General features: G+C 64.8%; 99 protein-coding genes and 2 pseudogenes (1 of these 101 running past the window's edge). 54 read left to right on the top strand and 47 right to left on the bottom strand.

Annotated elements, in window-relative coordinates; all coding sequences use genetic code 11:
* On the top strand, window positions 1-334 hold the 3' portion of the coding sequence (locus QJT78_RS04540) for a hypothetical protein (protein WP_028151647.1). Its footprint begins 119 nt before the window's first position; only the last 334 of its 453 coding nucleotides appear in the window; its start codon lies beyond the left edge, outside the window; it ends in the stop codon at window positions 332-334.
* Between the two features lie 199 nt (window positions 335-533).
* The gene (locus QJT78_RS04535; RefSeq protein WP_028151646.1) at window positions 534-842 is read left to right on the top strand and encodes a hypothetical protein; all 309 of its coding nucleotides are present in this window, start codon (window positions 534-536) and stop codon (window positions 840-842) included.
* A 531-nt stretch (window positions 843-1,373) separates the two neighbouring features.
* On the opposite strand, the gene QJT78_RS04530 is transcribed toward QJT78_RS04535, so the two are convergent.
* The 4 genes from QJT78_RS04530 to QJT78_RS04515 form a co-directional block, all read right to left on the bottom strand.
* Entirely contained in the window at window positions 1,374-3,587 is a 2,214-nt protein-coding gene (locus tag QJT78_RS04530) for an FAD-dependent oxidoreductase (protein ID WP_281460182.1), read from the bottom strand.
* 203 nt (window positions 3,588-3,790) lie between these two features.
* Window positions 3,791-4,999, bottom strand: a complete 1,209-nt coding sequence (locus tag QJT78_RS04525) for an acetyl-CoA C-acetyltransferase (RefSeq protein ID WP_028151644.1) — start codon at window positions 4,997-4,999, stop codon at window positions 3,791-3,793.
* Window positions 5,000-5,068: 69 nt separating this feature from the next.
* Complete coding sequence (locus tag QJT78_RS04520; protein WP_028151643.1) at window positions 5,069-6,859, bottom strand: acyl-CoA dehydrogenase C-terminal domain-containing protein; 1,791 nt, start codon at window positions 6,857-6,859, stop codon at window positions 5,069-5,071.
* Between the two features lie 40 nt (window positions 6,860-6,899).
* Window positions 6,900-7,286, bottom strand: a complete 387-nt coding sequence (locus QJT78_RS04515) for a nuclear transport factor 2 family protein (protein ID WP_028151642.1) — start codon at window positions 7,284-7,286, stop codon at window positions 6,900-6,902.
* Window positions 7,287-7,481: 195 nt separating this feature from the next.
* Between QJT78_RS04515 and QJT78_RS04510 the strand changes: the two genes are divergently transcribed.
* Complete coding sequence (locus tag QJT78_RS04510; protein ID WP_028151641.1) at window positions 7,482-8,072, top strand: PadR family transcriptional regulator; 591 nt, start codon at window positions 7,482-7,484, stop codon at window positions 8,070-8,072.
* 12 nt (window positions 8,073-8,084) lie between these two features.
* On the opposite strand, the gene QJT78_RS04505 is transcribed toward QJT78_RS04510, so the two are convergent.
* Entirely contained in the window at window positions 8,085-8,834 is a 750-nt protein-coding gene (locus QJT78_RS04505) for an outer membrane beta-barrel protein (RefSeq protein WP_038942225.1), read from the bottom strand.
* Window positions 8,835-9,251: 417 nt separating this feature from the next.
* On the opposite strand from QJT78_RS04505, the gene QJT78_RS04500 reads away from it, so the two are divergent.
* The 3 genes from QJT78_RS04500 to QJT78_RS04490 all read left to right on the top strand — a co-directional run bounded on the left by QJT78_RS04500 (window position 9,252) and on the right by QJT78_RS04490 (window position 14,718).
* Complete coding sequence (locus QJT78_RS04500) at window positions 9,252-12,734, top strand: tetratricopeptide repeat protein (protein ID WP_028151639.1); 3,483 nt, start codon at window positions 9,252-9,254, stop codon at window positions 12,732-12,734.
* Window positions 12,735-13,033: 299 nt separating this feature from the next.
* On the top strand, window positions 13,034-13,951 hold the full coding sequence (locus tag QJT78_RS04495; protein ID WP_028151638.1) for a sulfite exporter TauE/SafE family protein: 918 nt from the start codon (window positions 13,034-13,036) through the stop codon (window positions 13,949-13,951).
* Window positions 13,948-14,718, top strand: coding sequence for a TIGR02186 family protein (locus tag QJT78_RS04490; protein ID WP_028151637.1), 771 nt, complete (start codon window positions 13,948-13,950; stop codon window positions 14,716-14,718). Before QJT78_RS04495 ends, QJT78_RS04490 begins: the two co-directional genes overlap by 4 nt.
* Before the next feature lie 138 nt (window positions 14,719-14,856).
* On the opposite strand, the gene QJT78_RS04485 is transcribed toward QJT78_RS04490, so the two are convergent.
* Window positions 14,857-15,630: an MBL fold metallo-hydrolase gene (locus tag QJT78_RS04485; protein ID WP_028151636.1), complete on the bottom strand. Its 774-nt coding sequence runs from the start codon at window positions 15,628-15,630 to the stop codon at window positions 14,857-14,859.
* Window positions 15,631-15,643: 13 nt separating this feature from the next.
* A complete protein-coding gene (locus tag QJT78_RS04480) occupies window positions 15,644-16,555 on the bottom strand; it encodes a DMT family transporter (RefSeq protein ID WP_028151635.1) in 912 nt (303 codons plus the stop codon).
* Window positions 16,556-16,653: 98 nt separating this feature from the next.
* Between QJT78_RS04480 and QJT78_RS04475 the strand changes: the two genes are divergently transcribed.
* The gene (locus tag QJT78_RS04475) at window positions 16,654-17,517 is read left to right on the top strand and encodes a LysR family transcriptional regulator (protein ID WP_028151634.1); all 864 of its coding nucleotides are present in this window, start codon (window positions 16,654-16,656) and stop codon (window positions 17,515-17,517) included.
* A gap of 129 nt (window positions 17,518-17,646) precedes the next feature.
* Here QJT78_RS04475 and QJT78_RS04470 read toward each other — a convergent pair whose 3' ends face one another.
* The 4 genes from QJT78_RS04470 to QJT78_RS04455 all read right to left on the bottom strand — a co-directional run bounded on the left by QJT78_RS04470 (window position 17,647) and on the right by QJT78_RS04455 (window position 20,866).
* A complete protein-coding gene (locus QJT78_RS04470; RefSeq protein WP_028151633.1) occupies window positions 17,647-17,988 on the bottom strand; it encodes a hypothetical protein in 342 nt (113 codons plus the stop codon).
* 23 nt (window positions 17,989-18,011) lie between these two features.
* Window positions 18,012-18,788, bottom strand: coding sequence for a signal peptidase I (gene lepB / locus QJT78_RS04465; protein ID WP_028151632.1), 777 nt, complete (start codon window positions 18,786-18,788; stop codon window positions 18,012-18,014).
* Window positions 18,785-20,212, bottom strand: coding sequence for a metalloprotease TldD (gene tldD, locus QJT78_RS04460; protein WP_028151631.1), 1,428 nt, complete (start codon window positions 20,210-20,212; stop codon window positions 18,785-18,787). Before tldD ends, lepB begins: the two co-directional genes overlap by 4 nt.
* Window positions 20,213-20,332: 120 nt before the next feature.
* Window positions 20,333-20,866 (bottom strand): invasion associated locus B family protein, encoded by a 534-nt coding sequence (locus QJT78_RS04455; protein WP_028151630.1) that lies wholly within the window; start codon window positions 20,864-20,866, stop codon window positions 20,333-20,335.
* 447 nt (window positions 20,867-21,313) lie between these two features.
* Here QJT78_RS04455 and coxB point away from each other — a divergent pair, with 447 nt between their 5' ends.
* From coxB to QJT78_RS04410, 9 genes are all read left to right on the top strand, one after another.
* Complete coding sequence (coxB, locus tag QJT78_RS04450) at window positions 21,314-22,156, top strand: cytochrome c oxidase subunit II (RefSeq protein WP_028151629.1); 843 nt, start codon at window positions 21,314-21,316, stop codon at window positions 22,154-22,156.
* Window positions 22,157-22,244: 88 nt separating this feature from the next.
* Complete coding sequence (gene ctaD, locus QJT78_RS04445) at window positions 22,245-23,870, top strand: cytochrome c oxidase subunit I (protein ID WP_028151628.1); 1,626 nt, start codon at window positions 22,245-22,247, stop codon at window positions 23,868-23,870.
* Window positions 23,871-23,931: 61 nt separating this feature from the next.
* Window positions 23,932-24,876 carry a heme o synthase gene (locus QJT78_RS04440; RefSeq protein WP_028151627.1) on the top strand — a complete coding sequence of 315 codons (945 nt, stop codon included), beginning with the start codon at window positions 23,932-23,934 and terminating at the stop codon, window positions 24,874-24,876.
* On the top strand, window positions 24,873-25,049 hold the full coding sequence (locus QJT78_RS04435; protein ID WP_014498510.1) for a hypothetical protein: 177 nt from the start codon (window positions 24,873-24,875) through the stop codon (window positions 25,047-25,049). Before QJT78_RS04440 ends, QJT78_RS04435 begins: the two co-directional genes overlap by 4 nt.
* 5 nt (window positions 25,050-25,054) lie before the next feature.
* Entirely contained in the window at window positions 25,055-25,705 is a 651-nt protein-coding gene (locus QJT78_RS04430; protein ID WP_028151626.1) for a cytochrome c oxidase assembly protein, read from the top strand.
* 79 nt (window positions 25,706-25,784) lie between these two features.
* Entirely contained in the window at window positions 25,785-26,681 is an 897-nt protein-coding gene (locus tag QJT78_RS04425; protein ID WP_028151625.1) for a cytochrome c oxidase subunit 3, read from the top strand.
* A 200-nt stretch (window positions 26,682-26,881) separates the two neighbouring features.
* Complete coding sequence (locus QJT78_RS04420; protein WP_028151624.1) at window positions 26,882-27,283, top strand: DUF983 domain-containing protein; 402 nt, start codon at window positions 26,882-26,884, stop codon at window positions 27,281-27,283.
* Window positions 27,280-28,032, top strand: coding sequence for an SURF1 family cytochrome oxidase biogenesis protein (locus QJT78_RS04415; RefSeq protein ID WP_028151623.1), 753 nt, complete (start codon window positions 27,280-27,282; stop codon window positions 28,030-28,032). Before QJT78_RS04420 ends, QJT78_RS04415 begins: the two co-directional genes overlap by 4 nt.
* Window positions 28,033-28,148: 116 nt before the next feature.
* Window positions 28,149-28,514 carry a nuclear transport factor 2 family protein gene (locus QJT78_RS04410; protein ID WP_028151622.1) on the top strand — a complete coding sequence of 122 codons (366 nt, stop codon included), beginning with the start codon at window positions 28,149-28,151 and terminating at the stop codon, window positions 28,512-28,514.
* Here QJT78_RS04410 and QJT78_RS04405 read toward each other — a convergent pair.
* On the bottom strand, window positions 28,511-29,848 hold the full coding sequence (locus QJT78_RS04405; protein ID WP_038942218.1) for a histidine kinase: 1,338 nt from the start codon (window positions 29,846-29,848) through the stop codon (window positions 28,511-28,513). The two genes, QJT78_RS04410 and QJT78_RS04405, sit on opposite strands and share 4 nt — an antisense overlap.
* An 86-nt stretch (window positions 29,849-29,934) precedes the next feature.
* Between QJT78_RS04405 and QJT78_RS04400 the strand changes: the two genes are divergently transcribed.
* The 5 genes from QJT78_RS04400 to QJT78_RS04380 all read left to right on the top strand — a co-directional run bounded on the left by QJT78_RS04400 (window position 29,935) and on the right by QJT78_RS04380 (window position 35,276).
* Window positions 29,935-30,579: a response regulator transcription factor gene (locus QJT78_RS04400; RefSeq protein ID WP_014498503.1), complete on the top strand. Its 645-nt coding sequence runs from the start codon at window positions 29,935-29,937 to the stop codon at window positions 30,577-30,579.
* A gap of 579 nt (window positions 30,580-31,158) precedes the next feature.
* Window positions 31,159-32,577 (top strand): threonine synthase, encoded by a 1,419-nt coding sequence (gene thrC / locus QJT78_RS04395; protein ID WP_014498502.1) that lies wholly within the window; start codon window positions 31,159-31,161, stop codon window positions 32,575-32,577.
* Complete coding sequence (locus QJT78_RS04390) at window positions 32,574-33,863, top strand: pitrilysin family protein (protein ID WP_028148714.1); 1,290 nt, start codon at window positions 32,574-32,576, stop codon at window positions 33,861-33,863. Before thrC ends, QJT78_RS04390 begins: the two co-directional genes overlap by 4 nt.
* A 39-nt stretch (window positions 33,864-33,902) precedes the next feature.
* A complete protein-coding gene (locus QJT78_RS04385) occupies window positions 33,903-34,490 on the top strand; it encodes a GNAT family protein (RefSeq protein ID WP_014498500.1) in 588 nt (195 codons plus the stop codon).
* Window positions 34,491-34,622: 132 nt separating this feature from the next.
* Window positions 34,623-35,276, top strand: a complete 654-nt coding sequence (locus QJT78_RS04380; protein ID WP_028148713.1) for a hypothetical protein — start codon at window positions 34,623-34,625, stop codon at window positions 35,274-35,276.
* A 275-nt stretch (window positions 35,277-35,551) separates the two neighbouring features.
* On the opposite strand, the gene QJT78_RS04375 is transcribed toward QJT78_RS04380, so the two are convergent.
* From QJT78_RS04375 to QJT78_RS04355, 5 genes are all read right to left on the bottom strand, one after another.
* Entirely contained in the window at window positions 35,552-36,037 is a 486-nt protein-coding gene (locus QJT78_RS04375) for an ATP F0F1 synthase subunit B (protein ID WP_028148712.1), read from the bottom strand.
* 5 nt (window positions 36,038-36,042) lie between these two features.
* The gene (locus tag QJT78_RS04370; protein WP_028148711.1) at window positions 36,043-36,606 is read right to left on the bottom strand and encodes a F0F1 ATP synthase subunit B; all 564 of its coding nucleotides are present in this window, start codon (window positions 36,604-36,606) and stop codon (window positions 36,043-36,045) included.
* 62 nt (window positions 36,607-36,668) lie between these two features.
* Window positions 36,669-36,899, bottom strand: coding sequence for a F0F1 ATP synthase subunit C (locus QJT78_RS04365; protein WP_007599451.1), 231 nt, complete (start codon window positions 36,897-36,899; stop codon window positions 36,669-36,671).
* Window positions 36,900-36,952: 53 nt separating this feature from the next.
* Window positions 36,953-37,702, bottom strand: a complete 750-nt coding sequence (locus QJT78_RS04360) for a F0F1 ATP synthase subunit A (protein ID WP_028148710.1) — start codon at window positions 37,700-37,702, stop codon at window positions 36,953-36,955.
* Window positions 37,703-37,814: 112 nt separating this feature from the next.
* Window positions 37,815-38,189 (bottom strand): AtpZ/AtpI family protein, encoded by a 375-nt coding sequence (locus QJT78_RS04355; protein WP_028148709.1) that lies wholly within the window; start codon window positions 38,187-38,189, stop codon window positions 37,815-37,817.
* A 75-nt stretch (window positions 38,190-38,264) separates the two neighbouring features.
* Between QJT78_RS04355 and QJT78_RS04350 the strand changes: the two genes are divergently transcribed.
* The 3 genes from QJT78_RS04350 to QJT78_RS04340 all read left to right on the top strand — a co-directional run bounded on the left by QJT78_RS04350 (window position 38,265) and on the right by QJT78_RS04340 (window position 39,700).
* On the top strand, window positions 38,265-38,507 hold the full coding sequence (locus QJT78_RS04350; protein ID WP_162136478.1) for a hypothetical protein: 243 nt from the start codon (window positions 38,265-38,267) through the stop codon (window positions 38,505-38,507).
* A 41-nt stretch (window positions 38,508-38,548) separates the two neighbouring features.
* On the top strand, window positions 38,549-39,067 hold the full coding sequence (locus tag QJT78_RS04345; protein WP_028148708.1) for a hypothetical protein: 519 nt from the start codon (window positions 38,549-38,551) through the stop codon (window positions 39,065-39,067).
* Between the two features lie 159 nt (window positions 39,068-39,226).
* A complete protein-coding gene (locus QJT78_RS04340; protein WP_028148707.1) occupies window positions 39,227-39,700 on the top strand; it encodes a secondary thiamine-phosphate synthase enzyme YjbQ in 474 nt (157 codons plus the stop codon).
* Between the two features lie 81 nt (window positions 39,701-39,781).
* On the opposite strand, the gene QJT78_RS04335 is transcribed toward QJT78_RS04340, so the two are convergent.
* Window positions 39,782-41,407: an MFS transporter gene (locus QJT78_RS04335; RefSeq protein ID WP_193375908.1), complete on the bottom strand. Its 1,626-nt coding sequence runs from the start codon at window positions 41,405-41,407 to the stop codon at window positions 39,782-39,784.
* A 343-nt stretch (window positions 41,408-41,750) separates the two neighbouring features.
* On the opposite strand from QJT78_RS04335, the gene QJT78_RS04330 reads away from it, so the two are divergent.
* Window positions 41,751-42,425, top strand: a complete 675-nt coding sequence (locus tag QJT78_RS04330; RefSeq protein ID WP_014498490.1) for a response regulator transcription factor — start codon at window positions 41,751-41,753, stop codon at window positions 42,423-42,425.
* 12 nt (window positions 42,426-42,437) lie between these two features.
* On the opposite strand, the gene QJT78_RS04325 is transcribed toward QJT78_RS04330, so the two are convergent.
* From QJT78_RS04325 to QJT78_RS04315, 3 genes are all read right to left on the bottom strand, one after another.
* A complete protein-coding gene (locus tag QJT78_RS04325; RefSeq protein ID WP_028148705.1) occupies window positions 42,438-42,797 on the bottom strand; it encodes a hypothetical protein in 360 nt (119 codons plus the stop codon).
* 94 nt (window positions 42,798-42,891) lie between these two features.
* A complete protein-coding gene (locus QJT78_RS04320) occupies window positions 42,892-44,319 on the bottom strand; it encodes a S8 family serine peptidase (protein ID WP_028148704.1) in 1,428 nt (475 codons plus the stop codon).
* Between the two features lie 201 nt (window positions 44,320-44,520).
* Window positions 44,521-47,361: a winged helix-turn-helix domain-containing protein gene (locus QJT78_RS04315; RefSeq protein WP_028148703.1), complete on the bottom strand. Its 2,841-nt coding sequence runs from the start codon at window positions 47,359-47,361 to the stop codon at window positions 44,521-44,523.
* A gap of 200 nt (window positions 47,362-47,561) precedes the next feature.
* Here QJT78_RS04315 and QJT78_RS04310 point away from each other — a divergent pair, with 200 nt between their 5' ends.
* The 4 genes from QJT78_RS04310 to QJT78_RS04295 all read left to right on the top strand — a co-directional run bounded on the left by QJT78_RS04310 (window position 47,562) and on the right by QJT78_RS04295 (window position 50,522).
* Entirely contained in the window at window positions 47,562-47,981 is a 420-nt protein-coding gene (locus tag QJT78_RS04310; protein WP_028148702.1) for an organic hydroperoxide resistance protein, read from the top strand.
* Between the two features lie 35 nt (window positions 47,982-48,016).
* Window positions 48,017-49,045 (top strand): alpha/beta hydrolase, encoded by a 1,029-nt coding sequence (locus QJT78_RS04305; RefSeq protein WP_028148701.1) that lies wholly within the window; start codon window positions 48,017-48,019, stop codon window positions 49,043-49,045.
* 71 nt (window positions 49,046-49,116) lie between these two features.
* Window positions 49,117-49,680 carry a cytochrome P460 family protein gene (locus QJT78_RS04300; RefSeq protein ID WP_028148700.1) on the top strand — a complete coding sequence of 188 codons (564 nt, stop codon included), beginning with the start codon at window positions 49,117-49,119 and terminating at the stop codon, window positions 49,678-49,680.
* 17 nt (window positions 49,681-49,697) lie between these two features.
* Window positions 49,698-50,522, top strand: coding sequence for an SDR family NAD(P)-dependent oxidoreductase (locus QJT78_RS04295; protein ID WP_038975464.1), 825 nt, complete (start codon window positions 49,698-49,700; stop codon window positions 50,520-50,522).
* Between the two features lie 7 nt (window positions 50,523-50,529).
* On the opposite strand, the gene QJT78_RS04290 is transcribed toward QJT78_RS04295, so the two are convergent.
* The 3 genes from QJT78_RS04290 to QJT78_RS04280 all read right to left on the bottom strand — a co-directional run bounded on the left by QJT78_RS04290 (window position 50,530) and on the right by QJT78_RS04280 (window position 56,485).
* Window positions 50,530-54,039, bottom strand: a complete 3,510-nt coding sequence (locus QJT78_RS04290) for a PAS domain-containing hybrid sensor histidine kinase/response regulator (RefSeq protein ID WP_212490646.1) — start codon at window positions 54,037-54,039, stop codon at window positions 50,530-50,532.
* A gap of 283 nt (window positions 54,040-54,322) precedes the next feature.
* Window positions 54,323-55,552 carry a 5-aminolevulinate synthase gene (hemA, locus tag QJT78_RS04285; protein WP_028148697.1) on the bottom strand — a complete coding sequence of 410 codons (1,230 nt, stop codon included), beginning with the start codon at window positions 55,550-55,552 and terminating at the stop codon, window positions 54,323-54,325.
* 198 nt (window positions 55,553-55,750) lie between these two features.
* Window positions 55,751-56,485, bottom strand: coding sequence for a GntR family transcriptional regulator (locus tag QJT78_RS04280; RefSeq protein ID WP_028148696.1), 735 nt, complete (start codon window positions 56,483-56,485; stop codon window positions 55,751-55,753).
* A gap of 158 nt (window positions 56,486-56,643) precedes the next feature.
* On the opposite strand from QJT78_RS04280, the gene QJT78_RS04275 reads away from it, so the two are divergent.
* Genes QJT78_RS04275 through aroQ form a run of 4 tightly spaced genes read left to right on the top strand, consistent with a single transcriptional unit; the run spans window position 56,644 to window position 59,974 of the window.
* Complete coding sequence (locus tag QJT78_RS04275) at window positions 56,644-57,672, top strand: TRAP transporter substrate-binding protein (RefSeq protein WP_038942211.1); 1,029 nt, start codon at window positions 56,644-56,646, stop codon at window positions 57,670-57,672.
* A 22-nt stretch (window positions 57,673-57,694) separates the two neighbouring features.
* Complete coding sequence (locus QJT78_RS04270) at window positions 57,695-58,246, top strand: TRAP transporter small permease (RefSeq protein ID WP_240537489.1); 552 nt, start codon at window positions 57,695-57,697, stop codon at window positions 58,244-58,246.
* Window positions 58,243-59,523: a TRAP transporter large permease subunit gene (locus QJT78_RS04265; RefSeq protein WP_038952068.1), complete on the top strand. Its 1,281-nt coding sequence runs from the start codon at window positions 58,243-58,245 to the stop codon at window positions 59,521-59,523. Before QJT78_RS04270 ends, QJT78_RS04265 begins: the two co-directional genes overlap by 4 nt.
* A 19-nt stretch (window positions 59,524-59,542) precedes the next feature.
* Complete coding sequence (gene aroQ / locus QJT78_RS04260; protein ID WP_038942208.1) at window positions 59,543-59,974, top strand: type II 3-dehydroquinate dehydratase; 432 nt, start codon at window positions 59,543-59,545, stop codon at window positions 59,972-59,974.
* A 107-nt stretch (window positions 59,975-60,081) separates the two neighbouring features.
* Here aroQ and QJT78_RS04255 read toward each other — a convergent pair whose 3' ends face one another.
* From QJT78_RS04255 to QJT78_RS04240, 4 genes are all read right to left on the bottom strand, one after another.
* Window positions 60,082-61,143, bottom strand: coding sequence for an MBL fold metallo-hydrolase (locus tag QJT78_RS04255; protein WP_028148693.1), 1,062 nt, complete (start codon window positions 61,141-61,143; stop codon window positions 60,082-60,084).
* Between the two features lie 198 nt (window positions 61,144-61,341).
* Entirely contained in the window at window positions 61,342-63,498 is a 2,157-nt protein-coding gene (locus tag QJT78_RS04250; RefSeq protein WP_281460181.1) for a methyl-accepting chemotaxis protein, read from the bottom strand.
* A 166-nt stretch (window positions 63,499-63,664) separates the two neighbouring features.
* The gene (locus QJT78_RS04245; RefSeq protein ID WP_028148691.1) at window positions 63,665-64,390 is read right to left on the bottom strand and encodes an outer membrane protein; all 726 of its coding nucleotides are present in this window, start codon (window positions 64,388-64,390) and stop codon (window positions 63,665-63,667) included.
* 224 nt (window positions 64,391-64,614) lie between these two features.
* Window positions 64,615-64,935, bottom strand: coding sequence for a hypothetical protein (locus QJT78_RS04240; protein ID WP_028148690.1), 321 nt, complete (start codon window positions 64,933-64,935; stop codon window positions 64,615-64,617).
* A gap of 120 nt (window positions 64,936-65,055) precedes the next feature.
* On the opposite strand from QJT78_RS04240, the gene QJT78_RS04235 reads away from it, so the two are divergent.
* A complete protein-coding gene (locus tag QJT78_RS04235; protein WP_028148689.1) occupies window positions 65,056-65,397 on the top strand; it encodes a hypothetical protein in 342 nt (113 codons plus the stop codon).
* 124 nt (window positions 65,398-65,521) lie between these two features.
* A complete protein-coding gene (locus QJT78_RS04230) occupies window positions 65,522-65,809 on the top strand; it encodes a hypothetical protein (protein WP_038942207.1) in 288 nt (95 codons plus the stop codon).
* A gap of 30 nt (window positions 65,810-65,839) precedes the next feature.
* Here QJT78_RS04230 and QJT78_RS04225 read toward each other — a convergent pair whose 3' ends face one another.
* The 8 genes and pseudogenes from QJT78_RS04225 to QJT78_RS04190 all read right to left on the bottom strand — a co-directional run bounded on the left by QJT78_RS04225 (window position 65,840) and on the right by QJT78_RS04190 (window position 73,138).
* Window positions 65,840-66,331, bottom strand: coding sequence for an AEC family transporter (locus tag QJT78_RS04225; RefSeq protein ID WP_240537488.1), 492 nt, complete (start codon window positions 66,329-66,331; stop codon window positions 65,840-65,842).
* Between the two features lie 130 nt (window positions 66,332-66,461).
* A pseudogene (locus tag QJT78_RS04220) lies at window positions 66,462-66,773 on the bottom strand (AEC family transporter); the annotation flags it as partial.
* 104 nt (window positions 66,774-66,877) lie between these two features.
* Window positions 66,878-67,087 (bottom strand): hypothetical protein, encoded by a 210-nt coding sequence (locus QJT78_RS04215; protein ID WP_028148688.1) that lies wholly within the window; start codon window positions 67,085-67,087, stop codon window positions 66,878-66,880.
* Complete coding sequence (locus QJT78_RS04210) at window positions 67,084-67,257, bottom strand: hypothetical protein (protein WP_193375907.1); 174 nt, start codon at window positions 67,255-67,257, stop codon at window positions 67,084-67,086. Before QJT78_RS04210 ends, QJT78_RS04215 begins: the two co-directional genes overlap by 4 nt.
* 696 nt (window positions 67,258-67,953) lie before the next feature.
* Window positions 67,954-69,573, bottom strand: coding sequence for an ABC transporter ATP-binding protein (locus tag QJT78_RS04205; protein WP_028148687.1), 1,620 nt, complete (start codon window positions 69,571-69,573; stop codon window positions 67,954-67,956).
* A 2-nt stretch (window positions 69,574-69,575) separates the two neighbouring features.
* Window positions 69,576-70,415, bottom strand: a complete 840-nt coding sequence (locus tag QJT78_RS04200) for an ABC transporter permease (protein WP_028148686.1) — start codon at window positions 70,413-70,415, stop codon at window positions 69,576-69,578.
* Window positions 70,412-71,383 carry an ABC transporter permease gene (locus tag QJT78_RS04195; RefSeq protein WP_038942206.1) on the bottom strand — a complete coding sequence of 324 codons (972 nt, stop codon included), beginning with the start codon at window positions 71,381-71,383 and terminating at the stop codon, window positions 70,412-70,414. Before QJT78_RS04195 ends, QJT78_RS04200 begins: the two co-directional genes overlap by 4 nt.
* A gap of 204 nt (window positions 71,384-71,587) precedes the next feature.
* Complete coding sequence (locus QJT78_RS04190) at window positions 71,588-73,138, bottom strand: ABC transporter substrate-binding protein (RefSeq protein WP_038942205.1); 1,551 nt, start codon at window positions 73,136-73,138, stop codon at window positions 71,588-71,590.
* A 215-nt stretch (window positions 73,139-73,353) separates the two neighbouring features.
* Here QJT78_RS04190 and QJT78_RS04185 point away from each other — a divergent pair, with 215 nt between their 5' ends.
* The 5 genes from QJT78_RS04185 to QJT78_RS04165 all read left to right on the top strand — a co-directional run bounded on the left by QJT78_RS04185 (window position 73,354) and on the right by QJT78_RS04165 (window position 77,976).
* A complete protein-coding gene (locus QJT78_RS04185; protein WP_028148683.1) occupies window positions 73,354-73,992 on the top strand; it encodes a TetR/AcrR family transcriptional regulator in 639 nt (212 codons plus the stop codon).
* 253 nt (window positions 73,993-74,245) lie between these two features.
* Window positions 74,246-74,908, top strand: coding sequence for a DUF3313 domain-containing protein (locus tag QJT78_RS04180; protein ID WP_028148682.1), 663 nt, complete (start codon window positions 74,246-74,248; stop codon window positions 74,906-74,908).
* Between the two features lie 32 nt (window positions 74,909-74,940).
* On the top strand, window positions 74,941-75,510 hold the full coding sequence (locus tag QJT78_RS04175) for a DUF2147 domain-containing protein (RefSeq protein ID WP_028148681.1): 570 nt from the start codon (window positions 74,941-74,943) through the stop codon (window positions 75,508-75,510).
* Window positions 75,511-75,703: 193 nt separating this feature from the next.
* Complete coding sequence (locus QJT78_RS04170) at window positions 75,704-76,636, top strand: helix-turn-helix domain-containing protein (protein ID WP_028148680.1); 933 nt, start codon at window positions 75,704-75,706, stop codon at window positions 76,634-76,636.
* Window positions 76,637-76,731: 95 nt separating this feature from the next.
* Window positions 76,732-77,976: an acyl-CoA dehydrogenase family protein gene (locus tag QJT78_RS04165; protein WP_028148679.1), complete on the top strand. Its 1,245-nt coding sequence runs from the start codon at window positions 76,732-76,734 to the stop codon at window positions 77,974-77,976.
* Window positions 77,977-78,032: 56 nt separating this feature from the next.
* On the opposite strand, the gene QJT78_RS04160 is transcribed toward QJT78_RS04165, so the two are convergent.
* The gene (locus QJT78_RS04160; protein WP_028148678.1) at window positions 78,033-79,583 is read right to left on the bottom strand and encodes a winged helix-turn-helix domain-containing tetratricopeptide repeat protein; all 1,551 of its coding nucleotides are present in this window, start codon (window positions 79,581-79,583) and stop codon (window positions 78,033-78,035) included.
* A 133-nt stretch (window positions 79,584-79,716) separates the two neighbouring features.
* Between QJT78_RS04160 and mddA the strand changes: the two genes are divergently transcribed.
* Together mddA and QJT78_RS04150 are read left to right on the top strand one after the other, a co-directional pair.
* Complete coding sequence (gene mddA / locus QJT78_RS04155) at window positions 79,717-80,505, top strand: methanethiol S-methyltransferase (protein WP_028148677.1); 789 nt, start codon at window positions 79,717-79,719, stop codon at window positions 80,503-80,505.
* A 233-nt stretch (window positions 80,506-80,738) separates the two neighbouring features.
* Window positions 80,739-81,161, top strand: a complete 423-nt coding sequence (locus QJT78_RS04150) for a GFA family protein (protein WP_028148676.1) — start codon at window positions 80,739-80,741, stop codon at window positions 81,159-81,161.
* Window positions 81,162-81,399: 238 nt separating this feature from the next.
* Here QJT78_RS04150 and QJT78_RS04145 read toward each other — a convergent pair whose 3' ends face one another.
* Window positions 81,400-82,956 carry a winged helix-turn-helix domain-containing protein gene (locus QJT78_RS04145; protein ID WP_028148675.1) on the bottom strand — a complete coding sequence of 519 codons (1,557 nt, stop codon included), beginning with the start codon at window positions 82,954-82,956 and terminating at the stop codon, window positions 81,400-81,402.
* Between the two features lie 487 nt (window positions 82,957-83,443).
* On the opposite strand from QJT78_RS04145, the gene pcaB reads away from it, so the two are divergent.
* Both pcaB and QJT78_RS04135 read left to right on the top strand, forming a co-directional pair.
* Window positions 83,444-84,805, top strand: a complete 1,362-nt coding sequence (pcaB, locus tag QJT78_RS04140) for a 3-carboxy-cis,cis-muconate cycloisomerase (protein WP_028148674.1) — start codon at window positions 83,444-83,446, stop codon at window positions 84,803-84,805.
* Between the two features lie 113 nt (window positions 84,806-84,918).
* Window positions 84,919-86,175 (top strand): aminopeptidase, encoded by a 1,257-nt coding sequence (locus QJT78_RS04135; protein ID WP_028148673.1) that lies wholly within the window; start codon window positions 84,919-84,921, stop codon window positions 86,173-86,175.
* Window positions 86,176-86,312: 137 nt separating this feature from the next.
* Here QJT78_RS04135 and QJT78_RS04130 read toward each other — a convergent pair whose 3' ends face one another.
* Entirely contained in the window at window positions 86,313-86,867 is a 555-nt protein-coding gene (locus tag QJT78_RS04130; protein ID WP_028148672.1) for a hypothetical protein, read from the bottom strand.
* Between the two features lie 240 nt (window positions 86,868-87,107).
* On the opposite strand from QJT78_RS04130, the gene QJT78_RS04125 reads away from it, so the two are divergent.
* Entirely contained in the window at window positions 87,108-87,563 is a 456-nt protein-coding gene (locus tag QJT78_RS04125) for a cupin domain-containing protein (RefSeq protein WP_028148671.1), read from the top strand.
* Window positions 87,564-87,643: 80 nt separating this feature from the next.
* Here the strand turns inward: QJT78_RS04125 and QJT78_RS04120 are convergent, their stop codons facing one another.
* From QJT78_RS04120 to QJT78_RS04100, 5 genes are all read right to left on the bottom strand, one after another.
* Window positions 87,644-88,696 carry an amidohydrolase family protein gene (locus QJT78_RS04120; protein WP_028148670.1) on the bottom strand — a complete coding sequence of 351 codons (1,053 nt, stop codon included), beginning with the start codon at window positions 88,694-88,696 and terminating at the stop codon, window positions 87,644-87,646.
* A gap of 112 nt (window positions 88,697-88,808) precedes the next feature.
* On the bottom strand, window positions 88,809-89,330 hold the full coding sequence (locus QJT78_RS04115; RefSeq protein ID WP_028148669.1) for a hypothetical protein: 522 nt from the start codon (window positions 89,328-89,330) through the stop codon (window positions 88,809-88,811).
* A gap of 65 nt (window positions 89,331-89,395) precedes the next feature.
* Window positions 89,396-90,211 (bottom strand): MBL fold metallo-hydrolase, encoded by an 816-nt coding sequence (locus tag QJT78_RS04110; protein WP_028148668.1) that lies wholly within the window; start codon window positions 90,209-90,211, stop codon window positions 89,396-89,398.
* A gap of 105 nt (window positions 90,212-90,316) precedes the next feature.
* Entirely contained in the window at window positions 90,317-91,843 is a 1,527-nt protein-coding gene (locus QJT78_RS04105; protein WP_028148667.1) for a hypothetical protein, read from the bottom strand.
* Window positions 91,840-92,589, bottom strand: coding sequence for an ABC transporter ATP-binding protein (locus tag QJT78_RS04100; protein WP_038942203.1), 750 nt, complete (start codon window positions 92,587-92,589; stop codon window positions 91,840-91,842). Before QJT78_RS04100 ends, QJT78_RS04105 begins: the two co-directional genes overlap by 4 nt.
* A gap of 263 nt (window positions 92,590-92,852) precedes the next feature.
* Here QJT78_RS04100 and QJT78_RS04095 point away from each other — a divergent pair, with 263 nt between their 5' ends.
* From QJT78_RS04095 to QJT78_RS04070, 6 genes are all read left to right on the top strand, one after another.
* Window positions 92,853-93,728, top strand: a complete 876-nt coding sequence (locus tag QJT78_RS04095) for a branched-chain amino acid ABC transporter permease (protein ID WP_014498442.1) — start codon at window positions 92,853-92,855, stop codon at window positions 93,726-93,728.
* 5 nt (window positions 93,729-93,733) lie between these two features.
* Complete coding sequence (locus QJT78_RS04090; protein ID WP_028148665.1) at window positions 93,734-94,885, top strand: branched-chain amino acid ABC transporter permease; 1,152 nt, start codon at window positions 93,734-93,736, stop codon at window positions 94,883-94,885.
* A complete protein-coding gene (locus tag QJT78_RS04085) occupies window positions 94,882-95,640 on the top strand; it encodes an ABC transporter ATP-binding protein (protein WP_028148664.1) in 759 nt (252 codons plus the stop codon). The genes QJT78_RS04090 and QJT78_RS04085 overlap by 4 nt, the downstream gene beginning before the upstream one ends.
* Window positions 95,641-95,644: 4 nt before the next feature.
* A complete protein-coding gene (locus QJT78_RS04080; RefSeq protein ID WP_028148663.1) occupies window positions 95,645-96,433 on the top strand; it encodes an ABC transporter ATP-binding protein in 789 nt (262 codons plus the stop codon).
* Between the two features lie 94 nt (window positions 96,434-96,527).
* Window positions 96,528-98,366 (top strand): AMP-dependent synthetase/ligase, encoded by a 1,839-nt coding sequence (locus tag QJT78_RS04075; RefSeq protein ID WP_028148662.1) that lies wholly within the window; start codon window positions 96,528-96,530, stop codon window positions 98,364-98,366.
* 81 nt (window positions 98,367-98,447) lie between these two features.
* Window positions 98,448-99,647: an ABC transporter substrate-binding protein gene (locus tag QJT78_RS04070; protein ID WP_028148661.1), complete on the top strand. Its 1,200-nt coding sequence runs from the start codon at window positions 98,448-98,450 to the stop codon at window positions 99,645-99,647.
* 200 nt (window positions 99,648-99,847) lie between these two features.
* Here QJT78_RS04070 and QJT78_RS04065 read toward each other — a convergent pair whose 3' ends face one another.
* A complete protein-coding gene (locus QJT78_RS04065; protein ID WP_028148660.1) occupies window positions 99,848-100,972 on the bottom strand; it encodes a lysozyme inhibitor LprI family protein in 1,125 nt (374 codons plus the stop codon).
* 215 nt (window positions 100,973-101,187) lie between these two features.
* A complete protein-coding gene (locus QJT78_RS04060) occupies window positions 101,188-101,919 on the bottom strand; it encodes a transglutaminase-like cysteine peptidase (RefSeq protein WP_028148659.1) in 732 nt (243 codons plus the stop codon).
* Window positions 101,920-102,538: 619 nt separating this feature from the next.
* Here QJT78_RS04060 and QJT78_RS04055 point away from each other — a divergent pair.
* Window positions 102,539-109,339: a FecR domain-containing protein gene (locus tag QJT78_RS04055; protein ID WP_049807437.1), complete on the top strand. Its 6,801-nt coding sequence runs from the start codon at window positions 102,539-102,541 to the stop codon at window positions 109,337-109,339.
* A 147-nt stretch (window positions 109,340-109,486) separates the two neighbouring features.
* Window positions 109,487-111,718, top strand: coding sequence for an adenylate/guanylate cyclase domain-containing protein (locus QJT78_RS04050; protein ID WP_038952063.1), 2,232 nt, complete (start codon window positions 109,487-109,489; stop codon window positions 111,716-111,718).
* A 340-nt stretch (window positions 111,719-112,058) separates the two neighbouring features.
* On the opposite strand, the gene QJT78_RS04045 is transcribed toward QJT78_RS04050, so the two are convergent.
* Entirely contained in the window at window positions 112,059-113,654 is a 1,596-nt protein-coding gene (locus QJT78_RS04045) for an ABC transporter substrate-binding protein (protein WP_028148656.1), read from the bottom strand.
* Between the two features lie 199 nt (window positions 113,655-113,853).
* Here QJT78_RS04045 and QJT78_RS04040 point away from each other — a divergent pair.
* Window positions 113,854-115,241 (top strand): annotated as a pseudogene (locus tag QJT78_RS04040) (ABC transporter substrate-binding protein); the annotation flags it as partial.
* Window positions 115,242-115,343: the final 102 nt, after the last annotated feature.

The following is a 115,343-nucleotide window of genomic DNA, read 5'->3' as shown; positions in this document are numbered from 1 at the left end:
CGTCCTTATGACCGCCGCGGGCGCGCCGCTCGCGATGCTTGGCTTGTCGACACCGGACCTGCCGCAGCGCAATTGCATCTTCATGATCCATCCGCAGGTCACCTCGGCCGTGTTCGAGAGCAGGGAAGGAAAAATCGTCTTTCCCGATCGGCCGACCGAATATCCGTGCAGCTATGCCAGGAAGAAGGGCGGAGCGGATATCGCCTTCACCAACCAGAATGGCTGGCGCTTCGAGGTCCGCATTGGCCGCGGCGATGAAGGTAGCTGGAGAGCGAGTCTTGCCGACGATGCGGTCTCGGGCCGGGCGTTCTCGCCGCTCGGAGACCGCAAATAAAACGGGCCGGATCGTCGATCCGGCCCGTTTTATTTGCCCTGGGGCGGGCTGGGCGCGAACCCATCTCGCCGGATCATCGTACCTATCATTAGACTTATGAACTACTGTTCGCCGAATGTAAGTAGTGCTGTCTTGTCAGTACCCGTAAAGCGCGCGAGCTTGGCGGAATTGTTAGAGGATTATTTCATCGGAGTTGAACTTGACGATTGCCTTGGCCCTGATCGTCGCAAGTGCATTGGTGGGAATAGCGACAGGTTATGTTTTCAGGATCTGGGCGCTGATATTGATTGCGCCGGCGATCGCAGTTTTCTCGGCAATCATTCTTCGCGCTTACGAATTCGGCATGATGGCGGGTGTGGCTGTCATCGCTATCTGTCTTGCCGCCTGCCAGCTCGCCTACTTCGCGGCGGCTTACTTGCTGCACGCGCGGGCGGTCTCAGCCCATGACGAAGTCGACGGCGAGCCAGGCGACAGAAGCCAGCATAAAATTCGCCGCCAGCACAAGTAACGCCAAAGCGGCCCAAAGCATCGGCCCCTTGCGGCGCAGGCGCGCCGGCTTCCGTTGCGGCGAGAGGCGGCGAGAGGCGGGTCCAACAGCATATTTCGCGGTGAGATCGCGACCAAGCGCGCTCTTCCGCAGCACCAAAGAGTTCATCAAGGATACTTTCTTATTTTGTCTTCAACCTGCCGATGGCTCGGCAAGCGTCCCGACCGGGGCCCTGACCCTGAGCAAGACTAGTGCCAGGGCCGAGCAAAAGAACGGCGCCGCTTTGACATGCCTATGACAATTGCGCGACACCGCGGCAGCAGGGACTCTGACACGGTTCCTACGCGAATTCTGTGACTGGTTCCACAAGCCGGGAACAAATCTGACGCAACCGTGATGACGTCTCCCCGAACAAAAAGGCCGGATCGACGATCCGGCCTTTCGGTTCCTGGATGCGTAGCCCGGATGGAGCGAAGCGCAATCCGGGGTCTTTGCATCTGGTGAGGTCGTCCCGGATTTCGCTGCGCTCCATCCGGGCTACGAAGAAAGCGGTCAGGCTGCCGCCTTCTTCGGCGCGAAGCGGCCGTAGAAAGTTTCGCCCTTCGCGGCCATCTCCTCGAGAAGCTTCGGCGGGGTAAAGCGCGAGCCGTACTTCGCCTCCAGCTTGTGGCAGAGCTCGACGAATTTCTTCGTGCCCATGAAGTCGATGTAGGACAGCGTGCCGCCGGTGAACGGCGCGAAGCCGAAGCCGAGGATCGAGCCGACATCCGCCTCGCGCGGGTCGGTGATGACGTGGTCTTCGACCGTGCGCGCGGCTTCCACCGCCTGCACCACCAGGAAGCGCTGCTTCAGCTCCTCGATGTCGAGCGTGTCAGGGTCGAGCTGCTTCGGCTGCAGCGCCGAGAGGCCCGGCCACAGGCTCTTCTGACCCTTGCCCTTCTCGGGGTAGTCGTAGAAGCCCTTGCTGTTCTTGCGGCCGAGCCGGCCCTGGTTCTCGACCATCTCCACCATCAGCTTCTTCTGATCGGGGTTGATGGCGTTCGGGCCGAGATCGGCTTCGGTCGCCTTCATGATCTTGAGGCCGAGGTCGAGCGCGACTTCGTCGGACAACGAGAGCGGACCGACCGGCATGCCGGCCATCTTGGCGCAGTTCTCGATCATCGCCGGCGGCACGCCTTCCAGGAACATCTCGTTGCCTTCGGCGACGTAGCGGCCGACGCAGCGATTGGCGAAGAAGCCGCGGCTGTCGTTGACGACGATCGGCGTCTTGCCGATCTGCCGGACGTAGTCGAGCGCGGTCGCGAGCGCGAGGTCGCCGGTGTTTTTGCCTTTGATGATCTCGACCAGCATCATCTTCTCGACCGGCGAGAAGAAGTGGATGCCGACGAACTTGCCCTGGTCCTTGAAGCCCTCGGCCAGCGAGGTGATCGGCAGCGTCGAGGTGTTCGACGCGAAGATCACGTCCGGCTTCAGATATTCCTGCGCCTTGGCAAACGTCTCAGCCTTGACCTTGCGATCCTCGAACACGGCCTCGATGACGAGGTCGACGTCCTTGAGTGCGGCATAATCGGCAGTCGGCGTAATGCGCGCGAGCAGCGCATCGGCGTCACCGGGCTTGGCGCGGCCCTTCTTGATCTGCTCCTCGATCACCTTCTGCGCATGCGCCTTGCCCTTGTCGGCACTCTCCTGGTCGCGGTCGATCAGGACGACGTCGAGGCCGGCACGGGCCGAGACGTAGCCGACGCTCGCGCCCATGAAGCCGGCGCCGATCACGGCGATCTTCTTCACCTTGGTCGAGGCTACGTCCTTCGGACGGCGCGCGCCCTTGTTGAGCTCCTGCATCGACAGGAACAGGCTGCGGATCATCGCAGCCGCCTCCTTCGAACGCAGCACCGAGGTGAAGTAGCGCGACTCGACGCGCAGCGCGGCGTCGATCGGCAGCTGCAGGCCTTCATAGACGCAGCTCATGATCGCGCGCGCGGCCGGATAATTGTCGTAGGTCTCGCGACGATAGATCGCGTTGCCGGCCGGGAACATCATCATGCCGGCCTTGGAGAACACCGGACCGCCGGGCAGCTTGAAGCCCTTCTCGTCCCAGGGCGCGACGGCCTTGCCGCCACCCTTGATCCAGTCCTTCGCCGCCTTGATGAGGTCGGCGGCCGGAACGATGGCGTGAATCAGATTGAGCTGCTCCGCCTTCTCGACCGTGACCGGATCGCCCTTGAGCAAAATGGTCATCGCATCCTGCGGCGGCACCAGGCGCGGCACGCGCTGCGTGCCGCCGGCGCCGGGGAACAGGCCGACCTTGACCTCGGGCAGGCCGAGGCGCGTCTTGGGATTTTCCGCCGCCACGCGATAGTGGCAGCACAGCGTGATCTCGAAACCGCCGCCGAGCGCGAGGCCGTTGATCGCGGCCGCCCACGGCTTGCCTGAGGTCTCGATCGAGCGCAGCACCTGCGAGAAGCGCCGGCTCTGGTCGAACAGCATCTGGTTCGCGGCGGTCTCGTCCTGCTCCTTCAAGACCTTGGCGTAGGCCTGGTTCATGCCTTCGAGCATGGACAGGTCGGCGCCGGCGCAGAACGCTTCCTTGGCGGAGGTGATGACAACGCCCTTCACGGCGGCGTCGGCCGTGGTTTCCTTGACGATCGCATCGAGCTCGCTGGTCGAGGTCTCGTCGAGCACGTTCATCGAACGGCCGGGGATGTCCCAGGTGACGAGCGCGATGCCGTCGGAATCGGTTTCAACCTTGAAGTTCTTGTAAGCCATGTTGGTTGCTCCTCGGTGCCGCAGCCGATCTCAGGCGCAGCGGTTGACTTAAGATCTCGTCTTACCCTCTCCCCTTGTGGGAGAGGGTCCGAGCGAAGCGAGGGGGTGAGGGGTCTGCGTCCGCGGAGACAGACCCCTCACCCGGCTCGAACCCGCTCCGCGTGTTCGCGCCACCCTCTCCCACAAGGGGAGAGGGTAAGAAATCAGACCCGCTCGATGATGGTCGCGGTGCCCATGCCGCCGCCGATGCACAGCGTCACCAGCGCGGTCGCCTTGTTGGTGCGCTCGAGTTCGTCGAGCACGGTGCCGAGGATCATCGCGCCGGTGGCGCCAAGCGGATGGCCGAGCGCGATCGCGCCGCCATTGACGTTGATCTTGGCGTTGTCGATGTCGAAGGCCTGGATGTAGCGCAGCACGACCGAGGCAAACGCTTCGTTGAGCTCGAACAGGTCGATGTCCGACTTCTTCATGCCCGAGCGCGCGAACAGCTTTTCGGTGACGTCGACCGGACCGGTCAGCATCATGGCCGGCTCGGAGCCGACATTCGCAAACGCGCGGATCTTGGCGCGCGGCTTCAGGCCGTATTTCGCACCCGCTTCCTTGCTGCCGAGCAGCACGGCGCCGGCGCCGTCGACGATGCCCGACGAGTTGCCGGCGTGGTGCACGTAGTTGACGCGCTCGATTTCCGGGTGCGACTGCACCGCGACACCGTCAAAGCCGCCCATCTGCGCCATCATCGTGAACGACGGCTGCAGCTGTGCCAGCGACTGCATCGTCGTCGAGGGACGCATGTGCTCGTCCTTGGCGAGGATGGTGAGGCCGTTGATGTCCTTCACGGGCACGATGGACTTGTTGAAGCGGCCCTCGTCCCAGGCCTTGCCGGCGCGCTGCTGGCTCTGCACGGCATAGGCGTCGACGTCGTCGCGCGAGAAGCCGTACTTCGTGGCGATCAGATCGGCCGAGACGCCCTGCGGCATGAAGTAGGCCGGCACCGCCATCGACGGGTCCATCGGCCAGGCGCCACCGGAGGCGCCGATGCCGACGCGGCTCATGGATTCGGCGCCGCCGCCGATGACCAGCTCATGCTGGCCGCTCATCACCTGGGCTGCGGCAAAATTCACGGCGTCGAGGCCGGAAGCACAGAAGCGGCTGATCTGCACGCCGGGCACGGCCTCGCCGAGGCCGGCCTTGAGCGCCGCGAAGCGCGCGATGTCGCTGCCGGCTTCGCCGACGGGGTCGACCACGCCGAGCACGACGTCGTCGACGGAATCTTCCGGCAGATTGTTGCGGTCCTTCAGCGCCTTCAGCGGCACGGTGGCGAGCGCGAGCGCGGTCACCTCGTGCAGCGCGCCGTCCGCCTTGCCGCGGCCGCGCGGGGTTCGGACGTGGTCGTAGATATAGGCATCTGCCATGGGAGCCTCCTGATTGCAGTTATTGGTTACGACCGCGGCGCGGTCGGATCATTGGCGAAGCGGGAAGCCTCAGAAAGCTTCCGCCGGGAGTTCCATGATGGTGGCGCAGCCGGCCTGGATGCGGGCGAGATTGGCGGCGGTCTCCGGCAGCATGCGCTCCATGAAGAAGCGGCCGGTGACGAGCTTGGTCGAGAGATAGGGCGTCGCTCCGCTCGCGGCAATCTTGGCCTGCGTCACCTTGGCCATCTTCGCCCACATGTAGCCGAGCGCGACGAAGCCGAAGAGATGCAGGTAATCCGTTGCGGCAGCGCCCGCATTGTCGGGCTTCGCCATCGCATTCTGCATCAGCCAGGTCGTGGCCTGCTGGAGATGGCCGAGCGAAGCCGAGAGCGGGGTGATGAAAGGCTTGAGCGCCTCGTCGCCGCCGTTCTCCTTGGCGAAGGCCATGACCTCGCCGAAGAAGGCCATGATGGCGCGGCCGCCGTCGCGCGGCAGCTTGCGGCCGACGAGGTCGAGCGCCTGGATGCCGTTGGCGCCTTCGTAGATCATGGCGATGCGGGCATCGCGCACGAACTGCTCCATGCCCTGCTCGGCGATGTAGCCGTGGCCGCCATACATCTGCTGCGCCTGCACCGCGTTGGCAAAGCCGTAATCGGTGAGGAAGCCCTTCAGCACGGGCGTCATCAGGCCCATGTGGTCGTCGGCGGCCTGGCGGTCCTTCGGGTCCTCGGAGCGATGGGCGACGTCGCTCTTCAGCGCGGTCCACATCACGAAGGCACGCGCGGCCTCGTTGAAGGCACGGATCGAGAGCAGCGTGCGGCGCACGTCGGGATGCACGATGATCGGGTCGGCCTGCTTGTCCGGCGCCTTGGCGCCGGTCAGCGAGCGGCCCTGGATGCGCTCGCGGGCATAGGCGACCGCGTTCTGATAGGCGACCTCGGACTGCGCGAGACCCTGAACGGCGACGCCGAGGCGGGCCTCGTTCATCATCACGAACATGCCCTGCATGCCCTTGTTCTCTTCGCCGATCAGCCAGCCGGTGGCGCTGTCGTAATTCATCACGCAGGTGGAATTGCCGTGAATGCCCATCTTGTGCTCGATCGAGCCGCACACCACGCCGTTGCGTGCGCCGACCGAACCGTCGGCATTGACCAGGAATTTCGGCACCACGAACAGCGACACGCCCTTGATGCCGGCCGGTGCGCCCTCGATGCGGGCGAGCACGAGGTGGATGATGTTGGGGGCGAGGTCATGCTCACCGGCCGAGATGAAGATCTTCGTGCCCGTGATCTTGAAGCTGCCGTCGGGCTGGCGGACCGCCTTGGTGCGGAGCATGCCGAGATCGGTGCCGCAATGCGGCTCGGTCAGGTTCATGGTGCCGGTCCATTCACCCGCCACCATCTTCGGCACGTAGGTCTGCTTCTGCTCAGGCGAGCCGTGCACGATCAGCGCCGCGGTCGCGCCCATGGTGAGGCCGCCATACATCGAGAACGCCATGTTGGCGGAGATCTGGAATTCGTTGACCGCCTGGCTCAGCGTCACCGGCAGGCCCTGGCCGCCGAACTCGGTCGGTGCCGACAGGCCAAGCCAGCCGCCCTCTGCCACCTGCTTGAAAGCGTCCTTGAAGCCCTTCGGCGTGGTGACGCTGCCGTCATCGGCGCGCTTGCAGCCTTCGAGATCGCCGACGCGGTTGAGCGGCTGCAGCACTTCTTCCGCAAGCTTCGCGGCTTCGCCGAGAATGGCTTCGCGCACGTCGCTCGACGCATCGGAGAAGCCGGCCAGATTGTCGTAGCGATCGATCTGGAAGACGTCGTTGAGCAGGAAGTTCACGTCTTCGACGGGGGCTTTATAGATCGGCATGATGGTCTCCCGGCAGGCGGTCTGAAGTGATGATGTTGGCTTATGACTGGGCGGCGGCCAACTGCTCCGCCATCAGGCGGTGCAGCATGTTGATCGCCTTGAGCGGACGCACCATCACCTTGAAATGGGTGATGCGTCCCTCGGCATCGAAGGTGATGATGTCGACACCGTTGATCTCGATGCCGTCGATGACATTCTTGAATTCGAGCACGGCGCCGTTGGCGCTTTTCCACTCGCCGACATAGGTGAAGCCGGGACCGCCGAGCACCTTCTCGGCACTGGCGAGATATTTGAAGGTGATGTCGCGTCCGCGCTGGGGCGAGTGCACCACGGGGCTTTCGAACACGGCGTCAGGATGGAGCAGGTCCCAGAGCGCGGCGCGGTCGTGGGACTTCATAAAGGCGTACCAGGAATCGAGGCCGGTCATTCTCAGGTGCCTCCCTTGATCAAAGGCCTTCTTGATCGAAGGCCTTGGCAAAAACGCGAAAACAACCCCATGCACAGTAGCGCGATGGCCGATAAGGGTGGGTCTGAAGCCCGCCTCATATGCACATTGACGCATATGCACCGATGCGCATAAAGTCAAGTCAATTGGTCGGGACCTCGAAAGGGAGCTGGTGCCATGGCGCTCGGCGACGCAATCCTCGCATGCCTGACGGAACGTCCGATGACGGGCTACGAGCTCGCCAAGACATTCGATTCCTCGATCGGCTTCTTCTGGAAAGCCGACCACCAGCAAATCTACCGCGAGCTCTCGAAGCTGCGCGACCGCGGCTTCATCCAGGGCCGCGAGGTCGTGCAATCGGGCAAGCCCAATAAGCTGATTTATACGCTGACTCCCGAGGGCCGAACAGCGCTGCGGCACTGGGCCGCGCGGCCGAGCACACCGCCCTCGATCAAGGACGACCTGCTGGTGCGGCTGCACGCGCTCGACAGCATCGACATCGAGCCGATGCGCACCGATCTGATGGCCCGGCTGGAGCACCACCGCGACCGGCACGAGAATTACGAGCGGATCCTCAAGAAGCGATTTCCGGAGGGCTCGGCGTCGGGCGTGCTCGACCTCGGCAATCTGCTGCTGCTTCAGCTCGGTGCCCGCCACGAGCAAATGGTGGCCGATTTCTGCGAAGAGGCGCTCCAGGCGCTATCGGCGATGAGCGGCAAGGGCACGGTCGTGCCGCTGGAGGACGGCAAGCGCGAGGGGAAGGGCTGAGCCTACGCAGCCCTAGTACTTCGTGACGACCGGCCTATCCCAGTTGAACCGGACATTGACGCCGGCGCGGACGATGTCGTCCGTCAGCCTGACGTCGCGGGTGACGGCGCCGCTGACCGGCGGATCGACATATCGCTTGCTGCCAAAATCGACGTGCACGTATTCGAGCTTGAGGGTGACGGCGCCCCAGGTATCGACATAGGCGGCCCATTCACCACCGAGCCCGGCCGCCAGGCCGGTGCGGGTCTGGGAGCTGGTGACCTGCACCACCTGGTTGGACACGGTGACCTCGGTGCCCGCGAAGGCGATACCGGCCGTGCCATAGATCAGGAACTGATCGAGCGCGTAACCGACACGGCCGCGGAACATATCGATCCATTTTTCCCGCGTGCCGCTCGTCACCCCGACGTTGAAGGGCGGCAGATCCTGCACCTTGCCTTGCTGGTTGGTCCATGACGCGTCGTTCTCGAAGCCGAGCACGGTTTTTTCGATCTGGAAATCGCAGCCGACGACTCCGCCCGCGACGGCAGCGCCGCTGAGATTGAAAGTCCCTGTGATCGTCGGCCCGGAGTCGTCGCCGGCGCGCCGGACATGCTCGCTCTTGCCCCAGTTGCCGCCGCCCTGGATGCCGACATAGCAGCTGGTCCAATTGTATCCCGCGGGCACCGGCGCCTTCACCGCAGGCGCTGCCGCCGGGGCATCGGCGGCAACAGCATGCGATGCCAGTCCGGCCGCCATCGCGGCCACGAGCAACCTTTTCATGTCAGCCAACAATCCAGTCAGGCAGAGCGCCGTTGGGGCGCCCTCTATCCGTGAGACGGGCCGATCATGTCCGCTGCGAAATCTTTGTCGGGTCTCTGCCAGTCATCCGGCTGTCATGCCCCGCGAAGGCGGGGCATCCAGTACTCCGAGACAGTGCGGCTTGATTCGAGCTGCCGCGGCGTACTGGATCGCCCGCCTTCGCGGGCGATGACAGCTAGCGGGTGTCGTGCCTCGGGTTCCCGACGCCCAACTTTAAGACACCGGCAACGCGTTCCTTAACCCGTTATTTACCGTAACAGGAAAAAGTCGGTTTTCGAGGCAGACGACCCGCGCCAAATCCGATTGTCTTTACAACTGGCACGCGTGGGGAGGCTGGAGGCGCCGGGTGGGGCGCCGGAGTCGGGACCGGACAGAGTCATGAATTCGCGCGTATCGTGGAGCGTTGACGGCATCGATCCATCCGTCAGGGAGCGGGCCGAAGCTGCTGCGCGTCGCGCCGGCATGTCACTCAACGATTGGCTGAACTCCACGCTCGGCGAGACGGCCCCGCCGAATTTTCGCGGACCTTACGATCAACGCCAAGAGCAGCGTCAGGATCAGCGCCCGCAACAGATGCCGAGCCAGGAGAGCCGCGACGTCGCCGACATCCACCAGCGGCTCGATGCGATCACCCAGCAGATCGAACGGATTTCAAAGCCCGCATCGCGCCAGGACGCTTCACGACAGGACGCGTCGCGGCCAGACGTCTCGCGCGAGCAGGGCGTCGCGCGCCAGCTCAACGACGCGATCTCGCGGCTCGATGCGCGGCTGTCGCAAATCTCAAAGCCGCAGCAGCCTCAGCCGCCGCGGCCGGCACCCGTCGAAACACGCCAGCGCCAGGCCGATGCGGTCGAGCGCGCGGCAGCCCAGGTCTATCGCAACTCTCCGCCCTTGAGCCCCGCGTCGTTCGACGTTGCCGTCGCCGAGATCACGGCTCGGCAGAGCGAGCTCGACGGCTTTACCCCGCGGCAGATGCCGCCGCGCGCCGCACCGTCGATTGCACCGACGGCAGCTCCTTTCGCGCCCCCGATGGCGCCGCCCGCGCCTGCCTATGCCCCGCCGCCACCGCAGCCGGGGCCGGATTTCTCGTCGCTCGAGCGCCATTTGCTCAAGATCACGAGCCAGATCGAGTCGCTGCAGCGCCCTGACAACACCGAGCAGGCAATCAACGCTTTCCGCAGCGAGCTTGCCGAGATCCGCCACGCCATCACCGAGGCGATGCCGCGCCGCGCGATCGAATCGATCGAGAACGAGATCCGCTCGCTGCACCGTCGCATCGACGAGACCCGCTCGTCCGGGACGGACGGCCAGGTCCTGTCCGGCATCGAGCACGCGCTGTCCGAGATCAAGCAGGTGCTGCGCACGCTGACGCCGGCCGAGCAGCTCACCGGCTATGACGAGGCGATCCGCAATCTCGGCGCCAAGCTCGATCTGATCCTGCGCGCCAATGACGACCCGTCGACGGTGCGCCAGCTCGAAGGCGCGATCTCGGCGCTGCGCGGCATCGTCTCCAACGTCGCCTCCAACGAAGCCCTGGCGCGTCTTTCCGAAGACGTGCAGCTGCTGTCGTCCAAGGTCGACCAGGTCACCCGCTCGTCCGGCCCCAGCGACAGCTTTGCCGTGCTGGAGCAGCGCATCGCGGCGCTCACCGCCGCGCTGGAAACGCGCGAGCGGCCGCAGCCCACCGAGAGCAGCGAGCATCTCGAAGCCGCGATCCGCGCGCTGTCGGACCGTTTCGACCGCATGCAGGTCGGCAACGATTCCGCGTCGACCTTTGCGCATCTCGAACAGCGGGTCTCGTATCTGCTGGAGCGGATCGAAGCCGCCTCCGATCCGCGCAACGGCAATCTAAGCCGCGTCGAGGACGGGCTGCACGACATCCTGCGGCATCTGGAGCGGCAGCAGGCGACCTATTCCGCCCTCGCCGAGAGCCGCAATTCGGCACCGTCTGCCGATTCCGGCATGGTCGATCTGGTCAAGCGCGAGCTCTCCGACATCCGCTTCAGCCAGGCCGAGACCAACCGCAGCACCCAGGATTCGCTCGAGGCCGTGCACAGCGCGCTCGGCCATGTCGTCGATCGCCTCTCGATGATCGAGGGTGATCTGCGCGCGGTGCGCACGGCGCCGCCGGCACCCGCACCGCAGCCGATGCCCAGTTCGACGTCCATGTCGATGCCGATGGCCGCGCCCATCGAGCCCGCGCCTGTGGCGCGCGAGCCGTGGCAGCAGCCGCAGCAGCAGCCGAAATACGATCCGAAGCCGGAGCTGGCGAACCCGGCCGCCGCGCAACAGCCGCCACAGGGCGCCTTCGTCGCCGCGCCGCGCGAATTCCATGCCGCCGCGCCGGCCGCGCCGCCGCCGGTGCCAACGACGGCACCGCCCGTTCCGCCGCGTGCGATCAGCGAGATCCTCGAGCCGCACACGGCGCCCGCGCGCGCCGCGCTCGCACCGGAATTGCCCCCGGACCATCCGCTCGAGCCGGGCACACGGCCGGGCGGCCGCGTCGCCACGCCGTCGGAGCGCATTGCCGCGTCCGAAAGCGCGATCAGCGAAATCCCCGCCGCGCCGAAAGAGCCGGTGTCGTCGTCGAGCTTCATTGCGGCCGCGCGCCGTGCCGCGCAGGCCGCCGCCGCGCAGCCGGAGAAGCCGGCTCGCGGTGCCAAGGCAAGTGCAAAGGCAGCTGCCAAGGCGGCCATCGCAGGCCGCACCAAGGACAAGGGCCAGGAAGGCGGCTCGACCATCACCTCGAAGATCCGCTCGCTGCTGGTCGGCGCCAGCGTGGTCGTGATCGTGCTCGGCACCTTCAAGATGGCGATGAACCTGCTCGATGGCGGCAGCCCGCCGCCGTCACCGCAGGCGATGGAGAATTCGTCGCCCGCGCCCGCGCCGCAGGCTCCGCCGCCGGTCGAGACCAAGCCCGCCACGCCTGAGCAGGTCACACCGTCGATGACCTCGCCGACGCCGATCGGGAAGCAGTCGCTGAATAATCCCGCACCGGCTCCCGTGGCAGGGGCGGGCAGCTCGGCTTCGGTCGAAATCCCGCCGGTCCCCGCGACGCCACCACCGCCTGCGGCTAGCAACGACGTCACCGGCGCGCTGTCGGGCGCGAGCCGCGCGAAGCTCGGCATGATCCAGGTGCCGCCGAGCGAGAAGCTCCCTGACGGCATCGGCGGTCCGGTGCTGCGCACCGCCGCGATGAAGGGCGATGCGACCGCAGCCTACGAGATCGGCGTGCGCTTTGCCGAGGGCAAGGGCGTTGCTGCGAATTACGATGAAGCCGCCAAATGGTACGACCGCGCGGCGCAGGCCGGCGTGGTGCCCGCGACCTTCCGTCTCGGCACGCTCTACGAGAAGGGCCTCGGGGTGAAGAAGGACGCCGACATCGCCCGCCGCTACTACACGCAGGCCGCCGAGCGCGGCAACGCCAAGGCGATGCACAATCTCGCCGTGCTCGACGCCGACGGCGGCGGACGCGGCGCCAATTACAAGAGCGCGGCGCAGTGGTTCCGCAAGGCCGCCGATCGCGGCGTCGCCGACAGTCAGTTCAACCTCGGCATCCTCTATGCCCGCGGCATCGGTGTGGAGCAGAACCTCGCCGAATCCTACAAATGGTTCACTCTTGCGGCCGGGCAGGGCGATGCGGACGCAGCCGGCAAGCGCGACGACGTCGCCAAGCGGCTCGATCCGCAGTCGCTCGCCGCCGCCAAGCTCGCGATCCAGACGTTCAGCGCCGAGCCGCAGCCCGACGACGCCGTCAACGTTCCCGCCCCGAACGGCGGCTGGGACAGCGCGCCGCAGGCGAACGCGAAGCCCGCGCCGAAGCAGGTCGCGACCAAGCGCGCGGCCTCGGCGGCGCACTAGAGCGCACGCTCACTCCTCATGGTGAGGAGCGCGCCTTGGCGCGCGTAGCGGACGATGCTTCGCATCGCCGCGAGAACCATGCAGGCCCCCACCACCGATCCGGGCCTCGCCCTTCGAGACGCCTGCTGCGCAGGCTCCTCAGGGTGAGGGGAGACAGCTCGCGTGCCGCGTTCACCACGCCCTAAATTCATGGTCCCGCCCGACAACGAATTCCGCTATTGAGGGGCGCGGCAATCGTTCCGACCGTCCGGCGAGCATTCCCGCGCAATCGATCCATTTCGCCGGAGTGTGGTCCTTCGATGCAGCTCTATCTCCCGATCGCCGATCTGCCGGTCAACATCTTCCTGGTGCTGGCGATGGGCGCGGCGGTCGGCTTCGTCTCCGGCATGTTCGGGATCGGCGGCGGCTTCCTGATGACGCCGCTCCTGATCTTCATCGGGATCACGCCGGCAGTCGCGGTCGCCTCCGTTGCGAGCCACATCGCGGCCTCCTCCTTTTCCGGCGCGCTGTCCTACTGGCGGCGGCGTGCGATCGACCCGGCACTGGCGAGTGTGTTGTTATGCGGCGGCGTCACCGGCACGGCGCTCGGGGTCTGGACCTTCACGCAGCTTCGCGCGCTCGGCCAGCTCGATCTGATGATCGCGTTGTCCTATGTGGTGCTGCTCACCACCGTCGGCAGCCTGATGTTCTCCGAGGGCCTGCGCGCCCTGATGCGGACCCGTCGCGGCGCGGTGCCGCCACGGCGCACGCACAACTGGATCCACGGCCTGCCGCTGAAAATGCGGTTCAAGCGCTCGAAGATCTATCTCTCGGTCATCCCCGTCGTGATCGTCGGCATCGTGATCGGCTTCATCGGCGCCATCATGGGCATCGGTGGCGGCTTCATCCTGGTGCCGATCATGATCTATCTGCTGCGGGTGCCGACCTCGACCGTGATCGGGACCTCGATGGTCCTGACGCTGGTCACGATGCTGTTCGCGACCTTGCTGCATGCGGTGACCAATCACCTCGTCGACGCGGTGCTGGCGCTGATCTTGATGGTCGGCGGCGTCACCGGCGCGCAGTTCGGCGCCCGCGCCGGTCAGAAGATCCGCGGTGAGCAGCTGCGGCTGTTGCTGGGCCTGCTGATCCTGTCGGTCGGCGTCCGCTTCGCCATCGAGCTGGTGATCCGGCCCGAGGATCTCTTCACCATCCGTGAATTGGGAGTGAGCGGATGATGCGCGCAGCTCTCGCGGTCCTTCTCGTCCTGCTGCTCGGCTCGGTCGCGCGTGCCGAGCGACTGATCGTGTCGGTCTCCAACCATCGTGTCACGGTGACGCCGAACTATTCCGGCGAGGAACTGGTGCTGTTCGGCTCGGTCGAGAAGGACGCCACCACGCCTGCGGACCGCAAGAGCTACGATCTCGTCGTCACCGTGATGGGCCCGCGCGCCGACATGGTGACGCGGCGCAAGGAGCGCACCTTCGGGATCTGGATCAACACCGATTACCGGCAGTTCCTGGCGGTGCCGAGCTATCTCGCACTGTTCGCCAACCGCCCCTTCGATATCATCACCTCGCCCGAGATCGCGCGGCGGCAGCAGATCGGGCTCAACAACGTGCTGCTGACCCAACGGGTCAGCGGCGACTATGCCGACGTGGTGCCGAACGATGCGTTCCGCTCGGCCTTCATCCGCCTGCGAACCCAGAAAGGTCTCTATCGCGAGGACCCGAGCGCGGTGACGTTCCTGACACCGACGCTGTTCCGTACCGGCATTCCCCTGCCGGAGGAGGTGCCGATCGGCACCTATGAGGTGGAAATCAAATTGTTCGCCAATGGCGCGTTGGTCACCAAGACCGAGACCGCGTTCGAGATCGTCAAAGTCGGTTTCGAGCAGTTCGTCGCCACCAGTGCGCGGCAGCACGGGCTGATCTACGGTCTCGCGACGGCCGCGATGGCGCTGATGACGGGCTGGATGGCGTCGATCGTGTTTCGGAAGGATTGAAGCTCGTCACACAAGCCACTCACTCGCCGTCATGCCCGGGCTTGTCCCGGGCATCCACGTTCTCAAGTGCGGCGACAAAGACGTGGATGGCCGGGTCAAGCCCGGCCATGACGAAGAGAAGCGCGCGACAGCTGAGGCTCACGGCGCCTCAACCACCGTCGGCACGCCCGGCACCAGCAATCGCAACCGGGTGCCGAAGCCGAGCACATCAAAGGTCTTGCGCAGATCCTCGCTGTTCTGGCGGAAATGCGCCCAGCCCTCGGTATGCAGCGGGACGATCATCGCATCCGGAAATGCGCGCGCCGTCTCGATGGTGTCGTTGGTGTCCATGGTGAGGTGGAACGGCCCGCGGGTTTGCGCCGCGCCCGCGAATGGCAGCACCACGCCGCATTTGAAGCGGCGCGCGACCTCGGCGACGCCGTCGAACCAGGTGGTGTCGCCGCTGATGTAGACGTCGCTCGTGTCCGTCCGGCTCGAGGACACCACGAAGCCGATGACGTCGCCCGACAGCGGCTCGATGCCGGCGGGGCCGTGGCGCGCCGGCGTCGCGGTGATCGTCAGCGTGTTGCCGTCACGGTCCTTCAGATGCGAGGTCGCCCAGGGCGCGAGGCCCTCGACATGGCCGCCCAGGCGTTTGGCGCCGGCCTCGGTCGTCAGCACGCGCTTTGCGTGTTTGAGAAACGCGCGGCCGGAATTGTCGAGATTGTCCGAGTGCTGGTCGTGGCTGAGCAGGACGGCATCGACCGGGCCGATCGCGTCGGGCCTCACGGCGGGACCGATCGTCTTCTCCAGCGTCACATGCGGCAGCTGGTAGGCGCCGGGCGCATCGAAGGTCGGATCGGTGAGCAGGCGGAAGCCGTCGATCTCGATCAGCGCGGTAGGGCCGCCGATCAGGGTGATGGAAATGGGCATCAGAAAACTCCTCTTACGCGACGGGCTTTGCGGGGCGCGTCACCAGGTAAATTCCGAGCGCGACCGGGATGATGCCGAGCAGGTCGCGGGCCTCGACATGCTCACCGAGCGCGATGTAGGCGAACAGCATGCCGAGCGGCGGCATCAGGAAATGATAGGCGCTCGCAGCCGTTGCGCCACACACTTTCAGGAGATGAAACCAGAGCCAGTAGGCGAGGATCGAGCCGCCGAGCACGAGGAACGCGAAGGCGCCGACCAGGCCCGGGGTGAAATCGATTGCGTGGACGTCGGCGAAGGTGAACGCGACCGGCGTCAGCACGATGCCGGCGGCGAGGTTCTGCACGCCGTTGCCGATCCACAGGCTTCCCTTCGGCGCGAGCAGCTTGAACAGGATCGTGCCGGCGACGATGGAGGCGAGCGAGGCCAGGGTGAAGACGATGCCGTGCAGGGAGTCGGTGCCGACCGACAGGCGATGCCAGACGATCAGGGTCACGCCGACGATGCCGAGCAGGAGACCGCCCGCCTTGCGCCAGGTCATGCCTTCACCAAGCAGCAACGCGGCGAGCGCCGCCGTGAATACCGGATTGGCCGACACGATCAGGCCGCCGAGGCCAGCAGAGACCGATTGCAGGCCGGTGTAGCCGAGCCCGAGATAGAGCGCGTTGTTGGCGATGCCGAGCACGGCAAAGATCGCGGCATCGCGCCAGGACAATGACCAGCCATCGCCGCGGATCAGCGTCGCACCGAGGATCAAAATGCCGGCGAGCGAGAAGCGCGCGGCGAGGAGGATCAGCGGCGGGCAATGGGTGACGCCGATCTTGCCGGCGACGAAGGCGTAGCTCCAGAGCAGGCAAAACAGTCCGATGACGAGCGGCAGCGTGTTGAACCGGCTGGGGGCTGCAGGAAGCGAGGTGGCGAGCGACATGAGGGCATTCTCCTGAGCCCTCGATCTAGGGAGACGGCTTGTCATTTGGAAATTAAATGATTAACTTCCGATCAGTGGATTTTCGAATGGAGGCGGCCATGCTCGACCTGGAGCTCCTGCGCAGCTTCGTCTCGGTGGTCGAGGCCGGCGGCTTCACTCGCGCCGGCGAGCGCGTCCACCGCACGCAATCGACCGTCAGCCAGCAGATCAAGCGGCTGGAGGAGGACGTCGGCCAGGTGCTCTTGCACCGTGACGGCAAGGACGTGCGCCCCACCGAGGCCGGCGAGCGGTTGCTGTCCTATGCGCGGCGGCTGCTCACGCTCGCCGAGGAGGCGCGCGACGTTCTGCGCGAACCCGACAGCGAGGGCGCGATCCGGCTCGGCATCCCCGAGGATTTTGCGGCGTACCGGCTGGCAAAACTGCTCGGCGCCTTCTCGCGCTCACATCCGGGTCTGCGAATGGATGTGCGCGCCGACCAGAGCAAGAACCTGTCCCGCGACCTCGAACGCGGCGAGCTCGACCTGGCGCTGTTCAAGCGCGAGGCCGGCGCGAAAGGCGCCATCGCGGTGTGGCCGGAGCGGGTGCACTGGGTCACCAGCAAGAGCCATCCGGTCGACGTCAATGCGTCGTCGGTGCCGCTGATCGGCTTTCCGACTGGCTGCCTCTATCGCGCCGGCGCCATCCACGCGCTGGAAAGCGCGGGCCGCGCCTGGCACATGTCTTACTCGTCATCGAGTCTCGCGGGCATCCAGGCTGCGGTCGCAGCCGGCATGGGCTTAAGCATCCTGTCGGAGATGTCGATCCAGTCCGACCACCGCGTGCTGACGGCGAAGGACGGATTTGAGCCGATCAACCGGACCGAAGTGGCGCTGATGGCCTCGCCCGGTGCCAGCCCCGCAACGCTGCGGCTGGCGGATCGGCTCGCGGAGTTCTGCGACAACGTGCAGGCGAAGGCGGCGTGATCCAACGGAGTTCGTAGGGTGCGGCAAGGGCGCGTAGCGCCGTGCCCACCATTTTTTCCGCGGCTCCGTTTGCGAATGGTGGGCACGCTTCGCTTTGCCCACCCTACGCAGCTCATCCGCGGCCACTATTCACGCACTGGCATCGTACGCCGCTCGCGCCGTCTTCGAGGCGAGGCCGCGCCAGCGCCGCCGCAGGAACGGCTCGACGATCGCGCGCTTGGCCTTCGACAGGCGGATCAGCACGATCGGATAGTCGGAATAGTGATCGGTGAAGTAGAAGATTTTTGGCTGGCTCTCGACCAGCATGGCGCGCTCGTCGATCGGAACGTCGGGCATGACAAGGCTGTCGCCGTCCTCCTTCAGCCGCGCCAGCATCTTCTTGCGCACTTTCAGCGCGGGCGTGCCGTAGGATGTGCCGTCCTCGACCTCCGGCCACGTCAGCGCAAATTTTCTGACGTCGTCGAAGGTCATTTGATCAAGACCTTGGGACCAGCTCAGTGCACGGCGGTGAAGAACCGCGCGAGCCGGAAGCCGGAGAGCCAGGTCCACACCGGCTGGCCGCGCATGCCGAGATCCCAGGAGCCGAGCACGGCATCCGCGCGTCCGACCAGATTGTCGATCGGCAGCAGGCCAACGCCGCCGGAGCGCAGGGGCACGCGGCTGTCGGCGGAATTGTCGCGGTTATCGCCGAGCACGAAGAGGTGGCCGGGCGGCACCGTCACTTCAGGCGTGTTGTCGAGCGGGCCGTTGTCGCGCATCTTGAAGATCAGATGCGACACGCCGTTCGGCAGCGTCTCGACATAGCGGTAGGCGGGCTCGCTGCCGCCATTGTCGTCCTCGGCGGCGCCAACACCATCCGGCTTCAGCTCGGCGGGACGGTCGTTGATGAAGAGCTGGCCCTGCCGCATCTGGATGCGGTCGCCGGGCAGACCTACGACGCGCTTGACCCAGGCCTGCGAGCGATCGCCGGGCCAGCGGAACACGACGACGTCGCCCTGCTTCGGCGTCTCCGCGAAGACGCGGCCGCTTTCGGGCAGGTTGATCTGGATCGGCAGCGACGAGGTGCCGTACCCATAGGGGAATTTCGAGGCGAGCAGGGCGTCGCCGATCAGGAGCGTCGGCTCCATCGAACCCGACGGCACGTAGAACGGCTCGGCGAGCGCGCCCTTGGCGATGAACACGGCGGCGACGATGCCGGCGAGCTGCATCAGCTGACCAGCCCAGCCGCTGCTCTTCCGCTTGGCGGGGACAGTTACCTTCTCAACGCTCATGCGCCCGTTCCACCTACTGTAATACGTTCCATCAGAAGCGACGGCTGGCCGACGCCGACGGGCACGCCCTGACCATTCTTGCCGCAGGTGCCGATGCCGGTATCCAGCGCGAGATCGTTGCCGATCATGCGGATGCGATGCAAATCGGTCGGCCCGTTGCCGATCAGCATGGCGCCCTTCAGCGGCGCGCCAATCTTGCCGTTCTCGATCTTGTAGGCCTCGGTGCACTGAAACACGTATTTGCCCGAGGTGATGTCGACCTGGCCGCCGCCGAAATTCGCGGCGAAGACGCCGTTCTTCACGGACGCGAGGATCTCGGCCGGATCGCGGTCGCCCGCGAGCATGTAGGTGTTGGTCATGCGCGGCATCGGCACATGGGCGTAGCCCTGGCGGCGGCCGTTGCCGGTCGGCTTCATGTTCATCAGGCGCGCGTTCTGGCGGTCCTGCATGTAGCCGACCAGAATGCCGTCCTCGATCAGCACGGTGCGGTTGGTCGGCGTGCCCTCGTCGTCGATCGACAGCGAGCCGCGGCGCGAGGCAATAGTGCCGTCGTCGACTACGGTGACGCCCTTGGCCGCGACCTGCTGGCCCATCAGGCCGGCAAAGGCCGACGTCTTCTTGCGGTTGAAATCGCCTTCGAGGCCGTGACCGACCGCTTCATGCAGCATTACGCCGGGCCAGCCGGCCCCAAGCACGACGTCCATTTCGCCGGCGGGGGCGGGGATCGATTCCAGATTGACCAGGGCTTCGCGCAGCGCGCCGTCGGCGGCGTCGCGCCAGTTCTTGCTTTCGATGAATTCGGCGTAGCCGGCGCGGCCGCCATAACCCTTGCTGCCGCTCTCCTGGCGGTCGCCCTGACCGGCGACGACGGAGACGTTGACGCGCACCAGCGGGCGAATGTCGCGATAGCTCTCGCCGTCGGGCCGCAGGATCTCGACGACCTGCCAGGTCGCGCCCAGGCTGACGCTGACCTGCCGCACCCGCGGATCCTTGTCGCGTAAGTAAGCGTCGATCTCGGCGAGCAGCTTCACCTTGGTCTCGAAGCCCGGCGCATCCAGCGGATTGTCGTCGCTATAAAGCCGCACGTTGGTATGCGCCGGCGGCGCCGCGAAGCTGCCGGAATAGCCGCCGCGCACGGCGGCGACCGCGTCGGCGGCGCGAATCAGCGCCGGCAGCGACACGTCGGAGGAATGGGCATAGCCGACCGCGTCGTCCTTGACGGCGCGCAGGCCAAAGCCCTGCGAGGTGTCATAGGTCGCCTGCTTCAGCCGCCCATTGTCGAACATCAGCGCTTCGGTCTGGCTGTATTCCAGGAACAATTCGCCGTCGTCGGCACCGGCAAGGCCGCGTGCGACCTCGTTGCGAACCTGATCGCGGTCGAGATTGGCGCGGTCGAGCAGGGAGGTTGTGGCTGGATTGGTCATGCGTCCGTCCATTATCGGAAGATGTAGGGCAAGATAATGGTTTCCCGGCGGTTCCGCGAGGGTGCCAGGTGCCACATTACGAAACGATAGGATTCGCCGCGCGCGGACGCGCCTGCCAGCCTACGGCAGCTTGTCATAGCCCTCGCCGAGCCCGTTCAGGCTGAGCGGGAAGCCGATGCCTTCTTCCGGGGTCTCGAAGATGATGAAGGTCGCGGTCTTGGCGGTGCGCAGCTGGCCGAGCAGCTTGTCGTCCATCACGACCTCGGCGACGCAGCCATTGGGCAGGCAGCGGACGAAGCCGGCGCGGCCGACGTCCTGGTTGTCGAGCTTCAGCCCGAGGCCGGAGGGCAGCAGTACGCCGAGCGGGGCGACCACCCGCATCAGCCGGCTCTTCTGGTCGGCGGTCTTGAGCACGATCACGGTGAGGCCGGCATTGGAGCGGTCTTCGGCCACCACGCTCTGGATCAGGGCGCATTGCTCGGTCTGGGCGCCGGGCGGGGTGTCGCAGCGGATCTGCCAGTCGCCATGGACGGAGCGCACCGCGCCCTGCGCATGGGCGAGGCCCGGCAGCGCCATGACGACGACCGCAGCCAAGAGGGCGGCCAGCATCGTGAGGCCGCTCGCCTGCCTTGCCATGCTTCTCGAAAACCCCATCGGGTCGGTCCCTCTGCTCGCCTGGGTCGCTCACGCCTGGCGGACTGATACGGGAATGACGGCGTCTTGAAGGCGATTCGCAAGCAAATTCCGCGCCGCCCACACCGCCATCGCCCGCACGAATCAGGTTCCTGCGCGGCTGTCTGCCAGTGCCTACCGCGGGCAATTCCGCTGTCAAGCCGCGGCATCCCGGGAAACGGTATTTTTCTCTGATGTTACTAGGAAATATCTTGCGGGTGATGGCTGACAGACGGGGCTCAAGACTGCATTGCGATAGATCAAGAATTATGGTTTGAGAGGCTTGATTTCGGCGTTCTAGCGATCTGGCCCCAATTCCTCTTAGAGGTATTCTTGCGCGGCGGTTTGTCAGACGGGCGGATCGAATAAGCGTTTCCCGGAAATAGGGGGATGCACTTGGGGTGATTTCGTTAGGGGAGCGCGAACGGCATGAGGATGTCGATGGGCCATGTGGGCCGGCACTTGCTGGGATTGGCCGTGGCGGGTCTGACGCTGGCGACGGGCGGTGCGACATTCGCCGCTGAGCTCGGGCAACCGGCGCCGTGGGAGTGGACGCTTCAGCAATCCGCCTCCCCGGTGATGGACAACATCGTCTGGTTCCACAATTTCCTGTTCGTGCTGATCACGCTGATCACGCTGTTCGTTCTGGCGCTGCTGGTGATCGTGGTCATGAAGTTCAACGCGAAGGCCAATCCGGTGCCGTCGCGGACCACGCACAACACGCTGATCGAGGTGGCCTGGACGCTCGTTCCGGTGCTGATCCTGGTTGGTATCTCGGTGCCGTCGTTCCGCCTGCTGTTCCTCGAGCTCGACGTGCCGAAGGCGGATTTGACCATCAAGGCCACCGGCAAGCAGTGGTACTGGTCCTATGCCTACCCTGATAACGGCAAGTTCGAGTTCGACTCGCTGATGGCCCAGGACAAGCAGCCCCGTCTGCTCGGCGTCGACAACGAGATGGTGGTGCCGGTCAACAAGGTGGTTCGTGTCCAGGTCACCGGCGCGGACGTCATCCACGCCTTTGCGCTGCCGGCTTTCGGCGTCAAGATCGACGCCATTCCGGGGCGGCTGAACGAGACCTGGTTCAAGGCCACCAAGACCGGCATGTTCTACGGCCAGTGCTCGGAGCTCTGCGGCAAGGACCACGCCTTCATGCCGATCGCGATTCGCGTCGTGGAGGACAAGGACTTCGCCTCCTGGGTCGAAACGGCGAAGAAGAAATATGCGAGCGGCGGCACCAGCACTTTCGCCTCCGCGGCCGGCCCGACGCAGTAAGCGCCGGGCGACGGCTCGAGGGGACTGAAAGCGACATAAAGGGTGGGACCGCACAAGGTCCGAACGGGACGCAAGGCAGGATTTGAAAATGGCAACGAGCGCAGCGACACACGGCGATCACGCGCAAGACCACGGACATGACGAGCACGCCCATCCGACCGGATGGCGGCGCTACGTCTATTCGACCAACCACAAGGACATCGGTACGATGTACCTGATCTTCGCGGTCATCGCCGGCGTGATCGGTGCCGCGATGTCGATCGCGATCCGTGCCGAGCTGATGTATCCGGGCGTGCAGATCTTCCACGAGACGCACACCTATAATGTGTTCGTGACCTCTCACGGCCTGATCATGATCTTCTTCATGGTCATGCCCGCGATGATCGGCGGCTTCGGCAACTGGTTCGTGCCGCTGATGATCGGCGCGCCCGACATGGCGTTCCCGCGCATGAACAACATCTCGTTCTGGCTGCTGCCGGCCTCCTTCGCGCTGCTGCTGATGTCGACCTTCGTCGAGGGCGAGCCGGGTGCCAACGGCGTCGGCGCCGGCTGGACCATGTATGTGCCGCTGTCGAGCTCGGGCCATCCGGGTCCGGCCGTCGACTTCGCGATCCTGTCGCTGCATCTGGCGGGCGCCTCGTCGATCCTCGGCGCCATCAACTTCATCACCACGATCTTCAACATGCGCGCGCCGGGCATGACCCTGCACAAGATGCCGCTGTTCGTGTGGTCGATCCTGGTGACGGTGTTCCTGCTGCTGTTGTCGCTGCCGGTGCTCGCCGGTGCGATCACCATGCTGCTCACCGACCGTAATTTCGGCACGACGTTCTTCGCGCCCGACGGCGGCGGCGACCCCGTGCTGTTCCAGCATCTGTTCTGGTTCTTCGGTCACCCCGAGGTGTACATCCTGATCCTGCCCGCCTTCGGCATGGTCAGCCAGATCGTCTCGACCTTCTCGCGCAAGCCCGTGTTCGGCTATCTCGGCATGGCCTACGCCATGGTGGCGATCGGCGGCATCGGCTTCGTGGTGTGGGCGCACCACATGTACACGGTCGGCATGTCCTCGGCGACGCAGGCCTATTTCGTCGCCGCGACCATGGTCATCGCGGTTCCGACCGGCGTGAAGATCTTCTCGTGGATCGCCACGATGTGGGGCGGCTCGATCGAGTTTCGTGCCCCGATGATCTGGGCGGTCGGCTTCATCTTCCTGTTCACTGTCGGCGGTGTCACCGGCGTCGTGCTGGCGAATGCCGGCGTCGACCGCGTGCTCCAGGAGACCTACTACGTCGTCGCGCACTTCCACTACGTGCTGTCGCTCGGTGCGGTCTTCGGGATCTTTGCCGGCTGGTACTACTGGTTCCCGAAGATGTCGGGCTACATGTACAATGAGACGCTGGCGAAGGCGCACTTCTGGGTCACCTTCATCGGTGTGAACCTTGTATTCTTCCCGCAGCACTTCCTCGGCCTGTCGGGCATGCCGCGCCGCTACGTCGACTATCCCGACGCGTTCGCCGGCTGGAACCTGGTCTCCTCGGTCGGCTCCTACATCTCCGGCTTCGGCGTGCTGATCTTCCTCTACTGCGTGTTCGACGCCTTCGCGAAGAAGGTGCCGGCCGGCGCCAATCCGTGGGGTGCCGGCGCGACCACGCTGGAATGGACGCTGCCTTCGCCGCCGCCCTTCCATCAGTTCGAAGTGCTGCCCCGCGTGCAGTAAGCCAACGCTCGCGGCGCCCGTGACGGGCGCCGCGGCTCTTTAGCGAAGCGAGTCAAAACTAGTGTCCGTCCTCGACCACAACGCCATCGACATCGATCCCCGCATCTCCGAAGCGGAGGTGGGCGACTACATTGCGCTGCTCAAGCCGCGGGTGATGTCGCTGGTGATCTTCACCGCGCTGGTCGGACTGGCGATGGCGCCCGGGCATTTCCACCCGGTGCTGGCCATCACCTCGCTGCTCTGCATCGCGGTCGGTGCCGGTGCTTCCGGAGCGCTCAACATGGCGCTCGAAGGCGATATCGACGCCAAGATGTCGCGCACGGCAAACCGGCCGATTCCGCGCGGCCGCATCACCCGTCCCGAGGCGATGGCGTTCGGCATGACGCTCGCCTTCTTCTCGGTGATGACGCTCGGCATCCTCGTCAACTGGATCGCGGGCGCGCTCCTCGCCTTCACCATCTTCTTCTACGTCGTGATCTACACGATGATCCTGAAGCGCCGGACCGCACAGAACATCGTGATCGGCGGCGCCGCCGGCGCGCTGCCGCCGGTCGTGGCGTGGGCCGCGGTGACGGGCACCGTCGACGTCGAGCCGCTGCTGCTGTTCGCCATCATCTTCTTCTGGACCCCGCCGCACTTCTGGGCGCTGGCGCTGTTCCGCTCCGACGACTATGCGCGTGCCGGCATTCCGATGCTGCCCAACGTCGCCGGTCCCGACGCGACGCGGCTTCAGATCCTGCTCTACACCATCGTGCTGATCGCGGTCGCCGCCGCCCCGTGGGCGCTCGGCTATTTCGACGCCATCTACGGCATCGTCTCACTGATCCTCGGCGCCGGCATGCTTGTGCTCGCGATCAACGTCTATATGCGCCGTGAGCGCAGCCAATCGCTGCGCGCGACCCGCAAGCTGTTCGCCTTCTCCATCCTTTATCTGTTCGCGCTGTTTGCGACCCTGCTGGCCGAGGTTGTGTTCCGGGCACTTGCTCCGATGGTAGGGGGCGCATGATCGCTGGAATGGCCGACAAACCTGAGATGAATGGAATCGTCCTCACGGAGGCGCAGAAGAAGAGCCGCCGCCAGCGCTCGATCGCGATCGCGCTCGCGCTCGGCGTGCTCGTGGTGCTGTTCTTCGCCGTCACCATCGTCAAGGGACCGGCAGTCCTCGTCCGGCCGATGTAGGAAACATGGATCGAGAGCCCACCATATCGCGGGATCAGAGCCGGACAGCCAGACAGGGGCGGGGGCCTTCCAAGGGTCTTGGCCGCGACGTGCTGGTCGCCTCGATCTGCGGCGGCGTGGTGGCGCTGATGGTCGGTGCCTCCTACGCGGCGGTGCCGTTCTACAACTGGTTCTGCCGCGCCACCGGCTTCAACGGCACGACGCAGGTTGCGACGTCGGCGCCCGCCACCGGCCCGATCGCCCGCAAGATCGCGGTGCGCTTCGATTCCAACGTCGCGCCCGGCCTGCCCTGGAAGTTCGAGCCGGAGCAGAGCGAGATCGAGGTCAATATCGGCCAGGTCGTGACCGTCTTTTACACCGTGACCAACCAGGCTGCGCGCACCACCGCGGGCCAGGCGGCCTACAACGTCGCGCCCCTGACGGTCGGCTCCTACTTCCAGAAGATCAACTGCTTCTGCTTCACCGAACAGACCATGGCGCCGGGCGAGAAGCGCGAGATGCCGGTCGTGTTCTACGTCGATCCGTCGATCGCCGACGATCACGAGAACGACGGACTGAACACGATCACGTTGTCCTACACGTTCTATCCGGTGCGCGATCCCGTGGTGAAGCCGCTGGCGTCGGGCGAAGACGACAAACGCAAGGGAAATCTCTGACCGCCGGGCTCGTGCCGCGGGGGTTGGACACAAGGGGATAAGTGCCGGACAGGCACGGGATTGAGGAGAGAGACCGCAAATGGCAACGGCGCACACCAAGCATCACGACTACCACCTGGTGGATCCCTCCCCGTGGCCCGTCGTCGGCTCTATCTCGGCCTTTGTCATGGCGGTCGGTGCGATCACCTGGATGCACCACATGTTCTCGGCCGCGCCGATCATCTTCGGTGCCGGCACCATCGGCGTGATCTACACCATGGCGAGCTGGTGGGCCGATGTGATCAAGGAAGCTCAGTACAAGGGCGATCACACCCGCGTCGTGCAGCTGCATCACCGCTACGGCATGATCCTGTTCATCGCCTCCGAGGTGATGTTCTTCGTCGCCTGGTTCTGGGCCTATTTCAACGCGGCGCTGTTCCCGGCCGACGCCGTCCACGCCACGCGCGACGCCGTGTTTGGCTGCGGTCTCGGCACCGCGGCTGGCGCCTGCGCCGTGCCCGGCACCTGGCCGCCGCATGGCATCGAGACCTTCGATCCCTGGCATCTGCCGCTCCTGAACACGCTGATACTGCTCACCTCCGGCACCACGGTGACCTGGGCGCACCACGCGCTGCTGGAAGGCGACCGCAAGGGTCTGAAGTACGGGCTGATCCTCACGGTCATCCTGGGCGCGCTCTTCACCTGCGTGCAGGCCTATGAGTATAGCCACGCGGCGTTCTCGTTCGGCGGCAACGTCTATGGCGCGACCTTCTTCATGGCGACCGGCTTCCACGGTTTCCATGTGCTGGTCGGCACCATCTTCCTGCTGGTCTGCCTGTTCCGCGCCTATGCCGGCCACTTCACCCCGACACAGCACCTCGGCTTCGAGTTCGCCGCCTGGTACTGGCACTTCGTCGACGTGGTCTGGCTGTTCCTGTTCCTCTGCATCTATGTGTGGGGACACGGCGCCGAGACCATGGCCCACGGCGCGCACTGAGCCGCATTGGACCGATCAGAAAGGGCGGCCGCAGGGCCGCCCTTTCGCTTTTGGGCCGCCGGAAGCTTCGGCGGAAACTGTGATCGAGCGTTTTCGAGCGAAGTGGATACCGGTTCGCGTGAAGAAAACGCGTCAAAACAAGAATCTGGAGCTTCGGTTCTGATTCAATCAGAACCGATAATGCTCTAGAGTTCGTCATCATGAACGATACCGCCGGCCCATCCGAGCCCGAGACGACCGTCCTGCAAAGCGCGATGCGCGGGCTTGCCTGCAAGTGCCCGCGCTGCGGCCAGGGCAAGCTCTATGCGGGCTTCCTGACACTCGCGCCCAGCTGCGACCGCTGCGGCCTCGACTATGCCTTCATCGACACCGGCGACGGTCCTGCGATCTTCATCATCATGCTGGCCGGCGGGATCGTCGTTGCGTGCGCGCTGATCGTCGAGGTCAAATACCAGCCGCCGTACTGGCTGCATGCCGCGCTGTGGCTGCCGCTGATCCTCGCGACCACGCTCTTGCCGCTGCGCGCGATGAAGTCGCTGCTGATCGCGCTGCAATTCCACCACAAGGCGGCGCCGGGCCGGCTGGTCGACCGCGCGAAATGAACGAGACCGCGCGCAAGCCCCGCGTGGCCGGCTTCGCGCTGTTCACGCTTTTCCTGGCCGCCGTCTTGGTCGCGCTCGGCGTCTGGCAATTGCAGCGCCGCGTCGCGAAACATCAGTTGATCGCCGCATTGACCGAGCGTCTCGCGGCGGCACCTGTTGCGTTGCCGCCGCCGTCGCAATGGAGCACGCTGACGCCGGAGCGGGACGAATTCCGTCGGGTCACATTTACGGCGACCTACGAGTCCCGTCTGGATGCGATGGTCTACAGTTCCGGCTCCGCCATCCGCTCCGACATTTCCGGCCCCGGCACCTGGGCTTTCCTTCCCGCACGGCTGCCTGGCGGCGATATGGTCGCGGTCAACGCGGGCTTCGTGCCGAACACCCAACAGGACCGCGCCCTGCAGGATCGGGCGGTCGCGCGACTCATTACCAACAAGCCGGCGATGTTGACCGGCTACGTCCGTTTCCCCGAAACAGCCAGCGTGCTGATGCCTGACGCTGAGCGTGACAAACGGCTGTGGTTCACCCGCGATCATCTCGCCATGTCCCGGGCGCTCGGCTGGGGCACGGTCGCGCCGTTCTACATCGACCTGGAGCGGCCGGTGCCCGAGAACGGCATTCCGCGTCCCGGCCCGCTCGACGTGCATCTGAAGGACGATCATCTGCAATACGCCATCACCTGGTTCGCGCTCGCCGGCGCGGTGCTGATCGCATTCGGGGTCTGGGCGAGGGGACGGCGTCCAGCCTGAAAATTTCCGTAGGTTCCCGGAGGAACCCGGTATCGCCCGGGGTTTATTATTCAGGACATATTCACGAGGGTGGTCCTAAGCCGCACGCAAATTTTCGCGGCAGACAGGATTTTGGTGTGAGCGATTTCGACCAGATGGGAATTGTCGTCGACTGGGTGGACGCCTGCCGGAAGGGCGACCTCGCGACGCTACTCGATCTCTATGCGGACGACGCCCGCGTCGAATGCATGTGCAACGGTAAGCGGCATTATCGCGGACGGCACGAGCTCGAAACCTATTGGGGACCGCGGCTCAGCACCTTCTCGTCGGCAGGCTTCGGTCTGGAGGAGATCAATCCAGTGCCGCACGGCATCGATCTCGAATATTCCGTCGCGGGCTCGCTGCGTATCCACGCCTCGTTTCGCTTCAGTGCCGAAGGCAAGATCTACAGCACCATGTGCGAGCCGGCGGAGCAGACCCCGCATGCCGATGGTGCGTGCTAGCCGGCCGCGGGCGCGTCTCCCGCCGTCTCGACCGGCAGGCGACAGCGTACATAGGTGCGCTGGTCGGCGCGCAGCAGTGACAGCGATCCGCTGAGCGCGCGCACGCGCTCGTGCATGCCCGTCAGGCCGCGGCCGAAGACGTTGTCGGCGGGAAAGCCGCCGCCGTCGTCGGAGATTTCAATCGTGAGCACCTCGCCGGCCATGGTCGCCAGCACATGGGCATTGTTCGCCCCGGCGTGGCGCAGCACGTTGGTCAGCGCCTCCTGGATCAGGCGATAGACGGTCTGGGCCAGCGGTCGGTCGATCTCGTTCAGACCAGGATCGATCGCGGCCGTCAGGCTGATATGCGGCGCCTGTCTGCGAAAGTTCTGGAGCAGCGTCTGCACGCTGGTCTCGAGCCCCAATTCCTCGATGTAGAGCGGCCGCAGCCGGTCGAGGATGCGACGGTTGGTCTGCTGGAGCGCCTCGACCGATCGCATCACCTCCTGCGCCGAATTGCCGAGATTTCCCGCCGGCAAGGCGTCGCTCAGCGCGATCGTGCTGGCACGGATGCCGAACAATAGCGGTCCGAGCTCGTCGTGCAGCTCGCGCGCGAGATCGCGCCGCTCGTCGTCCTGGAGCGACACCAGGCGGTGCAGCAGGTCGCGATTATCCTGACTCAATTGCGCGAGCGTCATCGCCAGCGCATTGGCTTCCTCGCAGCTCTGCCGGATCTCCTGCGGTCCTGCGACCGGGATAGGCGTTGCATAATCGCCGCGCCGGATTCGCGTGAGGCCTGCGCCGAGATCTTGCAGGGGACGCAGCACCGATCCCGCAAAGAGATAGGCAATGGTCCCGGTCAGCATCATCAGCACGGCGATGAGGCTCGTCAGCGCCAGGAAGCCGACCCATTTCTCGAACAGATCGGCTGACAGGTCCGGCATGAACACGATGTCGCCGACGCGCCTGCCGTCGATGATGACGGGAGATGCCGCGTCCATCTCCGGGATGGCGATCAGGTCCACGAACCAATGCGGCACGCCATGCAGATCACGCCGGCTATCCTTTGGAGAGGGGGCGGGACCTGCTTCCACTGAACGGAATTGAATATCCGAGGAGCTGTCCAAAGAATGGACAAATGCATCGAGTATCTTGCGCGGGTCGTCCGAGGCCTTCAGGCTGTTGTTGAGCGCCTCGGCGACCGTCCGGGTCGAGCGTCGGCCCGGCTCATTCTCGTCGGCAAGCTGCCCTGCCGCGAAGGTCTGGAGCAGCACGCCGCCCATGACCAGCGCGGCAAGGAAGCTCAAACCGAGCGGGAGAAACAATTGTGTTCTGAATGAGAGCCGCTGCCACATTAGGTCAATTCTAACGCGCAATGGCGGGATTTGCTCTTTCCATTTGTTCCCGGCGGTCTATGAGTCGAAAAACAAGAGAGCGCGCGATGCAAGATACCGCCAAACCGGCGACCCGAGTTCTGATCGTCGACGACCATCCCGTGGTGCTGTCAGGATGCCGCACCCTTTTCGCGTCCGACCACTCGATCCGTATCGACGAGGCGACCGACGCCAAATCCGGGCATCGTGCCTATATCAGCAAGCGGCCCGACGTCACCGTCATCGACATCAGCCTGCCCGACGTCTCCGGCTTCGAGCTGATGCGGCGGATCCGCAAGGACGACCCTGATGCCAAGATCATCATGTTCAGCATGAACGACGATCCGGCCTTCGTGGTACGGGCGGTCGAGCTGGGCGCGCAGGGCTATGTCTCAAAGGGAGACGATCCCCGGATTCTGCTCAAGGCTGTGCGCAAGGTGGTCGCCGGCGACAATTTCATCTCGCCGCAGCTCGCGGAGGCGGTCACGTTCTCCGGTGCGGCGATCAAGGCCAATCCGGCCTCGCAGATGACGCCGCGGGAGCTCGAAATTCTCCGCCTGCTCGGCCGTGGCGACAAGATCGTCGAGGTCGCCGAGGCGCTCGGCATCTCCTACAAGACGGTCGCCAACACCACGTCCCTGCTCAAGCAGAAGCTCGGCGCCAAGAACCATTCCGACCTGATCCGGATCGCGGTGGAAATCGGGATGAGCTGACGCCCGGGGGCGCTGGCGGCCCGCGGGCACCGGCGGCCCGGCACCGAACCGGCTGCTCCAGGTTGCAGCCGGTCCGGCCGGGCGGATCGGGTCTCGGCGCGTAGCCGGGCAATGCATGGACAGCGCCGACACCATCCGCCGACACAATGGGCCGGCGTGATATTCGTTCCTGAACTATCCGAAATTTCGGGAAAAAGCAGCAATGGCGCGCGAGCGCTCGCGGGGACGCCTCTGCGAAGCTCGAACCGTGCCGGGAAAAATAGGAACATTTTCTTGCCCCCGCCGTTTTAGCTCTTGACGATTTCGTGACGGGCGCCGAGAACTTGGCCGACAGTTTTGGCGGGCCGGCAACCCGCACGAGGCAAACCGGTCTGCACATATCAACGACAGACCTTCCAAGAGAAGGGCTGCGGCATCGCCGCAGCCCTTTTTCGTTGAGCGAGGCACAGGCGGGAAGCGGTTTCCCGATGCCGCAAAACACTTTATGGTGGCCCAACGCCTCTGGCTGTTAACAAGTAGTTTCATGAAATCAAAGGCTTATGGATCTGGCTCAAGGCCGGTCGGCCTTTGGAGGGCAGTTTGACTCGCTATATTTCGACCCGGGGCGAGGCCCCAGAACTCGGCTTCTGCGACGTGATGCTGACCGGGCTTGCCCGGGACGGCGGCCTGTATGTGCCGGTGACCTGGCCGCAGCTCTCGACCGAGGCCATCGCTGGCTTCTTCGGCCGCCCCTATTGGGAGGTCGCGGTCGACGTGATCCGTCCGTTCGCCGGCGGCGAGATTTCGGATGCCGAGCTCGGCCGCATGGCGAACGAGGCCTATGCCACCTTCCGCCATCCGGCGGTGGTGCCGCTGCGCCAGATGACGCCGCATCAATTCGTGCTGGAGCTGTTCCACGGCCCGACGCTCGCCTTCAAGGACGTGGCGATGCAGCTGATCTCGCGGCTGATGGACCACGTGCTCGCCAAGCGCGGCCAGCGCACCACCATCGTGGTCGCGACCTCCGGCGACACCGGTGGCGCCGCGGTCGACGCGTTCGCGGGCCTGGAGAATGTCGATCTCATCGTGCTGTTCCCGCACGGCCGCATCTCCGAGGTGCAGCAGCGGATGATGACGACCACGGGCGCGGCCAACGTCCATGCGCTCGCCATCGAGGGCAATTTCGACGACTGCCAGGCGCTCGTGAAGGGGATGTTCAACAACCATCGCTTCCGCGATGCGACCTCGCTCTCCGGCGTCAACTCCATCAACTGGGCGCGCATCGTCGCCCAGGTGGTCTACTACTTCACCTCCGCCGTCGCCGCCGGTGCGCCGGCGCGCACGGTGGATTTCGTCGTGCCGACCGGAAATTTCGGCGACATCTTTGCCGGCTATGTCGCCAAGCGCATGGGGCTGCCGGTGCGCACGCTGCGCATCGCCGCCAACGTCAACGACATCCTGGCGCGCACGCTCAAGACCGGGATCTACGAGGTGCGCGAGGTGCACGCCACCGCGTCGCCATCGATGGACATCCAGATCTCATCGAATTTCGAGCGGCTGCTGTTCGAGGCCGGCCGGCGCGATGCGGCCGGCGTGCGCCGACTGATGGACTCGCTGAAGCAGTCGGGGCGCTTCGTGTTGCCTGACGCGATGCTGGCCGCAATCCGTGAAGAATTCGACGCCGGCCGGGCCGACGAGACCGAAACCGCAGCCGCTATCCGCGCCGCCTGGCGCGAGGCGGGCGAGCTGGTCGATCCCCATACCGCGGTCGCGCTTGCTGTCGCCGACCGCGACACCACTGACACGACGGTGCCCAGCATCGTGCTCTCCACCGCTCATCCGGCCAAATTCCCCGATGCGGTCGAGGCAGCCTGCGGCCAGCGGCCGCAATTGCCCGCCTGGCTCGACGGTCTCATGACCAAATCCGAACACATGAAGGTGATGAAGAACGATCAGGCCGAGGTCGAGCGGTTCGTGCTGTCGGTCAGCCGGGCCGCAAAACAGGGAGTTGCCGGATGAGTGTCGAGATGTCCAAGCTTGCCTCCGGCCTGACCGTCGTCACCGACGAGATGCCCCATCTCGAGACCGCGGCGCTCGGCGTCTGGGCCGGCGTTGGCGGGCGCGACGAGAAGCCGAACGAGCACGGCATCTCGCATCTGCTCGAGCACATGGCGTTCAAGGGCACGACCAAGCGCTCCTCGCGCGAGATCGTCGAGGAGATCGAGGCGGTCGGCGGCGACCTCAATGCCGGCACCTCGACCGAGACCACGTCCTATTATGCGCGGGTGCTGAAGGCCGACGTGCCGCTCGCGCTCGACGTGCTCGCCGACATCCTCGCCAATCCCGCTTTCGAGCCCGACGAGCTCGAGCGCGAGAAGAACGTCATCGTGCAGGAGATCGGCGCCGCGCAGGACACGCCCGACGACGTCGTGTTCGAGCATCTCAACGAGCTCTGCTATCCCGACCAGCCGATGGGCCGCTCGCTGCTCGGCACCGCCAAGACCTTGCGTGCCTTCAACCGCGACATGCTGCGCGGTTATCTGTCGACGCATTATCGCGGCCCCGACATGGTGGTGGCGGCAGCCGGCGCGGTCAATCATAAACAGGTCGTCGCCGAGGTCGAGAAGCGCTTCGCGAGCTTCGAGGGGACGCCGGGTCCGAAGCCGCAAGCCGCCCAGTTCGGCAAAGGCGGCGCCAAGGTGGTGCATCGCGAGCTCGAGCAGGCGCATCTGACGCTGGCGCTGGAAGGCGTGCCGCAGAGCGATCTGTCGTTGTTCTCGCTCCAGGTCTTCACCAACATCCTCGGCGGCGGGATGTCGTCACGGCTGTTCCAGGAGGTGCGCGAGAAGCGCGGCCTCTGCTACTCCATCTACTCGTTCCACGCGCCCTATACCGACACGGGCTTCTTCGGCCTCTACACCGGCACCGATCCTGCCGACGCGCCGGAGATGATGGAGGTCGTGGTCGACATCATGAATGATTCGGTGGAGACGCTGACCGAGGCCGAGATCGCGCGGGCCAAGGCGCAGATGAAGGCGGGCCTCCTGATGGCGCTGGAGAGCTGCTCGTCCCGCGCCGAGCAGCTGGCCCGGCATGTGCTGGCCTATGGCCGGCCGCAGACGGTCGAGGAACTGGTGGCCCGGATCGACGCCGTCAGCGTCGAATCGACCCGGGATGCCGCGCGTGCGCTGCTTTCGCGGAGCCGCCCTGCAGTTGTCGCATTGGGCAGTGGCAGGGGTCTGGACACGGCGGTGTCTTTTGCGGAAGGATTGACCCGGGCACGTGCCAAGGCGCGGCTGCATTAGGAGCGGCGCACGGGCTGATCTGCCCCGGGAAGCATCACCATGGCCCTGTTTCGCCTGCCATCCAGTGGACCCGCCGCCCTCGCGCCGCGCGGCAACGGCCTGTTGCTGCGCGCGCCGCAGATGTCGGACTTCATCCAGTGGGCACATTTGCGCGAGTCCAGCCGCGATTACCTGACGCCCTGGGAGCCGATCTGGCCGTCGGATGACTTGACCCGGTCCGGCTTCCGCCGCCGCCTGCGGCGCTATTCCGAGGACATCGCTGCGGACCGCTCCTATCCCTTCCTGATCTTCCGTGAGCTCGACGGCGCCATGGTCGGCGGCATCACGCTCGCCAATGTCCGCCGCGGCATCGTCCAGGCCGGCACCATCGGCTATTGGGTCGGCAAGCCTCATGCCCATCGCGGCTACATGACGGCGGCACTGCGGGTGCTGCTGCCGACGCTGTTCGGCGAGCTCAATCTGCATCGGGTCGAGGCCGCCTGCATCCCCACCAATGCGCCGTCGATCCGGGTGCTGGAGAAGTGCGGCTTCTCCCGCGAGGGCCTGGCGCGCCGCTATCTCTGCATCAACGGGGTCTGGCAGGACCACCTGCTGTTCGGCCTGCTGCACGAGGATTTCCGCGGCTGAGCCCTCATGCCTGAGCCCAAAGTCTCATTGGACTGCCTTGCTTGCCTGCCTTGGGTTCGCCGATTTTGACGATATAACGCGCGAGGCCCGGCCGGCGATCGGCCGGAAGATGGTCATGGAGTATGGGCGTTGATGGTGAAGAAGCTTCGGTCATCGCGGAATGCGTTGCGGCGGGGAACGGGGATCGCGCTGGCGTTGTCGGTTGCGCTCGCCGCCGTCTCGCCGGTCGCGGCCCAGTCCCTGAGCGACCGCTTCAAGAGCCTGTTCGGCGGCAAGTCCGACGAGCCGGCCCAGCCCAAGCCGGCGCCCGCGCCCGGCCAGCCGGCGGCCGATGACGAGGTCGATTGTCCGCAGGTCACGGTGCGTGCCGGGGCTTCGACCTACGCGGTCGGCGCCGCCGGCAAGCCGGCCGTCGGCAATGAGATCCGCTTCCAGGCCACGATCACCAAGATGGCGCGTGAATGTGCCCGAAATGGCGGCGATATCACCGCCCGGATCGGCATCCAGGGCCGTGTCATCGCCGGTCCCGCGGGTGCGCCTGCGACCGTCGAGGTGCCCTTGCGCATTGCCGTGGTGCAGGGTGGCGTCGGCGAGAAGGTGATCGCCTCGAAGGCCTACCGGACCACGGTCGAGATGTCGGAGGGCGGCAGCGTGCCCTTCACCTTCATTGCCGAGGATCTGGCCTATCCGATGCCTTCGGCCAAGGTCGCCGATTCCTACATCTTCTATGTCGGCTTCGACCCGCAGGCGCTCTCGCCCGAGCCGAAGGCAAAGAAGAAGAAGTAGGGCAAGATCTCGCGGCAATCTCAACTGTCATTGCCCGCGACCCGTCTACGCCAAGGCTTCGCCGGGGTTTGAGGTCTAGGGGCGCCGAAGCTTTAGCGTAGGCGGCAGGCGGGCAATTCAGTATTCCGAGACAGCGAGGCCAGAATCGAGATGCCGCGGCGTACTGGATCACCCGCCTTCCCGGGTGATGACATCCGGCGTGTTGCTACAGACACCGTCAAACAAAAAAGCCGGCGCTCGCGCGCCGGCTTTTTGATTGGTGAAGGCAAAGCCCCTCAGTTCAGCTTCTGCCGAACCTCGTTGATGCCCTTGGCGAGCAGGTCGTCGGCGACCTGGCCCTTGACCGACTGCGACAGGATCGTGGAGGCGGCCTGGACGGCGGCTTCCGCGGCTGCGGCGCGGACATCTGCCACCGCCTGGGCCTCGGCGAGCGCGATCTTGCTCTCCGCGGTCTTGGTGCGGCGGGCGACGAAGTCTTCCATCTTCGCCTTGGCTTCGGTCGCGATGCGCTCGGCTTCGGACTTGGCGTTGGCGATGATGTCGGCAGCCTCGCGCTCGGCCGTGGCACTGCGCGCCTTGTAGTCGGCCAGCACCTTGGCAGCTTCCTGCTTGAGGCGTGTGGCGTCGTCGAGCTCGGCCTTGATACGGGCCGCGCGATGATCCAGAGCGGTCATCGCCGACTTGAACACGCCGAGATAGCCGAACAGGACCATCAGGATCACGAAGGCGATGGCGACCCAGGTTTCAGGATCGAAGAACATATCGACTAACCCTTCAAGGACGCATCGACGGCGGCATTGACCGACGCGGCGTCAGGCGCGATGCCGGCGAGCTGCTGCACGATCTGGCCTGCCGCATCGGCCGCGATACCGCGGACGTTGCTCATGGCGGCGGCACGGGTCGAGGCGATGGTCTTCTCCGCCCCGGCGAGCTTGGCCGCCAATTGTTCTTCCAGCGCCTTGCGCTCGGCTTCCGCCTGCGCATTCGCCTTGTCGCGGGATTCGTTGCCGATCGCCTGTGCCCGCGCGCGCGCCGAAGCGAGCTCGGTTTCATAGGCCTTCAGCGCCGCGTCGGACTGGTCCTTCAGCTTCTGCGCTTCGGCGAGGTCGCCCTCGATCTTGTTCTGACGCGCCTCGATCGCACCGCCGACACGCGGCAGAGCAAGCTTGGACACGATCACGTAAAGCGCGACGAAGAAAATCGCGAGCCACACCAGCTGTGAAGCGTAGGTGCTGCTCTCGAACGGCGGAAAACCGCCACCGTGACCGCCTTCGGCCCCGGTGTGGGCGCCCGCCGCCGGACTTTTCGCCCCGCCATGACTTTCAGCCATGGATTACTCCTGTTGCAGTCATGCGCGCCGCTTCGGTCGAAGCGGCGCGAAGAACGTCGTCCTCAGAGCGGAACGAACAGCAGCAGCAGCGCGATCAGAAGCGAGAAGATGCCGAGAGCTTCGGTCACGGCGAAGCCGAAGATCAGGTTACCGAACTGGCCCTGAGCGGCCGACGGGTTGCGCACGGCTGCGGCAAGGTAGTTGCCGAAGATCACGCCCACGCCGACGCCCGCGCCGCCCATGCCGATGCATGCGATGCCCGCGCCGATAAGTTTTGCTGCTGCCGGATCCATTTTAGACTCCTTGGAAGAAAGATTGGGTTGTGGGTGGAAATTCCCCGGACCGCTCAGTGTCCCGGATGAATGGCGTCGTTCAGGTAGATGCAGGTCAGGATCGCAAACACATAGGCCTGCAGGAACGCGACCAGAATCTCGAGAGCGTACAGTGCGACCGTGAGCGCCAGCGGCAGCACGCCGCCGACCCAGCCGAGGGCGCCGAGCGAGAAGCCGAGCATGGCGACGAAGCCCGCGAACACCTTCAGTGCGATGTGGCCGGCCAGCATGTTGGCGAACAGACGGACGCTGTGGGAGACCGGCCGCAGGAAGAACGACAGAATCTCGATGAACATCACCAGCGGCAGGATGTAGCCGGGGACGCCGTGGGGCACGAAGATCGAGAAGAATTTCAGGCCGTTCTTGGCGACGCCGTAGATCAGGACGGTGAAGAAGACCAGGAGCGCGAGTGCCGCCGTCACGATCAGATGGCTCGAGATCGTGAACGTGTAGGGGATGATGCCGACCAGGTTCGAGACGCAGATGAACATGAACAGCGAGAAGATCAGCGGGAAGAACTTCATGCCTTCCGCGCCGGCCGTCGAGCGGATGGTCGATGCCACGAACTCGTAGGAGATTTCGGCGACCGACTGGAGGCGCCCGGGAACCAGCTGCGTGCCGCTGGCGAGCATCAGGATCGAGATGATCGCGACCGCCACCAGCATGTAGAGCGATGAATTGGTAAAGGCGATCGTCTGATTGCCGATATGGCCGATCGTGAAGAGAGGCTCGATGTTGAACTGGTGGATCGGATCGATTTTCATCAGCGCGGCATCTCTTGGTCTGCCGGGCAATGCCGGCGGGTCTCGGTCTGCCGGCCGGGCCGGCCCGTGCCGGCATGGCCGGCACGATCATTCCTCTGTTGGTGCGGACCGCTTAAGAACCACCGCGCCTGTTCTGACCCGCGCCTGCCGTTCTCACCACATTCACCACGCCGGCCACGAAGCCCAGCAGCAGGAACACGATAAATCCGAAAGGCGACGTCGACAGCAAGCGGTCGAAACCCCAGCCAATCCCCGCTCCGACAACGACCCCGGCGACCAACTCGGAGGATAACCGGAAACCAAGCGCCATCGCCGAGGCTCTGGCCGCTCTGTCTTCACCGTCACCTGCGGGTTGCTCGGTCTTGATTCGTCGGTCCCGGAATTCGGACAACCGCTGATCAAGATTCCCGAGCCGTTCGGAAAGCGCAGCTTCCTCGGACGATCTATCGCGATCCCCATTCTCGCCGTGCCCCGTGCCCTGTGTCATGCAACGAAGACCCGAAACGCCGCGGCTGAATGGAAATTACGCCCGCCACCCTCAAAAGCCGCGCGGACCATACTGATGGCCCATAATCAAGTCAAGCCAAGTCACGATTGCGTCGCGTTCTATTATCTATCTGATTTATTTGATGATATTGGCGCGCGCGGCAACGCTGCACACAGCGTGACGCCGCACCGCAGCAGCTCTCTTCATGATCGGCGAATGCGACCACCATTTCGTCCTGCCGGCGGGATCAAAGGGATTGCCGCGATCGTTGATATCGGTGGCGCGTTTTGGGCGGCAGATCGCCTCGCCCGGGTGTAGAATTGAAGAGAAGCCGCAGAAGCGCCATGGCGGAGAGCGCGATGAGACCAGCAAATTCATCCACAGCATCATGGCTTGCAGCGGCGGTATTCGCCGCGGTGATAACCATCGGCGGCGGCCTCGTTGCCGCACAGTCCGCGCCCGACAGCGAAAACGGCCGCTACAGCATGACGCCCATCCCCGAAGGCGTGCTGCGGCTCGACACCCGCACCGGCACGGTATCGACCTGCAGCAAGAACGGCGCCGGCTGGGCCTGTTACGCGGTGCCCGACGAACGCACCGCGCTCGACGCCGAGATCGGCCGGCTCCAGGCCGAAGTCGAGAAGCTGAAGGGGCAGATCGCGGCGGGGCCGACCGTATCCGGCAAGATCGACGAGGCGCTGCCGAAATCCGATCCGCTCAAGAAGGACCCGAAGGTCGCCGAGGGGGACCGCAAGATCGAGATTCCGCTGCCCAGCGACCAGGATGTCGATCGGGTGATGTCGTTCCTGGAAAAGGCCTGGCGCCGGCTGATCGACATGGCCAACCGCGTGCAGAAGGACGTCTCGGGGAAGATTTGAGGATCCCTTCGGGCTATCCATGCGTTGAGCTGCCGTAGGGTGGGCAAAGGCGTTCTGACGCCGTGCCCACCATGTTTCCACCGCGACGTAAGAAGACGTGGCACGTCGCTGCGCGCCTTTGCCCACCCTACGGCAGTGTTCGATCAATCGAGACATTTGATGACATCAGGCAAATCCGTCACGCGCTCGGCGCCAACGTCGGTGCAAGTCACCACCGTCGCATCGTCACTGCTGACCGTGCAGACCCCCGGCCGCGGCTTCACCGATCTCACCAGCGAAGTCGCGAAGTTCATCAATGAGGTTCAGGCGCGCGATGGCGCGCTGACGCTGTTCATCCGGCACACCTCGGCTTCGCTGACGATCCAGGAGAACGCCGATCCGTCCGTGCTGGTCGATCTCACCACGGCACTGTCGCGGCTCGCGCCCGAGAACGCCGGCTGGACCCACGACACCGAGGGACCGGACGACATGCCGGCGCACGTCAAGACCATGCTGACGCAGACCTCGCTTCAGGTCCCGGTCCTGAACGGCAAGCTCGCGCTCGGCACCTGGCAGGCGATCTACCTGATCGAGCATCGCGCCCGCCCGCACCGGCGCGAAGTGGTGCTGCAATTCATCGGCAGCAATCAGTAAGGGCTGAAAACCAGTAAGGGCTGAAAGCAAAACCGGCCGCGGAGACCGCGGCCGGTTCGTATTGTCGATCGCTGCTGTCGATCAGGTCGCCTTGATGTCGACGTCCTTGGTCTCGGGCAGGAAGAAGAAGCCGATCACGACGGTAATCGATGCGAAGATGACCGGATACCAGAGACCCGCATAGATATCGCCTGTGGAAGCCACGATCGCGAACGCGGTCGCGGGCAGCAGGCCGCCGAACCAGCCGTTACCGATGTGGTAGGGCAGCGACATTGAGGTGTAGCGGATGCGGGTCGGGAACAGTTCGACCAGCATCGCGGCGATCGGGCCGTACACCATGGTGACGAAGATCACCAGGATGAACAGCAGCCCGACAGTCGCGGCCACCTGCGGACGGAAGATGTCGAACGGATGCGACATCTTCACGATGCCCGCGTCGCCCGGCTTCGGATAGCCGGCTGCCTGCACGGCGGCGAGCAGCGCGGGATTGCCGTCCTTGGCGTTGGCATAGGCGATGTCCTTGCCGTTGACCACCACCTTCACGCCGGAGCCGGCCGGGCCGGGCACGGTCGAGTACCTGACCGACGCGCCCGACAGGAAGGCGCGTGCGGTGTCGCAAGGCGCGCTGAAGACGCGGGTGCCGACCGGGTTGAACAGGTCGCCGCAACCCGCGGGATCCGCCACGACGTCGACCTTGACCGACTCGATCGCCTTTTCCAGCGCCGGGTTGGCGTTGGTGGTGATCATCTTGAAGATCGGGAAGAAGGTCAGCGCCGCGATCAGACAGCCGCCGAGGATGATCGGCTTGCGGCCGATCTTGTCGGACAGCACGCCGAACACGATGAAGAAGCCGGTGCCGAGCAGCAGCGACCAGGCGATCAGGAGGTTGGCGGTATAGCCGTCGACCTTCAGGATCGATTGTAGGAAGAACAGCGCGTAGAACTGGCCGGTGTACCAGACCACGCCCTGGCCCATCACGCCGCCGAGCAGCGCGAGCAGAACGAGCTTGCCGTTCTGCCAGTTGCCGAAGGCTTCCGTCAGCGGCGCCTTCGAGCTCTTCCCCTCGTCCTTCATTTTCTGGAAGATCGGGGATTCGTTGAGGCGGAGCCGGATCCAGACCGAGATACCGAGCAGCAGCACCGAGACCAGGAACGGGATGCGCCAGCCCCAGGCCGCGAAATCGGCCTCGCCGATCGCACTGCGGGTGAACAGGATCACCAACAGCGACAGGAACAGGCCGAGCGTGGCGGTCGTCTGAATGAACGAGGTGTAGTAGCCGCGCTTGCCGTTCGGCGCGTGCTCCGCGACATAGGTCGCCGCACCGCCATATTCACCGCCGAGCGCCAGGCCCTGGGCGAGGCGCAGCGCGATCAGGATGATCGGGGCCGCGATGCCGATCGTCGCAGCGTTCGGCAGCAGGCCGACGATGAAGGTCGACAGACCCATGATCAGGATGGTGACGAGGAAGGTGTATTTGCGGCCGACGATGTCGCCGACGCGGCCGAACACGATGGCCCCGAACGGACGGACGAGGAAGCCCGCGGCGAAGGCCAGCAGCGCGAAGATGTCGCGGGTTGCCGGCGGATAGGCCGAGAAGAACTGCGCGCCGATGATGCCGGCCAGCGAACCGTAGAGGTAGAAGTCGTACCACTCGAAGACGGTACCGAGCGAGGAGGCGAGAATGACGAACCGTTCGTCCTTCGTCATTCCTCCCGCGCCCGCCTGAGACACAGCCATTGTCGACATGTTGAGTCGCTCCCCGAAATGCGTTTCCTCGCGCCCCGGATATCCGGTCATGCCGGATCAACCCAGGTCTTGGCTCCAAGGTAACATCGGCGTGAAACCCGCCCCAATACGACTTTCGGCCTTGCGCACTGACGCGCACCTGACGCCGCGGACCTTTCAATCCGGCAGGATCGCGCTCGACCATGGGTTAACCCCGTTCCCGCAAAGGGATAATGCCCACTTGCATGCCACGGCCGGTCGGGAAAGAATTGACCAAGGCCCCGGGCCGGCCTACTGGCCCGGTGTGAATGCCAGCAAGAGAACGATGAGCGCTCCTTCGACCCATCTCGTCATTGCCGATGACCATCCACTGTTCCGCGACGCGTTGCGGCAAGCGGTGGCGGGCGTCCTGACCTCGGCCAGGATCGACGAGGCCGGATCGTTCGAGGATCTCACCAAGCTGCTGGAACAGACATCCGACGTCGATCTGGTCCTGCTCGACCTCTCGATGCCCGGGATCTCCGGCTTTTCCGGGCTGATCTATCTGCGCGCGCAGTACCCGGCCATCCCGGTGGTGATCGTCTCGGCCTCCGACGACAGCGCCACGATTCGCCGCTCGCTCGATTTCGGCGCCTCCGGCTTCATCCCGAAGCGATTCGGCGTCGAGACCTTGCGCGACGCGATCCTCAAGGTGATGGAGGGGGACGTCTGGGTTCCCACCGACACCGATCTATCGGCTGCCGCCGATCCCGACATGACGCGCCTGCGCGACCGCCTGGTGACGCTGACGCCGCAACAGGTCCGGGTCTTGATGATGCTGTCGGAAGGGCTGCTCAACAAGCAGATCGCCTACGAGCTCGGCGTCTCCGAAGCCACCATCAAGGCGCATGTCTCGGCGATCCTGCAAAAGCTCGGCGTCGAGAGCCGCACGCAGGCGGTGATTGCCGCGGCGAAGATCGCCGGCGGCCAGTGGAAGCAGGGCACCCCGACGGGATCGTAGACCGCGATCGGGTCAGTCGCCTTTTTCGCGCGTCGGCTTGGGCAGGATATCCGGCTGTACCGATTCCAGGATGCTCTTGACGTCGCCATGCCTTGCGAGGGCATCGAAGACGTCGGGCACGTCGGTCGACACCGAGAACGACTTGGCCAAGCGAAACACCTTGCCGAGCTTGATCGCATTGGCCGGCAGATCGAGGCTGGCGCTCATGTCAGTGACGATTTCCCTTGCCTTCTCCGGCAGGTCGCTCGCGGCAACGTCATCGTTCAGGAACACCTGAACTGACGAAGGCTGGCCGGGCTTGGTGGCCTGGCGCAATCGATTGACGACAGCCTTACCTTCCCATTCGGGCGAAGGCTTTGTCTTGTCGGTCATGGCCGGCTCCTGTGCGGGAATCCCTGACGGCCTGGCCAATATAGCGCTTATTGCGGCCGGCTTTTAGCTGGCCGCAACAAGAATTGCCGTGGAGTCAGGCGGGACGGCGCTTCGAAGGGCTCTTCTTGCGCGCGGCGCGCCGCGATGCGGCAACCTTCGGCCGGCGTGCCATCTTCTTGGCGACGCTGCGCGGTGGATGCGACGACGAGCGCCCCCTCGCAGAACGCTTTTTCGCGGGCGTGCGCCGCCGGGGCGCGACGCTCACCTGCGTGGCGGGAAGCTGCGATCCGGTCAGGAGCTCGTAAGCCCTGACGGCATCGGGCACCCCATGGTTCGCGCGGGCCTCTTCCATCGCCTCGGGGCGTGCGCAGGATCCGATGATGGCGGCTTCGAGCTGGTCCGCCGTTGCGGTCGGCCTGGCTTGCAGCAGAAGGGCTGCAAGACCCGCGACGTGGGGCGTCGCCATCGACGTCCCATTCATGGTCTCGTACTTCTTGCCGGGAACGCAGGACGTGATCGCGACCCCCGGTGCGACGATCACCGGGCACAATGGGTTGATCGCCCGATTGAAGCTCTGGCTGCTGGAGAAATCAGGCACGACGTCGTGCACGTCGATCGCGCCGATCGACAACACGTTCGCGTAATTGCCCGGCGAGCGGCTGGTCCGGGGGCCTTCATTGCCGGACGCAATGACCGGCAGAACGTTGGCGGCGCGCAAGGCATCGATCACACTCTGGAATGCCGGTGTGAAGCCGCGCAGTCCGAGCGACATGCTCAGGACTCGGGCGCCTTCGCCGATCACCCAGTCCATGCCGGCCAGGATGCGTTCGATCACCTGCCCGCCCTCGATCACCATCGCGCTCGCGAGCTGGGCATCTGGTGCGACGCCGAAGCGCCCCTTGCTGACCGGCCGGCCGACGATCGTGCCCGCGGTGTGAGTGCCGTGCACGCCGCTGTCGCGGGCCGGTGCGTTCGGAACCTGATCTCCCGCCAGGTCGAACTCGGCAAACTTCTTGATGGCTCCGGCCAATGCCGGATGCTTGCCGTCGACGCCGGTATCGAGGTGACCAACCACCACGCCTTGGCCGGTGAATCCTGCCTGCCAAAGGCGTTCCACGTTCAAGCGCTTGACGCCCCAGGTCGGACCGACTCCGGTCTTGATTGGACGGGCTTCGACCGGCTTGATCAGGCTGATCTCCGGAGCCTTGTCGACCTTGCCCACTTGCGGATCAGCCTGGAGCGAAACGAGGCCGCTGGCATCCACGCTGCCGACCGCGAGTCCAAGGTTGGGGTAGATGCGCACGCGGCGCTCGGCCAGGCTCTCCGCTCGTCTGATCTGGCGGCCAGCGGAGCGCGTCGCCGCCGCCACGAGACTCTGTGTCTGGGCAGTGTCCGGCGCGATGAAATGATCCTGCATCGCGGTCTCGGACGTGGCGGCGGCCGCCGCCCTGTCCTTCATTGTGACAATCACTTTGACATAGCCAATCGCGGCCAGTGTATCCTCGAGGCTGGACCCTGCCATTGTCGTGGCTCCGGATGATTGAAATGGACGTGCTAAAGACAATCAATTGAATAGGTTCAACATGCGATAAAATGCTCGCAGTGGTTGATGCTAGTCCATTTCCTGGGAGTTGCAACGAGAGAGGATGTCGCAGGGCCACGCGGCACAAACCTCGAACATCGAGATACCGGTTCGGCCCGCGCCTGGCCGCCGGTGCGCTTCCTAGAGTGTCGCCAACAACTTGTTTGCGATCCCGATATCCGAGGTCTGTGAGCCGTCGGAGAAACCTGCGAGCGCCGATCGAAGCAACCTCTTCGCGTCCGCACGCTGGCCGCGCCCGGCGATCAGTTTCGCGAGATCGATCGCCGCTCGCAACTCCCAGGCTTTCGCATCGGTGCGGCGGCTCAGGTCGAGCGATCGCCTGAAGTGGTTCTCGGCCTCATCGGTGTCAGGCTGCGGCAGTGACAGCAACACATTGCCCTTCATGCGCAGCAGCTCGGGCATGTAGAGATGATCCCCGCCCTGCTCGACGAGGCCGATCGCGTCGTCGATTAGGCGCGCACTCCGCTCGATCTGCCCGAGCGCCAGCAAGCCATGCACGAGTGCGATGTTGAACGTCGTGGTGAGCAGCTCGTAGCCGGCGTCGTGGAGCTCGCGCAGACAGGCCCGTATCGTCTCGATGCCGCCTGCGGCGTCGCCGCGCCGGATCGCCAGCTCGCCTTTGACGCCGCGGCCGACCGCGAGATAAGGGCCCATCGAGCGCGTTTCGGCATGTGCGATGAAGCGGTCGAGGTTCTGTTCCGCGCCGTCGAGATCCCCGCTCCAGAGATCGATCGAGACCGCCCAGATCAGCGCGATGCAGAGCGTGATCGGATGGTCCATCTGCGCGGCCTCGCTGACCGTCTGCCGCGCCAGTTGCCGCGCATCCGCCGGCCGGCCCTGCAACCAAAGCTCGCGCGCGAGCGAGATGCCGGCCCGGTTGCGGTGATCAAAGCCGTGGACCGTGCTGATCCGCTCCGTGCCCGGCCCGTGCCAGGCGGCCTCCAGCATGCTCAGTGCGTCGCGATGCTCGCCCGCCAGATGCAAGGAGACACCCAGCAGCGAATGGGCGAGGGCGATGGCGGCGGCATCGCCGAGCGTCTCGGCGACCGTGAGGCTCTGCTGCGCATAACCGAGCGCGGCGTCGAACTGTCCCATTCGCTCGTGGAAGATGTGCATGCGGCCGAGCAGCTGGAGCTGGTTCGGCGCGTCGCCGCGCGCCTCGGCGATCGCCAGGCTCCGGCTCAGGGCGGCACGCGCAGCTTCGCTGCCGCCACGCGTGAACATCAAGGTCAATCCAAGGGCGGCCTGGATGTGCATTTCCTCGGCGCTGCCGCGCGAGGTCGGATCGATCGCAAGCAGCGCCCGTTCCGACCAGCGCCGGCATTCGATCAGCAATGACATCGCGAGAAAGATCGGAGCCGCCGCGGCGGCGAGCGCAATGCCGATGCCGACATCGCCGTTCGCGCCAAAACACCAGTCCAAGGAGGCGCGCACGTTGTGAAGCGCGGAGAAATGGATCGCGCGTTCGTCGGCGCTCGGCACCGTCGCCCATGTCGTGCCGGCCTGCTCCAGCCATCGCCGGTAGTAGGTTGCGTGGCGGGCGGCGAGCGCGGTTTCGTTCGGCTCGATCTCGAGCAGATAGGCGCGCGTCGTGTCGAGCAGACGGTAGCGCATCATGGCGCCGACCGGTCGCGGCGCGACCATCGACTTGGCGACCAGGCTGTCGATGGCATCGAACAGGCGCGAGCGGTCGACGCGCTCGTCCGGCACGATTTCGAGCGCGGCGTCGATGGTGAAGTGACCGGCGAAGACGGCAAGCCGGCGCAGCACGAGGCGCTCGGTGTCGGACAGGAGCCCGTAGCTCCAGTCCAGCGTCGCTTGCAACGTCTTCTGCCGCGGCGGCGCGGTGCGCTGGCCCTGCCAGAGCAGATTGAGGCGTTCGTCGAGAAGTGCGGCCGTCTGCTCCAGGCCGTAGGCTTCGACCCGGCCGGCGGCGAGCTCGATCGCCAGCGCCATGCCGTCGAGCTTGCGGCAGATCCCGGCGACGATCGCGGCATTTGCATCGTCGAGCGCGATCTGCGCACCGCCAGCCATGGCACGTTCGAGGAAGAGCTGAAGCGCGGGATAGGTTTGTGCGGCAGCCGCGGTCAGCCCGGGATTGTCAGGCGGAACGGCAAGCGGCGCCAACCGGTAGACCTGCTCGCCCTCGACGCGCAGGGCTTCGCGGCTCGTGGCGAGGATATGGACATGCGGCGCGGCGTGAAAGATTTCGGCTGCCAGCGGCGCCGCGGCGGCGATGACGTGCTCGCAATTGTCGAGGATCAGCAGCATCCGCTTGTCGCCGAGATGCGCGAGCAGTGCAGACAGGGGATCGTCGGTCTGCGCCGGCAAGCCCAGCATCAGCAGGATCGAGGTGATCACGAGATCGGGATCGCTGAGCGCGGCGAGGTCGACGAAATGTGCGGCGTCGGAGAAAGTCTCGAGCAGGTCGTGCGCGATTGCCACCGCAACGGCGGTCTTGCCGACGCCGCCTGGGCCGACGATCGTGACGAAGCGCGAACCGATGAGCTTGTCGGAGACGGCGGCGACCGCATCGTCGCGCCCGACCATCCGTTGCAGCCGGTTCGGCAGTTTGACGGGCGGTAGTTCCGTTCGCTGCGCGGGACGCCGCTCGGTCGCGATTTCCGCCTTGGAGATCGGCGCCACGAAGCAATAGCCGCGGCCGGACAGCGTGGTGATGTAGCGGGCGCCGTCCTTGCCGTCGCCGAGCGCCTTGCGCAGGGCTGCGACGTGAAAGCGCAGATTGGCTTCCTCGACGGTCAGGCCGGGCCACACCAGCGCCATCAGATCCCATTTGCTGACGACCTCGTTCGGCCGCGACATCAGTGCAATCAGCGTGTCGAAGGCCTTCGCGCCGAGCGGCAGCGCGACGCCGTCGCGCATCACGAGCCTTTCATGCGATGTCACGGTGAATGGCCCGAACGATAGGGTTCCCGTTGCGGTGCCGGCCAGCTCGGTCATGGCGAAATCTTGGTCCTTTCAAACCGACCGGATAGCCAGATGATCGCAATCCGGCAAGGCCGCACCTGCATCGGCATCAGACCGCTGATGCAGGCCTCGTGGCGGGGCTGCGCGCCGGGGCCTCACAACTTCTCACAAGTCCAAACGGGTGTCCCGCCGCCGCCGCTGCTAGTCGGTTGCGTGACGGCAAGGAGACCTTCATGACGCAAGCGGCAAAACTGCTTTACACGGGCAAGACCCACACCAGCGGTGGACGACAGGACGGCATATCGCGCAGCTCCGACGGCCGCCTGGATGTCAAATTGTCGCCGCCGGGCGGCGCGGGCATCGGCACCAATCCCGAGCAATTGTTCGCGGCCGGCTGGTCGGCCTGCTTCGAAGGCGCCATGGAGATGGCCGCGCGCAAGCGGAAAATCGTGCTTCCGAGAAACAGCGCGATCGATGCGGAAATCGACCTTCTTCTCGATGATGGCACTTACGCCCTCAGCGCGCGCCTCAACGTCAGCTTGCCGGGCCTCGATCGCGAGATCGCGCGCGGCATCGTCGATGAGGCGCACCAGACCTGCCCCTATTCCAAGGCCGTCCGCGGCAATATCGACGTCACGGTCGCGCTGATCTGACGGACATCACCAACCATCAACAAGGTAGCACCACCATGAAACAGATCATCGACGAGCACCGCCGCAAATTTTTCGGCGTCGCCGCGGGAACCGTCGCCGTCGGTCTCGGCGTGATCGACCTCGCCCGTGCCGAAACGGACGCGCCGAAGTCGTCCGCATCGAATGCGTCGTTCGGTCCGATCAAGCAGATCGACGCCGGCGCTCTCAATGTCGGTTATGCCGAGGCCGGCCCGTCGAACGGTCCCGTGGCGATCCTGCTGCACGGCTGGCCTTACGACATTCACGCCTTCGCCGATGTCGCGCCGATCCTGGCAAAGGCCGGCTATCGCGTCATCATCCCCTACCTGCGCGGCTACGGCACCACACACTTCCTCTCCAGCGAGACGCCGCGCAACGGCGAGCCCGCGGCCATGGCCGTCGATATCATCGCGCTGATGGACAAGCTCGACATCAAGAAGGCTGTCATCGCCGGCTTCGACTGGGGCGCGCGCACCGCCGATATCATCGCTGCGTTATGGCCGGATCGCTGCCGTGCGCTGGTGTCGGTCAGCGGCTATCTGATCTCCAGCCAGGCCGCAGGCAACGCGCCGCTGCCGCCGTCGGCCGAGCTGCAATGGTGGTACCAGTTCTATTTCGCGACCGAGCGCGGCCGCGCCGGATACGAGAAGTACACGCATGATTTCGCGAAACTGATCTGGAAGCTCGCCTCGCCGCAATGGAAGTTCGACGACGCGACCTTTAACCGGAGTGCGGCGGCGCTGGACAACAAGGATCATGTCGCCATCACGATCCACAACTACCGCTGGCGGCTCGGGCTCGCCCAGGGCGAAGCCAAATACGAGGAGCTCGAAAAGAAGCTCGCTGCAACTCCGGTGATCAGCGTCCCGACGATCACCATGGAAGGCGACGCCAACGGTGCGCCGCATCCCGACCCCAGCGCCTATGCCAAGAAGTTCTCAGGCCGGTACGACTTCCGCCTGATCACCGGCGGCATCGGCCACAATCTGCCGCAGGAGGCACCGCAAGCCTTCGCCAAGGCCGTCATCGACGCCGACGGCGCCTGAGCGTTCATTCGATGCCTCGGTCCAGCGCGGCTGGACCGAGGCTATGCCGCGATCCCACATGAAGGAACGTCATGACGTCCATCGAACCTGACAAGAAAAAGCGCTCTCATGCGACGGCTATCACGCTGGCCGCGCTCCTTCTCGTCGTTCTCCTGACTTGCGTGCCCTACCTGGTCTCGATCGCTCTCGCCGAGGGGCCGGTGCAGGGCAATACCGCAGACGCCTCGCCGATCTTCGGTGTCACGATTCCTGCGGGTTACAAGCAGTGGGAGCTGATCGCGCCGGCCGAAGAGGCGGCACCGCTCGACGAGCTTCGCGCCGTCGTCGGCAACCAGACCGCGATCGATGCTTATCAGGCCGGACAACTTCCGTTCCCGGATGGGACCATTCTGGTCAAGCGCGCCTGGAAACGGAAACAGTCGCCGGAATTCGCATCCGCAACGATCCCCGGCGCGGCCACCACGGTGCAGGTGATGGTCAAGGATTCCGGGAAATATGCGTCCACCGGCGGCTGGGGATTCGGCCGCTTCATCAATGGCAAGCCGGTCGACGAGGCACAGCACCGCACCTGCTTCGCCTGTCACGACGCCCGCGCCAAGGGCCGCGATTACGTATTCACCCGGCTTGCGCCTTGAGCGGTCAGGAGCCCACCGTGTCAAAGATCTGGTTCATCAGCGGCAGCTCGCGCGGGCTCGGACGCGCCATCACGGAAGCCGTGCTTGCGTCGGGCGACCGGGTGGTTGCTACGGCTCGGGACACGAGGCCGCTCGAACTGTTGAGCGAGCGCTTTGGCGAGCGGCTGCGGCTCGCAACGCTCGACGTGACTGACGAGGCGGCCGCGCAAGCGGCCATCGGCCTGGCCGTGGAGGCATTCGGCGGCGTCGATGTGGTCGTGAACAATGCCGGCTATGGCGATCTCGGATCGGTCGAGGACACGAGCCTGGCCTCGTTCCGTCAACAGATCGAGGTCAATCTGCTCGGCACCATCATCGTCACCAAGGCGGCGATCCCCGTGCTGCGCCGGCAGCGCCGCGGGCATATCGTGCAATTCTCATCCGTCGGCGGACGGATCGGAGCTCCCGCACGCGCGGCCTATTCGGCCGCGAAATGGGGCATCGAGGGCTTTTCGGAATCGCTGGCACGCGAGATGGCGTTGATCGGCGTGCACGTGACGATCGTCGAACCCGGCGGCTTCCGCACGGGCTTTGCGCAGGCCGCGCATGCGACCGGCGAAGGGCGGGCGGAGTACGATGCCGTCGTTGGCGCGGCCGTCAGGATGCAGCGCGATTACGATGGCCGCCAGCCGGGCGATCCGGCGAAAGCCGCTGCACTCCTGCTGGAGCTCGTCGACATGGACAGCCCGCCGCTGCGGATCGCGCTCGGCAGCGACGCCGTGAACGCCATCGCGGCGACGGACCGGCAACGCCTCGACGAGCTGGAGAAGTGGCGCGCGCTCAGCGTCTCGACCGACTACTGACCGCGTCTCACTCCGCCGTCACCATCTGCTGCGTGCGCCACTGTCCCAGCAGGGCGCGGAGCGAGGCCGGCTTCACCGGCTTGTTGAGCACCGCGACGTTTTCCTCGCGCGCGGCGACCTGCACCGCGGGGCTGCGGTCTGCTGTGATCAGGATCGCGGGGATGCCGTCGCCGAAGCGGCGGCGGATGTCGCGGATGGCGGCAATGCCGTTGCCGCGGTCGAGGTGATAATCGACCAGCAGGCCGGTGACGCGGCGGCCCGCGCCTTCGATCGCGGCGATCGCGCCCTCGGGGTCGGCGACCGCGATCACCTCGGCGTCCCAGGCCTTCAGCAGCGTGCGCATGCCGTCGAGGATCGCTGCGTCGTTCTCGATGCAGACGATGAGAGCGCCCGAGATCGGCCTACGGGCCAGCGGCGTCGCGCTGGTCACGGCAGCGGTGTGGGTGATCGCCTTGGCTGTCGGCACTGTCACGGAGAAGACCGAGCCGCCGCTCTTGTTGCCGTCGATGGCGATACCGTGCTTGAGCACGCGTGCAAGACGCTCGACGATCGAGAGGCCGAGTCCGAGGCCGCGGGCGATCCGCGCGCCCTGTTCGAGGCGGTGGAATTCCTTGAAGATCTCGCCGCGCTTGACCGGCGGGATGCCGACGCCGGTGTCGTAGACGCAGATTTTCAGCGAAGGGCCCTGGCGGCGGCAGCCGACCAGCACGCGTCCGCGCGGGGTGTATTTGATCGCGTTGGAGATCAGGTTCTGGAGCAGGCGCCGCAGCAACAGCCGGTCCGACTCGACCGGCAGCGAGCAGGGCACGAAGGCGAGCTCGAGGTTCTTGGCGCGTGCGATCGGCGCAAACTCGATCTCCAGCGAGCGCATCAGATCGGCCATCTTGAAGCTCGACGTCGAGGTCGTCATCGCGCCGGCATCCAGCCGCGATATGTCGAGCAGTGCGCCGAGGATCTCCTCGATCGCCTGGAGCGATTCGTCGATGTTCTCGACCAGCCGCGTCTCCTCGCCACTGTGCTGGCGCTCGACCAGGCTCGTGACATAGAGCCGCGCCGCGTTCAGGGGCTGAAGGATGTCGTGGCTGGCTGCCGCCAGGAATCGCGTCTTGGAGATGCTGGCGTCCTCGGCCGCGCTCTTGGCCAGCGCCAGCTCGGAATTCAGCCGGGTCAGCTCCTCGGTGCGGTCGCGCACCCGCTTTTCGAGCGTCGCGTTGGCGCGCTCCAGCGCTTCGGCGGCCTCGAACGTGGGCGTGACATCGGTGAAGGTGATGACGAAGCCGCCGCCGGGCATGCGGTTGGTCAAAATCTCGATCACCATGTGGCGGTCGGGCAGGCGCTCGAGATAAGGCTCGCCGTCGGTGGTGTAAGCCGCGAGCCGCCGCTCCAGCATGGCTTCGCGCTCGACCGGATTGTCCGGCTCGCTCACACCCATGAATTCCAGGATTTCACGCAATGGCGTGCCGAACTGGATGAAATGCGGCGGCACGTTCAGGAGTTCGCCGAACTGCCGGTTGGAGCAGATCAGTTGCAGATCGGCGTCGAACACGGCGATGCCCTGGCGGACATGGTTGAGCGCGGTCTGGAGGATCTCGCGATTGAAATGCAGCGCCGCGTGGGAATCGTCGAGCAGTTTCAGCGCCGCTTTCGCCGAGACCGTCCGCTTGCGCAGCAGCAGCGACATCACGAGCCGCGAGGAGGCCGCGCCGATCGAAGAGGCTATCAGGTGCTCGGCGTGTTGCAGCAGCTCGAAATCGGCCGGCGCCCCGGATTCCAGGCGCACGTTGCGCCGCAACGAAAATGCCTCGAACGAATGCCGGGCGCGGTCTGGCCCGAGATATTGCGCGACCGTGGTCTGGATGTCCTGCACCGTGACGGTGGTGCGCCAGCGGCGGAAGTTCGGGGAGATCGGTGCGAGCGTGTTGGGTACGAACAGATCGGCTTGCACCAGCTCGATCGAGGATGGCCGCCGCGCCAGCGACAGCAGCACATAGGTCAGGATGTTGAGCGACAGCGACCAGATCACGCCGTGCATCAGCGGCGGCAGGTCGGCGCCGAACAGCGCCTGCGGGCGCAACGCCTCGATGCCGAACGGGCCGTGCTGGACCAGCAGGATTCCCGCCGTCGAGGAATCCATGAAGCTCGGGATGAACAGCGTGTAGAGCCACACCGCGAAGCCGACCAGCATGCCGCCGATGGCGCCGCGCGCGGTGGCGCGCCGCCACAACAGCCCGCCGAAGAAGCTTGGCGCGAGCTGGGCGATGGCGGCAAAGGAGAGCAGGCCGATCGCCGCAAGCTGGGTGTTGCCGAGCGCGCGGTAGTAGAAATAGGCCATCACCATGATGGCGAAGATCGCAAGCCGGCGCGAGCGCAGCAGGAAGTCGCTGAAATCGGCGCCGCCGGTGCGCCCCTCCGGCCGCCGCTGCAGCATCAGGGGCACCACGAGGTCGTTCGAGACCATGATGGAGAGCGCGACGCATTCGACGATCACCATCGCGGTCGCCGCCGACAGCCCCCCGACGAAGATGGCGACGCTGAGAAGTCCCGCGCCGCCCTCCATCGGCAGCGCTAGCACATACATGTCCGGATCGGCCGCGCCGAACGGAAAGGTGACGAGGCCGGCGAGCGCGATCGGGATCACGAACAAATTGATGGCGACGAGATAGAACGGGAACAGCCAGCGCGCGCGGCTGACCTCGGCATCCGAGGAGTTTTCGACCACGCTGACGTGGAACTGGCGTGGCAGCAGCATGATCGCGCAGAGCGACAGCAGCGTCATGGTGAGGAAGTTGCCGATCGACGGCGAATAGTTGATGGCGCGCACCGCCTCCGGCGTCTTCATCGCGCGCTCGATCAATTCGTGCGGCGAGAACATCCAGAAGGTGACGAAGATGCCGGCGGCGAGGAAGGCGATCAGCTTGACGATGGATTCGGTTGCGACCGCTAGCATCAGGCCGTGCTGATGCTCGGTGGCGTCGGTCTGCCGCGTGCCGAACAGCACGGCGAAGGCGGCCATCGCCAGCGTCACCATCAGCGCCATGTCGCCGAGGATCGGGATGTGAGAGAACGCCTGGTCCTCGCTCAGGATCGTTTCGAGCGAGGAGGCGACCGCCTTGAGCTGGAGCGCGATGTAGGGCACCGAGCCGATGATCGCGATCAGCGCCACCGTTGCCGCCGCCGCCTGGCTCTTGCCGTAGCGCGCGCCGATGAAGTCGGCGATCGAGGTGATGTTGTGCGCTTTCGCGAGCTGGATCACACGGCGCAGGACGCCGGCGCCGAGCCCGATCATCAGGATCGGGCCGACATAGATCGCGAGGAAGTCGGTCGAGGCGCGGGTGGCGAAGCCGACCGAGCCGAAGAAGGTCCAGGAGGTGCAATAGATCGCGAGCGACAGCGGATAGATCAGCCCGGATGCGCGGCCGCGCCCGGCCGGCGAGCGGCGGTCGCCGTGGCTCGCCACCAGGAACAGGAAGCCGATATAGCCGAAGGCGGCAGCGATCACGCCCCAGTCGTGCAGCATGGCGAGCGCGCTTCTCCCTGGGCGCGAGGGCGCCCGAACTCATTTTCCCAGCAAATCTAGCGCGTTGGGCGGGCGCAAGCGACAGCGAAATGCTTTTTGGGGGGAGGAACTGGGGTTGTCGTTAAGCCGTGGGACGAGCGACCGGCTCTTACCCTCCCCTGGAGGGGGAGGGTCGATCGCGCGAAGCGCGAGCGGGGTGGGGTGATCTTCCACACGAGCAGCGTCAGAGGTGGAGAGACTGTCACCCCACCCCGTCTCCCTCCAGGGGAGGGTGGAAGCAAGCCTACTCCGCCGCCAGCGACTTTTGCTTGAGCGGCAGACCCAGGCGGTCCCATACCTGCAAGAGCGCTTCGGCGAGCTGATCGATCAAGCCGTCGTCGTGATAGGGCGAGGGCGTGATGCGCAGGCGTTCGGTGCCCTTGGCAACCGTCGGATAGTTGATCGGCTGAATGTAGATGCCGTGCTGTTCCAGCAGCAGGTCGGACGCCTGCTTGCACTTCTCGGCATCGCCGATGAACAGCGGCACGATATGGGTGTCGCTCGACATCACAGGCAGGCCAGCGGCGTTGAGGATCGCCTTGACGCGGGCGGCGCGGTCCTGGTGGCGCTCGCGCTCCCAGTTCGAGGTCTTCAGGTGCTTGATCGCGGCGGTCGCGGCCGAGCAGATCGCCGGCGGCAGCGCGGTGGTGAAGATGAAGCCCGGCGCGTAGGAGCGCACGGCGTCGATGATCTGGCCGTTAGCGGCGATGTAGCCGCCGAGGCAGCCGAATGCCTTGGCCAGCGTGCCTTCGAGAATGTCGATGCGATGCATGACGCCGTCACGCTCGGCGATGCCGCCGCCGCGCGGGCCGTACATGCCGACGGCGTGGACCTCGTCGACATAGGTCATCGCGCCATATTTCTCGGCGAGGTCGCAGATCTTGGCGAGCGGAGCGACGTCGCCGTCCATCGAATAGAGGCTCTCGCAGGCGATCAGCTTCGGCCGGTTCGGACCTGCGGCCTTCAACTTCTCTTCGAGGTCGGCGAGGTCGTTGTGGCGGAACACGACGCGCTCGCAGCCGGACTGGCGGATGCCCTCGATCATCGAATTGTGGTTGAGCTCGTCCGACAGGATTAGGCAGTTCGGAATGAGCTTCGCGATGGTGGCGATGCCGGTCTGGTTCGAGACATAGCCCGAGGTGAACAGCAGCGACGCTTCCTTGCCGTGGAGATCGGCGAGCTCGGCCTCGAGCTGCACCAGCGGATGATGCGTGCCGGCGATGTTGCGGGTGCCGCCCGCGCCGGTGCCGACGCGGGTCGCGGTTTCGACCATGGCGCCGACCACCTTCGGGTGCTGGCCCATGCCGAGATAATCGTTGGAGCACCAGATCACGACGTCGCGTTTGCCCTTCGGCGAGTGCCAGAGCGCATGCGGGAACCGGCCGGCGATGCGTTCGAGATCGGCGAACACGCGGTAGCGCCGCTCGGTGTGGAGACGATCGAGGGCGGTATTGAAGAACTGGGCGTAATCCATCGGCAAAACCTAAGACGGAACTGACCAAAAAGGGCGCATCTTCTTAGAGCGTTTCCAGCTCTAGAGTCTATGCGCTATCCCACATTTGGGCATGGGGAGCATTTGGGCAAAATGCCCTATCGTGCGATTTGAAACTTGATCCCGATCAAGTTCGCGCGAGAGCCAATGTTGCTTTGCACCATCGGCGGCGGTGCGGGTCTACCCGGCCTTGGCCTTCTTGCGCGGCTCGCTCCGCGCGTCCTTGACGGCGGCCACCGGCTTTAACCAATCCGAATTGCGCAAGGCATGCGCCACGCAATCATGGATGTGGGTGTGCAGCACCTTGTTCGCGCCCTTGGCGTCGCGCTTCAGCGCCAGCTCCTTCAGCTCGCGATGCTCGGCTGCCGCCATCTCGCCGCGGAACACCACGGCGATCATCTGGTAGCGCAGATAGCGGTCATAGACCGCGGCATGCGCATCGAGCAGCACCTTCGAGCCGCAGGCCGCGACGAGCGCGCGATGAAACTGGAAATCGCACTGTTTCCAGCTCTCGGCATCGGACCGCTCGCCTGACAGCAGCATGCGCTCCATCGCCGCGAGCTTGTGATGCGCCGAGACGATGTGCGCCTCCCAGTCGAGATCGCCGGCCGCGAACGACTTCTCGATCATGTGACCCTCGAGCAGCTCGCGCAGCTCAGCGATCTCCTGGAATTCGGTCGCCGAGATCGGCGCGACCTCGAAGCCGCGCTGGCCTTCGGCGACGACAAAACCTTCCGAGCACAGCCGGTTCAGCGTCTCGCGCAGCGTCGAGATGCTGGTGCCGTAGGCCCCGCTCATCCGCTCGAGCTTCAGCTTCTGCCCCGGCGTCAGCTTGCCGAAGATCAGGTCGGTGCGGATGCGGCGGTAGGCGCTGTCGCCCACCGTCTCGGCGGTCGTGTCGGGAAGGGTGTCCATGCCTCATCCTAGCGCGTTGGGCGTGCGATTTGCCAAATTTCGCAGCTTTATCAAGCGTTTTTTGTAATATCAGACAAAATAGAAAATATAGGTTGATTTATAATTCGTCATATAAGACGTTCCTGCCCTTAAGAACGAGATCAACAGGGGAGGGGGCGATGCCCGTTCGGTTCAAAGGTCTGGCTTTGGTGGCGGCGATCGGCGCGGTCGCCTTGGGCGCGATGGGGCCGGCCTCGGCGCAGGCCATTCAGGAGCGCACCATCCGCTGGGGGCACCTCAACAACACCGACCATCCCGTCAGCAAAGGCGTGCAGAAATTCGCCGAGATCGTCGCGGCGAAGAGTGGCGGCAAGCTCAAGGTGCGCGAATATCCGGCCAACCAGCTCGGCAGCGAGATGCAGCAGCAATCGGCGCTGCGCGCCGGCACCCAGGAGATGCAGTCGCCGGCGACGACGTCGCTGGTCGGCATCGTCAAGGATTACGGCCTGATCGATTTCCCCTTCATCGTCTCGACGCCGCAGCAGGCCGACGCCCTGCTCGATGGTCCGCTCGGCGCAGCGCTGCTGGCAAAGCTGCCCGAGAAGGGGCTGGTTGGTCTCGCTTATTGGGATCTCGGCTTCCGCAACGTCACCAACAGCAAGCGTGCCATCACCAGGGGCGAGGACCTCGGTGGCATCAAGATCCGCGTGATCCCGAACCCGGTCTATCTGGAGACCTTCAAGGCCTTCAACGCCAACCCGGTGCCGATGAGTTTCTCGGAGCTCTATAGCGCGCTGGAGACAGGCACCGTCGACGGCCAGGAGAACCCGTTCTCCGTGATCCTGTCGAACAAGTTCTTCGAGGTGCAAAAATATCTCAGCGTCACCAACCACACCTATTCGACCAACATCATCCTGATCAGCAAGAAATTCTGGGACGGTCTTTCGCCTGACGAGCAGAAGATTTTGCAGGACGCCGCCATCGAGGCGCGCGACTACCAGCGCAAGGTCAGCCGCGAGCAGGCCACGGCCGCGATCGACGAGCTCAAGGCCAAGGGCATGGCCGTCAACGAGATCGCACCCGCCGAGCTCGATCGCATGCGCGAGAAGACAAAGCCGATCGCGGAAAAATTCTCGGCCGACTACGACCCCGCCATCGTCAAGCTGTTCAACAGTGAGCTCGACCGCGTGCACGCGTTGAAGCCGTAAGCCGACGCGCAGCAGGCCGGACATGATGAAAACGATGGTCGACGCCTATTTCTGGCTGCTCCGCGCGGTGATCGCGGTGCTGCTCGCCGCCATGGTGGTGCTGGTGTTCGGCAACGTCGTGCTGCGCTACGGCTTCAATTCCGGGATCGCGATCTCAGAAGAGCTGTCGCGCTGGCTGTTCGTGTGGATGGTGTTTCTGGGCGCGATCATCGGCCTGAAGGAGCATGCCCATCTCGGCGTCGACAGCCTCGTCAAGGTGCTGTCGCCGTTTGGCCGCAAGGTCTGTTACGGCCTCAGCCACGCGCTGATGCTCTATGCCTCCGTGCTGCTGACGGAAGGCTCCTGGAAGCAGACGGTGCTGAACTGGGACACGGTGGCGCCCGCCTCGGGGCTCTCGGTCGGCCTGTTCTACGCTGCCGGGATCGTGTTCGGCGCCTCCTCCTCTGTGATCATCGTGCACGAGCTCTATCGGCTCGTGACCGGGCAGGTCGCCGATGCCGATCTGATCGCCATCAGCGAATCCGAGGAGCTCCCGCATTCTCCTGGCGCCGCGAGCGGAAAGCAGCAGGCATGACTGTCGCCGTCTTCACCTTCTCGCTGCTCGGCGCCATGGCGATCGGCATGCCGATCGCGTTTGCGCTGATCATCTGCGGCATCGCGCTCATGACCTATCTCGCGATGTTCGATTCCCAGATCATCGCGCAGAACGTCATCAATGGCGTCGATTCCTTTCCGCTGATGGCGGTGCCGTTCTTCATCCTCGCCGGCGAAGTCATGAACACCGGTGGCCTGGCGCGCCGCATCCTCAACTTCGCCATCGCGCTGGTCGGCCATTTCCGCGGCGGGCTCGGCTATGTCGCGATCCTGACGTCATGCATCCTGGCCTCGCTCTCGGGCTCGGCGGTCGCGGACGCCGCGGCGCTCGGTGCGCTCCTGGTGCCGATGATGGCCGCCGCCGGCCACAATCGCGCCAGCGCGGCTGGCCTCGTTGCGGCCGGCGGGATCATCGCTCCGGTGATCCCACCCTCGATCGGTTTCGTCATCTTCGGCGTCGCCGCCAATGTCTCGATCTCGAAGCTGTTTCTGGCCGGCATCGTGCCGGGCCTGCTGCTCGGCGTCGGCCTGTGCTTTGCCTGGTGGTGGGTGGTGCGCAAGGAGAATCCGGCGCGCCTGCCACGCAAGAGCATCACCGAGATCTGGCGCGCGCTGATCGACGGCTTCTGGGCCCTGATGCTGCCGATGATCATCATTTTAGGCCTGCGCTTCGGCATCTTCACGCCGACGGAAGCGGCCGTCGTCGTCGCCGTCTATTCGCTGGTGGTGGCGATGGGCGTGTATCGCGAGCTCAGGCCGGCACAACTGCCGGCACTGTTGGCGAGTACCGCGCAGACCACGGCTGTCGTGATGTTCCTCGTCGCCGCGGCGCTGGTATCGTCCTGGCTGATCACGGTTGCCGAGATCTCCGACCAGATCGTGGCGCTCGTGCAACCGTTCGCGGGCAACAAGACCCTCCTCACCTTCGTTCTGATGATCATCGTCGTCATCGTCGGCACCGCGCTGGACATGACGCCGACGATCCTGATCCTGACACCGATCCTGATGCCGATCGTCAAGCAGGCCGGCATCGACCCCGTCTATTTCGGCGTGCTCTTCATCATCAACAATGCGATCGGCCTGATCACGCCGCCGGTCGGTGTCGTGCTCAACGTCGTCTGTGGCGTTGCCCGCGTCTCGATGGATGATCTGATCCGCGGCGTCTGGCCCTTCATGATCGCGCAGCTCGTCGTGCTAGCCTTGCTGACGCTGTTTCCCGTTCTCGTCACCGGCCCGGCCAAGTGGTTCGGTGGCTAACTTCCAGAAGGACCTGTCCATGAAGCGCGTGATGATCCTCAACGGTCCCAACCTCAACATGCTCGGCATCCGCGAGCCGCACATCTACGGCACGACCACGCTCGACCAGGTCAACGCAAGCTGCGAGGAAGCGGCCGCCAAGCTCGCGCTCAAGCTCGCCTTCCACCAGTCCAACCATGAAGGCGTGCTGGTCGATCGGATCCAGTCGGCGCGGCAGGATGCCGATGCGATCGTCATCAATCCGGCCGGCCTGTCCTTCACCTCGGTCTCGATCATGGACGCAATCAAGACCTTCGAAGGCCCGGTGCTGGAAGTCCACATCTCCAACATCCACGCCCGCGACGAATATCACCGCCACTCCAAGATCTCGTTCGTGGCAACCGGTGTGATCTGCGGGCTCGGCCCGTTCGGCTACATTGCGGCGTTGCACGCGATCGCGAATATGAAGTGAGCCGCTTCCATAAACTCGTCATGCCCGGGCTTGTCCCGGGCATCCGAACTCGTTTCGACCTGAAAGAACGTGGATGGCCGGGACAAGCCCGGCCATGACGCCGTGGCTCACGTCGTCCGGAACTGCAGCACGCCGTCTTTCGTCTCCGCCGTCAGCCGGCCCTCGACGATCATGTAGTTGACGTGGGCAACGAGTTCGCCGGCAGCAAAGCCCATCTGGTGCTCGTCCAGCACGTGCTTGTTGAACACGACAGGCACCAGGGCGCGCGAGGTCTGCGGCACCTCGCTGCAGGCTTCCGCGATCAGGCGGCAGCGCTCCTCGTGGTGGTCGGCGAGCTGCTTGATGCGGGTCTTCAGACCGTAGAACGGCACGCCGTGGCCAGGCAGCACCAGCAGGTCGTAGGGCAGGGTGGTGGTCAGGCTCGCGAGCGAGGCCAGATATTCGCCGAGCGAGTTCTGGTCGGGCTCGACCGCCCAGACGCTGACATTGGGCGAGATCTTGCTCAGCACCTGGTCGGCGGAGAGGAACAGCTTGTCGTCGGCGCAATACAGCATCACCTGGTCGAGCGCGTGTCCGCCGCCGGTGATGACCTTGAAGCGGCGGGTGCCGATCACGACCTCGGCGCCATGCGAGATGCGGCGGTAGGACGGCGGCAGCACCGAGACGCGCTTGAGATAATCCTGGCCGCGGCCGAGCAGCTTTTCGGTGAGCGACTCGTCCATGCCGTGGCGGCGGAAGAACAGCCGCTGGGCTTCGCGCCGCTCCTCGGTGCCGCGGTTCTGGTGGTAGACAGATTGCAGATATTCGACCTGCGACATCACCAGCGGGCAGTTGAACCGTTCGACGATCCACCCCGCGAGGCCGACGTGATCGGGATGCGAATGCGTGACGATCAGGCGCGTGATGTTGACGCCGTTCAGCGGCCCCTCGAACAGTCTGGTCCAGGCCTCGATCGTCTCCTCGTTGCCGAAGCCGGCATCGATCATGGTATAACCGTCGCCGTCGGCGAGCAGGTAGATGTTCACGTGGTTGAGGCGGAACGGCAGTTTCAGCCGTGCCCACAACACGCCGGGACGCACCTCGACGATCTCTTCGGGGCCGGGATGCTGTTCCCAGGGATAGCGCAAGGCCTCGGCCGAGGACTGCACGGTGTCGGTTTTCGGGTTCATGCTACCGGCTTAAACCCGCCGGGCGCGGGGCGCCAGCCGAAAAAGGCCGGGCCGTGGTCTCCGCATGGCGGTCATACCGGGACGGATTTTTCCGTAGCCCGGATGGAGCGAAGCGAAATCCGGGGCCTTCGCGCTTGTGGCACGATCCCCGGATTACGCTTCGCTCCATCCGGGCTACGGGGACACGGGCCCGAGTCCTTACGCCGCCCGCATGTTGTTGAGGAACGCGTCGATCTCTCCGCGCAGCATGTCGGCTTCACGGCGGAGCGCGTCGGAGGCGCCCAGCACTTCGCTCGCCGCCGCGCCGGCTTCCGCCGAAGCCGTGGAGACGCCGATGATGTTGCTGGAGACCTCGCTGGTGCCGCCGGCGGCATGCTGGATGTTGCGGGCGATTTCGCGGGTGGCCGCGCCCTGTTCCTCGACCGCGGCGGCGATCGTCGTCGTCACGTCGTTGATCTCGCCGATGATCCGGCCGATGCCCTGGATGGCGCCCACCGCCGAGGTGGTGACGTGCTGCATGCTGGCGATCTGGGTGCGGATCTCTTCCGTCGCCTTGGCAGTCTGGCTCGCGAGGCTCTTCACCTCGGAGGCGACCACCGCGAAGCCGCGGCCGGCCTCGCCCGCGCGCGCCGCCTCGATGGTGGCGTTGAGCGCGAGCAGGTTGGTTTGCGAGGCGATGGTCTGGATCAGGTCGACCACGACGCTGATGCGGCTCGCGCTGTCGGCAAGGCTCTGCACCGTGGTGTCGGTGGCGCCGGCCTCGTCGACCGCCTTCCTGGCGATCGCGGCCGAGGTGACGACCTGCTTGCTGATCTCCTCGATCGAGGACGACAGCTGCTCGGTGCCTGATGACACGGTCTGCACGTTGACCGAGGTCTCCTCCGCGGCGGAGGCGACCGCGTTCACCAGCGCGTTGGACTGGTCGGCGGTGTTCGACATGCTCTGCGCGGTGGACTGCATCGAATTGGCCGACTGCGCGAGATTGTCGAGCGCGTTGCGTACCGTGCCCTCGAAATCGGCGATCTTCGCTTCCATGCGCGCGGCACGCTCGGCCTTGGCGGCACGGTCCTTGTCCTGCTCGCTCGACATCGCGCGCGCCTCGATCATGCTCTCGCGGAACACCTGCAGCGTGTTCGCCATCACCGAGATTTCGACGTTGTGGTGCTTCGAGCGATAGATCTCGGTCTCGAGGTCGCCGTTCGCGAGCAGCTGCATCGACTGATGCAGCGCGCCGATCCGCCGCAGGATGTTGCGGCCGACATAGAGCCAGACGAACAGCGCCGAGCCGACCAGCATCAGCGCGCCCAGCGCCAGCATCGCGGTGGTGGCGAGCGAGATCTCCTGGCGCGCCTGGAAGGTCGACGCGTTGGTCTCCTTCTGCACGCCGTCGACGAGCTGCTGCACGCTGATGCCGAGACCGACATTGAGCTTGCGGGTCTCGTCCAGAATGGTCTGGCCGTAGTCGATGGCGTCGAGCTCCTTCTGGCGGATCTTGAACACACCGGTCTTGCCCTCGCCGAAGGCGAACAGCTTCTGCACGGCGTCGCGCACCGTCTGCATCGAGGGCGTGTTCGGGAGGTCCTCGAGGTTCGACTTGACGCGGTCGCGCGTCGCCTTGAACTCCTTCTCGATCGCCTCCAGTGTGTCGCTGTTGTTGGCCGACAGCGCCGCCATCATGTCGGCGGCCATCAGATTGCCGTTGGCGGAGATTGTCGCGACTTGGGAGACGGTGCGGGCAGCCTCAGTCGCATCATCGGCGGACACTTCCGCCGCGCCGAGGATCGCGTTCAGGCGCGTCTGTGCGTCCAGCATCGCAGGACCGGCCGCGCCGACGAAGGTGAGCTGCGCCTTGCGCAGCGCCTCATACTGCTTGTCATGCAGCGCGCCGGTCTCGAGCCGCTCGCGCGCGGCCGACACCAGGCTCTGGGTCGCCTCGTCGATGCTCTTGGCGGTGTCGCGCAGCGCGGTCGCGATCTGCTTGTCGGCGCCGAGCTCGATGATCTCGCCGAGCTTGGCCATGGCGAGTTGCTGGATGTCCTTCACGCTCTTGGTGCGTTCCTTCAGCGCCTCGTCGGAGGGCGATGCCAGCAGGCCCGGGCCTTGCGCCGCGAGCGTCGCGCTTTGCGAGGCGAGCTGCAGGCTGGCGGAGAGGCGCGGGATGTCGCGGCCGCTCAGATCCATCATGGTCGCGCCGAGGTGATTGAAGACGAAGCCGGCGCCGGCTGCGATGACGAGGCCCATGCCCGCGATCAATGCGAAGGCGGCGAACAGGCTGCCGCGCACGCCCCACCTTGGCATCTTGAAACGAGGCTTGAGACGGCCAAGGACACGGCCAGCACCCAGACGGATCGCCATCGAAATTCCCCCACGCGTGATCTTTATATTTTCGCCGCGGAGTATCCCTGGGTCGGGTTAAAAAATCGCAAGTTGCACAATCGGTTGCGCCTGTTCCGCACAGCGAAAAAAGAAAGGGCCGGCAGAATTGCCGGCCCTTGATTGCGAAGAGATTTTTGGGGCGCGATCAGTAGCGCGCGACCGCCGAATTGGCCCAGTTGAAGCGGTAGTTGACGCCCGCCTTGAAGGTGTGGTCGTCGGTCGTGAAGTTGCCGGTGCCCACCAGCGGGCCCGCGGTGAAGTGTGCGTCGCCGAAATTGTAGTACTGGTACTCGGCCTTGGCCGACCAGTTCGGGGCGAACATGTATTCGAGGCCGGCGCCGACGGTGTAGCCGTTGCGGTGATCGCCATCGATGATGAAGCCCGTCGGCACGCCGCCAATCGTCACCTTCTCGTTGTTGTCGGAATAGGCGTAGCCGCCCTTCACGTAGAGCAGGCCAGGACCCCAGGTGTAGCCGACGCGGCCGGTGATCGAGCCGAGGCCACGCTGGTCGTTGCTGTAGGCGACGCCGCCGGGGAACGCCGCGCCGACGCTGCCGGAGAGCCAGGAATACTGGCCTTCGACGCCGACCACGAAGTTCGGGTTGAACTGCCAGTCCGCACCGACCTGCACGCCGCCGAGGAAACGGCCGTTGCCGTTGTTGCCGGTGGAGAGGCCGTTGAAATTGTTGTCGCTGGAGAACGCGCCGCCGACATGGCCACCGATATAGAAGCCCGTCCAATTGTAGATCGGCGCGGCATAGGCCGGCGCGGGCGCCTTGTAATAGTTGCGGTTGCCGAGATCGGCGCCGACGGCCGGCGCGGCAGCGCTCACCACGAGCAGCGCAACGGTTGCAAACAAAATCTTCTTCATCGTCTTGAACTCCAGCACTTTGGTCCCCGGCAGGCGCGCTGTCCGCGCCGTCGTTGGTTTTGCAGATAGCTCGCTTTTGACGAAAATGCTGTCACATGCATGGCACAACGACAGCCAACCTAACTTATTGGGCTGCAAATGATTTTCGTGCTTAATGCCGGCTTAAGAAGTGGTGAAGGAAGGCTTAACGTCGCACGTCTCGAGTAACTTGCGCGCTCCTCTCGTTAACCAAGCCGCCGCCTCACCTCATCGCGCATCTGCTCGCGGAAGGCCGCGCGCCTTGCGGGCCGGTCTTCCTCGCGGACGTCGTGGCGATCGAAGACGTCGAACTTCTCCATGATCGGATAGCGCTCGCTCGCCATCGCGAGCACGCGCAGCACCTTGGTCGCGGACGGCGTCGGGCCACGGACCTCCCAGCGCCGGATGGTGTCGGCGCCGCCCTGCTCCGGCAGTCCGCAAAGCCTGGCCATGTCGGCCGCGGTGAGCTTGCGCTCGAGCGCATCGGAAAGGTCGTTGCGGAGCTGCTTCAGTTCGGGGCCGGTCATGCTGCTTGCGTCCAGGGAAGTCACTGAAGGCGATGCACTAGCGCTGATTCGGGTCCATCCGAAGGCGGGTGGTCGTGATAGTGTGTCCGTGCCGGTCGAGCATCAGCGAGGCGAAATCGCATGCCTGTGTTCAAGCTGCCCCTGTCTGGGGATGTCGTCCAGTCCATTTATCCGTCGTTCTTCAGTCCCACCGGCGGCCAGTTCGGCCTCGTCAACATCACGGTGGGGCAATCCTCGGCGCCAGATGTCGAGAAGGACGTGCTGTCGGATGTCGCCGGTTACGGCAAGCAGATCGGACAGATCGCGGACGCGTTGCTGGCCGTGGTCGAGCATCTGGAGTCGCGGTCCGACCACGCGCTCGCTGACGATCCGGCGATAGCCGCCTTCAAGGAGCTGATGCACTCTGTCGCGACAGTCAAGGAGCGACACGGCCGCAAGGCGTGTCGCCCGAAGCGACGATGACCACGGCGGCGGCCTGGGTCAGGCACATTCGGGCGTGCACGAAGTTATGAACGGGTACCCATGGAAATTCCGCGTTGAATGAACACATGGCACAATGGGCTCGCAGCCAATGAAGGGAACCGCCATGACAAGCATCAAACCCGCCATTGCCGCACTCATCACCGTCGGATTGCTTGCCGCGCCCTTCGCAGCCGAAGCGAAGAAGGCCCGGCCGAGCCGGCATCACCACAGCACGAGCGTGGTGGCCCCGACCTATGGCGCCGCCGCATTGCCGGTCACCCAGCCCAGGACCTCCTACGGGTCGTCCGGACAGACGGTTGGGACGGTCACGGCGCCCTCGATCGGATCGTACAATTGGCCGTCGGTCGGCGTGACCAATTCGGTGCCGACCTGGAGCAACACCACGAGATAGAGGACACGTCGCCGGGCGCGCCGGTGACCGTCAACGCGTGCCGGGCGCGAGGCCGGAGAGCAGGTAGAGCGCGACCAGCAATGTCGCGACCGACAGCATCGTCGTGACCGAGACGGTGGCCGCGACCAGCTTCTCCTCGACCTTGTGCTCGTGTGCCAGCACATAGACGGTCTTTGCCGTCGGCACGGCCGCGCATATGACGGCGGCGATCGTGTAGAGCGGATTGAGGCCGGTGACCACGCAAAGTCCGTAGACGATCAGCGGCATCACCACCAGCTTCACGGTCGCGAGCGCGAACGATGCTTTCAGGTTGGATCGCAGGCCGTCGACCGACAGGCCAAGCCCGATGGCAAACAGCGCGCAGGGCGTGAGCGCGGCGGCAATGATGTTCAGATAGGCCGCGACGGGCGCCGGAATCGGCAAGCCCGTGATCGCCCAGACGAGACCGATCAGCGTCGACAGCACCATCGGATTGAGCAGGATCTGCTTCACCAGCCCGGCGGAATGCGCAGGGCTGCGCACGTCCCTTTCCAGCAGGATGACCGTGAGCGGAAACATCACGCCGGCGACGAACACCGTCGCCACCGCGGCGGGCAAGACGGGGCTGGCCGTAGATCGCGTGCAGGATCGGGAGTGCCACGAAGCCGGTATTGGTCATGGCCGCCGCCATGCCATGGATCGTGCTGCTGGCGAGGTCGTGCTTGCCGCCCGCACGGACCGCCAGGAAGACCAGCGCGAAGCAGAGGAGGGAGCCGCCTCCGAAAGCGAGCAGGAAGCGCCATTCCAGCAGGTTGCGCGCCGGCTCCTGGGCGATCGTGACGATCAGCAGCGCCGGCATCGCCACGTTGTAGGCAAAATGCACCAGCGCGTCCGCAAGCGAGCGGGAGAGATAACCTGATACACCGGCAAGCCAGCCGGTGACGATGATTGCGAACACGGGAAGAACGAGGCTGGCGACCTCCATCCGGCGTCCCCCTCTGCCAAGCAGTGTCGCCATTCTAGCCTGGCGATGCATGCTCGTCACGGTTCAACTGGATGGCGCCGTCCCTGACCAGACGGCCTGTGGCCTCAGGCGCCCCTGCCGGTCTGTTGACCGAACACGCAGCGCCATCCAGCCAGGCGTTCGGCCGGATGCTGGTTCATCCATTCGGCGAGCTGCGGCGCGCCCATCAGGCAGGACTGCATCGAGACGTTGGCGAAGTCCGACGTGGTAACGATCTGCTCGTGACAATTTGCCGGAGAGGAGAGGCTGCACAGCACCGCGATGATCTTGATCACGCCAGATTTCCTGCGTCGCCGTTGGCCGCGCGGCCGATCGTCGCCTTGCTCTGCGGCTCGCCGCTCGGATCAGCCGGCGGAAAAATGCTGTCGTAGATCGCGCGCGCTTCCTGAATGAGGCGAACGCGCTCGCGTTCGGATTTCGAGACAAGCTGAATAACCTGGCCCATATCGGCTCCAATGGATCGGACATCCATCATCAGATGATGGAAATCATTCCATGCGAATGTGGGGTGCCGGCCTGTGTTTCGCATCTGTGCGGACGGTCACGAGGGATAAAATGCCCGTGAGTGCTCCGTTGCGCGAAGAGGAGCGGAATACCCTCAGCCATGAACTGGCCTGACGTTGCCGGTGCGCGCTGCTTGCGTCCCGGTGCGGCGGCGAGCCAAGGCGCCGGGAGTGCGCCCCTGCTCGGCTGGAGCTGCTCGTCGCGCCATCGTGATGGAGCGTCAGGCCCTGCATTGTGATCGTCTTGCGGCACATTTTCGCGCGGGTGGAGTTGTAAGATTGCTCAGTGCACGAGTGGTTCGACGAGCGAACGGCCGACGCGACTGAGAGACCGCGCCCGAAAGGATTAGCCATGACAAGAACGAGACGCACAATTGCGGTACTTCTCGCTGTCGGATTTGCCGCATCGCCCTTCGCTGCAAGCGCGCAGACGTCCGCGGCGGGCACCCAAGGCAACACGAGCGGTGGCTCCGCCAGCAACGCAGGGCACGACCTATGGAAGCTCCGGACAGACCGTCGGGACCGTCACGGCGCCGTCGGTCGGAACGTCTAATCAACCATCGGTCGGCGTGACCAACTCAGTCCCCACCTGGAAGAATACTAATCCTCCGGCCAAGTAGCAACCGCGATCGACTAACTCACGCCGCCGGCGCGCGCTCCTTGCGGCCCGGCACCGCCGCCAGCAGCTCGCGCGTGTAAGCATGCTCCGGCGCGGCGAAGAGCTGCGCGGTCGGCTTCAACTCGACGATGGCGCCGCGCTGCATCACCGCGATGCGGTCACAGATTTGCGCTGCGACGCGCAAATCGTGGGTGATGAACAGCATCGAGAGGCCAAGGCGCGCCTTGAGGTCTTCGAGCAGTCGCAGCACCTGCGCCTGCACGGAGACGTCGAGCGCGGAGACGGCTTCGTCGGCGACGATGATCTCGGGCTCGAGCGCGAACGCGCGCGCAATGCCGATGCGCTGACGCTGGCCGCCGGAGAATTCATGTGGGTAGCGGTCGAGCGCGCCGGCATCCAGCCCGACCATCTTGAGGAGATCGCGCGCGCGGTCGAACGCCACCTTCGGATCGATGCCGGCTGCGATCGGACCGTCGGCGATGATGTGACCGACCTTGCGGCGCGGATTGAGCGAGGCGAACGGATCCTGAAAGATCATCTGGATGCGATGGCGCTCGGCGCGGAGCGCCTTGCCCGAGAGCTGCGTCAGGTCGGTCTCGCCGATCCGCACCGTGCCGCGGTCGGCTTCGATCAGTCGCATCACCAGACGCGCCACCGACGATTTGCCGGAGCCGGATTCGCCGACGAGGCCGAGCGTCTCGCCCTTGAGAATGTTGAAGTTGACTTCGCGCGCGGCATCGACGCGGCGGTCCTCGCGAAACCAGCCGCCGGATGTGACGTAGGTCTTGTCCAGCCCGATCACTTCGACGGCCCTGGCCTGGTCATCGAGCGGCTCGCGCGCCGGCGGATCCATCGACGGCACGGCGGCGAGCAGCGCCTTGGTGTAGTCATGCTGCGGATTGTTGAAGACGGAGCTAGCGGGGCCTTCCTCGATGACCTTGCCATGCCTGAGCACCACGACCTGGTCGGCGATGTCGGCGACCACGCCGAAATCATGGGTGATGAACATCACCGCCATGTTGCGGTTGCGCTGGAGGTTGCGGATCAGTTTCAGGATCTGCGCCTGCGTGGTGACGTCAAGCGCGGTGGTCGGCTCGTCCGCGACCAGCACCGCGGGCTCGAGCGCGAGCGCCATCGCGATCATGGCGCGCTGGCGCTGGCCGCCGGAGAGTTGGTGCGGATAGGCGCGGACAATGCGCTCGGGGTCGGGCAGGCCGACCTCGCGCGCCAGCGACAGCGCCTTTGCACGCCGCTCCTTCGGCGTCAGCAGGCCGTGGGCCTCGAACATCTCCGCCATCTGGTCGCCGATCCGCATCAACGGATTGAGCGCGGTCATCGGCTCCTGAAAAATCATCGCGAGCCGGCGGCCGCGCAAATCGCGCCAGCCGTCGTCATCGAGCTTGAGCAGGTCGCGGCCTTCGAATTGGATCTCGCCGGAGGTGACGGTGACCGTATCAGGCAACAGGCCCATCAGAGCATGCGCGCACATCGACTTGCCGGAGCCGGATTCGCCGACGACGCAGACGATCTTGCCCGGCCGCAAATCCAGCGAAACGCCGTCGACCGCGAACGGACGCTCGGCGCCCTTGGGCAGCGCGATCCGCAGATTCTTGATCGAGACGGCGGGCGGGGCGGTCATCATCAGCGGCCCTCCCGCGACAGGCGCGGATTGAGCGCGTCGTTGAGGCCTTCGCCGATCAGGTTCAGCCCAAGCACCGAGATCAGGATGGCGACGCCGGGAAACACGGTGATCCACCAGGCCTGGCGGATCACGGTGCGGCCGGCGCCGACCATGTAGCCCCAGGAGATCAGATTGGGATCGCCGAGCCCAAGGAACGCCAGCGAGGATTCCAGCAGGATGGCGGTCGCCACCATCAGCGAAGCCAGCACGATCACCGGCGACAGCGCGTTGGGCAGGATCTCGCGCAGGATGATCCAGGTGTTGCTCTGGCCGGTGACGACGGCGGCCTGGACATATTCGCGCGTGCGCAGCGACAGCACCTCGCCGCGCACGAGGCGGGCGACCGGCGGCCAGCTCACCACCGCGATCGAGGCCACGATCGAGTAGATCGAGGGCTGGAGGATCGCGACCAGCACGATCGCGAGCGCGAAGCTCGGAATGGTCTGGAAGAATTCGGTGAAGCGCATCAGGGCGTCGTCGACCTTGCCGCCGAAATAGCCGGCCATGGCACCAATGGGAACGCCGACGACCAGCGCGACCAGCGTGGAGACGAGACCCACCAGCAGCGATACGCGCGCGCCGAAGATCATGCCGGCGAACACGTCGCGGCCGAGCGCGTCGGTGCCGAGCGGGACGGTCGAGAGCGTGAAGGGCGGCAGGAACGGCCGCTGCACCATGCGCCAGGGTGAATTCGGGAACAGCATCGGCCCGAACACCGCGATCGAGATCGCAAGGACAAGGATGACGAGCCCGACGACGCCGCTCGGGCTCTTCAGCATCGATTTCCAGAACTGTTTCATGAGGCGAATTCGATGCGCGGGTCGACCAGGCGGTAGACGAGGTCGGTGATGAGGTTGAAGATCAGCACCATGGCGGAGCAGATCACGAAGACGCCGAGCAGGAGGTTGTAGTCGCGCTGGAGCAGCGCGTCGTACATCAGACGCCCGATGCCGGGCCAGGCGAACACGGTCTCGGTGATGACGGCGCCGCCGATCAGCGTGCCGGAATGCACACCGGCCAGCGTCACGACCGGCAGCAGCGCGTTGCGCAGCACGTGGCGGCGCTGGATCACGGCGTCGGAGAGGCCCTTTGCGCGCGCGGTCTTGACGAAGTCGAGGCGTTTCACCTCCAGCATCGAAGCGCGCGTCATGCGGGTGTAGGTCGCCATGAAGAACTGGCCGAGCGTCATCGCCGGCATGATCAGGTGCTTTGCGACGTCGACTGCGTGGGCAAGGCCGGTGAGGTTGGCGCCGACCGTCTCGTAACCGAAGCTCGGCAGCCAATCCATGGTGACCGAGAACAGGAGGATTCCCATCAGCGCCACCCAGAAGATCGGCATGGCGTAGAAGATCAGGGCGAACACGGTGATGGCCGTGTCGAGGAAGGTTCCGGCAAAGCGCGCGGCAAAGGTGCCGAAGAGAACGCCAAGCATCAGCGAAATCGCGAATGCCGTCAGCGTCAGCAGCAGCGTCGCCGGCAGCCGCTCGCCGATCAGTTTCGCGACCGGCGCCTGCTGGCGGAAGGAGAAGCCGAGGTCGAGCGTGACGACGCCCTTGACGTAGATGAAGAGCTGCTCGGGCAGCGGCTTGTCGAGGCCGAACTTTTCCCGGAGCTGCTTGACGAAGACCTGGTCACTGGCACCGGCCTCGCCCGCCATCACGACCGCAGGGTCGCCGGGCGCAAGCCGGATCAGGAAGAAATTGAGGACGACGATCGCGAGCAGGACGATCACGCCCTTCACGATACGCTGAGCGACGAAGGAGAGCATATTAGAGAGTCATATCTTTTAGCGTGACCTGGAGCCACTGGGGCAGTGCGCTCCCTCGCCCCGCTCTTGCGGGGAGAGGGTTGGGGTGAGGGGCCTCTCTCCACGCGGGAGAATGCCGATAGACCTGTACCCCCTCACCCGAATATGCGCTTCGCGCACATTCGACCTCTCCCCGCGAGCGGGGAGAGGTGAAAAGGGCAAAGCTCACTTGTCCAGCCATGCGTCCTTGAAGCCGTCATTGACCCCGATCCCCGTGGTGATCAGGTTCTTGACCTTGCAGCGCGTGATGGTCGGGAATTGCAGTTCCAGCATCCAGGCCACCGGCACGTCCTCGACCAGGATTTTTTGCGCCTTCTCGTAGATCTCCTTGCGCTTCGAGTCCGGCGTCGCGGTCGCGCCGTCGGCGAACAGCTTGTCGATCTCCGGGTTGGAGTAGCCTTCGACGTTGTTGAAGACCTGCCCCTTGGCGATGTTGCTGGAGATATAATTGCGGCCGACGCCGAGCGCGGGATCGCCGTACTGGTAGAGATAGGTGAAGGCGATGTCGTAATCCCAGTCGCCGATCTTCTGGTTGCCGCCGGCAACGTCGGTGGCGATGGTCTCGATGTTCATGCCGACGTCCTGGAGGTTCTGCTTCACGGCTTCACCCCAGCGCTGCCAGGTCTCGCCATAGGCGAGCGGCAGCAGGCGGATCTTCTCGCCCTTGTAGCCGGCTTCCTTCAGCAGCGCCTTGGCCTTGGCCGGATCGTAAGGGTATTTCGGCACGTCGTCGGTGTAGAACCTGATGGTCGAGGCGGACGGGCCGGTCGCGACCTTGCCGAGCCCGTTCCAGATCACGTCCTTGGCGAAGTCGCGGTCGATCGCGTACATGATCGCCTGCCGAACCCGCTTGTCAGCGAGCGGACCCTGGCGGTTGTTGAGCCATAGCCAGGCGAGCGGCGAGAAGAACTCCCAGCCGGCGCCCGTGACGCAGGTGTCCTTCAGCTTGGACAGCCTGGGCACGTCGAAATTCTCGACGGAGCCACCGGGCAGCACGTCGACCTTGCCGGTCTCATACGCCACCGAGCGCGCGGCCGCGTCGGGAATGATCTGCCAGTAGATCTCGTCGAGATAGGGCTTGCCCTTTTCGTGGTAGTTCGGGTTCTTGACCAGGCGGATGAACGAGCCCTTCTGCCACTCCTTGAACATGAAGGGGCCGGTGCCGACCGGCGCGTTGTTGTAGGGGTTGGTCTTCCAGTCGGTGCCTTCATAGAGATGCTTCGGCACCATCGGCATCGAGCCGACCTCGAAGATGCCGAGGAACGGTCCGAACGGCTGCTTCAGCGTGAACACCACCGTATAGTCGTCCGGCGTCTCGATCTTGTCGACCTGCGCCAGATTGGTGCGGGCACGCGCATGCGTCTGCTTCAGCATCTCCATCGAGAACAGGACGTCGGCGGCGGTGAAGGGCTTGCCGTCATGCCAGGTCACGCCCTTCTTGAGCTTGAAGGTGTAGGTCTTGGCGTCCTCGCTGACGCTCCAGCTTTCGGCAAGCTCCGGTAGAGGCTCGAGCTTGGGGCTGTAGCGCAGCAGGCCCTCGAAGATGTTGCCCGAGACCATTTGAGTCGGTCCGTTCTGGACCTGCGCAAGCATCAGGCCGGGCGGCTCGGGCTGGATCACGGCGTTGATCACGCCCCCCGTCCTCGGCTCTTGCGCCAGCGCCGAGGCCGTGAGGCCGCAAGCCAGGAGGGCACCAAGCAACACTCGTTTTGGCATGTCGTATCTTTCTCAAGCGAGACCGGCCGAAAACGCGTCGCACGTCATGGCGCGCGAAGCTCCGGCCGACCCATCCCAGTCCCCATCCGATATCGAGGCTCACACAGTCTCATTCGAGGCCGCAAGATGAAAGTCTCGACAGTGTTCGCACAAAAAATGTACAGCGCGTCCTGTTTTCACTTGATTCATTGTCTTGTCACGGAGACAAGTCGGCCATGGACAATGCCAGCCGCTCCGAACGATCCCGTAACGCCGCACTCGAAGCGGCCATCGCGATCATCGCGCGCGACGGGCCGGGCCGGCTGACGCTGGATGCGATCGCGCGCGAGAGCGGGCTCAGCAAGGGCGGCGTGATGCATCAGTTCCGCACCAAGGAAGCGGTGCTGAAGGCGTTGCTCGACCGGCAGATGGCGCATTTCGAGGAGTTCGCCACCAGCACGATGGCAAAGGTGAGCGCGACCTCCGCGAATCCCAACTTGGCGACCCAGCTCGCGACCGTGCGCGAAGCGGCCATCTCGCCGAATTCTGCCGCGCTGGCGCTGGTTGCGGCCATGGTCGAGAATCCGAGCCTGATGGCGCTGCCGCGCGAGCGCGAGATGGAGAGAATGGCGGCGATCAGGGAAGAGGCCGCTGATCCCGATCTCGCGATGCTGCGCTGGGCCGGCGCGATGGGACTGCTGCTGAGCTCGTTGTTCGGCATGTCGCCGCTCAGCAAGGATGAGCACCAGCGGCTGTTCGCGCGTCTGCTCGACGACGCGCAGTGGGCCGGCCTCGAGCGGCCGGCCGCCAAAGGCACCGCCAAATCCCGCGCGCCATCGGCGGCGAAGGCCGCAACGCCGCGCAAGCGCGCCTGATTCATCGTTAACGATTTCTCGCCGATCGCTGCCCAAAGCCGCGCCTGCGGCCAAATGTGCCAGGCCCATGTTTTTGAACTTTACAAACCGTCCAGTCGGTTTTATAAATGGACGCACTGAGACGGCCCAAGGCTTCCGAGATGGCCCCGGACGAAGCCCTGGGTTGGCACTGGTGAGCGCCGCAGCCGCGTCTGGTCCCGTACGCGGCTGCGGTCGCCATTGCCTTGGCAGCAAGCCGCTGGAGGAGTCTGGAATGAATCGCTCGATCGCCCTGCGCGGTCTGGGAACGCTGCTGCTTGGCTCAGCCGTCGCGGGCTGCGCCACCGTCGCCCCCGTGCCGTATTCCGGGATGGCGTCCTCAGCCTACATGGCGCCGGACAGGTCGGACGCCTCCGGCCGCGTGCCCCACCGCTATTCCACGCCGGTCGACTGGCGCGCTTATAACAAAGTCATCCTCGAACCGGTCGTGGTCTATCGCGGCAGGGATCACCAGTTCGGCGACATGTCCGACGAGGACAAGGCGACGCTTGCCGCCTACATGCAGACCCGTTTCGCCGAGGGTCTGCGCGGCCGCTTCGCGCTGGTGCGCGAGCGTGGGCCGGAGACGCTGCGGATCAGGCTGACACTCACCGGCGCGGTCGCCAACACGCCGGTGCTCGGCACGCTCTCCCGCTTCGACGTCGCCGGCGCCGTCTACAACGGCGTGCAGGCCGCGCGCGACGGCGAGGGCACCATGACCGGCTCGGTCATCTACGGCGTCGAGATCTTCGATGCCGCCACTGCGCGCCTGCTCTCCGCCTACGTCACCAAGCAATACCCTGCTGCCTACGACATCAAGGCCACCGCCGGCGCGCTCGCTGCCGCCACCGCCGGCCTCGACAAGGGCGCCGACGCGCTGATGGCGCAATTGAACTGACGCCGCGACCCATCCAACGAAAGGTGCCGCTGATGAACATTGTCCTTCGCTTCGTGCTGCGCGTTGCGATCACGATCCTGATGACGGTGTTTGGCGGTCGCGCCGGCGCCGCGGCGCCGCCCGATCCCAGCGGCACCTGGCTCGTCCAGGACGGCCGCGCGCGCATCAGGCTCGAGCGTTGCGGGCCGTCGCGCGACCGCATCTGCGGCTTCATCGTCTGGATGAAGGAGCCGACCGACAAGCGCGGCCAGCCCTATCGCGACAAGGAGAATCCCGATCCCGACAAGCGCGCCCGCGCGCTGCTCGGCCATCAGCTCATCATGGGTTTGCAGGCGACGCCGGAGGGACAGTTTGCCGGCGAGATCTACAATGCCGAGGACGGCAAATCCTATTCGATCTCGCTGTGGCGCGACTCCGCCGATCGCCTCAAGCTCAGGGGTTGCCTGATCAAGTTCCTGTGTCAGACCCAGACCTGGCAACAGACCCTCGACGTGCTGCCCGGCCAGCTCGTCGGCCTCACCGGCGATCTCAACGGCCCCCGCGCCGACAAGGAATGGGCCGCCGTGCCGGCACCGAAGCCGATACAGGCCAAAGCAAAGTAGCGGCTCACGTCTCTAACCATTCACGTGGTTTCCGGTACGCCGACGGCTGCACTCGCAATGACGACGTGACGGCGGTCGCATATTGCGCGCCTTCGAGATTTGACCGGTTGTTCGCCAAAAGCTATCTTCCCGTCCCGCTGGGTCGTCCAATCTGAATTTGCACGCGCGAATTCCTCGTTCCGGGGGCGCACCTGTGGAATGGTCAGCCAAGCCATCTCGCGCCGATCAGCCCTTCGGCAGTTGGGCCGACGATCTCGCTGCGGCCTTTGTCCGGCTCGAGCCGCGTAAAATCGCCGACCGTCCCTTCGAAGGTTCGATCGCGCGTACCGACGCTGCGTCGGTCCAGATTTCGCTGGTGAAAGCCACAGGGCACTGCGTTCTCCGGCTGCGGCCCCATATTGCGCGAAGCACGGACGATCTCTGCTTCGTCAATCTCCAGCTCGAGGGTCTGGGCCGCACGACGCAGCGGGGACACGAGCAGGTCTGTGCGCCCGGCGACCTCGCGGTCGCCGATACGACCGAGCCGTTCGAGATTGCCAACGGCCGCGACTTCCGCCTCTTTTGCTTTGCCGTGCCGCGGCGGCACCTGCCAAAGAGCTTTGCGGATTCTCCGCGGCTTGGGCTGTCGAGGACGGAAAATGGCCGCGCGTTGTCGCGCACGCTCGCAGGCTATGCCGAGCTTTGCCTGGCCGCACCCGCCGTTGCGGCAAGCAGCGGCACGCATGTGGTCGAGCTGATCGCACATGCACCGGAGATGCTGGGTGAAATGCCGGTTGCGCGCGTGAATGCGCCCGTGCTGCTGTCGATGATGCTCGACCATATCGACCGCCACAGCGACGATCCCGGTCTCGATGCCGAATTGCTTGCCCGGAAGTTCCGCTGCTCGGAGCGCTATGTGCACCGGTTGTTCGTCGCGACCGGCCGCTCCGTAGGCGAGCATGTCAGCGATCGGCGGATCCTGATCTGCGCCCGCGACCTGCTCGACGCGCAGCATTGTCACAAGACCATCTCCACGATCGCGTATGAGGCCGGCTTTTCCGACATCTCGCACTTCAACCGCCTCTTCAAGCGCAGCCACGGCCTCGCCCCGCGCGAATTTCGCAGGACGAAGGGGAAGGGCGAGTAGTTCACCTCCAGCCAAGAATTAGGTCGCTGCCGACCAAGATTTTCCGCCCTCGCTCGGCTCACCCTAGTGACCTGCCGGAGCGAGGGAGATGTTCGATGGCGATTGATTTCACGCTTTCACCTGCGCAGCGCGCGTTGCAGCTTCAATCGCGAAAATTCGCGGCGGAGGTCTTGGCCGGCGCCGGCAAGGCGGAGTTGCTGGCGACGCCGGAAGAGCGCTTCCTCGCGACGAAGCCGACCTATGAGGCGATGGTCGCTGCCGGCTATCTGCGCAAATGCATTCCGGCGCCGGCGGGCGGCGACAATGCCGGACTCATCGACATGGCGATCCTGGCGGAAGAATTCTACGCTGTGAATCCGAGCGTGACGCTGACCATGCTCGGCACGGTGCTCGGTCTGCTGCCAATTCTGCTTGGTGGTACCGCAGAGCAATGCGCCCGCCTGCTTGCACCGTTCCTGAAGACGAGCGGCGCTCCGCTTGCGGGCTTCTGCTCCTCGGAACCCGGCGGCAGCGCCAATGCTGCCGCACCGCCGCCGGGCGAGGGCGTGCGCACCACCGCAAAACGCGAGCTCGGCAATTGGATCATCAACGGCCGCAAAAAATGGGTGTCGTCCGCCACCGGGTGGGATCGCAATGGCGCCGACGTGTTGTGCGTGGTGTGCCGGACCAATCCCGCCGCGCCACCGGAGCAGGGTGTCTCCATCATTGCGGTCGAAGGCCCGGTGCATGGCATCGTGTTCGAACGCGCCATTGATTCGATCGGCCACCGCGCTCACCTCGTGCCGGAATTCAGCCTGCGTGCCGTCACCGCGCCGCACGGCAATCTGCTCGGGCAGGAGGGGGGCGGCCTGATGCTGGCGTCCGCCGCCTTCACCGGCACGGCGGCGCTGGTCGGCATCTTCGGTGTCGCCCTGATGCGGGCCGCCTTCGACTTCGCACTGCATTTTGCCCGCACCGAGAAACGCGGCGGGGCACAGGCGATCATCGAGCATCAGGCGGTCGGCTATGCACTCGCCGATGCCAAGACCACTATCGAAGCCGCGCGCTACCTGAGCTGGCGGGCCTGCCATGCGCTCGATACGCAGTCACCGGGCGCCGACGAGCTCGCGGTCCAGGCCAAGATCTTCGGCTCCGAAGCCGCGGTGCGGGTCATCACCGACCTGATGCGCGTGGTCGGCATCGACAGCTATGATCACGCGGCGCCGTTCGGCCGCTTGTTGCAGGACGCGTTGGCGCTGCCGATCTTCGACGGTGGCAACATGGGCATTCGGCGGCGCCAGCTCCACGCGATGCTGATGCGGCCCGATTACGATCCACTGACCGCGTGCGGAGGAGCCTGAGACGACGCGTCGTATCTGCATCCGCCCTTTGCGCATTTGCGGGGAGAGGGAGTTCTCTACCCCAACCCCGCGCGCCGGAATCCCTCCAGATAGTGCTCGCGATCGGCGTCACTGGCCCAGGGCAGCTGCGTTGCGATCCAGTGCAGCGAGATGTTGGGCTGGGTACGGCGGAGTTCGCCCAGCGCCATCTCGGCCAGCGCGCCGTCGCCGGTCATGCCGGCGGACACCGCGAGCACGCGGTAGGCGCCGGTGAGGTCGCCGCGATGGCGGATCGCCTCGCGCGCCAGCGCGATCGCCTCGTCGTAATGCCGTTCCGTGAAGCGCGCATAGCCGGCAATGCCGTAATAGATCGCCAGCGACGGATCGCGCGGCGAGAGCCGGATCGCCTTCTGCGCCGCATCGAACGATTCCCTGGAACGACCGGCGTAGGACAGCGCCAGGGCGTAATAGCCCTGCGCCAGCGAGAAGTTCGGGTTGAGCGCGAGCGCCTGCTCGAACTCGGACAGCGCGTCGGAAAGCCTGCGCGTTGAGAAGAAGACGCTGCCGAGCGCGGCATGCGCCCAGGCATCCTCATGGTCATGGCGCACCGCGGCGAGCGCGGCGGCCTCCGCGATCGGCACCGCCGTGGCAAGCTCCGCCCAGCCGAGATGTACGCCGAACATGTGGCTTGCCGCGAGCACCGACAGCGCCTGGCCGTAGTTCGAGTCGATCGAAATGGCGCGTTCGAGCAATGCCTGCGCAGCCTTGTGGTCCTGCTGCGTCACCCGCCAGTAATGCGACAGCGCGCGCATCAGCAGGTCCCAGGCATCGAGGCTCGCGGGCGGCTTGCGGTCGGCGCGAAAATTCTCGGCCGCATGGATCTGTGGCTCGATCGCCGCGACGATCGCGTTGGTGATGTCGTCCTGCACGGCGAAGACGTCGACAAGCTCGCGGTCGTAGCGCTCGGCCCAGAGATGGCTGCCGGTGGTGGCGTCGTTGAGCTGGGCGGTGATGCGCACACGGTTGTCGACCTTGCGCACGCTGCCTTCGACGATGTAGCGGACGCCGAGCTCTTCGGCGATCTGCCTGATATGAACCGAGCGCCCCTTGTAGGTGAAGGACGAATTGCGGGCGACCACCATGAACCAGCGCTGCTTCGACAGCGCGGTGAGAATGTCCTCGCTGATCCCGTCGCCGAAATATTCCTGCGCGGGATCGCCGCTCATGTTCTCGAAGGCGAGCACCGCGATCGCCGGGCGGTCAGTCACGGCGCGCACCGGGGCAGGGCCGGGTTCCACCGGCGCAAGCGTCGCTGCCACATCTTCCCGGACTTCGCCGACGAAGCGAAAGCCCTTGCGCGGAATCGTCTTGATCAGCCGCTGCGTCGCGCCGTCGTCGCCAAGCGCCTTGCGCGCGGCATTGATTCGGCTGTTCAGGGCGGAATCCGAGACGATCCGGTCGCTCCAGATCTGGCTGATCAGGTCATCCTTACTGACCACACGGGTGCGTTGAGCGACCAGATAAAGCAGCAAATCGAACACTTGCGGCTGCAGCGGCACGGCCGCGCCGCTGCAGGTCAGTTCCCGCAGGTCGCCGTCGAGCACGTTGTTTTCAAAGAGAAATCGCACGTTTCTATCGTCTCAAGCAAAAATCAAAGTCGTCTCAGGCGAAAATCAACCGTCCGCGAAAGTCAGGGGGTGTCCGATCCGGCATGGTGCGAACACTAAACAGTGCCGATGCCTCGGCACAACGGAGCGTTCTATGACCCAACTTGATCACCAGCTTCATTCCATCGGCCCGGAGGTTGCGGGCTCACGCATTTTCAAGTTCATCGGCTTTCTGTACGGAATTGCGGCATATCTCGTATTTTTCGTCACCATTCTCTACGCCATCGGCTTCGTCATGGGGCTGGTGGTGCCGAAGACCATCGACACCGGAACCGACACGCCGACGGCCGAAGCCGTCATCATCAATCTACTCCTGATGACGCTGTTCGCTCTTCAGCACAGCGTGATGGCGCGCAAGCAGTTCAAGGCGTGGTGGACGCAGTTCGTCCCCAAGCCGGTCGAGCGTTCGACCTACGTCCTGTTCGCGAGCCTGTCGTTGCTGCTCCTGTTCTGGCAGTGGCGTCCGATGCCTGCAGTCGTATGGGATGTCGGAAACCCGGATCTCGCCGTGACGGTGGTCACGCTGTCCCTCGCGGGCTGGGTGCTGGTGTTCGCCTCGACCTTCATCATCAATCACTTCGAATTGTTCGGGTTGCACCAGGTGACCAACCATCTCGTGGGCAATGAGGCGGCGCCGCCGCGCTTCAAGACGCCGTTGTTCTACAAGTTCGTTCGTCATCCGATCTATCTCGGCTTCATCATCGCGTTCTGGGCGGCGCCGGTCATGACAGTGGGCCATCTGCTGTTCGCGGCCGTGACCACGCTCTATATCTTCGTCGGCATCGCGCTGGAGGAGCACGACCTCGTCGAACTCTTCGGCGACGAATACCGGCAGTACAAACAACGGGTGTCGATGCTTATTCCCTGGCGCAGATCGGTATAGCCGTAGCATCTTTCCGCCGCGTCCACCGAAAGGAGGACGCGCGGCGGAACCGAAGCGCGTAACGGACCTTGGTAACGGACCTTGGTAACGGGCCTTGCCGGCCTCCAGCCTTCAACGTCCCTCGGGGTGATACCCTCCACTCCGACGCCTCTCCCCGCATCCGCCTTTGCCGGTTTATCGGCGAGCCGGAGCGGGGAGAGGAATTTCAACCTTCATCCAACGGAGACGACCCAATGAAACATGTCGGAAACTGCTTCTGCGGCGCGGTCACGATCGAGGTCACGGGCGAGCCGGCTGCAATGGGCTATTGCCATTGCCGCTCCTGCCGCTCGTGGTCGGGCGGGCCGGTCAATGCCTTCAGCCTGTGGAAGCCGGAAGCCGTGCGCATCACCGAAGGCGCGCAGAACGTCGAGACCTTCGCCAAGACGCCGCTCAGCCAGCGCAAATATTGCAAGAAGTGCGGCGGTCATCTCATGACCAACCACCCGCCGCTCGACCTGATCGACGTCTTCACCGCCACCATCCCCACGCTCGCCTTCACGCCCGGCGTCCACGTCAACTATGCCGAGACGGTGCTGCCGATGCGCGACGGCCTGCCGAAGCTGAAGGACTTTCCGGCCGAGTTCGGCGGCAGCGGCGAGATGATGCAGGAGTAGGGTGCACTGCTCTTCCTTCTCCCCTTGCGGGAGAAGGTGGCGTAGGCGACCTTCGGTCGCCGTTCTAAAGAGGACGCCGAAGCGGAGCTTCGGCTACGGCGCCGGATGAGGGGTTCTCTCCAAGCATTCGATAGCTCGACGTGCGGAGACAAACCCCTCACCCGGCTTCGATGCTTCGCATCGAATCCACCCTCTCCCGCAGGGGGAGAGGGGGCACCGTCCCTGTGGTGAGCAGGGCCTACCGCATCCCCGCGCGCCGAAACCCCTGCAGATAGTGCTCGCGATCCTCTGCCCGCTGCATCGGCAGCTCGCGCGTGAGCCAGGCCAGCGAGATGCCGGGCTGGGTGCGTTGCAGGCCCCGCAGCGCGGATGCCGCCAGCTGAGGATCGCCCAACATGCCGGCGGCGGCCGTCAGCACGCGATGGGCGCCGACGAAATCGGCGCGCTGCCGCATCGATTCCCGCGCCATCTGCACGGCGCCCTCATAGTTGCGGCCGATGAACTGGGCATAGGCGGCAACGCCGCAATAGATCGCCGCGAGCGGATCGCGCGGGCTCAGCCGCAGCGCGCGGCGCGCGGCGGCATCGCCGTCTTGCCATCTCCCCGCGTAGCACAGCGTCACGCCGTAGAAAGCGTGCGCCATCGCGAAATTTGGATTGAGTTGCAGCGCCAGTTCGAACTCCGCCAGCGCGTCGTCGAAGCGGCGGCGGAACAAGTAAGTGTAAGCCAGACCGTGATGGGCCCAGGCGTCCTCGCGATCGGCTTCCACCGCCGCGAGCGCCGCGCGTTCGGCGACCGGCACGGTCATGGCCATGTCGGCCCAGCCCATATGCGCGCCGAAGATATGGCTGGTCGCGAGCAGGCCCAGCGCCTTGCCATAGGTGGGATCGATCGCGGTGGCCTGTTCCAGCAGTCCTTGCGCGGCGGCATTGTCCTCGTGCGTGATGCGCCAGTAATGCGATAGCGCACGCATCACGAGGTCCCAGGCGTCGAGGCTGCCCGGCGGCTTCTGCTGGGCGCGAAAGCTTTCGGCGGTATAGAGCTGCGGCTCGATCGCGGCGACGATCGCCTCGGTGATCTCGTCTTGCACGGCGAAGATGTCGGCAAGCTCGCGGTCGTAGCGCTCCGCCCAGAGATGGCTGCCGGTCGAGACGTCGTTGAGCTGCGCCGAGATGCGCAGGCGATCGCCGCTGCGCCGCACGCTGCCTTCGAGCACATAGCGGACGCCGAGCTCGCGCGCGACTTCGTGCATGTGCACGGCGCGGCCCTTGTAGACGAAGGAAGAGTTGCGGGCGACGACGAAGAACCAGCGCAGCTTCGACAGCGCCGTGATGATGTCCTCGCTGATGCCGTCGGAGAAATAGTCCTGCTCGCGGTCGCCGCTCATATTGGTGAAGGGCAGCACGGCGATCGCGGGACGGTCGGGCAGCGGGAGCGTCGCCAGCGGCGCCTGGGCGATACGGCCCGGCTCCGGCGCGGCCGCGCGCTGCGTCTGGACGGCGCCGACGAAACGAAAGCCCTTGCGCGCGATGGTACGGATCAGCGCCTGGTTCGCGCCGCTGTCGCCGATCGCCTTGCGCGCTGCGTTGATCCGGCTGGTCAGGGTGGATTCGGAGACGCTGCGCCCGTGCCAGATCTTGTCGATCAGCTCATCCTTGCTGACCACCCGGTCACGGTTCTCCATGAGGTGGACGACGAGGTCGAAGACCTGCGGCTCCACGGCCACGGGAACCTGCTCGCGGCTCAGCTCGCGCCGGTCGGTGTCGAGAAGGTGGTCCCGGAACATAAACTGCACGTCGAAAACTCAACCCTCGCAATGACATCAGGCAATGATGAAATCAGAATGGATTTCGACTCTAAGACTGTGAGTGCACTGAGCGGCCCGCCGGGTTCACCACGATCGCGTGATGGCTGCTATGCTGTTTTCGGGTGGGAATGCAACTTGAATGAGAATGTGGCGGGTCTGGTGGACTTTCGCGGGCTGCGCACTTAGCCCGATCTTGCTGCGCGCACAATTTGTCCCGTCCTCCTGAAGTGGCCGCCTTGTCACGGCCCTCGAAGGACGACGGCCCGGCTGCATTGCGGCCGCCCATCACTTCGAGGCCTTCGCGCCGCTACGCATTGCACGCTTCGCATCTCAGGATGACGGGGGGATAGAGCAATGCGCCGTCGTAGTGCCGTCGTACGGCATCGAATGTGTGGCGGGCCATGAATGTCCATTGCCGAACAGCGCTGCCCGCGTAAGCTGTTCTCACACAAACGCCAGCCATAAAGAAACGCCCATGCCCGCCTTTGCCGCCTCGACGACCGTGCTTGATTCCATGCTGTTCCGCGACGCCTTCGGCACGCCCGAGATGCGCGAGGTGTTTTCCGATGTCGCGTTGGTGGCGCGCTATGCCGAGGTCGAGGTGGCGCTGGCGAAGGCGGAGGCGAAGTGCGGCGTGATCCCCCAGGAAGCCGCCGACCAGATCGCGGCGCGGACCGACGTCGCTGCATTCGATTTCGATCTGCTGCGACAGGAGACCGACATCGTCGGCTATCCGATCCTGCCGCTGGTGCATCAGATGGTGAAGCAGTGCGGCGAGGCCGGCCGCTACGTGCATTGGGGCGCGACCACGCAGGACATCATGGATACCGCGGTGGTGCTGCAATTGCGCGCCGCGCTCGGGATCGTCGAGCGCGACATCGCCGAGCTGCGAAACATCCTCGCGGACCTCTCGAAGCGCTACCGCGATACGCCGATGGCCGGGCGCACCCATCTCCAGCAGGCGCTGCCGGTGACGTTCGGCTACAAGACCGCGATCTGGCTCGCGATGTTCGACCGCCACGCCGAGCGCCTCGTGCAACTGAAGCCGCGCGTGCTGGTCGGACAGTTCGCCGGCGCCGCCGGAACGCTGGCCTCGCTCGGCGGCAAGGGGTTCGAGGTGCAGGAGGCGCTCTGCGCCGAGCTCGAGCTCGGCGTTCCCGCCTCGACCTGGCACGTCGCGCGCGACGGCTTTGCCGAGGCCGTAAACTTCCTCGCGCTCGTCACCGGCTCGCTCGGCAAGATCGCGCTCGACATCATGATCATGGCCTCGACCGAGTTCGCCGAGGTCTACGAGCCCTTCGTCAAGGGCCGCGGCGCCTCCTCGACCATGCCGCAGAAGCGCAACCCGATCTCCTCGGAGCTGATGCTCGCGGCGTCCAAGGCGGTGCGCCAGCATGCCGGTCTGATGCTGGATGCGATGGTGCAGGATTTCGAGCGCGCCACCGGGCCCTGGCATGCCGAATGGATGGCGATCCCGGAAAGCTTCGTGCTGACCGCCGGCGCGCTGCACCAGGCGAAGTTCGCGCTAGCAGGCCTCATCGTCGATGAAAGGAAGATGAACGACAATCTTGCCATCAGCCGCGGCCTGATCGTGGCCGAAGCGGTCATGATGGGGCTGGCGCCGCAGATCGGGCGGCAGGAGGCGCATGACGTGGTCTATGATGCCTGCCGGCTCGCCAATGAGAAGGGTCTGACGCTGGCCGACGCGCTGTCGTCCGACCCCCGCGTCTCTGTCAGGATCGACCGTGCCACGATCGAAGCGCTGACTTCACCGAAAAATTACCTCGGCCTTGCGCCCGCCATGGTCGACCGGGTGCTGAAATCGGCAACGCGTTGAAAACCAAAATGCGTGAAACTGCGTATCTTCCCGGTGTCGCAAGGCGCTCGCGCACTTGCGCCCTGCGATGCTAGACTTAGATTGAATGAGAGACTTTCGGCAGAGGACCCCGCATGATTGATCACCGCAATTCCGCCGTTCCCATCGATCCCGTGAAACTCGACCGGCTGGCCGAGGTGGCGGTGAAGGTGGGCCTGGGCTTGCGGCCGGGACAGGATCTGCTCTTGACGGCGCCCGCGATCGCGCTGCCGCTGGTGCGGCGGATCGCCGTGCACGCCTACAAGGCCGGTGCCGGCATCGTGACGCCGATCCTGTCGGATGAGGAGATGACGCTGGCGCGCTACCGTCACGGCCAGGACAACAGCTTCGATCGTGCCGCCAACTGGCTCTATGAGGGCATGGCCAAGGCGTTCTCCGACAACACCGCGCGGCTTGCCATCGTCGGCGACAATCCGATGCTGCTGTCCGGCGAAGATCCTTCCAAGGTAGCGCGCGCCAGCAAGGCCAATTCGATGGCCTATCAGCCGGCGCTGGAAAAGATCGTCAATTTCGACACCAACTGGAACATCATCGCCTATCCGAGCCCGTCATGGGCCAAGCAGGTCTTTCCTGATGATCCCGAGGACGTTGCGATCGGCAAGCTGGCAGATGCGATCTTCGCGGCCTCCCGCGTCGACCGCGAGGATGCGATGGGCAATTGGGCGAGCCACAACGCGGTGCTGCGCGAGCGCACCAACTGGCTCAACGGCCAGCGTTTTCGCGCGCTGCAATATTCGGGTCCCGGCATCGACCTCTCCATCGGGCTGGCCGACGGACACGAGTGGGAGGGCGGCGCCTCGCTGTCCAAGAACGGCATCAGTTGCAACGCCAATATCCCAACCGAAGAGGTTTTCACCACGCCGCATTGCCGGCGCGTCTTTGGCCATGTCGTGAGCTCGAAGCCGCTGTCCTACCAGGGCACGCTGATCGACAACATCGCGGTGCGCTTCGAGGACGGCAAGATCGTCGATGCCAAGGCCTCGCGCGGCGCGGAGGTGCTAAACAAGGTCCTCGACACCGACGAAGGCGCGCGGCGTCTCGGCGAGGTGGCGTTGGTGCCGCATTCCTCGCCGATCTCGCAGAGCGGGCTGTTGTTCTACAACACGCTGTTCGACGAGAACGCGGCCTCGCACATCGCGCTCGGCCAGTGCTATTCGAAATGCTTCGTCAACGGCGCGCAGCTGACGCCGCAGCAGATCGCCGCGCAAGGCGGCAACCAGAGCCTGATCCATATCGACTGGATGATCGGCTCTGCCGAGACCGACATCGACGGCATTCTCGCCGACGGCAGCAAGGTGCCGGTGTTCCGCAAGGGCGAGTGGGCGAAGTAGTCCGCTGCTGCTCGTCATGCCCGGGCATGTCCCGGGCATCCACGTTCTTTGTGCCGCTAGGCGTGGATGGCCGGGACAAGCCCGGCCATGACGATGATGGTGGAAGGTTCAAGCCCCAGCGCCGGCGTCACGTGCTCTCACGCCGCCGCGTTGCGCAGCATCGGGTTGTTGTCGATGCTGAAGCGGTTGAACAGCGTCGTGAACGGGCTGCCGTCGGTGGCCCGCACGATGGCGTCGGACGTGGCGACCGCGTCGTAAAGCGCACCGATGGGATCGTCCGCATCGGGCAGGTCGAGGCCGCCGCGAATTTCCTCGCGGGCCTCGTTGACGTCATCCTCCTCGTCGAGTGTCGCCTCCAGCGCATCCGCCGCGCGTCGCATCTCCGCGAGATCGCCGCCGGCGGAGAATTTGAGGATGTCGAGCCAGTAGGGGCGGGCGACAACGAGCTGGATGAAGGCCTCGAACGTGCCGGCGATAATTCCTGCGCGGCCCTCCGATGAGACGTAGAGCACATTCCGCGACGGCAGCAGCACGAAGGTGCCGCCGGAGCCGTCGCTGCCGATCTGCCGGGGGTTTTCGACGCCGTCGATGGTGAACCAGGGCTCCTCTTCGGCTGCGAAGGAAACATCGAGGCTGCCGAGCCACGCAACGACCTCGCCTTGGGCTGTCAGAACCTCCGGGGTGAGGGGCATCGGTGCGGACTCCTTCGATGGTCACTTTCGCGCACTTTGTCGCACCCTGGAAAAGATGGGTTCATATGCGCGAATTTGCAGGCAAATCCCGACGTTAACCTCGTCGCGCCTGCAACTTGCGGCTGATTGTCGGCGCCTGCGTAAGAAAGAATTAAAAACCGGCTACTAGCGTTCCCAACATCTTTAGAAACAATCCGGGCCCAGACCCGGCCATACATATTATATTCCCTGGGGAAGCAGATGTCGCCGTCATTGATTGAAATCAGTAGTTGCAACGTGGAACTCGAGCTGCGGCCGATCGAGCCGTCCTGGATTATCGAAGGCAATCCGGTGTCGCGCTCGCACATCCTGTCCACCAGCGCCGACGGTACCGCCTCGACCATCATCTGGCAGTGCACCGAAGGCCGCTTCAACTGGTACTACGACATCGACGAGACGATCATGATCATGGAAGGATCGATCGTGCTCGAAAGCGACGGCATGCCGCCGAAGCGCTATGGCCCCGGCGACGTCATTTTCTTCCGCGACGGCGCGCATGCCAAATGGCATGTCGAAGGCCACGTCAAGAAGATCGCCTTCTGCCGCAAGACCAATCCCGTGATGATCGGATTCCTGATCCGCGTCGTCAACAAGCTCAAGCGGATGTTCGTCTCCGCCGGCGAGCGCCGCCCCGCCTCGCTGTTGGGGGCTGGCTAGAGTTCAAACATATCCAAGGACGCTTCCCAGCGGCCACGACGGAAGAGGGGCCGGGACCAACATCCCGGCCCCTCTTCTCGTCATGACGGCAGTTCGAGCCGGTAGACATCGCTCGCCGTCTGCGAGAACAGCGCCGTCTTCTCGGCCTCGCTCAAGGGCGCCGCGATGCGCTTGAAGGCGTTGAAGATCACCTGGTAGCTGCACTGGCCCTTGTCCGGCGGGAAATTGCTCTCGAACATCGCGCGCCTGGGGCCGAATGCCTCGATGCAGGTCTCGACATAGGGCCGCCAGGCCGCGGCAAGCTCCTCCGATGACGGGGGCTTCGCGCGCAGATGGAAGTCATAGCCGAGCAGGCACATCGCGAGCCCGCCGAGTTTCACCGAGACGTTCTCGCACTTCGCGATCTCCTGGATCGAGGCGCGCCACTGCGGAAACACCTCTTCGCGCCGCCCGGCAAAGCGACCGACGCCGGCCGGGCCGCCGCAATGGTCAAGCACGATCCTGGTGTCGGGAAAGGCGCGCGCGAGCTCGGTCAGCTCGCCGATCTGCGGGTGAAACAGCCAGGCATCGAAGCTCAGGTTCAGCGGTGCGAGGCAGGCAAAGCCTTTGCGGAAGGTCGGGTCCTGCAACAACCCCTTCGGCCGGTTGGCATACATGCCGGCGACGACGGGGTCTTCGTCCCAGGCCGAGGAATGCCTGATGCCGCGGAAGCGGCCGTTGCCCGCCGCGATCTCGGCTTCCAGCACCGGCTTGGCGGCATCGCCCAGCAGTAGGTTCACGTGGCTGACGATGCCGGCGCAGATCGCGGCGGTGCCGTAGCCGCCGCTTGCGCTCATGGCGGCGACGCCGTTGGCGAACTCGACTTCGCCGACCGGCCGGAATGCCTCAGGCCCGTGTGCGCGATACATCGAACGGCAGTCGACATAGACGGTGGCGATGATGTTGTGCCCGGAGGCGATATCGGCCGCCATCTCCTCGATCAGATAGCGCTGCCCGCGATTCCAGAGATGGTGATGAGGATCGACGATCGGCCGCAAGGGATCGATGATCTCCTCCTGATATTGCGCGAGCCAGTCCTCGCGCGGCTCGACGAATAGCCCGCTCGTGTTGGCGGGCACACCGCTTGCAGCCATCGGCATTCGCTCCCTTATATTTTTTGTGGGGGGAGCCTAGCACCTCGTCTTCGCATCCAGCTGCGCGTGCTGCGCAACCGCACCCGTCATCGCGAGCACAGCGGCGCCGTCGTCAGCCCTTGCGCCGCCTCGCCCTCACATCGACCACAAGCCGCCAGTTGGCCGCGGCTGCCGGCTTCACTTCGCCGAGCCAATGGAAGGAATCATCGGCAATCTCCGTGAAACTCCAGCGTGTGAGGTCGCCCGTGTCGGTCGCGCCTTCCTGCACGATGTCCGCGCCGCGCGGGCGGCCGATCTGCTGGCGGAATACGCTCCGGCCCGGATCGAACCAGGAAATCCGCCACGCGGAAATGGAGGGGTCGTAAACGCGCAATGTCGTGCCGTACCAATTGCCGGCGATCGGAAACGCCGGTGCACCCGCGGGGCGGGGAATGATCCAGACATCCTGAACGGCGCGGCCTTCCAGCACCCAGCCGAAATGGATTTCGCCGGGCGCGGTGTGCTTGGTTCCGTCGGGTCCATGAGCGGTGATCCCGGCATCCCAGTCACCGACGAAGCGGCCGTAGAGCTGGAGCGCCGCCGCGTGCTCGGGGTTCGGTCCGTCCGCGTGCAAAAGTCTGGCAAAGTCGGTCATGTCGATCTCCTGTCGGGAGGAGATCAGCACGACCGAACGGCTATCGACTTGGAGAAAATTGCGCGTCAGACGCCGTCGAGGATGATGACTGTCGGCGTCGTCGGCAGCGCGTCCCGCGACATCCGGAAGGAGCGCTCGCTGCGCCGGTCGATCTCGAACTGCCGGCCGATGAGGTGCATGAATTCGTCGAGCGGGGTGGCGAAGCGGTGCATCGGCAGCACCACAGAGGCACGCAGCCGCTTGGTGATCTCGGAGACGCCGTCGAGCGACATGGTGTAGGTGCCGTCGATCGGCACCATCACGATGTCGAGTCGCCCGATCTGGGCGAAATGGGTTTCGTCGAGCTTGTGGTGGAGATGGCCGAGATGGCCGATGCAGAGGCCGGCGACCTCGAAGATGAAGATCGAGTTGCCGTCGCGGATCATGTCGGTGCCGGAATCGTCACCGAAATAGCGGCGGACGTCGGTCGTGACGTTGCGGATGAAGGTGTCGCCGATGCGCTCCGACACGATGGCCGGCTTGCCGTCCTCACCCCAGCCATGCAGCACATGGGGAATGCGCTTGTCGGGAAATAAGGAGTAGTGCGTGCTGTGCGCCCGGTTCATGGTGACGACATCGGGCAGACGTCCGACCTGGTAGGCGCCGCTGTAGTCGGTCGCGATGCGCAGGCCGCCGGGCGTGTCGATGAAATAGGTGGAATGGCCGGCATAGGTGATCTTGACTTCAGCCGAGCCTGCGGCCTGCCGGAAGGCGGCCGGCATTGCGCGGGGCGCGGCGTTTGCCATCGCCAGGCATTCGCTGCGCTGAGGTGGCTGCTGGGCGAGAGCAGGAGAGAGGAATGCGCCGAACAGCGCCAGAGCCGCTGAAACCAGTCGCCGCATGAATCCGTCCCCGATGACTTCGGGAGAAGTCTAGCGTGCAATGCAGCGGGTGGCCAATAGGCCGCGATCAACAGCGCGTCAGTGTCGCAGCCTTACTCCTGGCTTTTAGTTGCGCCTTGGGCTGAACTTCCAGGTGATGGCGATGAGGCCCGCGGTGATCAGGCCGCTGATGAGACCGGCAAGCGGCAGCGCGAGCAGCAGCGCCGCGCTGGCGGCCCAGCCGATAGAGGAGAAGGCTTCGGCGAAGGTCGCAAGCCGCGACGAGGTCTGGCGGCGGCGGAATTGGCTGCGCCGGGCCTGCACCCGGAACCAGAGCTGGATCGCAGTCGCGGACGCCGCGCTGATGATGACAGCGCCGGCACTGACCGCGGCCTGGAACGGCGAGGCGAAGGCGAGTGCTGCGACCAGCGGGCAGAAGATGGCGGCGATGGCGATCAGCACCACCTCGATCTTGGCGCGGATGACGCTGGACGGCGTCAACGGCGCGGTCGCAACCAGGTCGGGGGCGTCCTCGCCCGAGATCGTCAGCCAGGCGAGCCCGCCTGCGAGCTGTCCTGCCGCCATCACGATGACGGGTGTGATCAGCGTCAGCGCCGCGGAGCTGTCGGCAAAGTTGCGCCAGAGCAGCAGCGCCGGCGGCACCAGATAGAGCAGCTGCATCAGCGTCTGCGAAATCAGCCAGGGATCGCGCCAGAGCAGCGAAAATTCCTTGCGCCGCAGCGCCTGTTGCCGCGATCCGCCGCGGAACGGGCGCTGCTTCGCGGCCTTGCTGCCGGAGGCGCCGTAAGCGGCGGCATCGATCGCGGTGTCGGCAAAGCGGTGCGAGAAGACCGCCATGACGCTGCCGAGCAGCACGAGCCCGAGCGCCAGGAGCAGCAGCAGCGCCTCGCTGTCGCCCATGGTCGCGCGCGCCGGCCACCACCAGATGCTGTCGACGTCGGGCGCGTAGGCGGCAAAGCTGCCTGAGGTCAGGATGGTGAAGCGCGACAGCGTGCCATAGGACATGATCGCGGCGACCTGGAGCGCGATCACGAAGCCGGCGCCGATCATCGCGGCGAGGACCTGGGCGACGAAGCGCGTGCGCGCCGGGCCGATCAGGCGGAACAGCAGGATGGTGACGGCGATCGCGATCGCCGCGGCCGAGAGGCCCATGGCGACGACGACGCCGAATGCCGCGAGCCAGCGCGCCCCGCCGCCGATCACCAGCACGTCGATGAACGGCGTCGAGAACAGCAGCGCCATCACGGTGACGGCCAGCGCGATCGCGGCGATGCGCACCGAGAACAGATTGGCCAGCGTCGCTGGCGAGGACATCATCAGGTCGAGATCGGCGCGGGCGTAAAACACCCGCGTCACCGATTCGATCGCCTGCGACAGCATCAGCGTCCAGGCCAGAAAGATCGTCGCCGAGATCACGATCAGCGAGGACTTGTCGAGCGGCAGCTGCAGGTCGGCGAAGCGGCCGATCACCGCCCAGGCCGGTACGTGCAGCAGTGCCGCGAAGAACAGCAGGCCGATCATCGCGGCGCGCGCCCGCTTGCGCCGGCCGCCGGTCATCATGGCGAACCATTCGCGCCAGGCGAGCCGGAGCTCGTGGCGGGCAAACCAGGACAGTGCGGTTGCGGAGCTCATGCGGCTTCCGGAAGCGTCACCAGCGCGATGAAGAGATCTTCCAGGCTGGTGTCGGCATGGCCGTTCTGCTGGCGCAGCTCGGTCAGCGTGCCCTCGGCGACCAGACGGCCGGAGGCGATCACGCCGATGCGATCGGCCATTCGTTCGGCCACCTCGAGGATATGCGTGGTCATGATGACCGTGCAGCCGGCGCGGACGCGCTCGCTCAGCAGTCCCTTCACGTGGCGGGCGGAAACGGCATCGAGCCCGGTCAGCGGCTCGTCGAGGATGATGAGGCGGGGATCGTGCACCAGCGCGCCGGCGAGAGCGACCTTCTGGCGCATGCCCTTGGAAAAGCCTTCGCAGCGCTCGTGCCGGTGCGGCTCGAGCCCGAGCGAGGTCAGGAGGTCCTGCGCGACCGGTTCCGAGACCGACGGCGCGATGCCCCAGAGCCCGGCGACGAATTCGAGGTACTCAAGCGGCGTCAGCTTGTCGTAGATCATGGGCTCGTCGGAGACCCACGCCATCACCTGCTTGGCGGCGACGGGATTTGCGAGCGCATCGATGCCGAAGATCGTGACCGCGCCGGCATCGGGCCGCAACAGGCCCGCGACCATGCGCAAAGTGGTGGTCTTGCCGGCGCCGTTGGGGCCGACCAGCGCATAGAATTCGCCGGCGTGAATGGTGAGATCGAGGCTGTCGACCGCCAGACGGTCAAAACGCTTCGTTAACCCCAGGACTTCCAGCGCCGACTTGTCCGGCTTCATGACGGCCATACCATCCGGTTTTGCATCGCTCGCGACCATGATCCCAAGATGTTTCGGCACCGTGAATCTACGGCCCACAAATTCCGCCATCCGGTTGCGACTAATGGCAAGTCACCGTTTGTTGACAGCGCTGGACGGTTCAGGCTGAATTGGCGCCGGGACAAATGGCGCTAACGCGGCGAAACGACCGCGTAGCGACTGGACACAAGATGCAGCAAGGCGGTCACGAAGAACCGCCGGTTGTATCGGGAGGTTGCGCGGCGATGCTGGATTTCGTTCAGCAGCTGGTCAGCGGTGTTGCGCTCGGCTGCGTCTACGGCCTGATCGCGCTCGGCTTCGTGCTCGTCTACAAGGCCACCGAGGTCGTCAATTTCGCCCAAGGCGATTTGATGATGCTGGGCGGCTTCTTCGCCTTCACCTTCATCGGCATGATGGGACTGAACTACTGGATCGGCTTTGCCGGGGCGGTGGCTGCCATGGCGTTGTTCGGCATGCTGGCGGAGCGCGTGGTGGTGCGGCCGATCCTCGGCTATCCGCAATTCTCCATCATCATGGCCACCATCGGCCTCGGCTATTTCCTGCGCTCGGTCGCGGGGATGATCTGGGGCACCGACGATTTGAAGATCGAGACGCCGTTCAGCCACGGCGTGCTGCGCGTCGGCTCGCTGGTGCTGGCCTACGACAAGCTCTCGGTGATCGCCGCGACGATGATCCTGTGCGCGCTGCTCTGGCTGTTCTTCAACAAGACCACGCTCGGCACCGCGATGCGCGCCAGTTCCGAGAACATGCTGGCGGCCTATTACATGGGCATCCCGGTCAAGCGGGTGGTGTCGGTCGTCTGGGCGATCAGCGCGGCGGTCGCGACCTGCGCCGGCGTGCTGCTGGCGCCGATCACCTTCATCCATTCCAATGTGGGCCTCGTGCTCGGCCTCAAGGCGTTTCCCGCCGCAGTTCTCGGCGGCTTCGGCTCGATCCCCGGCGCGGTCGTCGGCGGCGTGCTGATCGGCGTGATCGAGAGCATGGCCGGCTTCTATCTGGCGGAGGGCTGGAAGGACGTCGCGCCCTATCTCGTGCTGCTCGCCGTACTGCTCTTGAAGCCTGAAGGCCTATTCGGCCTTCACGTCCGCAAGAAGGTCTGAACGCCATGCGCTTCCTGTTCAAGACCGACTATGAGGACGACATCAAGCTGTTCCCGCATTCGGGCTACGTCGTCTCCTACGGCATCCTGCTCGCGCTGCTGCTGATCGCGCCCTATGTGCTCTCCAGCTATCTGATGAGCCAGCTCGTCTTCGTCTGCATCTACGCGACGGTTGGCGTCGGCCTTCTGATTCTGACCGGTTTTACGGGACAAGCCTCGCTCGGCCACGCGGCGTTCCTCGCGATCGGCGCTTACACAGCGGCATACTTGCAGAAATACAACGTGCCGTTCCCGGTCTATTTCCTCGCGGCCGGTGCCCTGACCGGGTTGATCGGCGCGATGGTCGGCTTTCCCGCCCTGCGCCTGACCGGCATCTACCTCGTCATCGCCACTATCTCCTTTGCCCTGATCGTCGAGGAGATCCTGGCGCGCTGGGAGAGTGTCACCAACGGCAACGAGGGCATGCGGGTCAAGACCCTGTCGCTGCTCGGCGTCACGGTTCCGCGCGACAGCCCGACCTTCTATTTCCTTTGCCTCGCCGTGCTGGTGTTGACCATCGTCGGCACGCTCAATCTGCTGCGCTCGCCGACGGGGCGCGCCTTCGTCGCGATCCGCGACAGCGAGACCGCGGCGCGCAGCATGGGCGTCAACGTCGCGCTGTACAAGGTGAAGTCCTTTGCAATCTCGGCGGCGATCACCGGCTTTGCCGGCGTGCTGTTCGCGCACAAGCTCTCCTTCATCTCGCCGGAGATGTTCACGCTCCAGCTCTCGATCGAGTTCATCATCGTGATCCTGATCGGCGGCACCTTTAGCCTGCACGGCGCAGTGCTGGGCGCGATCTTCATCGTGATGATCGACCCGTTCCTGACCTATCTGAAGGACGACTTGCCCGGCATCATCGCCGGCATTGCCGCGACGTTCGGGGCGGGCCCGGCGACTGCGGGCAATATCCAGTCCAAGGTCGCGGCCTTCGCCTCGCTCAACGGATTGAAGGGTGCGATCTACGGCATCATCATCGTGCTGTTCGTGCTGTTCGAGCCGCTCGGGCTCTACGGCCGCTGGCTCAAGATCAAGCTCTTCTTCCAGCTGTTTCCGCTCTACAAGCGCGCCACCTTCAAGCGGCAGAAGATCTACGTGAAGTCGGAGCGCAACCGATGAGCTATTTTCGCGCGGAGAACCTGTCGCTGCATTTCGGAGGGCTGAAGGCGGTCGATGCGGTGTCCTTCGCGGTCGAGAAGGGCGAGATCCTCTCGATCATCGGACCGAACGGTGCCGGCAAGAGCTCGATCTTCAACCTGATCTCGCGGATCTACCGGCCGACCACGGGCCGGATCTTCTTCGAAGACCAGGACATCACCGAGCAGCCGCCCTCCGACATCGCCAGGCTCGGCATCGCGCGCACCTTCCAGAACATCGAGCTGTTCGAGAACGCGACCGTGCTCTCCAACCTTCTGGTCGGCCGCCACCGTCACTCGACCACCCAGCTCTGGCAGGAACTGCTGTTCCTGCCGAGCGTGCGGGCGAACGAGAAGGTGCATCGCCGCAGGGTCGAGCAGGTGATCGAGTTCCTCGATCTCGAACCCTACCGCGACAAGCTGATCTCTGGCCTGCCCTACGGCGTGCGCAAGGTGATCGAGCTGGCGCGCGCGCTGTGCTCGGAGCCGAAGCTGATCCTGCTCGACGAGCCGTCCTCGGGCCTGAATGTCGAGGAGACCGGCGACATGTCTTTCTGGATCCGCGACCTGAAGAACGAGCTCGGCGTCACCGTGCTGATGGTCGAGCACGACATGTCGCTGGTCAACCGCGTCTCCGATCGCGTCATCGCGCTCAATTACGGCCGGGTGCTCGCGATGGGCTCGCCCGCCGAGGTGCAGCAGCATCCCGACGTCGTCGCAGCCTATCTGGGAGCCTGATGCAATGGACGCCGCGGTGACGCCTGACATCATCCTGAAGCTCTCCAACATCGAGAGCTATTACGGGCCGATCATGGCGATCCGTGGCATCTCGTTGGAAGTGCCGCGCGGCCGCATCGTCACGCTGCTCGGTGCTAACGGCGCCGGCAAGACCACGGTGCTGAAGACCATCTCGGGCATTCTCGATCCGCAGAAGGGCGCCATCGAGTTCATGGGCAAGTCGATCCAGCGCATGGAGGCCGACAGGATCGTGCGGCTCGGCCTCAGCCATGTGCCGGAGGGGCGCGAAGTGTTCCCGTTCCTGTCGGTTCGCGAGAACCTGATGATGGGCGCCTATCCGCGCAAGGACCGCGACGGCGTCGCCGAGGATATGGAACGCGTCTACGGCTATTTCCCGCGTTTGAAGGAGCGCATCAACCAGCCAGCCGGCCAGCTCTCCGGCGGCGAGCAGCAGATGCTCGCGATCGGACGCGCGCTGATGAACCGGCCGACGCTGTTGCTGCTCGACGAGCCCTCGCTCGGGCTGTCGCCGATCCTGGTGAAGGAGATTTTCACGATCATCCGCCGCGTCAACGAGGAGCAGGGCATGTCGATCCTGCTGGTCGAGCAGAACGCCAAGGTGGCGCTGGAGACGGCGCATTACGGCTACGTGCTGGAGATCGGCCGCGTCGTGATGAACGACACCTGCGACCGCTTGATGCATTCCCAGGACATCCAGGAATTCTACCTTGGCGCCAAGGAGGCGGGCGCGCGAGGTGAGCGGCGCTGGAAAAAGAAGAAAACTTGGCGTTGAAGGAAGACTTGGCGTTAAGTGGATTAGCCCGTCCGCAAACATAGACCGCCGGCAAGGCAGGGAGCGGAGGGCAAGCGACAAGGAGGGAACGTGCATGGTCCGACCGGCGGTGCTGACGGTCGCTGACACGATCGCGAAGAGCTTCTTGCGCGCGGCCCAGACGCGTGGCGACAGGCCCGCGATTCGCGAGAAGAAGTTCGGCATCTGGCAGCCGACCAGCTGGCGCGAGTGGCTCGCGATTTCGAAGGAGATCGCCTACGCACTTCACGCGTCTGGCTTCATGCCCGGCGACGTCGCCTCCATCATCGCCAACGCGGTGCCGGAATGGGTCTACGCCGACATGGGCATCTTGTGCGCCGGCGGCGTCTCCTCCGGCATCTATCCGACTGATGCATCCTCCCAGGTCGAATATCTCGTCAACGATTCCCGGACGAAAGTGATTTTCGCCGAGGACGAGGAGCAGCTCGACAAGATCCTCGCCTGCCGCGCACGCTGTCCGTCGCTACAGAGGATCATCGTGTTCGACATGGAGGGCCTCAGTGGCTTCTTTGATGACATGGTGATGTCGCTCGACGAGTTTCGCGCGCTCGGCCGTAACCACATGGTCGGCCGCGAGGTGCTGTGGCAGGACATGATCGACAGCCGCGGCGCCGGCGATCTCGCGGTTCTCGTTTACACCTCGGGCACGACCGGTCCGCCCAAGGGCGCGATGCACGCGAACCGCGGCGTCACGCACCAGATGCGGCACGCCAACGACTTCATTCCGGCGAGGGAAGATGAAGACCGGCTGATCTTCCTGCCGCTCTGCCACGTCGCCGAACGCGTCGGGGGCTACTACATCTCGGTTGCGCTCGGCTCGGTGATGAATTTTGCCGAAAGTCCCGAGACTGTGCCGGACAATCTGCGCGAGGTGCAGCCGACCATCTTCCTAGCGGTGCCGCGCATCTGGGAGAAATTCTATTCCGCCATCACCATCGCGCTGAAGGATGCGACGCCGTTCCAGCAATGGGTCTACCGGCGTGCCATCGACATCGGTTACCGCATGGTCGATTGCCGGATCGAGGGCAAAGCGCCATCGCTGTCGCTCCGCATCGCCAATCGTCTCGCTTACCGCCTCGCGTTCCGCAACATCCGCCGCATGATCGGGCTCGATCGCTGCCACATCGCGTTCACGGGCGCGGCGCCGATCGCACCGGACCTGATCCGCTGGTATCTCGCGCTCGGCATCGACATCCACGAGGTCTATGGCCAGACCGAGAATTGCGGGGTTGCGACCATGATGCCGGCGGAGCGGATCAAACTCGGCTCGGTCGGTACGGCCGTGCCCTGGGGCGAAGTCGCGCTCTCGCCCGACGGCGAGATTTTGATCAAGGGCGACTTCCTGTTCATGGGCTATTTGAACCTGCAGGAAAAGACCGCGGAGGCCATCGATTCGCGCGGCTGGCTGCACACCGGGGACGTCGGCACGATCGACAGCGAGGGTTTCGTCCGGATCACCGACCGGATGAAGGACATCATCATCACCTCCGGCGGCAAGAACATCACGCCCTCCGAGATCGAGAACCAGCTCAAGTTCTCACCCTATATCTCTGACGCCGTCGTGATCGGAGACAAGCGGCCGTATCTGACCTGCCTCGTCATGATCGACCAAGAGAACGTCGAGAAGTTCGCGCAGGACCACGACATCCCCTTCACCAATTACGCGAGCCTGTGCCGGGCGACCGAGATCCAGCACCTGATCTGGCGCGAGATCGAGCAGGTCAATGGCAATTTCGCCCGCGTCGAGACCATCAAGAAGTTCTTTCTGATCGAGCGGCAGCTGACCCCGGAGGACGAGGAGCTGACGCCGACCATGAAGCTGAAGCGCGGTTTCGTGAACAAGCGCTACGCCGCCGAGATCGACGCGATGTATCGCGCACGCGCGGTGGCGTGACGAGCCTGCCAAGTCGAGAAAGCGAAGGAGCTGTGGCCCCCGCCCTTCGCGTCATACGGGCCTTAAGGAGAGGAGACGTCAATGTCGAGATCGTTGAAAACGTTCGGCCTTGCGGTAGGCGCGGTGGCGCTCACCTGTCTGCCGGCCGCTGCGCAAACCAAGGTCACCAATGACGGCATCTCGGCCAGCGAGATCGTCATCGGTACCCACCAGGACCTGTCGGGCCCGATCAAAGGCTGGGGCGTGCCCGTCTCCAACGGCATGAAGATGGCGGTCGAGGAGGTCAATGCCGCCGGCGGCGTCAACGGTCGCAAGATCCGGCTGGTCGTCGAGGACAGCGGCTACGATCCCAAGAAGGCCGTGCTGGCATCGCAAAAACTGATCGAGCGCGACAAAATCTTCGCGATGGTGGGCCCGATGGGATCGCCGACCGTGCTCGCCGCGCAGGATATCCTGCTCGACGCCGGCGTGCTTCAGCTCTTCCCGCTGACGGCGGCCGAGTTCACCTTCAAGTTCGATCCGGCCAAGCCGCAGGAGCGGCTGAAGTTCAACAACCTCTTGCCCTATGTCGAGAGCACGCGCGCAGCGCTCAAATACATGATAGAGGCGAAGAATTTCAAGAAGCCGTGCATCATGCATCAGGATGACGAGTACGGTAAAAACGTGCTCGACGGCTTCAACCAGCAGCTCGCCGCCATGAAGATGCAGCCGGCCTCGATCACGAGCTACAAGCGCGGCGCCTCCGACTTCAGCGCGCAAGTCGCCAAGATGAAGTCCGACGGCTGCGACCTCGTCGTGCTCGGCGCGGTCCTCCGCGAGCCGATCGGCACGATGGGTGAAGCGAAGAAGCTCGGATGGGACGTCACCTTCCTCGGCGCCACGCCCGTTAACGTGCTCGAAGTGCCGGCGCTCGGCAAGGACGTGGTGGAAGGCTTGTATGCCGCTTCGAACTTCGAAATTCCCTACGAAGACACCGCGAAGGGAAAGGTGAAGGACTGGCTCGTCAATTACAAGAAGATATTCAACGCCGACGCCAACACCCAGGCGATCATTGGCTACAATGCGGTGATGACGTTCGCGTATTATGCCAACAAGGCTGGCAAGGATCTCACTGGCCAGAAGATGCTCGATGCGCTGGAGTCCGGCGACAAGTTCCAGGATATCTTCAATTCGCCGCCGACGGTGTTCTCGAAGACCAACCATCTCGCCACCACCATCACGCAGGTCCAGCAGGTCAAGAACGGCCGCTGGGTTCTGGTGAAGGACAATCTGATGTTTTGATTGGATCGCTCTCGCTGCGCTGACGGTGCACCCTCTCCCCTTGTGGGAGAGGGTGGCTTCGCGAAAGCGAAGCCGGGTGAGGGGTCTCTATCCTCACGAATGGTCGTGCGAGTGGAGAGAACCCCTCATCCGGCGCGCACGATTTGCGCGCCACCTTCTCCCACAAGGGGAGAAGGAAGAAAGCACGCCACGGTGAGAACCTACGATCCGCCGCCCGCCGTCCCCGAATTCACCGGCGCCAGCTCGTCTTCCCGGCAGCGCCAGCCGTCGGCGGCTTTCACGAAGGCGAAGGTCCGCTGGACTCTCAGGCGGCGCGTGACGTTGAAGGCCTCGCCGGATCGCTCCTTGCTGCCGACGCCGGGCTGCGGACGGCCCGTCCTGGGGTCCCAGCAGGTGCCGGTGCAGGTGGAAGCGACCTTGCTGCACATGGTGAAGGGCGCCAGCACGACCATCTCGATCTCGCCCGTGACCTGCGCATCCTGGTCGGTCACCTGGCTGTCGAGCGCGTAGACACGGTTGATGCGGAGGAAATTGCCGCACGAATTGGCGGCGTGAATCCGCGCGGCGCAGAAATCGACGGCATCGGTGTCGGGCGAGCGGGCCGCGACCTGCCGGCCGAACACTTTCTTCGGATCGCCCTTGGCGGCGGCGATCTCCTCGGTCTTGCGCTTCAGATGGTCGGCGAGACAATCTTCCGCGGACGAAAGCTCGGCAAGCGGCACGTTCTCCTTGCCGACGAGATTACACTTGCGATCGCGCTCTCTCGTCCATCGGCCGTATTCGGCGAAGGCAAAGCGGGCCGCGGTCGGATCCAGCCTGCCGATCAGGCCCAGCACCTGGCTGTTGAGCTCGGTTTCGGTGAGCGCCAGCGACGGGTCCGCGCAGATCAGCGCGCCCGCGGCGGTGTTGGCCGCGAGACAGTCGAAATCGGGATCACGCACGATTGCGGCGCGCTCTTCGGTGACCTTGAGAAGGCACGCCTTCACGCGGTCGAAATCGTCGGTGCGGATCGCGGTCTGGCCGACGATGCCGCAGCCGAGGTTACGCTGTCGGATCCAGATCGCATTCTCCTCGATCGCGGGCAGGCGATCGGGCAGGCGGGCGAGCCGCGACTCGATCGCCGTGCCGAGCTTCTCGGCGGCGGCCGCCAGCTCGGCGTCACCGCAGATCAATTGATTGCCGGGATCGCGGATCTGCTGGCAGTTGTTTCGGGCAAACAGCGGCAGCCTGTCGGCGATGGAGCGGTCGGACGGGCCCGATTGCGCGGAGCCTGGTGCCGCCGGCAATACCAGCAGCGCAAGCACAGACAGCACGATGAACCGCATTCCAGTCGCCCCCGCAAAGGCGCCATGCTAGCGCCCCGGATCGCGCGGCGAAACGGCTTTGTGGCGTGACGGTTTACGTGAGACCCGTAGCCCGGATGGAGCGAAGCGTAATCCGGGAGCGGTGCGCGTCGTGAAAGTCCCGGATTTCGCGGAGCCTGTCATCGGGCGGCGCTTTGCGCCGCCCCGTTGGCTCCATCCGGGCTACGAGAGACAGTTCAGTGCGCCGCGGGCGCGGCCATCGACAACCGCACGGGTTCGTCGACATATTTCATCACGGCGGACTGGTAGAGCACGAACAGCGGCTGGTAGGTCTGGGCCGCGTCGTCCTCGACCATCGCCATGCGGCGGTTGTCGAGCATCAGCCAGTGGCCGTCGAGCTTTGCTGCGGCAACGGCATGCTCTTCGCCGGCCCTGACGTCGCGCACCACGACGATGCGGAGGTCCTCGTTGGCAACGCCGGCGAGCCGCAGCGCGGCCAGCTTGGCGATGGCATAGTCTTCGCAGTCGCCGGCCCCCCGCGCGAAGGTCGCGAGCGGCGAGCTCCAGACGTCGTCGGCGCCGTCATTGGCGGCCCGGATGGCAAGGTTGATGGCGCGATTGGTCTCGCCCAGCTTCGCGCGGCCGTCGCGGCTGCGGGCCTGGTCGACGATGGCGATCAGTTTGAGCGCCGCGGGCGACGCGCAATTGTCCCGGTCGCCGTCGCACAGCGCGAGCTGCACCATGTCGTCGTCGAGCTTCTGCTTCAGCGCGAACCATTTCTGCTGGAGGCTGCCGGACGATATGGCGAAGGCGAACACGCCGAACGGCTCGGCGGATTTGCGCACGAGGACGCCGGCTCCAGGCGACAGCAGCGTGCCGGCGCGGAGCTCGGCGGCCGATCCGAGCAAGATCAATCCGCACAGCACAAGGACAGCGCGCCAGGCGCGCGAGCGAGCAGCGGTCTCCATCTGACATCCCCTTCCGGCTTCGCCAGGTCCCCCTCGACCTGGTCGTGCCGGGCTTTGTTGCTTCGCGGAGATAGTGCGAGACGGGCCGTTTTGTTCTGCTTAATGCGCCCGGCAGGGCTCCCAGAACCGTGAGACAGGCTGAAACGCGCCTGTGCAAATTGCGTAAAATTTTACGATTCGCCGGCTAGGAGGGCTCCGTCGCCGCGAAATGGAACCAATTGCAGGGAGAAGTTGCGGGAGGGCTGATTCTACCGCTTATGGCTAACAGCCCGCTATTTCACGGGTTCTGTTAGTTGGGTCACAGATTTTGACCTGTATTTGCCGCAGGATGCTGCGGGGTACTACGAACAAAAGATGGCACAAGTATCCGTCGTTCGATAGGGGCGACTGATTACTTTGGATGACTGGGAATGCGTGGAAATAAGCCGAAAACCGACCTCGGAATATTTTAAGAATTACTTCGGCTTCTCTGTGAAGGCGCCGCTATTGGGGACTCCTCCAGCCAAGTGATGGGAATCACACAAGCAATAGATGGTTTCGCTAAGGACTTGGTAATGCTATTCAAGCTTAGGCGGTCGTTACTTACTTAAATTTTAACTCTTTTTGCGGTGCCCCCCGGTTGAATTACGCTGGCAAATTTGACGCCACGATTCCCTTTGATGGCGAGGGTTCCCGCTCGGCCGCGGACGTTCATGTCGATTCCTTTGCGGCCAAGCCTTTTATCGCCAAGCCCTTTATCGCGAAGGCACACGGTCACGTGCCCGACGGCACGTTCGTTGTTCCCGATCCGAACCTGATCTTCAATGGCGAGTTCAAGCGCGCAGGTCTCGACCTCGTGCTGTCTCACGAGGGGCACGAGTTCGTCGTTCACGATTATTTCAAGGGCGACAAGCGCGCAGCGATCGCCTCGCCCGATGGCGCCCATCTCTCCGGCGACGTCGTCAACGCGCTCACCGGCCATGTGCAATATGCGCAGGCCGCGCCCGGCATCGCCGCCGCGCAGGTCATCGGCCACGTCACGAAACTCTCCGGCAGCGCGACCGCGGTCCGCAACGGCGTCTCGGTCACCCTGAACAACGGCGACAATGTCGAGAAGGGCGATGTGGTCTCGACCGGTGCTGACTCGACGCTCGGCATCACCTTCATCGACGGCACCGTGTTCGGCCTGTCCTCCAATGCGCGGATGGTGCTGAACGAGATGGTCTACGACCCCAACGGGTCGAGCAATTCCTCGCTGCTGAGCCTGGTCGCGGGCACCATCACCTTCGTCGCCGGCGAGACCGCCAAGCACGGCGACATGAAGATCGACACGCCGGTCGCCACCATGGGCATCCGCGGCACGGCGGTGCTGACCCAGATCAACTTCGTCGTTCCCGCCGGCGGCGGCGATCCGCAGCCGCAGGCGAGCTTCCAGGTGCTGGTCGAGCCGAACGGCACGACGGGCTCCTACATCCTGTTCGACAAGGTCACGCTGCTGCCGATCGCGACGGTCAACCAGGCCGGCCAGATGATCCAGATCAGTGGCGGCAACGTTTCGATCACCAACGGGCTGCTGTCGCCGGACGTTCAGAAGCTGATCACGGACGTGTTCACTCTGAAGTTCACTGACAACAACACCAACACCAAGCTGACCACGAACTTCACCGACACGATCACGCAGACCAGCGACGGCCTGGTGATCAAGACGACGGCGGGCTACATCGCGACCGCAGTCTTCACCAACCTCAATCCGCAGGGAACGCAAGGGTCCGGCGATCACACGGCGCCTTTCAACCGTTACCCCGGCAAGCCTCTGTCTCAAAGCCTTGATCTCAACGGCAATGTGAAAACGGCGTTCGCGCTGACTGAGCGCGCGGGCACGACCGGCGACACCACGCATTCCGACACAATCTCCGGCCGCATCACGTTCGTCGACCAGAACCTGGGCGACAGGCCGACGGTGAGCGTGAACCTCGCCGATGCGCCGAACTACGTCTACAAGAGCGCCGGCCAGGATGTCACCGGCACGCTCTCTGCACTTCAGAAGCAGGACATCGCGGCGACGCAGATCCAGATCAGCGTCGTCGCCGACGGCGCCAACAACAACAACGGCTCGGCGGTCTGGACCTACACGATCCCCGACCACGTCTTCGACTTCCTCGCGGCCGGCGAAACGCTGACGCTGACCTACATGGTCCGCGTCGATAACAATTTCTCGGTCAGCCCCGAGACCACCGTCATCCCGATCACGATCACCGGCACCAACGACAAGCCGGTGATCACCACCAGCGTTCCGGTCATCACCTTCGAAGGCGGCACCAGCGTGCCGGGCGGTCCGCTCACCAGCGATGTGCCGACGACGGGCACGCTGAACTTCGACGACGTCGATCTCACCGACAAGCATACGGTGTCGGTGGCGCTGACCAGCGCGACCCTGCCTGATGGCACCGTTCCGCCGGGCCCGCTCGCGGCGTTCCAGAGCGCGATGTCGGTCGCGATCGCAGCGGGCGCCGACAGCACCGGGGACGGCACCGGCACCATCAACTGGTCGCTGGCCGATCTGCCGGTCTATCTCGCCGACTTCATCCCGAAGGGCGAGGTGCTGACGCTGGTCTACACCGTGACGCTCACGGACTCGCAAGGCGCCACCTCGCAGCAAACCATCACCGTGACCATCACGGGCACCGACGCGCCCGCGGTGGTGTGGATCGCGACCGACAAGGCCGGCGCTCCCTCCGGCGGCTTCTGGAAGGACGCGGCGAACTGGGCAACCGGCACGGTCCCGACCATCAATGACGACGTCATCGTCATCACCGATCAGCTGCACGGCCTGACGCCGTCCTATCCGGTGACGATCGACACCGCGGCCTACGCCAAGTCGCTGACGATGAACGATTTCGGTGGCCCGCCGCCGAAGGTGATCGTCCAGAGCTCGCTGACGATATCAGGCGCGCTCAACATGGGCGCCGATTCGATCCTCACGACCGCCGCGACCGGAACGATGTCGGTCGGCGGCAAGGCCGAGATTTTGGGCACGAGCGTGCTCACCAATGCCGGTTATCTGACGCTCGCGTGCGGCGGCGATTTCGCCAGCGGCACCACGATCACCAATTCCGGCACGATCGAGCTGTCCGGCGGCACGCTGAAGACGCTCGCCACGATCCAGAATGCCGGCGGCTTGCTGAGGGCCGATGCCGGCTCGACGCTGATCGTCGACACCGCGACGGTCGATGGCGGCACCGTCAGCATTTTGGGCACGCTGGAGCTCGACGGCACCAGCCTGATCGAGAACGGCACGCTGAACAATTCCGGCACTGTCAACGTCAAGGGCACGGTCGAGTTCGCCCACGAGACCGTGTCCAACACCGCGGCCGGTGTGATCGAGGTGCTGGCCAACGGCTGGCTGACGATCCATCAGGGCTCCAGCGTTACCAATGACGGCCAGATCACGGTCGACGCCAGCGGCAAGCTGATCGTCAACAATGCGACCATCGGCGGAGCTGGTGCGGTGATCGACACCGGCGGCGGTGATGACGAGGGGGGCCCCGTCCTCAACGCCGGCATTCGCGGCGCAGGCACGATTACCAATAACGGTGAGATCGATCTGACCGGCGATGCCGTCCTGAGCGGCGGCATTCTTCAAAACAACACCGTCTTCAAGGCGAGCGGTGCGCGCAATGCGCTCAGCGATGAGACCGTCACCAATGCCGGCATCATCGAAGTGCTCGCCAACGGCACGCTCGCGATCGATCAGGGCTCGACCGTCGACAATTCGAGCGGCGACGTCATCGTCGACGGCAATGCCGCACTGACGCTGGACGACGCCACGATCAGCGGCGGCGCCATCAAGGGCGCCGGCACGATCGACGTCACCGGCGCCAGCAAGATCGACAGCGGGGCCACGCTCAGCATCAGCGCGGTGACGGTCGGGAGCGGCGTCACGCTGACGCTGGACGACGCGACCGTTTTGGGCACCGCGATCGTCAATCACGGCACCGTCAATGTCGATGCGAGCAAGAATCTGACGTTGAACGGTGCGAGCCTGGCCGGTGGCACGCTCACCATCGCCGGCACGCTGGAAACGACCGGCGCGAGTGCCATCGACAACGCCGACGTCGGCAACACCGGCACGATCTCGGTCACCAGCGGCACGCTGACGATCGATCCCGGCATCCTTCGCGCCATCACCAATCACGGTCTGATCGAGGCAGTGACAGGCGGCACGCTGAAGCTCACGACCGCCACCATCGCCAACGCTGGCGGCATGATCTCGGTCGACGGCGCGTCAAAACTCTATCTGACCGACGTTTCGATCAATGGCGGCAGCCTGAGCAACGCCGGCAACCTGTACAGCGTCGCCGGCCTCAATACGATCACGGGCGGCGTCACCAATACCGGCACCATCGAAGTCCAGAGCGGCACGCTCAACCTGTCCGGCGGCATCACCGGTGCCGGCACGCTGATTATCGACAATAATACGACGCTGGAGCTCGGTGGTGCGGACGCACAGACCGTCACCTTCGCCGGCGGCACCAATACGCTCGAGATCGACAAGACGAGCCATGCCTTTACCGGCACCATCACCGGTCAGGCGACGACCGGCGGTACTTTCACGGTCACCGGCGATGCCGGCATCAATTCGGGCAAGGGCGATGCGCTCGACTTCACCGCTTCGGGCGGGACGATCGGCAATCGCGGCAACATCGTCCTGACCCCGAGCGGTACGCTGACCGGCGCGACCAACGGCATCGTCGTCACCCAGAATGGCATCGGCGACATCTCGCTGACGACATCAGGCGACATCACCGGCCAGACCGCCAACGGCATCGTGCTGCATGACGGCGCGAACGGCGCGGGCGATATCACGGCGACGATCGGCGGCGGCGTTTCCGGCGCGGTCGGTCTCGACATCGTCTCCCATGGCAACGGCGCAGTCACCGTCACCAACAACGGGCACATCACCGGCACCATCTCGTCCGGCATCAATGTCGACCAGGACGATACGAACGCGACCGGCTCGACGCACATCACCAATACCGGCTCCGTGGTCGGCGCCGATGGCGTCGCTGCGATCTCCATCCAGGAGAATGCCACCGGCGCGGCCACGATCGACAATTCCGGCACCATCGGGCCAGCCGATGCCGGCAGCGTGACCTCATCGACCTATGCGATCGTCGAAACTGGCGGCGAGATCACGATCAACAACACCGGCCACATCAACGGCAACATCGCGGTCGCCACCGCCACGTTCAATAACGAGTCGGGCGGTACCTGGACCGTCGGCGGCACGAGCGTGTTTGGCAACGCGTCGACGATCATCAATCATGGTGACATCGATCTGCTGGACGGGGCCTCGATTTCCGGGGCGGGGCTGAGCATCGAAAACGACAGCCACATCAACAGCTACGGCACGGCTTCGATCTCAGGCACCATCACCAATGCCGGCACCATCGAGATCCATGATGGTGAGCTGACGCTGTTCGGCTCATTGTCCGGTACGGGCTCGGTCGCCGTCGATGAAGGCGCGTTGCTGAAGCTCGACGGCACGGTCACGCAGACGATCACGCTCGACGGCGACGGTGCCGGGCTTCAGATCGACACGGCGACGTTTGACGGCGCGATCGCGGAGCTGTCTGCGAACGACACGATCAACCTGTCGACGATCAAGTACGGACTCGGCACCAGCGCGGTCTATGTCGCCAATTCCGATCCAGCGACCGGCGGAGTGCTGACGGTCACCGACGCCGACGGCAACCACATCAGCCTGACCCTGACCGGCGCTGACTACACCAATGCCCATTTCGCCGGCAGCGACGACGGTCATGGCGGCACACTGATCACGATCCATGCCGATGACGACGCGCCGGCGTTCACCGTCGGTGGTGTGCTGGCCGGGAATGTCTCGGAGCAGGCGGACGCCACCGGCGACTTCGCCACGATCGATACAGCTACGCCCGCGACCGGCTCGATCCACTTTACGGATTTCGACCTGACCGACCGTCCGACGGCGGCAGTCACCGGCCAGACCGTAACCTCGCTCGCTGCGGACGGCACCACCGACGTCACCGGGTCGCTCACGCCTGGCGAGATCGCTGCGTTGAAAAACGCGCTGACCTATGAGCAGACCGGCAAGAACAACGGCACGGTCACCTGGCACTATTCGATCGCCGACAACGCGCTCGATTTCCTCGGCCAGGACCAGACGGCGAAGGTCGTGTCCACCATCACGCTCGATGATGGCCGGGGCGAGACCACCACGACCGACGTCACCATCACGATCACCGGCAAGAACGACGCACCGACGCTCGACAGCGCGACGCTGGCCGCCGTCGCCGGCAACGACAGCGATCCGGCTGGCAGCAAGATCCGCGATCTCTTCACGAACAAGTTCCATGACGCCGACACTGGCGCGACCTTCAAGGCCATCGCGGTGACGTCGGACGCCGCGACCGCCGACCAGGGCGTCTGGCAGTACAAGGTTGGCGGCTGCTGGGTCGATGTCGACTCGGTCGGTGATGCGAATGCGCTCGTGCTGAGCTCCGCTACGTTGATCCGGTTCGTGCCTGCCGACGGATTCAGCGGCGAGCCTGGCGCGCTGGGCGTCCACGCTCTCGACGACACCTATACAGGCGCCATCACCACCGCTGGCTCGACGGCGACGATCGATCTCACGGCGACGGGCACCGGCGGCACCACGCCGATCTCGCACGACATCACCACCATCGGCACGAGCGTGACGCCTGCCATCGGCCCGGTCATCAATACCGAGAGCTTCCACGTCGAGCACATCCGCGAGAACAGCAACGATATCATCACCGATCTGGTGGTCACCGATGCCGATTCTGGCGCGGCGACGGACATTTTCACCGTCACGGTGTCGACCTCGCATCCGGATACCAGCAGCGTCAGTGCATATCCGACGACGGGCTCGCTCGAGCAGATCAACACCGGCCTCGCAGAAGGTGCCGGCATCACCTACGACCCGACAGGCGCCAGCACCGAGCAGTATCCGCAGCCGCCCGCGACGGACAAGATCACGGTGGCCGTTGCCGACTCGACCGGCCATTCCGACACCGTGAACTTCATCTTCGTCGAGAGCGCCAACAGCCAGGGCATCCGCCTGGAGGGCACCGACGGCAAGGACGTGATCTTCGCCACCGAGTCGAGCGACACGCTTATCGGCGGCGGCGCCAAGGATCAGTTCGTGTTCGCGCCGGTGGCTTCGCAGGATACGATCCAGCACAGCGTCGACGATTTCGAGGTCGGCCTCGACAAGATCGACCTGCGGCAGTTCGGCAGCATCAGCTCGCTGGACGACGTCAATATCGCTCCGCAATCGGGCGGCGCCCTGATCACGCTGGACAGCCACGAGACGATCCTGCTGAAGAACGTGATTGCGGCAAATCTGAAGGCCAGCGATTTCATCTTCCACATCACCTGATCGCCGCCCGGGCCTCCTGGCGGCCGGCTCGCAGCTTGACCGTGGCAAAAAATCCATAATCCTCAACCGCCGGGGAATAGCCAATCGCCCGCGGACGCTCCATGATCGGTGCCCCGGGCGCGATGCAGGTCAGGAAGTCCGACTAAAATGAAACGTCTCAAGATCCTGCGGCGGTGGTTTGCGCGGAAGCTTGGCTTCGCGCGGCTGATGTGCCTTGCGCTGCTGGTCGTGTTCGCCGGCGCGCGGCTGTGGGATCCGCCGCCGATCCAGGAATTGCGGCTGCGCACCTTCGACATGTTCCAGCTGATCGATCCACGCCACAAGGCGGCGCGTCCGGTCACCATCGTCGACATCGACGACAAGAGCCTCGCCAAGCTCGGCCAGTGGCCATGGCCGCGCACGCGGATCGCGGACCTGATCCAGAACCTCACCGGTAACGGCGCGGTGACGATCGGCTTCGACATGGTGTTCTCCGAAGCCGACCGGCTCAACCCGGATCTGGTCGCGAGCCAGATGCGCGATCTCGACGATGCCACCCGCGCCAGGCTGCGTGAGCTCCCGACCAACGACCAGATCCTCGCCGACGCGATTAAGCGCTCGAGCGTGGTGCTGGGCGAGACCGGGCAGCAGCCGATCTCGTCCGAGATCGACAAGTCGCTGCCCTTCACCGGCATCGCGACGGTCGGCGAAGAGGGCGCCGAACGCTTCCTCTTTGAATTTCCGGGCCTGCTGCGCAACGTGCCCGTCATCGAGAAGGTCGCCGCCGGCCGGGGCCTGTTCTCGATCAAGACCGAGCGCGACGGCCTGATCCGCCGCGTGCCGTTGATCATGCGCGCCCAGGGCAACATCATGCCCTCGCTCAGCCTCGAGATTTTGCGCGTCGTCACGGGAACGCCGACGCTGCTGGTCCGGACCGACAAGACCGGCATCAGGGCCGTGCGCCTCAAGGGCGTGGAGATTCCGACCGACAAGAACGGCCAGCTCTGGGTGCACTATGCCCGCCAGGATCCCTCGATCTACATCTCGGCGGCCGACGTGCTCGACAACACCGTGCCGCCGAACAAGATCGCCGGCAAGCTGGTGTTGGTCGGCACATCCGCGGTCGGGTTGAACGACATCAAGACCACGCCGGTGTCATCGACCATGCCGGGTGTCGAGATCCATGCCCAGGTGCTGGAGAGCGTGCTCAGCGGTGCGGTAATCTCGCAGCCGAACTATGCGCTCGGCGTCGAGCTGATCGCCGCGCTCGTGATCGGCCTGCTCGTCATCATCTTCACGCCGAATCTCGGCCCTGTCCGTCTAGTGCTCGCGGGCGCGATGTTCGCCGCCATCCTGGTCGGTGTGTCCTGGTTCTTCTATGCGCAGAACCGCTACCTCATCGACTTCACCTATCCGCTGCTCTCGACCACCGCGATCTATCTGACACTGATCTTCGCCAGCTTCGTGCGCGAGCAGCGTCAGCGCGTGCAGATCCGCGGCATGTTCGCGCAATACATGTCGCCCGTCCTGGTCGAGCAGCTCGCGCAGTCGCCTGAAAAGCTCGTGCTCGGCGGCGAGGAGCGCGAGATGACGATCATGTTCTCCGACGTGCGCGGCTTCACCACGATCTCGGAGAGCTACAAGCAAGATCCGCAAGGCCTGATCGCGCTGATGAACCGCTTCCTGACGCCGCTGACCGACGTCATCATCGATCAGAAGGGCTACATCGACAAGTACATGGGCGACGCCATCATGGCGTTCTGGAACGCGCCGCTCGACGATGCCGAGCACGAGGTCAACGCCTGCGAGGCCGCGATCCAGATGCTGGAGCAGATCGACGCGGTCAACAAGGAGCGCGAGCAGGAGGCCGCTACCGGCGGTCACGTCTACATCCCGCTCAATGTCGGCATCGGCCTCAACACCGGCATCGGCGTCGTCGGCAACATGGGCTCCGACCTGAAGAAGAACTATTCGGTGCTCGGCGACAGCGTGAACCTCGCCTCGCGCCTGGAAGGCCAGTCGAAGGAATACGGCTTTCCCATCATCGTCGGCTCCAGGACCGCGCTCGCCGCCAAGGACAAGTTCGCGATCCTCGAGCTCGACTTTATCATGGTCAAGGGCAAGACCGAGCCGGAGGTGATCTATGCCATCGCCGGCCGCGAGGACGTGATGCATTCGGGCGCCTTCCAGCGCCTGCGCAACGTCACCATCGAGATGCTCGGCTGCTACCGCGGCCGCGACTGGCAGGGCGCGCTGGATGCGATCGAGCGTGGCCGCCACAGCGAGGACGCCGACACGCTGGAAAAGCTGTTCAAGCTGTACGAGGCGCGCATCAAGGAATTCCAGATCAATCCGCCGGCGGAGGGATGGACCGGGGCGTATGCGCTGCTGACGAAGTAGCGGTGTGGGTGTGTGGCCATCGTTGGCGCTGCACACTCACTGTCGTCCCCGCGTACGCGGGGACCCATACCCCCAGGGAGATATTATGGCGCGAGCCGGTAACTCCGAGTCTTCGCTAAACCACTTCCTGTGGTTATGGGTCCCGGGCTCGCGACTACGTCGCGCCCCGGGACGACAGCGGTGTTTGGCGCGCGAGTGTGGGTCTCCTCTTCGCCACCGACGCTCCCGTAGGGTGGGCAAAGGCGCGTTAGCGCCGTGCCCACCATATCTCCTCGCGTCGGCTTAAGGTGGTGGGCACGCTTCCGCTTTGCCCACCCTACGACACCGGCGTTTGCCGTTCTCACTCCGTCCCGATCGTCGTCAGATCCTGGAACCAGTGCTGCGCCTGCACGAACTGCTTGATCTTCGGCGACAGCGCGTGCGGGTTGGTGTCGTGGACGACCCAGACCAGCACGGCATCGTCGACGATCAGCGCGTGAGCCTGCGCGATCAGATCGTCCTGCTTGGCGGTGTCGAACGTTTGCTTGGCCTTGCTGATCAGCGCATCGACCTCAGGGTTCTTGTAGCCGCCCCAGTTGACGCCGACCGGCGCGATCTGGTCGGAGGCGAAGAAGCGGACGATGGCGTAGAGAGGGTCCGAGGTGACATAGGCGATGTTGTTGGCGGTGATGCCGGCGTTCATCTCGTCGGCCGCACCTTTGCGCCAATGCGTATATAATGTCTCGAGCTCGACCACCTTGAAGTCGATGTCGATGCCGATCTCCTTGAAACTCTGCTGCAGGAATTCGTTCATCGGCAGCGACAGCATCTGGCCGGTGCCGCCCTGGGCGATGATGAAGGTGGCTTTCAGCGGTGTCGCCTTGGAGTAGCCTGCCTCTTCGACCAGTTTTTTGGCCGCGGCCAGATCATATTTCAGCTCGAAGCTCGGCTTGCCGAACCACGGGCTCGACGGGTCGACCTGGCCCTTGGCCGGTTTTGCGAGGCCGTTCATCAGGCCGACGACTTCGTCACGATTGATCGCGAGGTTCAGCGCCTTGCGCAGGCGGATGTCGGTCCAGGGCGAGCCCGGCAGCACGCTGAGGTGATAGTTCCAGACATGTGGCGTGACATTGTCGACGATCTTCATGCCGGCGGCCTTCAGCTGCGGCACGGCGTCCGGCGCCGGCGTCTCGATCAGGTCCACTTGCCCTGCGAGCAGCGCATTGGTGCGCGTCAGCGCTTCCGGCATCGGCACCAGCACGATCTTGTCGGCCTTTGGAATGCGCTTCTTGTTCCAGTAGTCCGGATTCTTCGTGAGCTCGGCAAGCTCGCGCGGCACGAGCTTGGTCAATTTGAACGGACCGGTGCCGGAGGGCTGGCTCGCGAACTTGTCCCAATCCTTGCCGAGCTTCTCGTACTGCGTCGGGCTCGAGACCAGGAACCACAGCATCTGATAGGGAAAGAAGGAATCGACCGTCTTGGTCGTGATCTCCACGGTGAAATCGTCGATCTTGGCGTAGCTCGCGACCGAAGGCAGGCGGGTCTTCACCTGCGCGCTCTGCCGCTTGTCGAATTGCGGCGCCTTGTCGTTGAGCACCTTGTCCAGATTCCAGATCACCGCATCGGCGTTGAACTCGCTGCCGTCGTGAAACTTCACGCCCTTGCGCAAGGCAAACCGCCATTTGGTCTTGTCGGCATCATCCACCTTCCATTCGGTGGCGAGCCCGGGCACCAGCTTGCCGGGGCGATCGGCGACGTCCATCTCCCAGGCGACCAGCGGATCGTAGATGGTGTACGCCGTGAACTGATAGGCGCCGGCGCCGCGATCGGGCTGGCCCGTCGTCAGCGGGATGTCCGCCATCGAGATGCCGTAGCGCACCACCGTTTCGGCGCGTGCCGTGATCGCGGAAAACGCCAGCGCAAGCACGGCGAGACAGGTCGATAGTCGGATACGCATGGCCCAAGGCTCCCAGGAGATTTCAGGGCCAAACTTGCAAGCTTGATGCCAGAATAGGCAGGACGGTGCCTTTGCCGACACGCGATCACACAGACTTGTCGTCGCAGGGTAATTTGCAGAAAAAGTTTCCCCATTGGCATAGCCATTGCATACGTTTGCATCAAAATTAGTCATTGAAAGCTGGAAGAGGACTGAGACGATGCTTATGAAGATAACGACCCGCGCGGCGCTGATTGCTGCGCTGGCTCTGACGACTGCGGCCGCGTGGCCAGTGCCGAAACCGTGCTGCGCATCGGCATGACCGCTGCCGATATTCCGCGCACATTGGGCCAGCCCGATCAGGGTTTTGAAGGCAACCGCTTCACCGGCCTCACCATGTACGACGCGCTCACGGGCTGGGACCTGTCCTCGGCCGACAAGGCGAGCGTGGTCATCCCGGGCCTTGCGACCGAGTGGAAGGTCGACGATGCCGACAAGACCAAGTGGATCTTCAAGCTGCGCCCCGGCGTCACCTTCCATGATGGCTCGCCGTTCAACGCCGATGCCGTGGTGTGGAACGTCGAGAAGGTGCTGAAGCAGGATGCGCCGCAGTTCGACGCCAGCCAGGTTGGCGTCACCGCGTCGCGCATGCCGACGCTGGCCTCCGCGAAGAAGATCGACGACATGACGGTCGAGCTCACCACCAAGGAGCCCGACAGCTTCCTGCCGATCAACCTCACCAACCTGTTCATGGCGAGCCCGGCGAAGTGGCAGCATTTCTACGACAAGGCGGAAGGCGCCGATGCCAAGGCGAAGTCGCAGGCTGCGTGGACCGCGTTCGCCAAGGACGCCGCGGGCACCGGCCCGTGGAAGATGGCGAGCTTCACGCCGCGCGAGCGGCTCGAGCTGGTGAAGAATGCGGCCTATTGGGACAAGGCGCGGGTGCCCAAGGTCGACAAGATGGTGCTCTTGCCGATGCCGGAGGCGAACGCGCGCACCGCGGCGCTGCTCTCCGGACAGGTCGATTGGGTCGAGGCGCCGGCGCCGGATGCGCTGCCCGAGCTCAAGCAGCGCGGCTTCAAGCTCTACGCCAACGAGCAGCCGCATGTCTGGCCGTGGCAGTTCTCGCGCGTCGAAGGCTCGCCCTGGAACGACATCCGCGTCCGCAAGGCCGCCAATCTCTGCGTCGATCGCGAAGGTCTCAAGGATGGCCTGCTCGCGGGCCTGATGGTGCCGGCGACCGGCACCTTCGAACCCGGCCATCCCTGGCGCGGCAAGCCGAGCTTCGAGATCAAGTATGACAAGGCGGCTGGACAGAAGCTGATGCAGGAGGCCGGCTTCGGTCCGTCAAAGAAGCTGACGGTGAAGATCCAGACCTCTGCGTCGGGCTCGGGCCAAATGCAGCCGCTGCCGATGAACGAGTACCTCCAGCAGGCGCTCGCCGAATGCTATTTCGACGTGAAGCTCGACGTCATCGAGTGGAACACGCTGTTCACCAACTGGCGCCGCGGCGCCAAGGATCCCAGCGCCAACGGCTCGAACGCGACCAACGTCACCTATGCGGCGATGGACCCGTTCTTCGCGCTGGTGCGCTTCCTGCTTGCGTCAGGATAAGTCCTGGAAAGGAGGAAGAATGTAGTCTGAAACCTTTCAACGTGACCCAGAGGGTTCGACGCCCTCCCGGCAAAGGCGGAGCCCGCCAGCCGGAAG

Source organism: Bradyrhizobium sp. Mp27 (assembly GCF_029953005.1).
Lineage (GTDB): Bacteria > Pseudomonadota > Alphaproteobacteria > Rhizobiales > Xanthobacteraceae > Bradyrhizobium > Bradyrhizobium barranii.
Note: the sequence above shows the minus strand (reverse complement) of the source record. Positions and strands in the feature narration are given on the sequence as shown.

Bases quoted from the DNA above. Each gene is read 5' to 3' on its own strand.
- QJT78_RS04530 (WP_281460182.1), bottom strand. From the start codon at position 3,587: ATGGCTTACAAGAACTTCAAGGTTGAAACCGATTCCGACGGCATCGCG.
- QJT78_RS04525 (WP_028151644.1), bottom strand. From the start codon at position 4,999: ATGGCAGATGCCTATATCTACGACCACGTCCGAACCCCGCGCGGCCGC.
- QJT78_RS04520 (WP_028151643.1), bottom strand. From the start codon at position 6,859: ATGCCGATCTATAAAGCCCCCGTCGAAGACGTGAACTTCCTGCTCAAC.
- QJT78_RS04515 (WP_028151642.1), bottom strand. From the start codon at position 7,286: ATGACCGGCCTCGATTCCTGGTACGCCTTTATGAAGTCCCACGACCGC.
- QJT78_RS04510 (WP_028151641.1), top strand. From the start codon at position 7,482: ATGGCGCTCGGCGACGCAATCCTCGCATGCCTGACGGAACGTCCGATG.
- QJT78_RS04505 (WP_038942225.1), bottom strand. From the start codon at position 8,834: ATGAAAAGGTTGCTCGTGGCCGCGATGGCGGCCGGACTGGCATCGCAT.
- QJT78_RS04500 (WP_028151639.1), top strand. From the start codon at position 9,252: ATGAATTCGCGCGTATCGTGGAGCGTTGACGGCATCGATCCATCCGTC.
- QJT78_RS04495 (WP_028151638.1), top strand. From the start codon at position 13,034: ATGCAGCTCTATCTCCCGATCGCCGATCTGCCGGTCAACATCTTCCTG.
- QJT78_RS04490 (WP_028151637.1), top strand. From the start codon at position 13,948: ATGATGCGCGCAGCTCTCGCGGTCCTTCTCGTCCTGCTGCTCGGCTCG.
- QJT78_RS04485 (WP_028151636.1), bottom strand. From the start codon at position 15,630: ATGCCCATTTCCATCACCCTGATCGGCGGCCCTACCGCGCTGATCGAG.
- QJT78_RS04480 (WP_028151635.1), bottom strand. From the start codon at position 16,555: ATGTCGCTCGCCACCTCGCTTCCTGCAGCCCCCAGCCGGTTCAACACG.
- QJT78_RS04475 (WP_028151634.1), top strand. From the start codon at position 16,654: ATGCTCGACCTGGAGCTCCTGCGCAGCTTCGTCTCGGTGGTCGAGGCC.
- QJT78_RS04470 (WP_028151633.1), bottom strand. From the start codon at position 17,988: ATGACCTTCGACGACGTCAGAAAATTTGCGCTGACGTGGCCGGAGGTC.
- lepB (WP_028151632.1), bottom strand. From the start codon at position 18,788: ATGAGCGTTGAGAAGGTAACTGTCCCCGCCAAGCGGAAGAGCAGCGGC.
- tldD (WP_028151631.1), bottom strand. From the start codon at position 20,212: ATGACCAATCCAGCCACAACCTCCCTGCTCGACCGCGCCAATCTCGAC.
- QJT78_RS04455 (WP_028151630.1), bottom strand. From the start codon at position 20,866: ATGGGGTTTTCGAGAAGCATGGCAAGGCAGGCGAGCGGCCTCACGATG.
- coxB (WP_028151629.1), top strand. From the start codon at position 21,314: ATGAGGATGTCGATGGGCCATGTGGGCCGGCACTTGCTGGGATTGGCC.
- ctaD (WP_028151628.1), top strand. From the start codon at position 22,245: ATGGCAACGAGCGCAGCGACACACGGCGATCACGCGCAAGACCACGGA.
- QJT78_RS04435 (WP_014498510.1), top strand. From the start codon at position 24,873: ATGATCGCTGGAATGGCCGACAAACCTGAGATGAATGGAATCGTCCTC.
- QJT78_RS04430 (WP_028151626.1), top strand. From the start codon at position 25,055: ATGGATCGAGAGCCCACCATATCGCGGGATCAGAGCCGGACAGCCAGA.
- QJT78_RS04425 (WP_028151625.1), top strand. From the start codon at position 25,785: ATGGCAACGGCGCACACCAAGCATCACGACTACCACCTGGTGGATCCC.
- QJT78_RS04420 (WP_028151624.1), top strand. From the start codon at position 26,882: ATGAACGATACCGCCGGCCCATCCGAGCCCGAGACGACCGTCCTGCAA.
- QJT78_RS04415 (WP_028151623.1), top strand. From the start codon at position 27,280: ATGAACGAGACCGCGCGCAAGCCCCGCGTGGCCGGCTTCGCGCTGTTC.
- QJT78_RS04405 (WP_038942218.1), bottom strand. From the start codon at position 29,848: ATGTGGCAGCGGCTCTCATTCAGAACACAATTGTTTCTCCCGCTCGGT.
- QJT78_RS04400 (WP_014498503.1), top strand. From the start codon at position 29,935: ATGCAAGATACCGCCAAACCGGCGACCCGAGTTCTGATCGTCGACGAC.
- QJT78_RS04390 (WP_028148714.1), top strand. From the start codon at position 32,574: ATGAGTGTCGAGATGTCCAAGCTTGCCTCCGGCCTGACCGTCGTCACC.
- QJT78_RS04385 (WP_014498500.1), top strand. From the start codon at position 33,903: ATGGCCCTGTTTCGCCTGCCATCCAGTGGACCCGCCGCCCTCGCGCCG.
- QJT78_RS04380 (WP_028148713.1), top strand. From the start codon at position 34,623: ATGGTGAAGAAGCTTCGGTCATCGCGGAATGCGTTGCGGCGGGGAACG.
- QJT78_RS04375 (WP_028148712.1), bottom strand. From the start codon at position 36,037: ATGTTCTTCGATCCTGAAACCTGGGTCGCCATCGCCTTCGTGATCCTG.
- QJT78_RS04370 (WP_028148711.1), bottom strand. From the start codon at position 36,606: ATGGCTGAAAGTCATGGCGGGGCGAAAAGTCCGGCGGCGGGCGCCCAC.
- QJT78_RS04365 (WP_007599451.1), bottom strand. From the start codon at position 36,899: ATGGATCCGGCAGCAGCAAAACTTATCGGCGCGGGCATCGCATGCATC.
- QJT78_RS04360 (WP_028148710.1), bottom strand. From the start codon at position 37,702: ATGAAAATCGATCCGATCCACCAGTTCAACATCGAGCCTCTCTTCACG.
- QJT78_RS04355 (WP_028148709.1), bottom strand. From the start codon at position 38,189: ATGACACAGGGCACGGGGCACGGCGAGAATGGGGATCGCGATAGATCG.
- QJT78_RS04350 (WP_162136478.1), top strand. From the start codon at position 38,265: ATGGCCCATAATCAAGTCAAGCCAAGTCACGATTGCGTCGCGTTCTAT.
- QJT78_RS04345 (WP_028148708.1), top strand. From the start codon at position 38,549: ATGAGACCAGCAAATTCATCCACAGCATCATGGCTTGCAGCGGCGGTA.
- QJT78_RS04340 (WP_028148707.1), top strand. From the start codon at position 39,227: ATGACATCAGGCAAATCCGTCACGCGCTCGGCGCCAACGTCGGTGCAA.
- QJT78_RS04335 (WP_193375908.1), bottom strand. From the start codon at position 41,407: ATGACGAAGGACGAACGGTTCGTCATTCTCGCCTCCTCGCTCGGTACC.
- QJT78_RS04330 (WP_014498490.1), top strand. From the start codon at position 41,751: ATGAGCGCTCCTTCGACCCATCTCGTCATTGCCGATGACCATCCACTG.
- QJT78_RS04325 (WP_028148705.1), bottom strand. From the start codon at position 42,797: ATGACCGACAAGACAAAGCCTTCGCCCGAATGGGAAGGTAAGGCTGTC.
- QJT78_RS04320 (WP_028148704.1), bottom strand. From the start codon at position 44,319: ATGGCAGGGTCCAGCCTCGAGGATACACTGGCCGCGATTGGCTATGTC.
- QJT78_RS04315 (WP_028148703.1), bottom strand. From the start codon at position 47,361: ATGACCGAGCTGGCCGGCACCGCAACGGGAACCCTATCGTTCGGGCCA.
- QJT78_RS04310 (WP_028148702.1), top strand. From the start codon at position 47,562: ATGACGCAAGCGGCAAAACTGCTTTACACGGGCAAGACCCACACCAGC.
- QJT78_RS04305 (WP_028148701.1), top strand. From the start codon at position 48,017: ATGAAACAGATCATCGACGAGCACCGCCGCAAATTTTTCGGCGTCGCC.
- QJT78_RS04300 (WP_028148700.1), top strand. From the start codon at position 49,117: ATGACGTCCATCGAACCTGACAAGAAAAAGCGCTCTCATGCGACGGCT.
- QJT78_RS04290 (WP_212490646.1), bottom strand. From the start codon at position 54,039: ATGCTGCACGACTGGGGCGTGATCGCTGCCGCCTTCGGCTATATCGGC.
- hemA (WP_028148697.1), bottom strand. From the start codon at position 55,552: ATGGATTACGCCCAGTTCTTCAATACCGCCCTCGATCGTCTCCACACC.
- QJT78_RS04280 (WP_028148696.1), bottom strand. From the start codon at position 56,485: ATGGACACCCTTCCCGACACGACCGCCGAGACGGTGGGCGACAGCGCC.
- QJT78_RS04275 (WP_038942211.1), top strand. From the start codon at position 56,644: ATGCCCGTTCGGTTCAAAGGTCTGGCTTTGGTGGCGGCGATCGGCGCG.
- QJT78_RS04270 (WP_240537489.1), top strand. From the start codon at position 57,695: ATGATGAAAACGATGGTCGACGCCTATTTCTGGCTGCTCCGCGCGGTG.
- QJT78_RS04265 (WP_038952068.1), top strand. From the start codon at position 58,243: ATGACTGTCGCCGTCTTCACCTTCTCGCTGCTCGGCGCCATGGCGATC.
- aroQ (WP_038942208.1), top strand. From the start codon at position 59,543: ATGAAGCGCGTGATGATCCTCAACGGTCCCAACCTCAACATGCTCGGC.
- QJT78_RS04255 (WP_028148693.1), bottom strand. From the start codon at position 61,143: ATGAACCCGAAAACCGACACCGTGCAGTCCTCGGCCGAGGCCTTGCGC.
- QJT78_RS04250 (WP_281460181.1), bottom strand. From the start codon at position 63,498: ATGGCGATCCGTCTGGGTGCTGGCCGTGTCCTTGGCCGTCTCAAGCCT.
- QJT78_RS04245 (WP_028148691.1), bottom strand. From the start codon at position 64,390: ATGAAGAAGATTTTGTTTGCAACCGTTGCGCTGCTCGTGGTGAGCGCT.
- QJT78_RS04240 (WP_028148690.1), bottom strand. From the start codon at position 64,935: ATGACCGGCCCCGAACTGAAGCAGCTCCGCAACGACCTTTCCGATGCG.
- QJT78_RS04235 (WP_028148689.1), top strand. From the start codon at position 65,056: ATGCCTGTGTTCAAGCTGCCCCTGTCTGGGGATGTCGTCCAGTCCATT.
- QJT78_RS04230 (WP_038942207.1), top strand. From the start codon at position 65,522: ATGACAAGCATCAAACCCGCCATTGCCGCACTCATCACCGTCGGATTG.
- QJT78_RS04210 (WP_193375907.1), bottom strand. From the start codon at position 67,257: ATGGGCCAGGTTATTCAGCTTGTCTCGAAATCCGAACGCGAGCGCGTT.
- QJT78_RS04205 (WP_028148687.1), bottom strand. From the start codon at position 69,573: ATGACCGCCCCGCCCGCCGTCTCGATCAAGAATCTGCGGATCGCGCTG.
- QJT78_RS04200 (WP_028148686.1), bottom strand. From the start codon at position 70,415: ATGAAACAGTTCTGGAAATCGATGCTGAAGAGCCCGAGCGGCGTCGTC.
- QJT78_RS04195 (WP_038942206.1), bottom strand. From the start codon at position 71,383: ATGCTCTCCTTCGTCGCTCAGCGTATCGTGAAGGGCGTGATCGTCCTG.
- QJT78_RS04190 (WP_038942205.1), bottom strand. From the start codon at position 73,138: ATGCCAAAACGAGTGTTGCTTGGTGCCCTCCTGGCTTGCGGCCTCACG.
- QJT78_RS04185 (WP_028148683.1), top strand. From the start codon at position 73,354: ATGGACAATGCCAGCCGCTCCGAACGATCCCGTAACGCCGCACTCGAA.
- QJT78_RS04180 (WP_028148682.1), top strand. From the start codon at position 74,246: ATGAATCGCTCGATCGCCCTGCGCGGTCTGGGAACGCTGCTGCTTGGC.
- QJT78_RS04175 (WP_028148681.1), top strand. From the start codon at position 74,941: ATGAACATTGTCCTTCGCTTCGTGCTGCGCGTTGCGATCACGATCCTG.
- QJT78_RS04165 (WP_028148679.1), top strand. From the start codon at position 76,732: ATGGCGATTGATTTCACGCTTTCACCTGCGCAGCGCGCGTTGCAGCTT.
- mddA (WP_028148677.1), top strand. From the start codon at position 79,717: ATGACCCAACTTGATCACCAGCTTCATTCCATCGGCCCGGAGGTTGCG.
- QJT78_RS04150 (WP_028148676.1), top strand. From the start codon at position 80,739: ATGAAACATGTCGGAAACTGCTTCTGCGGCGCGGTCACGATCGAGGTC.
- pcaB (WP_028148674.1), top strand. From the start codon at position 83,444: ATGCCCGCCTTTGCCGCCTCGACGACCGTGCTTGATTCCATGCTGTTC.
- QJT78_RS04135 (WP_028148673.1), top strand. From the start codon at position 84,919: ATGATTGATCACCGCAATTCCGCCGTTCCCATCGATCCCGTGAAACTC.
- QJT78_RS04130 (WP_028148672.1), bottom strand. From the start codon at position 86,867: ATGCCCCTCACCCCGGAGGTTCTGACAGCCCAAGGCGAGGTCGTTGCG.
- QJT78_RS04125 (WP_028148671.1), top strand. From the start codon at position 87,108: ATGTCGCCGTCATTGATTGAAATCAGTAGTTGCAACGTGGAACTCGAG.
- QJT78_RS04120 (WP_028148670.1), bottom strand. From the start codon at position 88,696: ATGGCTGCAAGCGGTGTGCCCGCCAACACGAGCGGGCTATTCGTCGAG.
- QJT78_RS04115 (WP_028148669.1), bottom strand. From the start codon at position 89,330: ATGACCGACTTTGCCAGACTTTTGCACGCGGACGGACCGAACCCCGAG.
- QJT78_RS04110 (WP_028148668.1), bottom strand. From the start codon at position 90,211: ATGCGGCGACTGGTTTCAGCGGCTCTGGCGCTGTTCGGCGCATTCCTC.
- QJT78_RS04105 (WP_028148667.1), bottom strand. From the start codon at position 91,843: ATGAGCTCCGCAACCGCACTGTCCTGGTTTGCCCGCCACGAGCTCCGG.
- QJT78_RS04100 (WP_038942203.1), bottom strand. From the start codon at position 92,589: ATGAAGCCGGACAAGTCGGCGCTGGAAGTCCTGGGGTTAACGAAGCGT.
- QJT78_RS04095 (WP_014498442.1), top strand. From the start codon at position 92,853: ATGCTGGATTTCGTTCAGCAGCTGGTCAGCGGTGTTGCGCTCGGCTGC.
- QJT78_RS04090 (WP_028148665.1), top strand. From the start codon at position 93,734: ATGCGCTTCCTGTTCAAGACCGACTATGAGGACGACATCAAGCTGTTC.
- QJT78_RS04085 (WP_028148664.1), top strand. From the start codon at position 94,882: ATGAGCTATTTTCGCGCGGAGAACCTGTCGCTGCATTTCGGAGGGCTG.
- QJT78_RS04080 (WP_028148663.1), top strand. From the start codon at position 95,645: ATGGACGCCGCGGTGACGCCTGACATCATCCTGAAGCTCTCCAACATC.
- QJT78_RS04075 (WP_028148662.1), top strand. From the start codon at position 96,528: ATGGTCCGACCGGCGGTGCTGACGGTCGCTGACACGATCGCGAAGAGC.
- QJT78_RS04070 (WP_028148661.1), top strand. From the start codon at position 98,448: ATGTCGAGATCGTTGAAAACGTTCGGCCTTGCGGTAGGCGCGGTGGCG.
- QJT78_RS04065 (WP_028148660.1), bottom strand. From the start codon at position 100,972: ATGCGGTTCATCGTGCTGTCTGTGCTTGCGCTGCTGGTATTGCCGGCG.
- QJT78_RS04060 (WP_028148659.1), bottom strand. From the start codon at position 101,919: ATGGAGACCGCTGCTCGCTCGCGCGCCTGGCGCGCTGTCCTTGTGCTG.
- QJT78_RS04050 (WP_038952063.1), top strand. From the start codon at position 109,487: ATGAAACGTCTCAAGATCCTGCGGCGGTGGTTTGCGCGGAAGCTTGGC.
- QJT78_RS04045 (WP_028148656.1), bottom strand. From the start codon at position 113,654: ATGCGTATCCGACTATCGACCTGTCTCGCCGTGCTTGCGCTGGCGTTT.